The organism is Pseudoalteromonas translucida KMM 520 (genome assembly GCF_001465295.1).
GTDB classification, from domain to species: Bacteria; Pseudomonadota; Gammaproteobacteria; order Enterobacterales; family Alteromonadaceae; genus Pseudoalteromonas; species Pseudoalteromonas translucida.
This window is the reverse complement of sequence record NZ_CP011034.1, coordinates 2939009-3054351: the sequence shown is the minus strand read 5'-3', so window position 1 is coordinate 3054351 and position 115343 is coordinate 2939009. Positions and strand designations below refer to the sequence as shown.

Here is a 115343-nt window from a genome sequence, read left to right as displayed (position 1 = left end):
ACACGCTTTAACAACCTGTATGGCGAAGTGTTTAAAATACCTCAAGCGTATATTCCAGAGTTTGGCGCGCGAGTAATGAGTTTGCAGGATCCGCTGAAAAAAATGTCTAAGTCGGATGAAAATCTAAATGGTTTTATTATGATGTTAGATGAGCCAAAAAAGATTGAGAAAAAACTGAAAAAAGCAGTTACCGATTCAGACGAACAAGCGCGTATTTACTTTGACCGAGCTGAAAAGCCCGGAGTGTCAAACTTACTCACTTTGTTAAGTGTGGCAACTAAACGTTCTATTGAAGATTTAGTGCCAGAGTACGAAGACAAAATGTATGGCCATCTGAAAAAAGACACAGCAGATGCTGTAGTGGCAATGATTGAGCCAATTCAAGCGCGCTTTAAAGAGATTAGAGAAGATCAAACACTCCTTAATAACATCATGAAGCGTGGCGCAGAAAAAGCCAGTAGCCAAGCCGAAGGTACGTTAAAAACTGTGTACGATGCACTCGGTTTTATTCCTCGCGGCTAAACCTTGCTAGTTAAAATGACCAATAAAAATGCCGCTTTATTTATAAAGCGGCATTTTTGTTTTATTAGTGTATTTGGCGGTTAATAAAAGAAGTTAACCACCAAGTACACAAACAAATGAATAGCTACTCAGCTAAGCAGCACTCGCTATTTAAGCAGTTCTTTTAAATAGCGGCCAGTATGCGAGCGCTCACATTCGCCTACTTGCTCAGGCGTACCTGCAATGAGTATTTCACCACCACCAGCCCCGCCTTCAGGGCCTAAATCGATAACCCAATCGGCGGTTTTTATTACATCAAGGTTATGTTCTATAACAACAATAGTATTGCCGTGATCGCGCAGTCGGTGCAGTACAACAAGTAGCTGCTCTATATCGGCAAAGTGTAAGCCGGTTGTTGGTTCATCAAGTATGTATAGCGTTTTACCGGTATCGCGTTTTGACAGCTCACGGGCTAATTTAACTCGCTGTGCTTCACCGCCCGAAAGCGTTGTAGCTGCTTGGCCTAAACGAATATACGATAAACCTACATCCTTCAGGGTTTTAAGCTTGCGTGCAATGACTGGTATTTTATCAAAGTAGTCGTGGGCATCTTCCACTGTCATGTCGAGTACTTGATGAATATTTTTACCCTTATACAGTACTTCAAGGGTTTCGCGATTATAGCGTTTACCCTTACATACGTCGCACGGCACGTACACATCGGGTAAAAAGTGCATTTCTACCTTAATTACGCCATCGCCTTGGCAGGCTTCACAGCGTCCGCCTTTAACGTTAAAGCTAAAACGACCTACTTTATAACCACGAGAGCGCGACTCTTGCGTACCGGCAAATAACTCACGAATACCAGTAAAAATACCAGTATAAGTAGCTGGATTAGAGCGTGGTGTACGGCCAATTGGGCTTTGATCAATGTCGATCACTTTATCAAAATGCTCAAGCCCTGAAATTGATTTATACGCAGCAGCTTCGGCAGTTGTTGCGCCATTTAATTCAGTATGCGCAAGCTTAAATAAGGTGTCGTTTATAAGCGTAGATTTGCCCGAGCCAGACACGCCCGTTACACAGGTCATTAAGCCAAATGGAATTTTTAAATCAACATTTTTTAAGTTGTTACCAGTAGCGCCAAATAACTCTAGCCATTTGTCGTTAGTGGGGTGGCGTAATTTAGGTATTTCAATTTTACGTACGCCGGATAAAAACTGCCCAGTAACCGACTCTTTACAGGCTAAAATATCGTCGCGAGTACCTTGGGCAATAATATGCCCGCCATGTACACCTGCGCCCGGGCCAATATCAATAATATGATCAGCTGCGCGAATAGCATCTTCGTCGTGCTCAACCACAATGACTGTGTTACCTAAATCGCGTAAATGCACCAATGTTTTTAATAATCGGTCGTTATCGCGCTGATGCAAACCAATTGATGGCTCATCCAGTACGTACATAACACCCACTAGGCCTGCACCAATTTGGCTAGCAAGGCGAATACGTTGTGCTTCACCGCCCGAAAGCGTATCGGCACTTCTATCGAGTGAGAGGTAATTTAAACCCACGTTAATTAAAAACGATAAACGGTCGCGAATTTCTTTTAATATTTTCTCAGCTATTTGGCCTCTTTGTCCGGTTAGTTTTAACCCTTCAAAAAAGTCCATCGCTTCACCAATACTCATATGAGTAATAGTGGGTAAGTTAGTTTGGCCAATAAATACATGACGCGACTCTTGGCGTAAACGCGAGCCATGACAGCTAGGGCAGGCCTGGCTGGTTTGATATTTTGCTAGTTCTTCACGTACCGAGTTTGATTCAGTTTCACGGTAGCGACGGTACATATTATTAAGTACCCCTTCAAACTCGTGATTACGGGTAATTAAATCGCCGCGGTCGTTACGGTAGCTAAAGGCTATTTTGGTAGTGTCTGAGCCTTCTAAAATGATTTTTTGCGAGGCTTTATCTAAATCTTGATATGGCACATCTAAATCAAAACTATAATGCTGCGCAACAGCTTGTAGCATTTGGTAATAATAAAAACTGCGTTTATCCCAACCTTTAATTGCGCCACCGGCCAAGCTCAGTTCAGGGTTTTGTACTACGCGGTTTGGATCAAAATATTGGCGTACGCCTAGGCCGTCACAGCTTTGGCATGCACCGGCTGGATTGTTAAACGAAAACAATCTTGGCTCTAATTCGGTCATGGCATAGCCACAAGTAGGGCAGGCAAAATTAGCCGAAAACAGCATTTCTTCTGCGCTGCTGTCATCCATATAAGCTATGTTAGCCACGCCACCCGACATTTCTAATGCAGCTTCAAATGACTCAGCTAAACGCTGCTGTTGGCCATCTTTTACTTTAAAGCGGTCTACAACTACTTCTATAGTATGTTTTTTATGTAGATCAAGCGGCGGTGGATCCGATAAGTCGCATACTTCGCCATCAATACGGGCACGAATGTAGCCTTGGCTTGCCAGTTGCTCAAGGAGCTTAACATGCTCACCTTTACGCTCTTTTATTACCGGTGCAAGCAACATAAGTTTACTGCCCTCAGGCAGAGCTAAAACGGTATCAACCATTTGGCTAATAGTTTGTGCGGCTAACGGTAGGTCGTGAGTAGGGCAACGCGGTTCGCCCACGCGGGCAAACATTAAACGTAAATAGTCATAAATTTCGGTAATCGTACCCACAGTCGAGCGCGGGTTGTGCGATGTTGACTTTTGCTCAATAGAAATAGCCGGAGAAAGACCTTCAATATGATCTACATCGGGTTTTTCCATCAGTGACAAAAACTGCCTTGCATACGCAGAAAGTGATTCAACATAACGACGCTGACCCTCTGCATACAAAGTATCAAATGCAAGCGAAGACTTACCCGAACCAGATAGGCCAGTAATAACAATTAGCTTATCACGTGGGATGGTTAGGCTGATGTCTTTTAAATTGTGCGTGCGTGCGCCTCGGACTTCAATGTTTTCCATGCTATCTCGTCTATTACCAAAATTATTTGTCCAGTATCGCATAATACGTAACATTATTAATCTATGATCAATGAAAAATCCTTACTTATGACGATTAATTATTAGTAAGCTTATGGTAGAATCTCAGCCTAAATTTTCCACACAGTAAGATCACGCAAATAATGACCGCATCTTCACTTAATTCACGAGAAAAACGCGCAGCTATATCGCTAGCTAGTGTGTTTGCATTTAGAATGCTCGGCTTATTTATGCTGATGCCTGTATTAGCTATTTATGGCCAATCATTGGAGGGCTTTTCGCCTATCTGGATAGGCTTTGCTATTGGCGCGTACGGGTTAACCCAAGCGGTATTGCAAATACCTATGGGCCGACTGTCTGATAAAATTGGCCGTAAAAAGGTTATTGTTGGCGGCTTACTAATGTTTGCGCTGGGCTCGGTAATAGCTGCATTAGCCGATTCAATTCAAATGGTTACAGTTGGGCGTGCGCTACAAGGCATGGGCGCTATAGCCAGTGCATTACTTGCATTTGCTTCCGATTTAAGCCGCGATGAACAACGCCCTAAAGTAATGGCCGTTATTGGTATGAGCATAGGCATGAGCTTTGCGTTTGCTATGTTACTTGGGCCAATCGTTGCTGCCTCGTGGGGTATTTCGGGGGTATTTTGGTTAACCGCAATATTAGCTATGGTCGGCATATTTATAGTGACTATGCTAGTGCCTAATGCGGTTAATAAAGCCCCTAAAGGCGATACGCTCGCCAGCTTTAGCGATATTAAAAAATTAATTAAACACCCGCAGTTAGCGCGCTTAAATGCGGGTGTATTACTATTACATTTAACCCTCACTACTATTTTTGTAGTGTTACCGAGCCAGCTTATTAAAGATGGCTTAGTGGCCGATAATCACTGGCATTTATATATCCCAGTATTATTTTTAGCTTTTTTATTAATGGTGCCTATTATGATAATCGCCATTAAAAAAGAGAAAGAAAAGCAGGCATTTATTGGCTCCGTTATACTGTTAATGTTGAGCATGCTGGCTATGTCGGTATGGGTTAACAGTATTGTAGGTATTGCTGTTTGTATGCTGTTGTATTTTGTTGCATTTAACTTTTTAGAAGCCACCATGCCAGCGCTAGTATCGCGTATTGCACCAGCAAGCCAAAAAGGCTCTGCCATGGGAGGGTATTCTACTAGCCAGTTTTTAGGTGCCTTTTTAGGCGGTATGCTTGGCGGTTATGTTGCACAAACAACAACAACGCAAGCGGTGTTTGCGGCAGCGGCACTTGTTGGGTTAATATGGCTTATTATTGCGTGGAAAATGCAAGTCCCACCCAAAAGTAAAGTTATTAGCTTAATGACCAAATTAGACTCAGAAGAGCAGGCACAGTCGCTTGCTTCTCTGTTAGTTGCTTTACCTGGCGTAATAGAAGCAACTGTAGTGCGCGACGAAAGCCGCAGCTACTTAAAGATTAATGATAAAGAATTTGACCTAGACCAAGCACGTAAAGTAGCTGGTTTAATCTAACGTTTATAGGAGATAGTTCCATGGCACGCGGTGTGAACAAAGTAATTTTGGTTGGTAATTTAGGACAAGATCCTGAAGTACGTTATATGCCTAACGGCAACGGTGTAGCAAATATCACCTTAGCAACTTCAGATAGCTACAAAGACAAAAACACTGGCCAAATGGTTGATAAAACTGAGTGGCACCGTGTGGTATTTTTTGGCAAGTTAGCAGAAATTGTTGGCGAGTATTGCCGTAAAGGCTCACAAATTTATGTTGAAGGTAAACTTCAAACGCGTAAATGGACTGATCCACAAGGTCAAGAAAAATACACGACCGAAATTGTAGTTGATGGTTTTACCGGCCAAATGCAAATGTTAGGGAGCCGTGGTGGCGACCAGCAAGGTGGGCAACAAAGTGGTGGTTACCAAGGTAATCAATCACAAGGCGGACAGCAAAGTGGTGGTTATCAAAATAATCAATCACAAGGCGGCCAACAAAGTGGTGGTTACCAAAGCAACCAAGGGCAAAATAACCAACAGCAAGGCGGTTATACTCCACAACAGCAGTCTGCACCAGCAGCACAGCCACAGTCGGCTCCTGCACCACAGCAAAATAACCAATATCAGCAGCCACAAGGTGGTTTTGCACCACAGCAAAGTAGTGCACCACAACAGCAAGGTGGCTTTGCTCCTAAACCGCAAAATGCTCCACAAGGCGGCGCGTCTAACCCAATGGAACCAACCATTGATTTTGATGACGACATACCTTTTTAATTCAAGACAAATTTAAAAATGTAGAGTGTCAATTTAGGCATTTAATATTATCTAAACCCAGCGTAACTGCTGGGTTTTTTATTTTTTAGGACTTACTCTGCTTAGTTTAGATAAATGATGATGAATGTGTGCCAATATCAAGGCGGTTAACTTCATACAGCGAGCAACTGATATAGGCAAATTTAAAACTCCCAGCTTAAGAAATGTGATGAATAGTAAGCCGTGGATGCATAATGGCGTGTTTCCTTCTATTGCAGGTGTTTTAAATATTTATAATGCTGGCGGCTTTGTTTTTAATAAAGATCCTAACGATCCTTTGTCACCACAAACATCTAAAATACTGCAGCCTTTATCGTTAACGAGCAAAGAAAAAAAAGCTCTTGAGGCATTTTTACACTCTATTACTAGCGCCCCAGCAGCGGGTCCGCACAAAACGTTTATAGTACAAGAGCTAAATGGGGCATAACGCTTTAAGTTATTTAGAGAAGTTTATAAACATTATTTATTAGCTATAAATGCAATACTAAACTTTTACTATTACCTTGTGCTTATTGGGATCTTAGACAACACTTTAGTTAGTAATTTAACTAGCGAGTGCATTATGCAAAAGGGTAAGCTTAAGTTTATTAACCGCTTTAAGGCTCATCTTGTTGTGTTGCTAAATTTAATTATATTAGCGGTAACTCGCTGGGTTACTCATTTAGCAACTCTAGTAGCGTCATTGAAATCAAGGTTTAATGTAAACCGTAAAGTAGAGGTAGAAAAAACGCCTACTAATACTTTAGATAATGCTCGCCCTTTGAGTGAGAGTACGGCTGCAGCTTATAATATATTTGCCCTGATCGAGTGTCATTGTGATTTTGATCCCAGCACTGATCTAGAAGCTAGTTTTAAAGTTCTACTTGCAAAAAACTTACCTGCGTTAAACGATATTTCAGTTAAATTGTTAAGTGCGGGTAACTTAGCGGTAACCATAAAGCATATTCCAATCATTAAGTTAGAGCTGTACATTGAGTGCTTAAATTTTTGTGCACTCACAATATGTAAAAAGCATCAAAAACACTTAACTGCACAAAATGTAAAAATAGGGCTGTGTAATTACAGAGCAAGTGCCAATCAAACACTGGTTTATCAGCAAGCAAAATCGGCGTTAACTCTGTCGCAGCAAAGCTCACTACAGCATTGTCATCGCTTGGGAATAAGCCATAGCCGAGTAAATATATTTTCGAATAATCAAATAATAAAAAGCATTAAAAAAAATAAGTTTGTAATTTATTTTCAGCCTTTATTTGAGCTCGATAGTGGGCGTATTTTGCAACATGAAGTGTTGATTAGAGTACGCGGTGGCGCTAATGAGTTACTGCTAGCTAATGCTGGCATTAATCAGTTATATAATGATCAGGACGCACTTTTATTTGATCAAGCAATTATCATCAAAGTTAAAAAGCTATTACTAGCAGATACTGCTGCTGCAATTATTAGCATTAGCTTACATCCTAAAAATTGGTTTAACAAAGCATTTTGGCAATGGCTAATAACGCAAGTAGGCGATTTTAAAATAGAGCATAAACTACAGTTTGAAATAAATGCAGCAGACTTTTTTAAATATCAAATACGTTTACAAGGCGTATTAAAAATAATAACTAAGCTAAATTATCAGATTATTATTGATGATATTAAAAGTAGCGACCATATTATTCAACTGGTTAATTATCCACAAGTTTTAGGAGTTAAATTAGCCTACGATTTAGTGCACTCAATAGAGAAAAGCGCGTATCAACAACGTTGTGTAAAAAACATTGTAAATGCTTGCCAGTTATTAAATATAGCGGTATTTGCTAGTGACGTAGAAACCAAGCAAGAGCTACAAATGCTTACTATTTTAGGGGTAAATGCCGCGCAGGGGTTTTATTTTACGCAGTTGCTGCCTGATTTTACACAAACCGTATTTCATTAAGGTTAAATAAGTCCTCTGTACTTTAAACCATCTAATCCTTGTAACCCACCCGTATGAACCGCAATAATTTTACTGCCTGGCACAAAGTAGTCTTGCGCAATTAATTGCCACAAAGCATGCATCATTTTACCAGTATAAATAGGCTCTAATGGCAATTGGTGCTCGGTTTTCATGTATTGGCAAAACTGCCAAAGTTCGGCAGAAAATTTACCATAACCCCCACCATGAAAATGACATAATAATTGCCAATTAGTTTGTGAAGCTGCTTTTGAGCTAAGTGCTGTAATTTCATCGCGTAAATAGTCAGCTTGTTTTAGTACCGCAATTCCCAGTACCGTTGTATTAACTGAACTGCCTTCAATAAGCCCTGCTAATGTGCCACCACTTCCTGTGGGGCAAACTAAGTAGTCGTGCTTAGGTAAGCTCTGGGCAAGCTCTTTACAACCCTCAAGCGCCAGTTTATTTGTGCCACCCTCAGGTAAAATATAGGCATTAGGGAAACGCGATTGCAACTGCGCTAAATAATCGCTTTGGCTACGTTGTTTGTATTCTATACGTGTGACTGGGTGTAGCTGCATACCACATTGCTGTGCGAACAAAAGTGTAGGATTGTTAGGGTCTAATTCTGGGCCGCGAATAATACCATGCGTTTTTATATTAAAAAATTTGCCAGCCGCCGCACACGCATGAATATGATTAGAAAAAGCACCACCAAAAGTGAGTAATTCAGTTTTTTTAAGCGCCTGCATCTGGGCTAAATTGTATTTAAGTTTTCGCCATTTATTACCACTTATGAGGGGGTGGAGTAGATCATCGCGCTTAACGCCTAAAAATATATTTTTGCGTTTTAATAAATCACTATCTATTTGTTGTATTTGGTTGTTTTCATTTATTTTAAGTTTATTTAACATTATTTGTGGTAATCACTTGGCAAAGTAATGAAAATGTACGACAGTTAGTACATCGACTAATAATAATAGTAGCTATATGAAAAGAAAACTGTTTTCACTGTTTTCCTTGTTCAAGCGTAGTTTAGATAAAAATACAGTTGTAGGTGTGGCTACATATGCTAATACCGTTAATGCAGTCTGTTTAAAAAAACAGTATGGACACTGGAAAATACACAAATACCATAGTGTAGAGATCACTGAAAAACATGACTATACTGCTGCAATTACGCTATGTACGCAACAGGTTAGTAGTGATGTGTGCGCAGTGAACTTAGTTATTCCTCATTCCCTTTATCAAATTGTGCAAATAGAAAAACCTGCACTAAGTGATGAAGAGATCATCCAATCGCTACCGTGGATAACGAAAGATCTAGTCGATATTGCTCCTGAAGATATTGTTGCTGATTTTATTGATTATCCAATTACATTGCCGATGCAAAGTAAAAAAATGAACGTGTTTATTACCAGTAAGCTGCAGTTATTGCCGTTTATAGATAGTTTTAAGCAGGTAAAGCCTCTTTTACGCACTATGACATCGGAGGAAATGACTCTTGTAACTCTACTCGGCACGAGTAAAGACGCCCACATGCTCATTGTGCAGCATGCCAGCTTTGAACCACGTATTTTAATTATTCGCGATGGGCAGCTATTACTTACTCGGCGTTTAAATGGCTTATTGGGTATGTCAGATAAGGATCAAAGTCAGGAGTTGGTAGAGGCATTTGGACTTGAAATTCAGCGTTCGATGGACTTTTTTGAAAGCCAGTTGAAGCAGCCACCTATTCGCAGTATTCAGCTACAGTGTGACGATTTGACGTCATTAACACTTAGGGCAGAATTGGCTGAGTTTTTACACGTTAAAGTGATTGATTTTAAACCAACCCTAGACCTAGCACAGCAATTAGAAACGCAATATTACTACGCATTGGGTGCGGCTTATCAATTAACTGAGCCGGAGTCTGTGATATGAAAACCCGGATTAACTTTTATCAAAAGTCCTTACGTGTAAGGCGTGATCCCGTATTGCTGCAAAATATGCTAATGCTGTGGGGTGGCGCGTTAATTATTATTGCTATTGTGTGGTCACTATATGCCTACAAAGAGCATGCAAACCATATACTTTTACAGCAAAGTAAAGTGCAGCTTAAGCAAGCTAAAACTCAGCTAGAAGTGGTAAAACAGCAACTTGCCGATAAACAAAATAAAACATTATTAATAAGTGAATTAAAAACACTACAGCAAGAAATACAGCATAAACAACAAGTTTTTAGCTACTTAGCGCAAACATCAGCACAATCTAAAACCGATTATGCCGAAGTAATGCGAGATTTAGCGCAATATCATGAATCGAATATTTGGCTTACCGAAATTCAGTTTATAGGCCAAAAAGTTACTTTGCATGGGCAAACCTTACAGTCTAAGTATTTACCTATTTGGTTTAGTAATTTAAAGCAATCCACTTTTTTTGCTGATAAAGAGTTCTCAGTGCTGGAGCTAGCTACTGAAGATGGGATTAGCGAGTTTAACGTTGCCACCGACCTGAGCGGTAAGGGAGTTAAGCCATGAGCCAAAATAAACAGAGCAAAAAAACAAGTTGGCCTACTTGGGTTAAGTATCAAGCGCAGTTTGCGGCATTGCAAAAACGTGAGAAGTACTTAACGCAGTTTGTTGGTTTGTTAATTATTATTTACTTAGGTTTGCTATTTATTATTTTTCCACAGCAAGATGCAGTTAGTCGACTTGAGTCGCAGCAGCATTCTATTTTACAAGAGTTACAGCAAGCAAACGACCAGCTCTCTATGTTAGAGCAGGCGCTTAGCCATAATTATACCCACGTTTTACAGCAGCAAATAGCGCAAGCAAAACAACAGCAGCAGCTTATTAATAAACAGCTTAATACCTTTAGCCAAGGGTTTATTGCTGCAAAAAAAGTACCCGCGGTATTAAAAGACTTATTAATTAACAGTACCGAAGTGCAAGTTGTGAGTTTTAAAGTAAAGCCAGCTAAAGCAATTGATGTAGAAAAACTCGGGGAAAATGATACACAAACGCTATTTTTTGAACATCAAATGGTGGTTACCCTACACGGTAGTTACTTTAATTTAATGCAATATTTAGCTGCGTTAAAAAATAATCAAAACAAATTATTAATTCAAGAGTTTAGCTATCAGGTACAGACGTATCCGCAAGCTGAGTTAACTTTGCAAATTGCTACGGTGAGCGCGAATGAAAAATTTATTGCGTTATAGTTTTTATATTTTAATGGTGTGCCTTGTCACACCTAGTGCCGCAGCGCAGTTACTGGATCCAACTAAGCCCGCAATGTTTATCAGTAATGGTGTAGTGGTTGCACAAAAAACAGAGTTTAAGCTGCAATCTATTATTAAAAATAGTACGGCATATAAAGCGATTATTTCAGGGCATCTATATAAAGCAGGCGATGCTATAGAGGGTTTTCGAGTGCTAAGTATCAACTCAAAACATGTTGTGTTAGCTAATGATGATAAGCAAATAAAATTAGAACTATATGACTATAAAATTAAAAAATAATTTATCTAGCCCATGGTTGGTACTTTTATTATTACCGACATTTTTAACTGCTTGCCATAGCTTTAAGCCGGGTAAAGAGCTTAAATCGCATATTGGACAAGAGTTTGCGGCCGATTCAGCTCAAGCTAAAACAATTGCGCCACTGGAGATGCCCAATGAGTTAGCACAAAGCTTATTATCATCAATTAATAATGAGCAAAGTCTGAGTGATGACTTGGCTATAAAGCGTTTTGATGTGGCCGCTAATGACGTTGAAATGGGAGCATTTTTTGCAGGGCTAACCGATGGTACGCCTTTTAGCGTAGCAGTGCATCCTCAAGTAGGTGGCACTATTAGCCTTAATTTAAAAGGGGTTACATTTGATGAGGTGATTGCGGTTATTAAACGCATGTACCCGTTAGATATTGTAAACGAAGGGCGCATTGTGCAAGTGCTGCCTGCGATAATGCGCACCGAAACTATTCCTGTTAACTATTTAATGATGCAGCGCCATGGGCAGTCAACCGTGAGTGTCGTGGCCGGTGGTGTGAGCCAATTAGCACAAAATAGCGGTAGCTCCAGTGGTGGTTCAAGTAACAGTGGGCAACAAAATAATGAGTTTGGTGGGGGCAGTCAAAATTTAGATTTAAACGGTTCACGTATTCAAACAATTAATAAAAACGATTTTTGGCAAGAGCTAGAAGTAGCGCTTAAGTCGCTCATTGGAGCTAACGATGGCCGCTATGTGATCACCAGTCCTCAAGCCAGTTTAGTTACCGTAAATGCTTTGCCAAGTGAAATTAGCCAGCTAAAAGAATTTTTACGCCAAAGCCAAGAAAATCTGCAACGCCAAGTAATTCTTGAGGCAAAAATTATAGAAATAACGCTAAAAGATGAATATCAGCAAGGGGTTAACTGGGAGCGTATATCAAGCGGTTTAGGCAGTAGTATATCGTTTGCAACTACTGCAGGTAATTTTGGTAATAACCTTTCTGCATCGCTTGGCGGGGTATCGTCGTTAACTATTGAGCGCGGCGATTTTAACGGCGTGATTAATTTATTGGAAACCCAAGGTGACGTACAAATGTTGTCAAATCCGAGGGTTACAGCCACTAATAATCAAAAAGCAGTGATAAAAGTAGGGCAGGACGAGTATTTTGTTACTAATGTGTCGAGCACCACAGTAACCGGAACCTCAACCACCACTTCGCCTGAAATTGACTTAACGCCGTTTTTTTCGGGGATTGCTTTAGATGTTACGCCACAAATAGATAAGTATGGCTCGGTTATTTTGCATGTTCACCCGTCGGTAACCGAAACCCAAGAGCAGCTAAAGGTAATTACCTTAGATGACCAACGCTTTGAGTTGCCACTTGCGCAAAGCAATATTAGAGAGTCAGACACTGTTATTCGCGCTCAAAGCGGTGAAATAGTAGTTATTGGTGGCTTAATGCAAACCTCAACGCAGGACGAAGAAACTAAAACACCTATTCTTGGCGATATTCCCATATTTGGTAATTTATTTAAAAACATACGTAAACGCCAAGAGAAAAAAGAACTTATTATTTTGATCCGGCCAACAGTAGTTATGCCCGACACTTGGAAAAAGCAGCAAGCCGAAAGCCGTCAGCTTTTAGACACTTGGTATAAGAACTAATTATGTATTTAAGCTTTTTTAACTTAAGTGAAATGCCTTTCACCTTAACCCCCAACACCGAGTTTTTTTGTGCGCTTGCGCCGCATCACGAGGCAATGCAAGTGCTTACAACCGCAATAGCAATGGGTGAGGGGTTTATTAAAGTGACCGGTGAGGTTGGCACAGGTAAAACCTTATTGTGCAGGAAGTTACTTAATCATATTGAACATGACTACACAGTTGCTTATTTACCTAACTCATATTTAAGCCCAGAAGAGTTACGCTGGGCGCTGGCTATAGAGCTGGGAATGAACGTAGACAAAGCATTAGATCAGCAAGCGCTAAGCCAGCTTATAAACCATCACTTATTGAGCTTACAAAGCGACAACAAACGGGTGGTTTTACTAATAGACGAAGCGCAATGTTTGAGCTGGGAGACCCTAGAAGCGTTACGACTATTTACCAACTTAGAAACCGAAAGTGAAAAGCTGATTCAGGTGGTACTTTTTGGACAACCCGAGCTTGATGAAAAGCTAGCCAATAATAAGGTAAGGCAATTACGCCAACGAATTAGCTTTTCGTATGCGTTAAGACCAATGACAGCAGCAGAGGTTATTTATTATATAAACCACCGGTTACAAGTAGCGGGTTTTAATCAGCCCCCTTTATTTAATAATCGGATGGGGTTAAAAATTGCACGTGCGAGTAGAGGCATTCCGCGTTTGGTTAATATTTTATGCCATAAAGCGTTATTGCAAGCTTATGGAGAGGGCTTAAATGCAATAACTACGCGCCATATTCAGCTGGCAATAAAAGATACCGAAGACTGTGCTAAATACAGAGTGGGTCATTACTGGAGCTATAGTGCAATTACGATAAGTGTTATCGCTATTGCTGCAATTTGGGTATGGAGGCAGTGGCTATGAGCGTTATTAATAATATGCTAAAAAATATTGAACAGCGCGAGGCCAAGCACGTTAACCAACAGCACGCAGTTGGTGTAAATGTTACCCCAGTGTACGACCTACAAAATTTAATATTTAAAGCGCTGGTGATAGCCACTGTAATAAGCGTAGTTATTGCTGCTTATTTACTCTTACCAGCAGCGGCGAGCAATAAGCCAACACAAGATGAATTATCGGTTACGCTAACCTCGGCCTTACCGCAAGAAGAAGTAAAAGCAGGCTTAACAACTAAAAAAAGTGTGGCTAGCACTATTATTGTGACTGACGAAATAGCCGAAAATAGTAATGTGCAACCAGAAGTTGCGACTGCTTTAAATACCCAGCCTGGCGTTAAAGTAGCGAATATTGTTGGCAAAGTAGCTCCGCAAAATATTGATGAGGCTGAGCAGTTATTAGTAAATAAATTAATAAATGATGCCGCCGCTGTTAATAACTCTCAGCCACAAGCGTTGGGTGAAAGTAAGGACATAACTGCAGCTAATAAAAACTTACCTGCAGTGGCGGCTGTTGTGAGTAATTTGCCAAATGCTGAGCCAAGCCTTGGGCCAAACCTTAAAACATCTAAAGCTAAGCCAGCTAACGTAATGATTAAAAGCTCATCTAAAACTAAATCTCAGCAAGTATTAATTGCTGAGCAATTGCTTGCGGCTAAGCAAGCAATACAGTTTGGTTTGTATAGTGAAGCAATAAGCGATCTTAATAATATTTTAGCGCAATCAAAGCAGCATATAGAAGCAAGAAACTTACTTGCGGCAACCTATTTTAAGCAGCAAGATATAAGCTCGGCGCAACAGGTTTTACAAGCGGGCATAAGTCAAAACCCTGATGTATTGCAATGGCGCATTATGCTTAGCAAAATTCTAATTATGCAGCAGCAGTACGACGATGTATTAAAGCTACTCAGTGATGATTTTGAAACACAAGCAAACTTTGAATTTTGGGTACTACAAGGTACGGCTGCACAAAGTGCCAACCAGCATAATAAAGCACTTAATAGCTTTAAGCAGTTAACTAAATTACAGCCCAGCCAAGCTAAGTGGTGGCTAGCGTTAGCAACCTCTAAAGATGCATTAGGTGAGTACCCCGATGCTAAGCATTTATATAAAGTAGCGCTTGATTTAGGGGGGTTAAATACAGCCATGACCCAGCATGCAATACAGCGTTTAGTAGCGCTGAAGGAGGCCGTATGAGACCTAGTTTAAAAATGCGTTTAGGGGATTTACTTGTTCATGAGCATATGATCACCGAAGCACAGTTAAGTGAAGCCTTAAATGTTCAAGCGGCAACGGGTCGTAAGCTGGGCTCTACCCTAATTACACTTGAATTTATTAGTGAACCGCAATTACTGCGCTTTTTAGCGCAGCAGCTTAAAGTGCCTTTTTTAGATATTTCGCAGCGTAGAATATCACCAGATGTGTCTAAGCTTTTATCCGAAGTTTACGCACGCCGCTACCGAGCGTTAGTAATTGAAGACAACGGCGACTCTGTTTTAGTTGGAATGAGTGACCCTGCAGACTTAAGAGGGTTAGATCAACTTGCTCCTATACTCGCTCCAAAGCGAATAGAATTAGCGGTTGTGCAAGAAAGCCAAATAATGGCGGCATTTGACAACGTATATCGTCGTACAGAAGAGATCACTAGTTTTGCAGAGCAATTACACGAAGAATACCAAGATGTAGAAGAGTTTGATCTTAATTCGCTTGGTGACGAAACATCCGATGCTACCGTGGTTAAGTTACTGCAATCTATTTTTGAAGATGCGGTGCAGGTACGTGCCTCAGATATTCATATTGAGCCCGATGAAGGCTTATTACGTATTCGCCAGCGGGTTGATGGCATACTACAAGAACACACCTTAAATCAGGTGAAAATAGCCTCAGCTTTAGTACTGCGTTTAAAGTTAATGTCGGGGTTAGATATTTCAGAAAAGCGCCTGCCACAAGACGGCCGCTTTAATATTAAAGTGCGTAGCCACAGTATAGATGTACGGCTCTCAACCATGCCGATTCAACATGGCGAATCTGTAGTGATGCGCTTGCTCGATCAATCAGCCGGTTTATTATCGTTAGATGAAACCGGTATGCCGGCACATATTTTAAAACGGGTGCGCAGTATTATTAAACGCCCGCATGGCATGGTATTGGTAACAGGGCCAACTGGCTCGGGTAAAACCACCACTTTGTATGGAGCGTTAAGTGAGCTTAATCAACAAGAAAGTAAAATTATTACCGTAGAGGATCCGGTTGAGTACCGAATTGGGCGTATAAACCAAGTACAGATAAATAATAAAATAGGTTTAAGTTTTGCGAGTATTTTACGTACCGCATTACGACAAGATCCCGACATTATTATGGTAGGTGAAATGCGTGACCAAGAAACCGTTGATATAGGCTTAAGAGCTGCATTAACCGGTCACTTAGTGTTATCGACTTTACATACTAACGACGCCATTACTAGTGCAATGCGCCTTATTGATATGGGAGCTCCTGCTTATTTAGTAGCAAGCTCGTTACGTGCCATTATTGCCCAGCGCCTTGTTAGGCGTGTATGTAGCGATTGTAAATCGCCGTATCAGCCAGATCATCAAGAAAGCAGTTGGTTAAAGTACCTTGGCGAAAATACAACAGATACACAGTTTTTTAAAGGACAAGGCTGTACTGCATGTAATCATAGTGGTTATAAGGGGCGAGTAGGTATTTTTGAGCTACTTGAAATGGATGATGCAATGATGGATGCCTTGCGTATTAATGACACGCAAGGCTTTGCTAAAGCGGCTAAAAATAGCGCTAACTTTATTCCGCTCTCTGCTATGGCACTTAGTTATGCAAAACAAGGTATCACTTCTTTAGATGAAGTATTTAAGGTTGCAGAATATATCCCCGAAATAGTCGGAGGTGATGATGCAGCTATATAGCTATAAAGCAAAAGATGCCAAAGGAGTATTAGTTAAAGGTCAGCTTGAAGCGAGCAGCCAAGCAGGCGTTGCTGATAACTTAATAAAGCGTCAATTTATTCCTATTTCAATTGCGCTGGTTGAAACTAAAAATAACATTAAAGTTTTTGACAATTTATTTAATGAAAAAATAGGCCTAGAAGACATGATTATGTTTTCTAGGCAAATGTATTCATTGTTAAAAGCGGGTATTCCTATTATTAGAGCCATGGTTGGTTTAGCAGATACCACCCAAAATAAAGCCTTTAAACAGGTGTTAATGGAAGTAACTAAGCAGCTAGAGCAAGGCCGTGACCTATCAAGCGCCATGTCGATGCACAATAAAGTATTTAGTCGTTTAACTATTTCTATGGTGATGGTTGGCGAAGGTGCTGGGCGTTTAGAAGATGCGTTTTATCAACTTGCTATCTATTTTGAAAAAGAACAAGAAACCCGCAAGCGTATAAAAGCGGCAATGCGTTATCCCACGTTTGTAATTTGTGCGCTGGTGGGAGCCATGATCATTTTAAATATTTTTGTTATTCCGACCTTTGCCAGCATGTTCGCTAAATTTAATGCTGAACTGCCTTTAATGACGCAAATATTAATAGCAACAAGCAACTTTTTTGTGAATTACTGGTGGTTATTAATTTTAATGCTAGTGGGCGCAATAATTGGCTTTAAGCGTTATTTAAATACCGTAACAGGGCGTTATAAATGGGATAAATATAAGCTAAAAATCCCCTTTGTTGGCGATATTCTACAGCGTACTTTATTAGCACGTTATAGCCAATGTTTGGCAATGGTGCTGCGCTCCGGTGTGCCTATGACCACGGGGTTATCGCTCACTGCGCACGCTGTAGATAATAGTTATATGGAAAAAGCCATTATTACCATGCGCCAAGATATTGAAAAAGGCGACAGTTTACTCAGGGTTTCAAGAGCCAGTGAGTTATTTTCTCAACTTGTACTACAAATGGTTGCTGTGGGCGAAGAAACAGGTCGAGTTGATGAGTTACTCCAAGAAGCCGCAGATTATTATGAGCGTGAAGTTGATTACGACTTACGCAGCTTAACCGCCAAAATAGAACCTATATTAACGGTGTTTGTGGCAATTATGGTGCTTATTTTAGCTTTAGGTATTTTTATGCCGATGTGGAATATGATGTCAGCGATTAAAGGTAATTAAAGTGAAGACAATAATTACTCGCTCAACAGGCTTTAGTTTATTTGAGTTGATAATTGTTGTGGTGTTACTGGCTGTAATTTTAAGTTTTGCTATACCTAAGTATATAGATATTAAAAATCAGGCACATAGTGCAAATGTTGATGCAGTAGCTACAAGCTTTATGTCGGCGGTAGGTTTGGTACGCGGGCAATGGGAATTGAATAGGCGACCCAAGGGGTTATTAAATAAAACGTTTGTTAATTATGGAGGAGTAATTGTTGGTGTCGATGGATTGATGGGGACACCAACAAGTGATGAAACAGAAAAATGGGATACTCGGGCACACGCTACTAATGCAATTAAATGTCGTCAGGTGTTAAATGTAATTTTACAAAATGCACCCAGCAGCACGCTAAATACTGAGGAGTTAAGTTTAAAAGAGGTTAGTTTTTTAGTTAGATATAACGCAGCTAATACGCAATGTATCTATTATTCAACGCACACTCTTAGCTCTCAAAACATACCTATAAATGGTGCAATAGCATCAGCAACAGTGGGTTTTTCGTACTTACCTAAAACAGGCAAAGTACATATATTTAAAAATTAAGTAATTATTAAAAAAGAGGCTTACTTATGAAAACACAATCATTAAAAAATCAACCTTTGAATAAGCAAGCAGGTTTTACGCTTGTTGAGTTAATTATTGTTATTGTTATTTTAGGTATTTTAGCAGTAGTAGCAGCACCGCGCTTTTTAAACCTGCAAGGTGATGCGAACGCATCTACGCTGGAAGGACTACAGGGATCAATTCGCAGTGGTATGAATATAGTTAATGGTAAGTCGATTATTGCCAGTGACCAAAAAGAAGCTATAGGAATTGTTGCAGTAGATACTGGAAATGTAGCTACTGTGTACGGCTACCCTGCAGCGACACAAGCAGCGTTTGAAGCATTTTTAGATGTGAAATTTGCAACAGATAATACTGCTGATTTTAATCTTGATGATTCAGCAGGGGATGGCACATTAATTATTTATCCAAATAGTTATGTAAAAACTGACGACTGTCGTATTGATTATAAACAAGCAACAGCAGCAGCGACAACAACAGCACCAATTAAAACAGTTGTTACAGCGCCTGTAGTTACTTTAGTGACAGATGGCTGTTAATTACATAAATGATCAGCAGTGGTAAGCAGCGCGGTTTTACCCTCGTTGAATTAATTATTACTTTAATTATTTTGGGAATACTGTCGGTAACGGCAGTTCCCAAATTTTTAGGTAGTTCAACCGAGGATGCGTACTCGTATAGGGACCGCACATTAAATGCACTGCGAACAGTGCAGTTACGTGCCATGCAAAATACGGCGACCACAAGCTGTCATAAGCTTTACATTACAAGTAGGTTAATTGCAGGACCAACCCCTGATACCTGCTCAGGAGGGGCCGATATAAACAATAGTGAGCACTTAGTAATACAAATTAATAGCCAAAGAAGTGATATTACCTTTAACGCATTAGACAGTAACGGTAATGTGTTTACCCAAGTTAACTTTGATCCCCTTGGTAGGGTTGATCAAAACTGCACAACGCAATGTCGAATAGATATAGGGTTAGCCGCGGTATGCATTAGCGGTGAAGGGCTTATTTATGCCTGCCCTTAAACATAAAGGCTTTACCTTAATAGAGTTAATTGTTGGTATTGTGATGTTTGCAATTGCGCTGAGTATTATTACTGCGCTTATTGCACCTCAAGCTCAAAAAAGTGCTGAGCCTATTGTGGCATTACGTGCTTCGGAGTTTGGGCAATCACTCATGAACGAAATTCAAAGCAAATCGTTTGATGAGCATAGCGATAGAAGCGCTCCTTTTAGGCGTTGCGGCGAAACAACCTTAGGTGCAGAGCCCTGTACCGTAGCGGCAGACTTTGGACCAGATAATTCAGAAACACGTACCAGTTATAACGATGTTGACGACTATATAGCACTTACGGGGCAGCCAATAACCAATAGTTTAGGTATTTTATTACCGCAATATAGTGGCTTTAGCTTGGTTGTTAAAGTGCAGTACGACAGTGATTTTAATGATGCCACTAGTAATGATGGCACCACTTTTAAGCGCATTACTATAGAGGTTACTTCACCTCTGGGTGAGGTATACGGCTTTAGTGCTTATAAAGGGAATTATTAATGCATAACATAACGCGACAATACGCATTTACCTTAATTGAGCTATTACTAGTAATGGTTATTTTAGGTATTTTAGCCGTTAGTGCATTTTCGTTTATTGGCGCAGGTGTAAGTATTTACGCTCAAGGCGTGGAGCGTCAAGAAGCAGTAGCGCAAGCGCGGTTTTTAATAACACGTATTAGTAAAGAGCTACGCCATGCAACACCTAATTCACTTAGATTAAGCTGTGATAACGACAGTAAAGGGGCGTGCAATACTCATCAGTGCCTTGAGTTTACCCCTTTTTTATCAGCTACTCATTATACAAATTATTTACCGACCACAGCCCCGTTTAATATTACCGCAGTTGATTTTGAGCTTAATAACTTAACTAAACCACAAGCGGGTAACTGGGCAGCAGTTTATCCATTAAATAGCGATGATATATATAACGAAAATAATCATAAACGCTTACAAGTTTTAGCATTTGATAACACGGCAGGAAATGCTATTGATCAGTGGCAATTTAGTAAAGCATTTGCAGCAGAATCACCCAGTAAACGATTATATTTATTAGCTGAGCCAGTTAGTTTTTGTGTAGAAGGACAGTTTTTATATCGTTATACAAATTATGCTTTTAATAGCACTCAGTCAGATGCGCCTAGCTTACAAGTAACCTCGGGTGTTAAGCGTGATTTGTTAGGGCTTTATATTGCAAATAACCTAGCAAGTAACTTATTTTTTACCATAGAGCCGGTGGCCTTACAGCGAAATGCTGTACTTAATGTTAATGCACAAATGCGCTTTAACGAAACCGAAGTAATGAACTTTAACCATGAGGTGCACGTGCCAAATGTACCTTAATAATTATCAGCAAATTACCCGCTCACCCACAAAGCAACAAGGTAACTTAATTGTTGTGTGTTTAGTGATTATTGTAGCCTTATTAGCACTTGGCTTAGCATTAGTTAAAGTGCTGAGCGGGGCAGCGCAGCAAAATACGATAGAGTATTATGGCGCGCGAGCATATATGGCTGCGCAAAGTGGTTTAGAAAGCGGTTTAACCGAATTATTTCCGCTTAATAGCGCAGCACAAAATTGTGCCTCAGTAACTACAAGCCGAACCTTTAAAACAAATTATTTATCGTTTTGTGATGTATCTATTAGCTGTACAGAGTACCTGGATTTACCCGATAGCAGTGCGCGCTCGGGAACGGTTAATATTTATTATTTACAAAGTAGTGCGACTTGCGCGCCAATTGATTGTCCATTGGGGGACGCATGTAGAAAAGATTACTGGCAAACGCAACGCACACTAAGTGTAGAGGCTAAAACGTTACCATGATAAAAAATACTCTCGTACTCATATGCTTAGCCGCGCTTTTATTTAGCAATAACGCTAATGCTGCAGCACCTAAGATTGAAGGGCGCTTTATTGAGTTGCAAAATACCTATACATCACCAGTATGGACAAAAATTAATTTTCAACAGCAATATATAACTCCTCCAGCTGTTTTTATGCTTTCAACTAACCAAGGTGGTAATCCTGCAATTATTCGGGTTAAAAATATCACGACTACCGGGTTTGAAGCACTCCCTTTGGAGCCTTCCGGTGAGGATGGTGCGCATATTAATATGGGCGCACATTATTTAGCGGTAGAATATGGGGTTCATGAATTCCCTGATGGCACTATTATGGAAGTAGGAAGCACCGATTTACATCTAGAGGTGCAATATGGTGCCAAATCTGGTTTTTCTCCATTTACTCCAAAGGGCTATAAGTCGCTTGCTTTTGCCCATTCGTTTACCCAGCGGCCAAATTTATTTCATTCATTACAAACGCTTAATAGTTTAGATAGTAACCCTCCTGCACAAGCTTTAGTGCCCTTTTTAACTATTGCGATAGAAACAGCCTCGTTATCGGCAAGCGGAGTAAATATTGCGTTAGAAGCTTCTGAAACGGCATTTGGTATAATTAAAAGCGAAAAAGTAGCATATTTAGCAGTAGAGCCCGGGGCTAGTCGCTCATTCACAGATGATAATGATGTGGAGGTTATTTGGGAGAGCTTTTTTACTGGCTTTGCAGTAAGTGGTTGGAACGATGGATGTAATTATTTTAATTTCACTAATCGTTATTCGCAATCGCCTTTAGTTGTTGCAAGTAAAAACTCGCGTGTAGGAGACGATGGTGGCTGGTTACGAAGTTGTAATTTAAAAGCTAAGCGAGTCGGGCTGGTGGTCGATGAAGACCGAGATGGCGATAATGAGCGCTCTCATCCTAAAGAAGAAGTATCTATTTTAGCCATGACCAGTTCGTTTGTTTCTAGCGGCGAAATTTTAAGTTGTGACACTTTATTTCCAGGCGCGCTATCTACTTACAATGATGGTTTGGTGCAGTTAGTCCAAGGCGTTAAAGTAACAGACAATAACGCGCAATTTATTACGACTACTAATTTAACGTCTTTGGCGCTAACTAATCCACCGCTATGTAACGGTCAAGCTTGTTTAGCAAGTGGTAATAACTCTTTAACACCCAGCCAGGCAGCTCAAGTGCCTACAGTGGCTAACGATGGCAGCTCTGTGCCACCAGTGCCAGCCTCTTTAGCTGGGGATTATTTTTATGATGAGTTGCAGCTTGCCATGCTAGAGGATCAATACAGAGTAACGGCTCCTACGCGTATTTTTTTAAAAAACACAAGTTCGTTACTCTCTACCTCATTTTTAAATATAGGTAAAACCAATATAGTAGTTGATTCGGGGGCGTATCTTGCTATTTATGTTGATGGTGCGATTGCGATTGCCGCCAATGCCAATATAGCTGCTTATATTGTTGCTACCGGCGAGGTAAGAATAGCGCAAAATGTAACATACGAAGGCTCTATTACCTCAGGCACACAAATTATTACCGAGGGTAGTTCTACTTTTGATGCCATACCAGTACCAGATAATATTCCAGGCTTTTGTGGGATTTATAAGCCTGTATTGCTAGATCATTATAGAGTATCAATGAGTGATAACCAGGGACTGACTTGTCAAGCTAAAGACATGGCTTTAACCGCCTGTGCAAATGATACTTGCGATATTTTATTTGATCAGCCATCAAGCTTAAATTTATCACCAGATAATAGTAGCAAGCAAAGCTGGGTAACCGGTGAGAATATCAGCTTTACTGGTAGTACTAATATACAGTTTGCAAAACGTACCACTGGCAGTGCCACAATTGGTTATAACACTGCAGATCCATCTGCGCCGTTACGTTGTTATATTGGCGGTAAAAATGTTGGTTTAAGTGGCTGTAAAGTGGTGTTTGCGGAGGCGGGTTTTATTTTTAAAAATGAAAGCGATAACAATACAACAATTCCTACCCAACTATCAGGTAAACCTTCAAATACAGGATTTAATGCAAAAGCATTAGCAATTCAAGCTGTAAAAACGAATACCGCCACGGGGGCGTGTGAAGCGGCGTTTCCTGTGGGGGCAGAAGTTGCTTTAGATTTAGCCTATACCTGTAGCGCAGGGGTAAGTTGCTCTGATCCGGTGCAGCTTAGCAATAATAATAAAGTATACGCGATTGAACAAAGTTATAAATCAGTGCCATTACAGTTTGATGATGAGTCTAAAGCGAAAATAATAATAAATTACCCCGATGCAGCACAGCTTAGCCTTAATGCTAAAACTAATTTAATACTGGATCCGATTACTAACTTGTCGGTTAATTTAACCGGTAGCTCTAACGAGTATGTAGTAAAACCTTTTGGCTTGGCTATGAACTTACCCAATGATGGTTTTGCAACAGATGCCGCAGGTAGCTTGTTTAAACTAACAGGGGAGACATTTGATTTAAAAATGAATGCAGTGCAATGGCGTGCAGGTCAAGACAACAACAACGATGGTTACCCCGATAACTACAGTGATATTACTAACAATCCTATTGCTAAGCATTTTATTAATGAGCAACCTTCAGTAACAGCGCAATTAAAGCTGCCCACAGCAGGTGCTTCTGGAACACTTGCAGTCGTTAACACTGTTGCATTTAAAGATACCGGTAGTTTAAGTGAATCCATATCGCAATATAGTTATGACCAAGTTGGGATTATTGATTTAATAGCAGGGCTAAACGATAGCGATTACTTTGGTGCGGGTGATGTTAAAGGCGAGCTTTATAATGTGGGCCGTTTTGCGCCATCGCAATTTAAAATAACAGGAGTGCAAGCTGCGGCGCAGTGTACTGATTATGGGAGTAATTTAACCTACCTTGAACAGCCATTTGAACTTGGCTTTACAGTGCAAGCACTAAACCAAAATAATCAGCTAATGAGTAATTACAGGGCTGGGTTTGATAAGTCGGTAGTGCAAGTTAATGCTGAAAATAATGAAGCGGGTAATTACGTGCCAGCAAGTAGCTTTGTCAGCCGCCTAATTAATTTAGGTGAAAACAATTGGGGCGATACCAGTGATGGGCAATGGCAGATGAATCAAAGCAATGTCACCTTAAAAAGGCTAGGAGTTGATCAGCCTGATGGCCCATTTGCTATGGTTAATTTAATGGCCACACTTACAAATATTGAGCGCGCTACATTAATCGATGCCAACGACAGCCCTAATACACAAGTAACCTGTAGCACTAATTGCAACAGCGTACGACTAAATAGTGTGCCTATTGAGTTTAGGTTTGGCCGCTTAGTGTTAGGTAATAATGCAGGCTCAGATTTAGATCGATTACTTATCCCCATGGAATCTCAATATTGGGATGGCAATGGGTTTGTAGTAAACAGCAACGATAACTGTAGTGTATTTCAACATCCTAAATTAAGCCAAGTATTGCCAGTTAGCCCAGTATTAACATATGAGTATGGTAATGGTGCCGCAGGGAAGTTAGAGGCGGGAGGGTATCCGGTAAATAACGGTATTTATGCAAAGCCTAATGGCTCAGGAACATTTACTTTAGAATATAATACCTATGACTGGCTAAAATGGGATTGGCAAGGTGACCAATCTCAGCTAAATCCTTATGCTATTTTACAATTTGGCCACTTTCGAGGGAATGATCGGGTTATTTACTGGCGTGAAACACGTGAATAGTTGTAAACTTAGATAATAATTGAACAAAGCTTGTGTTTTGTGCTTCAAGTACATAGCATAAGGCTTTATTTTAGAAAAATAATAACGACCAAATAATTGCCGCTTTTTGGGACTGAATATATGCGAATTACTCCTTTATCTCTGTTAATTTCAGCTAGTTTGTTGGCTAGTAGTGCATTTGCACAAGACACAGCAACAGTAACTGGAATTGAATCTGAGATTAGTACAAAACAGATCGACTATGACAAATCTACAACAATACTTGATAAACATTTAAAAGAAGAAAGCCAGCTGCAAACCCAGTTGCAACTTTTACGTTCACGTTCAACCGAGTTAGATAAAGAAAAAAACCAAGCACTCGACGCGATGAACGAAATGTACCGTCGTTTAATTGATGATCCTAGTATTGATATAACCGCTGCTCAGGCGCGTTATCAAAAAGCGGTGGTCGATCACAAGCAAAATAAAGATGATATTTCTATGCAGTTGGCGGCAATTGCATCCCACCGTAAAGATATTGAGCAAATTCGTGTTGCTAAACACACGCTTTTAAACACTTTAGAGAGCTTAAAAGAGCAGTTAACTACCGCCCGAGTAGAGCGTTTACGTAACGAGTTTACCCGCGAAGGCACGTTAGAGGTTAATCACACAATTAATTGTAAACGTACCGAAACACTTGCAGCGTGTGAGCAACGCGGACAGCAAATGGGGCTACAAAAAGCGACTAAGCGTTTTGTTGACCAAATATTTGCCAACTTAACCGAAGAGCGTTTAGTTGAACCTAAACGTAATTTGGCCGGTGCTCAGGTACAAATTTTAAGTAGTCATGTAGTAAAAAGTGCATTTAGTGGCCAAGGCAATTATAACGTTAATTTAAGCGTTACTATGCGTGGTGAAGTTAACAGTAGTCGCTTATGTAACTTATTAAGTATTGATAACCGTTACTGCTCTGAGTACGGCACGCCAATGGCGGCAACATATCAGCCAACTTACAGCACAACCTTTTCAGATAGTCAGTTAACATTCAGTAAGCACGCGGATAATAGCAACGTTTCGGCGGCTCGTTTAAACGAGCAACCAGTGCGTGATTATGCAGTAAAGCCTACGGTAACAAACAGCTCGGTTATTGCTAATAGCGATAAGAACCAGCCGATAGAATTAACGCTACGCTCAAACGTATACGACGACGAGGTGTTTATTGATGGGGTTAGCTTTGGCTCAACCCGCTTAGTAACTCGCTTACCTCGAGGTGTGCACAATATTGAAGTGCGCAAGCTTGGTTATAAGCCTTATCAGGTACGTGTTGATTTAAATAAAGCACAAACTGTGCATGCCAATTTAGTAAAAAAGCCAGAGTCGATTGCTGCACCGACATACACGCGTGAGCAACCAGAGCAAACAACTCGTAAAGTAAGTGACAACATTAGCGTATTAAGCGCTAATGTAAAAACTTCGGTGGTTGTTATTCCGGCAGGTAAATTTAACATGGGCGATATTAATGGCAATGGTTTAGCCAATGAGCGCCCGGTTATTGAAAAAGTAATTGCCAACTCTTTTGCAATGCAAAGCAAAGAAGTGACAGTAGGTGAGTATGAGCAGTTTGCTGCTAATACAGGCTACAAAACACAAGCTGAGCAAGGCAAAGGCTGCGCCTATTATTTAAATGGCGAACCCGTTTGGGAAGCTAATTTAAATTGGCGTAATCCTGGGTTTGAGCAAACAAGTGATTTTCCGGCTGTTTGTTTAACTTATAGCGACGCTAAAGCGTATGCTGATTGGTTGTCAGGGCAAACAGGTCAACAGTTTCGTTTACCCAATGAGGTTGAGTGGGAATACGCTGCACGCGCAGGTAGTCAAACAGAATACCCTTGGGGTAACGATATTGGTAAAAATTTAGCGAATTGTGGCTGGTGTGGTAGTCAATGGTCAAACAAGAGTGCTGCACCGGTAGGATCGTTTTCTCCTAATGCATTTGGTTTATACGATACCGTAGGCAATGTATGGGAATGGACTAACAAAAACTCGGGTGAGTCGGATGTTGCAGTTAGAGGTGGAGCGTGGAATTTTGCGCCTAGCCTTGCACGTGCCTCAACACGATTAATATTAGCACCCGATTTTAGATCTAATTACATAGGTTTTCGCTTAGTGCGCGAACGATAAAGAGGAAGCTTTGCTTCCTTTTTTAACTAAATTACAAAGGCAGCTGTGCTTAATGTCGCTCATTATATTAGCGTATTAAAGTGAAAGCAGCTTAAATAAGAACGTATTTCAAAGGTCATCCAGCCTCATGTTTAAAAAACTCCGTGGTATTTTTTCAAACGATCTATCGATCGACTTGGGTACAGCCAATACCCTCATTTATGTAAAAGAAGAAGGCATAGTACTTAACGAACCATCAGTGGTTGCTATTCGTCAAGAGCGTGCTGGTGGACCTAAAAGCGTTGCTTCAGTAGGTACTGAGGCAAAGCAAATGTTAGGCCGTACGCCTGGTAATATTAAAGCTATTCGACCAATGAAAGACGGCGTAATTGCCGATTTTTATGTTACCGAAAAAATGTTACAGCATTTTATTAAGCAAGTGCATAACAATAACTTTATGCGTCCAAGTCCACGTGTACTTATATGTGTACCTTGTGGTGCAACCCAAGTAGAAAAACGTGCAATACGTGAATCTGCAATGGGAGCGGGTGCTCGCGAAGTGTATTTAATTGAAGAGCCAATGGCTGCGGCAATTGGTGCAGGTTTACCGGTATCAGAAGCCACAGGCTCTATGGTTGTTGATATTGGTGGTGGTACTACCGAAGTGGCTATTATTTCGTTAAACGGCGTAGTTTACTCATCGTCAGTACGTATTGGTGGCGATAAGTTTGACGAAGCAATTATTAATTATGTGCGTCGTAACTTTGGTAGCTTAATAGGCGAAGCGACTGCTGAGAATATTAAGCATCAAATTGGCTCTGCTTTTAAAACCGATGAACCAATCGAAATTGAAGTGCGTGGCCGTAATTTAGCCGAAGGCGTACCGCGCTCATTTATATTAAACTCGCACGAAATTCTTGAAGCGCTACAAGAGCCACTAATGGGAATTGTAAGTGCTGTAATGGTTGCCCTTGAGCAGTCGCCGCCAGAGCTAGCGTCGGATATTTCAGCGCACGGCATGGTGTTAACCGGTGGTGGTGCATTACTAAAAGATTTAGATCGTTTATTAATGGAAGAAACAGGCATTCCGGTTGTGGTTGCTGATGATCCGCTTACATGTGTTGCCCGTGGTGGTGGTAAAGCGCTTGAAATGATAGACGTGCACGGCGGTGATGTATTTAGTTACGACTAATGAAATCAATGTTTGCACAAACCGTTTCTTTGCAACTGCGACTCTTTGTCGCAGTGCTTTTGAGTGTCATACTGATTATTGGCGATAAGTACACCGAAGGTGGAACAAACGTTCGTACTAGTTTAAATACACTGGTTAGCCCATTAATTTATGTGGCTAATTTACCCTATGAAGTATTTAGCTTTGGTGCAAAAAGCTTACATACCCGCGATCAATTACTTACCGAAAACGAAGCGCTGAAAAAAAAGCAAATGCTGCAAAGCGAGCAACTACAGCAGTACCAGTTTTTGAGCAGAGAAAATCAAAAATTACGCGCCTTATTAGGCTCATCGGCTAAGCCGTCAAATCGTAAAATTATTGCGCAAGTACTGTCAGTACATTCAAACCCGTATAGCCATCAAGTTGTTATAAACCGAGGAACCACCAATGGGCTTAGTGAAAGCCAAGCCGTAATTGATGATATGGGCGTAGTAGGGCAGCTTACTAAAGTAGGCTCAACCACCTCACGCGTGTTATTAATGACCGACACTACCCACGCTACGCCGGTACGTATTTTACGTAACGATGTGCGTACTGTGGTTGAAGGCATAGGTAAAATTAATGTTGTTAAGCTCTCTCATGTACCACACAGCCTAGATGTACGTATTGGCGATGTATTAGTGACCTCAGGCTTAGGGGGCACCTTTCCGGAGGGCTACCCCGTTGCTGTAGTTACTGAAATAAATCGCGATGAAGGCCAGCCGTTTGCACAAGTTTATGCAGAACCCATAGCACAGCTAGATCGTATTCGATTATTAGTAGTGCTGTGGCGAAATCAACAGGAGCAGGTTAGCGATGATTAATCGTTATTCGTTGTTAATTGCACTGAGTATCTTTTTTGCGTTAGTAATGGCTTTGATGCCGTTACCGTTTTCGTTTGAACCATTTCGTCCTGACTGGGTGCTGTTGGTATTAATGTATTGGTCACTTGCTGTGCCACATCGTTTAAATATAGGCACCGCTTGGGTTGTAGGCTTATTAATAGATTTAGCTTCGGGTTCACCACTTGGGGTTAATTCACTTACTTATTCAATCTGTATTTTTGTTACGGCCAGTAATTTTCAAAAAATCCGTAACTTTTCGCTATGGCAACAAAGCTTATTAATTGGCTTGTTTTTAACCCTTTATCACTTAATGCAGTTTTGGCTAAATCACTTTTTATTAGGCGTGTATTTTAGCCCGCAATATTTATGGCCTGTACTAACAGGCATGTTGAGTTGGGTGTGGGTGTTTTTATTGCTGCGTAAATACCGTAGACATTTTAGGATCAGATAATGACCAACGCCGTATATTTGGCATCTGCCTCACCTCGCCGTAAAGAGCTTTTAGCGCAACTAGGAATCGAATTTACTCAGTTTAGTGTTGATGCCGACGAGAGCCAACTACCCAATGAACTTCCTTATGATTATGTAGAACGCTTAGCGCGTTTAAAGGCGCAGTCGGGTGTAGCACTTGGTTATACCGATCGCCCTGTGCTGGGTAGCGATACCGTTGTAGTTATTGACAACCAATCGCTAGGCAAGCCTCGTGATGAAAATGACTTTACCCATACATTAAAGCGTTTGTCGGGCAATACCCACCAGGTATTAACCGCGGTTGCTTTTGCAACAACAGACAAAGTACTTAGCTGCGTAGTCAGTACTAATGTTACTTTTAAAACACTCAGCGATGATGAAATACATACCTACTGGCAAAGTGGCGAGCCACAAGATAAAGCAGGAGGGTATGGCATTCAAGGCTTAGGCGGTCGATTTGTTACTCATATTTCGGGTAGCTATTTTGCTGTAGTAGGCTTACCTTTATACGAGACCGAACAATTATTACAAACATTCTTAAGAGGCTAGCATGAGTATAGAATTACTAATTAATGTCACGCCAAGTGAAAGCCGTGTTGCCCTAATAGAAAACGGTGTTCTACAAGAAATACAACTAGAGCGAATTGGCAATTTAGGGATTGTTGGTAATATTTACTTAGGAAAAATTAGCCGTGTTTTACCCGGCATGCAAGCCGCCTTTGTTGATATAGGCCTTGAAAAAGCTGCATTTTTACACGCCTCAGATATTGTAAATAGCGCCTCTATTGTTGAAGGTGTAGACGATACCCCGATAAAAAAAGTACAAGATATTCGAGAACTAGTGCGCCAAGGACAATATATTATGGTGCAAGTGGTAAAAGATCCACTGGGCACTAAAGGCGCGCGTTTAACTACCGACATTACCATACCTTCGCGCTATTTAGTGTTTATGCCCGACGCCACCCATGTTGGCGTAAGCCAGCGCATAGAAACAGAAGAAGAGCGCGCCAGGTTGAAAAAAATCGTTGCTGAATACAGCGATGAAAACGGCAGCTTTATTGTGCGAACCGCTGCAGAAGGCGCAAGCGAAGCCGAATTAAGACACGATGCTGCATTTTTACAAAAGTTGTGGCAAAAAGTGGTGTCACGTCGTAAAAAAACCAGTAAAGCCAGTATTTTGCATGAAGACTTAACCCTTGCCTTTAGAACGCTACGTGACTATGTGGGCGAGGATATGGAGCGCATTAGGGTTGACTCTAAACTAACCTACCAAGAGCTTAAATTATTTACCGAAGAGTTTGTGCCAATTTTGTCGCAAGTGCTTGAGTATTACCCGGGGGAGCGCCCCATTTTTGATTTGTTTGATGTTGAAAACGAAATACAAAAAGCGCTGCACCGTAAAGTAACCCTTAAATCGGGTGGCTATTTAATTATCGATCAAACCGAAGCGATGACTACAGTTGATGTTAATACGGGGGCATTTGTTGGCCATCGTAATTTAGAAGAAACCATTTTTAATACCAATGTTGAAGCCACTTCTGCTATTGCGCGCCAGCTTAGGCTGCGTAACTTAGGCGGTATTATTATTATCGATTTTATCGATATGGTAAGTGAAGATCATAAACGCCGCGTAATGCATTCGCTCGAATCGGCGTTAGCAAAAGATCGTGCTAAAGCTAATATTAATGGCTTGTCGGCATTAGGTTTAGTAGAAATGACCCGTAAGCGCACCCGCGAAAGCTTAGAGCATATATTATGTGATGTTTGCCCTGCGTGTTCTGGTCGTGGTTCACAAAAAACAGTAGAAACAGTGTGCTACGAATTACTGCGCGAAATAGTGAGAGTTAATCGTGCTTACGATGCTGATAAGTTTGTGGTTTATGCAGCGCCCGCGGTATGTGAAGCATTACTTAACGATGAATACCATAACTTAGCCGAGTTGGAACTATTTATTGGCAAGCAGGTCAATATTCAAGTTGAGAGTTTATACAGCCAAGAGCAGTTTGATGTGGTAATGATGTAATGAAAGCAAAAGCGGTCTGTTTTTTTTGTTTTAGAAAATTATGGCAAACGTGTGCCATAATTTTAGTGTTACTGGCCGTGACTGTTTCTATTTTAAAATATACCCTACCTTATGCAAACGACTACAAAGATAATATAGAAAACTACCTACATACTAAGTTTGATATTAGTTTATCAATAGGCTCTATTTCAGCTAGTTGGCAAGGCAGCGGGCCTGCCTTAGTGCTCGAAAACCTATCGTTTAAAGACAACCAAACTGCACCTATTTCACTCACTATAGCTAAAACCAGTTTAGAGCTTAACTTGTGGGAGAGCTTAAAAACGCTGCAATTAAAGTCAAACTACTTTGTAATAAATGGCTTTCATACCAGTATTAAGGTAGCTAATTTATTTGCTAAAAATGAGGGCGAAGTGTCGTTTGAACAAAAAGAGCTAATAGAAGAACTATTTTTGGGCGACACAGGCCACTTCGCAATAGAAAACTCCAGCATTAACTTTATTTTAGAAGACGGTACTGAGCGTAAGTTACTGTTAGAGAATATTGTTTGGCAAAATCAAAATAAACAACATTTAGGCAGCGGTAGCTTAGCATTACCGGGTATTTCGGTAGGAAGTTTTGATGCGCGAATAGCACTCAAAGGCGATACCATTGAAAAAATGGCAGGCGATATGTATGTGCAAGCTAATGAGGTAGATGTATCTAACTGGTTAGCGCAATATATTAATACCGAAAAACAGCAACTGCATAGCAATATAAACTTACAAGCTTGGTTAGCGCTTAATCAAGGTTTAGTGAGTGATGTAAAAGTACAGTGGTTACCTAGTTTTGTACATTGGGAATTGGCTGGAGAAAAACAACAGCTGAGCCTAAGTGAAGGTGGATTTCATTTATTTCCTGAACAAAAAAGCTGGCGGTTGAAAAGCACGGGGTTAGCGTTTAATAGTAATGATAAAAGCTGGCCGAGTTTAGAGTTTGAGGCACTGCTGGGTAAGCAAAATAAAGTTTGGTTACAGCAAGTTGATATAGCGCTACTTAGCGATTTAGCCGAGCTGACTAACTTTAACAACCTAACGCCATTTTTACAGCGCCAGCCAAGTGGGCAAATAAAGCAAGCTTACTTCGATTATACCAATAATGAGCAATGGCAGCTGTGGTTTGAAGCCGATAATATTGGCTGGCAAGAGCAGCACGCAATACCTGCCGCACAAGACCTGCGAGTTAGTGCGCTGGTTAATCAGCAATACGGGCGAATTACCCTGTTTGGTGAAAATAACAGCCTAATTACCGGTGATAGCTTTAGCCAAAATATAGATTATGAGCAATTAAATGTAGAGCTCAATTTAGCCAAGCGCAGTAATGCTTGGCACATTAGCAGTGACAATATTTGGTTTAACAATGATGAAGTAACCTTTGCTGCAGAAATGCAACTTAGCTTAGGTGACGAACCGCGCTTAGATTTATACGCCGAAGCATTTGCACCCGACGCCAGTATTGCCGGGCACTATTTTCCTTTAAAAGCGATGAGCCCTGAATTAGTTAGTTATTTAAATGGCGCCATAAAAGGCGGTGAAGTGTCAAAAGCACAAGTGCTTTTTGCAGGCCCGCTAACAGGCTTTCCGTTTAGTGACGGCTCTGGGCAGTTTGATGTGTTAGCACAAATAGATAACGCCACTTATCAGTTTGATCCCGACTGGCCCGCAGTTACTAATGCCAGCGCCCAGTTACATTTTGCCAATGAGCGCATGGATATTTATAGCCAGCAAGGCAAGTTAGTAAATTTAGCTGTGGGTAGTAGTGTACGCGTTAGCATTAGCGATTTAATGCATGCCGATGAGCTAGTAGTTAAAATAGATAAGCAAGCTGAGCTTGAAAAAATGCACGACTTTTTTGCGGCCACGCCACTAGCCAGCCCACTTGCTGAAATTTTTAAAATTGTGCAAGGTAAAGGCGAAGCGAGTGCAGATATAGAGCTGTTAATTGGTTCTAAATTTGCTAATGGTGCAAGTGTTAGCGGCAAAGTAAATTTAATAGACTTACCTGTTTATATTGCAACTCCAGGCATTGAACTGGATAACTTAAACGGCGAGCTGCATTTTAAAAACAATGAAATAACCCTCACTAATGCCACTGCAACATGGTTGGGCATGCCACTCAATATTAACTATGACAGCAAAAGTATTGGGCAAGATTATCGCGCCAACATAAACATAAAAGCGCAGCTAGATGCCGAGACTCTTATTGCGAGCGGCCAGGGGTTATTAAAAAACTACCTTAGCGGCGAAAGTGCAGCCGATATTGGTTTAGTGCTTAATTTTACCGAACAAGGGTTTGATTATCGTGCGCAAGTAACCTCGTCATTAATTGGTTTAAGCAGTACTTTACCGGGTGACTATGCTAAAAGCAGCGAGCAACCATGGCCACTCAATGCAGTTATTCAAGGCGATAATATATCTAACTTAATTACCGCTAATATAAAGCAGCTATTTTATTTTAACGCTATTTTAGATAATGCCAATACCCACTTTAATAATGCTCATTTTGTTATCGGTAAAAACGATTTAGGGCTTAATAAAAAAGATTTAGCAGTTAGTATTAATCTACCACAAACCGATTTATTTCCTTGGTTAGAGTTAATTGAGCAAATTATAAATGTAACTAAGCAAGGCTCAGAGCAAGTATCAGCTAGTGTTATGCCACCACTGCATGAAGTACTTGCTAATATAGAAAAACTTAATATTAGTGACGTGCAATTTAATGACTTTGAAATGCGCTTAGCACCTACCCAAAACGATTTATATCTAAAGTTAAATGCTAAAGAGTTACGTGCAGGAGTGTTAATTCCTATCTCGCAAGCCAGCCAGCCGATTCGAATTAATAGCGATTATTTAAGAGTTAACTTTATTGAGCCTGCAAACGTTAAGCCAGTTGCAAGCACAGAAACAGCCGATGACGTAAGCTGGCTTACTCAGCTACCCGCAATAGAATTTGAATGTGGCGACTGTAAGGTGAGTCAGTATCAGTTAGGTAAAGTAAGCGCATCTTTATTGGGGGATGGTAAGCGGCTTGTTATTTCTGAGTTAGTGGTTGATAAGAACGATCATATTTTACGCACCCATGGGCAGTGGCAAAATGGCCAAACGCAACTCAGCGGTGAGCTTAAAAGTGAGGATATAGGCGCATTATTTAATGAGTTTGACTTAACCACCGCAATTAAAGATTCAAACGCAACCATTAACTATAATCTTGCATGGCAAGCAGCCCCGTATAACCTTGATGTAGCAAGTCTTTCGGGCAATATTGATTGGCGATTAGGCGAAGGACATTTAACCGAGGTAAGTGATGGTGGCGCGCGGGTGTTCTCGTTACTGAGCCTAGATTCGTTAGTGCGTAAATTAAAACTCGATTTTAGAGATGTGTTTTCCAAAGGCTTTTTTTATAACAGTATGCAAGGCACAATGCAGCTTGATAAAGGCATTGCCTATACTCAAGATACTAAAATGGATGGCGTACCAGCCGACTTAACCATTAAAGGTTATGCTAATTTAAACACCCTAGAAATAGACTATGACCTAGCGGTTGCGCCGCAAGTAACCTCCAGTATACCTATAATAGTAGCTTGGATGGTTAACCCAGTTACCGGCCTTGCTGCACTTGCTATAGATAAAGTGATTCACTCGGCGCGCGTTATTTCCGAAATAAACTTTAAAGTAACCGGTAAAATGAACGATCCACAAGTACAAGAACTTGACCGTAAAAGTCGTGAAGTAACGCTACCACAAGCGGCGCAAAATCAGCCTCAAGCAGCCACAAAGCTTAAACTAAAAGACGCTGAAGTGAGCGTTACCCAATGAAAAATAGTCAATGAGTAAAGCAATTCCGACAATTATTGCCCTGCAAATGTGCTCAGGGGGTGATCCTGAGCAAAACATGCAAACGTTAGTCAATCAGCTACAACAATTACCCACTACAAGGCCATTGTTAGTATGCTTGCCTGAAGCCTTTTTAGTGTTTAGTAAATCGGGTAACGATACCTTAAAAGTGGCTAAGCATGCAGAGCGTTATAAGCAGCAGTTAAGCGAGCTGTGCCAATTGCATAATATTTGGTTAAGCGCCGGTACTATGCCAGAGCCTTATAGTGACAGTAAATATTACGCCGCGTCGCACTTATTTAATGCTCAAGGTGAACTCGTTGCCAGCTACAATAAAATGCATTTATTTGATGTAACAGTTGACGATTCAACGGCCAGCTATCGAGAATCAGACTTTACTCAAGCAGGAAATGAAGTTGTTGTTGTCGACTCTCCCTTTGGTAAAATTGGCTTAACAGTATGTTATGATCTGCGCTTTAGTGCTTTATATACTCAACTTGTACGCCAAGGCGCAGAAGTTATATTAGTCCCTAGCGCCTTTACCGTAGTGACCGGGAAAGCCCATTGGCAACCTTTATTGGCGGCTCGTGCAATAGAAACACAATGTTATGTGATTGCTGCAGCGCAATATGGAACACATGAAAATGGCCGCCAAACCTATGGCCACAGTATAGTTCTGTCTCCTTGGGGGGATACACTAAGTGAGTTGCCCACAGGCACAGGTTTTATAAGCGCCACGTTAGATTTAAAGCAATTACACAAAATTCGACGAGATATGCCAGTGCAATCTCATCAACGATTTAGAGAGCATTTATTATGAATACGGTTGAACAGCATTTATTACACGACAGCCAGCTAAATCGAGAAGAACTCGAAAAAACGCTCGCCTACATTCATCAACATAAAGTGGATTACGCTGATTTATACTTTCAATCAAGTCACCATGAGTCATGGGTACTTGAAGACGGCTTAGTAAAAGAAGGTTCATACAATGTTGAGCGAGGCGTAGGTGTACGCGCAGTAAGCGGCGAAAAAACCGGCTTTTCGTACTCAGATGCAATCACCCTAGAGGCACTTAATAAAGCCGCAACTGCAGCGCGTAGCATTGCCGATGCCGGTGAAAATAAATCAATTCAAGTGTTTAGCGATGTAACTGCAAAGCAGCAGTTTGCCCCGCACCAGCCAATTTCAAGTATGAGCGATACCGATAAAGTAAACTTGTTACGTGAGCTTGAAAACTATATTCGTGAACTCGCACCCGACGCAGAGCAAGTAATAAGTTCAATGTCGGCCGTATACGAAGAAGTACTTATTGCCGCTAGCGACGGTACTTTTGCCACCGATATTCGCCCACTTATTCGTTTAAATTGCTCAGTACTACTTGAAAAAAATGGTCGCCGTGAACGTGGTGGTGCCGGTGGTGGTGCGCGTTTAGATTATGGTTATTTTAAAGAGTTGGTAGATGGTAAACCACGTTGGATGGAGTTTGCAGAAGAGGCAGTGCGCCAAGCAAAAGTAAATTTAGAAGCCATTGATGCGCCAGCCGGAACCATGGAAGTGGTACTTGGAAATGGCTGGCCAGGTGTATTATTACACGAAGCCGTAGGCCACGGCCTAGAGGGCGACTTTAACCGTAAAGGCGCGTCGGCGTTTAGCGGCAAAGTAGGGCAAAAAGTAGCGTCTGAGCTATGTACAGTGGTTGATGATGGCACCATGGCTGATCGTCGTGGCTCACTTAACGTAGACGACGAAGGCACACCTGCGGCTTATAACGTACTTATCGAAAACGGTATTTTAAAAGGCTACATGCAAGATAAAATGAACGCGCGCCTAATGGGGGTTAGCCCAACGGGTAACGCACGTCGTGAATCGTACGCACATTTACCTATGCCACGCATGACCAACACTTACATGTTAGGCGGTGAACACAGCCAAGCAGATATTATCAGTAGTGTTAAAAAAGGCGTGTTTGCGCCTAATTTTGGTGGCGGACAAGTTGATATAACGTCAGGTAAATTTGTATTTAGCGCATCAGAAGCCTATTTAATCGAAAACGGTAAAATTACCCAACCAATTAAAGGCGCAACCTTAATAGGTAACGGCCCAGAAGTAATGCAGCAAATATCTATGGTAGGTAACGACCTAGCGCTCGATAAAGGCGTTGGCGTGTGCGGCAAAGACGGCCAAAGTGTTCCTGTTGGGGTAGGCCAACCTAGTTTGAAAATAGACAAATTAACGGTAGGCGGAACAGCTTAATTACTGCTATCCGATTTAATAAAAGATAAAAGCAGTGCAGTGTTTGGACATAAGCAAAGGGTATTGGCTTGCGATCACTAAGTATGTGCTTTAAATAAGCCGATATATAAATCTAAACATGGTTTGTATTTTGAGCTGAAACCTTATTCACGGCTGCGCTTATCGTAGCCGTGTTTTTAATTACATGGTAGAATTTGCGCAATTTTTTGCAGCAAACAAAGTAGCACAGCAATGATCTTAGATGATATTCGCGTTGTTTTAGTTAACACATCACACTCAGGTAATATTGGTTCGGCGGCTCGCGCCATGAAAACCATGGGCTTATCAAAGCTTTATTTAGTCGACCCAGCATGTGAAGTCGATAGTCATGCCAGTGCATTAGCCGCTGGAGCAAGTGATGTTTTAGGTAATGCTGTGATTGTTGATACTGTTGCTGATGCAATTGCCGATTGCGCATTAACCATTGGCACGAGTGCGCGCTCTCGCACACTATCTTGGCCTATGGTTGAACCACGTGAATGTGGTGAAAAGCTAGTAAGCGAAGCTGTGAATGGCCCGGTTGCTTTGGTGTTTGGTCGTGAAAATAGCGGCTTGAGCAACGATGAATTACAGCTTTGCAATTATCATGTTTGTATTCCGGCAAATCCAGAGTACAGCTCGCTTAATTTAGCTATGGCAGTGCAAACATTATGCTACGAAACGCGAATGGCGTTTTTAAATCAACAACCTAAAATAGCCGAAGAAGATGACACCGCTTACCCTAGCTCAAAACAAACTGAGTTATTTTACGGCCATCTTGAAGAAACACTGTTTAATACAGGGTTTATCATTAAGCAGCACCCAGGCATGGTTATGACCAAGTTACGCCGCATGTTTAATCGTGCTCGCCCTGAAGATGCTGAAATGAACATTTTGCGTGGTATTTTAACCTCTATAAATAAGTCGATACCTAAATAACAGCGGTTATAGCAATTAGTTATAACAAGCTACGATTAAATAACGCGCTAATACTTGACTAAATTACTCAGGTAATTACAATAGGACGTAATACTTGAGTAAAACACTCAGGTATTACGTGTTTAGCTAAGAACTTGTTTTAAGTTTTAATACTTGACTAATTTACTCTGGTAATTAAAATTTGCACTCTTTTGTGCGGAGGGCGTTATGAAGTTAACATCAAAAGGCAGGTATGCCGTTACAGCTATGCTGGATGTTGCACTGCACACAGGTGTAGGTCCTGTTGCCCTTGCTGATATTTCACAGCGACAAGAAATTTCTTTGTCTTACCTTGAGCAGTTGTTTGCCCGTTTACGTAAAAATGGTTTGGTAAGTTCTGTTCGCGGCCCTGGCGGTGGTTATTTATTGGGGCGTAAAGCGGACGCTATTTCTGTTGGTGATGTGATAAATGCAGTAGATGAGTCAGTTGATGCAACACGTTGCCAAAAAAGTGATATAGGTTGCCAAAGTGGTATGCGCTGTCTTACCCATAACTTGTGGTCAGATTTAAGCGCACGAATAGAAGAATTTTTAGATAATATTACCCTTGCTGAATTGGTAGAGAAATCTGATGTGAAAGAGATCGCATTACGCCAAGATAACAGTGTTAATGATGCAATTAAGCAGTTGGAAAATATTCAAGTAAGCTGTCAACTTTAAGGTTGACCTGCAGCGGAGAGAGAAATGAAGTTACCGATTTATTTAGATTACGCAGCAACCACGCCTGTTGACGAACGTGTTGCCAAAGAAATGATGCAATGCCTGACAATGGACGGTAATTTTGGTAATCCTGCGTCACGTTCACATAGGTTTGGTTGGCAAGCTGAAGAAGTAGTTGATCAAGCACGTACCGATGTTGCTGATTTAATTAATGCAGACCCACGTGAAATTGTTTTCACTTCGGGTGCAACCGAATCAAATAACCTAGCAATTAAAGGCGCGGCACAGTTTTACAAAAAGAAAGGTAAGCATATTATTACCGCTAAAACTGAGCACAAAGCCGTAATCGACACATGTCGTGAGCTTGAGCGTCAAGGTTTTGAAGTAACCTATATGGACGTTGAAGAAAACGGCCTACTTGATTTACAAAAACTTGCCGACACTATGCGTGACGACACCGTACTTGTAAGCATCATGCATGTTAATAACGAGCTAGGTGTAATTCAAGATATCGCTACAATTGGCGAAATGTGTCGCGAACGTAAAATTATGTTCCACGTAGATGCAGCGCAAAGCGCAGGTAAAGTATTAATTGACGTACAACAGCTTAAAGTTGATTTTATGTCATTCTCAGGCCACAAAGTATATGGTCCTAAAGGTGTTGGTGCACTTTACGTTCGTCGTAAACCACGCGCTCGCCTAGAAGCACAAATGCACGGTGGCGGCCATGAACGTGGTATGCGCTCTGGCACACTTGCTACGCATCAGTTAGTGGGTATGGGTACAGCGTTTAGAGTTGCTAAGCAAGATTTCGAAAAAGATCATGCACACATAAGCGCCCTACGTAAGCGTTTAATTGACGGTATTATGAGTGATATGGAAGAAGTGTACTTTAACGGTACACAAGATCAGTCAGTACCAGGCATTGTAAATATCAGCTTTAACTTTGTTGAAGGTGAGTCGTTACTAATGGCAGTAAAAGACATTGCAGTATCGTCAGGTTCAGCCTGTACGTCAGCAAGCTTAGAGCCTTCTTATGTTTTACGTGCACTTGGCCGTAACGACGAATTAGCGCATAGCTCAATTCGTTTTAGTATTGGTCGTTTTACCACCGAAGAAGAGATTGATTACACCGTTGAATTAATGAAAAACTCTATCGGTCGCCTACGTGAAATGTCTCCACTTTGGGAGATGCATCAAGAAGGTATTGATTTAGATTCAGTTGAATGGGCTCACCACTAATAATAGTGCGAGTACATACCTAGCAGGTAGTGAGGATAGAATTATGGCTTACAGTGATAAAGTAATCGACCACGTAGAAAACCCACGTAACGTAGGTGTTTTAGACAAAAATGATCCGTCAGTGGCAACGGGTATGGTAGGCGCACCAGCATGTGGTGACGTAATGAAATTACAAATTAAAGTATCTGCCGATGGTATTATCGAAGATGCAAAATTTAAAACGTATGGTTGTGGTAGTGCAATTGCTTCATCTTCACTGGTAACAGAGTGGGTTAAAGGCAAAACACTAGAGCAAGCAGCGACTATTAAAAATACTGATATAAGTGCAGAGCTAGAGTTACCACCAGTGAAAATTCACTGTTCAATTTTAGCCGAAGATGCAATTCAAGCAGCAATTGCAAACTATAAAAGTAAACAAGCGAAGTAAGAGAGTTCCATGGCAGTGACATTGACAGATGCGGCAGCAAACCGCGTACAATCATTTTTAGCAAATCGCGGTAAAGGTTTAGGCCTGCGCGTTGGCATTAAAACGACGGGCTGTTCAGGTCTTGCCTATGTACTTGAGTTTGTTGACGAGCTAAACGACGACGACGAAACATTTGTAGCAAAAGGCGTTACCTTAATTGTTGATGCTAAAAGCTTAGTTTACATTGACGGTACGCAGCTCGATTACACTAAAGAAGGCTTGAATGAAGGGTTTAAATTTACTAACCCTAATCAAGCTGACGAGTGTGGTTGTGGTGAAAGCTTTACCGTTTAAATTTAAACGTGTTTTGAATACCTAAGTTACTTGGGTATAAAACAAGCCCTGCCAATAAATGTAGGGCTTTGTTATTTTTGAAATTAATTTCTGAATATTATTGGTTGAAGTTATGCGCTATTTTGAGTTATTTGCAATACCAGTTGACTACAATATTGATTTAGTAATAGTTAACAAGCACTACTTAGAGCTACAGCGTGCAGTGCACCCCGATCGCCATGCCAACGCCAGCAGTCGCGATAAATTAATGGCAGTGCAAAGCGCCGCAGAAATTAACGACGCACTACAAATATTAAAGCACCCAGTAAAGCGTGCCGAATATATGTTAAGTGAGTTAGGTGTCGATATTCGTGCTGAGCAACAAACCTTGCAAGATCCGGCATTTTTAATGCAACAAATGGAACTTCGCGAAGAGTTAGAAGAGCTAACCTCAGCGAGCGATCCTGACGCTGCAATTGCTAATTTTGAAAAACAAATCAAGCAACTTAACGAACAATACAGTGCACAACTTGCACAGCAATTAGCAAGTAACGACGAGCAGCAATACCAAGCCGCTGCAGATAATGTTCGTAAACTAAAATTTGTTTATAAATTACGTGACGAATTAGAGCGTATTGAAGACAGTTTATTTGATGATTAATCACCTAACTTGCTAATTTATAAAGCAAGGTAAAGCGAGTTTAAAAAATATTATGGCATTATTGCAAATTGCTGAGCCGGGGCAGAGCGCGGCACCACATGAACATAAACTAGCCATAGGTATTGACCTAGGTACAACTAACTCATTGGTAGCCACGGTACAAAGTGGCGAAGCACGCACCTTAACAGATGACTTAGGTGAAGCAATGCTTCCTTCGGTAGTGCGTTATCAAGCGGGTGGGATCACTGTAGGTAGCGAAGCTGCAAAAGCAGCAACGCAAGACCCAGTTAACACGCTTATTTCAGTTAAGCGCTTTTTAGGTAAAACCCAAGCAGAAATAGAACAAAGCTATGGGCAACTACCGTATCAATTTTGTCAGCACGATGGTGCACTTGCCATAGAAACAGCAGCTGGAAAAATCAGCCCAGTAAAAGCATCTAGCCATATTTTAGCTGCATTAAAAGCCCGTGCAGAACAAAGCTTTGGTAATCAAGAAATTTTAGGTGCAGTTATTACCGTACCGGCATACTTTGATGACGCTCAGCGCCAAAGTACAAAAGATGCCGCTGAACTTGCAGGTATTAACGTACTACGATTATTAAATGAGCCAACAGCAGCCGCTGTTGCTTATGGTTTAGACTCGGGTCAAGAAGGTATTATTGCTGTTTACGATTTAGGCGGTGGCACCTTCGATATATCAATTTTGCGCTTGCACCAAGGTGTATTTGAAGTATTAGCTACAGGCGGCGACTCCAGCCTAGGCGGCGATGACTTTGACTCACTGATTGTTGATTACTTAAAGCAGCAAACGGGTGTAACCACTTTATCTCCAGCGGTACTGCGCTTATTTATTAATAAAGCTAAAGCCTGTAAAGAAGCATTAAGCCAATACTCAACTGTTAATGTTGGGCTTGAGTTTGATGATGAGAAATACATGGTTGAAGTGACCCGCGAAAAACTTGACGAGCTTGCGATACCACTAGTTAAAAAAACGCTTCGTTCTTGTCGCCGTGCTGTAAAAGATGCTGGTATTGAGAACGAAGAAGTGCTGCAAGTAATTATGGTGGGTGGCTCTACTCGCATGCCATTAGTACGCAGCCAAGTTAGTGAGTTTTTTAATAAAGAAGCACTAACGTCAATTGATCCCGATCGCGTTGTAGCGCTAGGCGCTGCGTTGCAAGCAGATGTGTTAATTGGTAATAAACCTGATTCAGATATGTTGTTACTCGACGTATTACCACTATCGCTAGGTCTTGAAACTATGGGTGGCTTGGTGGAAAAAATTATTCCACGTAATACCACTATACCAGTAGCACGTGCTCAAGAGTTTACTACTTTTAAAGATGGCCAAACGGCCATGTCGTTGCACGTACTACAAGGTGAGCGCGAATTGGTAGACGATTGTCGCTCTCTTGCTAAGTTTAGTTTAAAAGGTATTCCGCCAATGACTGCGGGTGCTGCACATATTCGGGTTACGTTTAAAGTAGACGCCGATGGTTTACTTAGCGTATCGGCAATGGAAAAATCGACAGGCGTACAAGCAGATATTCAAGTTAAACCGTCATTTGGTTTATCGGACGACCAAGTATCTAATATGCTAAAAGAGTCAATGAGCAACGCTAAAGGCGATATGCAAGCGCGTATGCTCAAAGAGCAACAAGTAGAAGCACTACGTGTAATTGAAGCACTAGAGGCATCACTTGCGAGTGACAGTGGTTTACTTGACGAAGCGCAACTAGCATATTTACGAGCTGAAATTGCAGAATTGGTTAAAGTGCGTGAGAATGCGCAGCAACCAAACGAGATTAAAACCGCGATTGAAAAAATGGATAACGCCAGCAGCGATTTTGCCGCACGCAGAATGGATGCATCAATTAAAAAAGTTCTTACTGGGCAGTCAGTAAACAATATTTAAGAGAGATTAGAATGCCACAAATTATTTTTCTTCCCCATCCAGAATTGTGTCCAGATGGCGCTGCAATTGAAGCACCTAGTGGTCAAACGGTTCTTGATGTTGCCCTTAAAAATGGTATTAGCATTGCTCACGCGTGTGAAAAGTCATGTGCGTGTACTACGTGCCACTTAGTGATCCGCGAAGGCTTTGATTCACTAGAAGAAAGCGATGAGTTAGAAGACGATATGCTTGATAAAGCATGGGGCTTAGAGCCAGAGTCGCGCTTAGGTTGCCAAGCTATTATTAGAGATGAAGACCTAGTGGTTGAAATACCTAAGTATAACGTTAATATAGTTAATGAAGAGCACTAGCTTTTAACGATTAATATAGTAAAAGCCGCTGTTTAATACAGCGGCTTTTTTGTTTGTACACCGCAGGGTAGGCGGGAGTTTACCTCGCGCAGGCTTATCTAAAAAGTTAGCTTTGGCTCTATGCCATGCATTAAACGCTAACATCTACATTTTAAATTAAACGGTAATTCGGAGGTTTATTTTGAGTAATCTTATTTTTTCTGACTCGTTTATTAATGGTGAATTTTATAAAACAAATACGCACTTTAGCGTTAACGATCCCGCTACCGAAAAAAGTATTATTGATGTAAGCGATATTGATGAGCTGGGTGTAAATAATGCAATAGTTGCAGCTCAAAGCGCATTTGTTAAATTAAAAGCAACCAATGCTACGCAACGAAGCGAAACCTTGATGCGCTGGTATGAGCTAGTTATAAAACACAAGCAAACGCTTGCAGAGTTAATGACCAAAGAGCAAGGTAAACCACTTAAAGAAGCGTTGGGCGAAATTGATTACGGCGCGGGCTTTATAAAATGGTTTGCCGAGGAAGCTAAGCGCAGCTATGGCGATGTTATACCTGCTACCGACAACAGCCATAGGTTAACCAGCTTTAAGCAGGCTGTAGGAGTTGTTGCAGGGATCACACCATGGAATTTTCCTGTTGCTATGATCACGCGTAAAGTTGCCCCCGCTTATGCAGCCGGTTGTAGTTTTATATTAAAACCTTCTGAGCACACCCCATTATGTGCTATTGCACTTGCCTATTTAGCCGATCAAGCAGGGTTTGAAAAAGGGGCATTTAACGTCTTAGTATCGCAAAATGCTAAAAAAGTAGGAAAAATACTAACCGACTCTGAAATAGTGCGTAAGTTTACTTTTACCGGCTCAACGGGTGTAGGCAAGCAGTTATTAGCGCAATGCGCAGGTACTATTAAGCGCACTTCTATGGAGCTTGGAGGAAACGCACCTTTCATTATTTATGATAATGCAGACCTAGATGCAGCTATTGAGGGATTAATGGCGGCTAAGTTTAGAAATAGTGGGCAAGCTTGTGTTGCTGCAAACCGTATCTTTATTCAACGTAATATTATTGATGCAGTACTTAATAAACTAACCCCTAAGGTGGCTGCTTTAAAAGTCGGTAATGGCTTTACAGCAGATGTTGATATTGGCCCGCTTATTTACCCTAAGGCGAAAGAAAAAGTACAGCAACTAGTACAAGACGCACTAGATAAGGGGGCAGTATTGATAGGTGATAACAGTGATTTAGGTGGCAGCTTTCAAAACCCGCTGATTGTAAATAACGTCACTGCCGACATGGATATTTACCATGAAGAAGTATTTGGCCCAGTATTAACAATTATTCCTTTTGATGATGAAAGCGAAGTACTTACCCTAGCAAACGACGTACCTTACGGCTTAGCCGCTTATTTTTATAGCCAAAATATTAAGCAGGTTTACCGCATTAGCGAAGGTCTTGAGTTTGGCATGATTGGTGTAAACGAAGGTGTTATTTCTAACCCTGTAGCGCCATTTGGTGGCGTTAAGCAATCGGGCCTTGGCCGCGAAGGGGGGCATCAAGGATTAAATGAGTACCTCGAAGAAAAATACGTGTGTATTAAAATTTAAACTGCTTATATGCTCTTGGTGGCTTGCAGTAAAACCACTTTAAGGCACTGTACTAAGACATTGAGTAATTTATTTTAGGCAAAGAAAAGCGCGCTCTATCTCTAGGCGCGCTTGCGGAATCTTCTAATTTTCTGCATCCTGCAATTGAACTTAATCAACTCCAAATTCTTACTAATCCTTGTTATTACAATATTACTTTTTAGTTCTATGTAATGTAGGCGCTCCTGCCTGTATCCTTTATTTCCTAAACATCCTGTAAAACAACGTAAATCCTTTGTTGCTATCCTTTACGCATCATCCTGATGCTATCCTTTAAGACATTCCATTGTGTTGCTCTCCTAGAGCCTGTCCTAAAATCCGTTTTGTATTAGTAACCTAAATCATTGGTTGGTCGAGTAACTTGTCCGTTTCCATTTACTCGTTAAGCATCACTGCTTGGTTGTTAAGTTAATTATAGGCAGTACGATATTTTAAAGAAGTATAGCTTGCTAATTAATTGATATAGTCGCAATGGTTAAAGTTATTTACTTTAAATAAAACAAATGGTTACTGTATTTATCATGGTTTTTCATGTTGTGTTTTCATCATTAGCTGTCACGTTTGTAAGATATGTCTTACGCGGGGTTTCTATTTTAGCGATTTTAACTAGATCAGATTATATAAAGTGTGCACTTTTGAGTAAGGCACGGTAGAATTATTGATAATAGTTATTATTCAGGTGGGAAATATGAAAAAAGTATTCGCAATTGTAGTTGGTTTGGCCGTGTCGGCACCCGTTTTTGCAACTGAGACCGTTAATATTTATTCTTTTCGACAGCCTTTTTTAATAAAACCAATTTTAGATGATTTTACTAAGCAAACTGGTATTAAAACAAATGTAGTGTTTGCCAATAAAGGTTTAATAGAGCGCGTTAAACGCGAAGGTAAGCACAGCAAAGCCGATTTAGTGTTAACGTCTAATTTTAGCGCCTTAATTCAACTTGAAGATTTAGATTTAACGCAAACTATTAGTAGCGAAGCAATTAATAACAACGTGCCTGCGGCATTTCGTGATGGCGATGGGCAGTGGGTAGCACTTACTAAGCGAGTGCGTAATGTTTACTCGTCAAAAGAGCGTGTGGGCGCACTACCTGAGCTGACTTATGAAGATTTGGCCGATCCAAAATATAAAGGGCAAATATGTACTCGCTCTGGTAAACACCCGTATAACTTAGGCTTAGTTGCATCCATGATTGCACACCATGGTGAAGCAGATACCAAAGCATGGCTTGAGGGGGTTAAAGCAAATTTAGCGCGTAAACCACAAGGTAACGATAGGGCGCAAGTAAAAGCAGTGAAAGAAGGTTTGTGCGACCTTGCATTTGGCAATAGTTACTACTTAGGTAAAATGCTGCAAGATGAAACCCAAAAAGAATGGGCAGAAGCGGTAAATATTAATTTTCCGAACCAAATTAATCGCGGCTCACATATAAATGTGTCGGGTGCAGTTATTACAAAATACGCTAAAAACCCTGAAAATGCCTTGAAACTCCTAGAGTATATGACCGACAATAAAGCACAAAACATGTACGCTTCAATTAATATGGAATACCCGGTTAAGCCAGGCGTAGAATTATCAAATTTAGTTGCATCTTGGGGAAGCTTTAAAGAAGATAGCTTACCACTTGATGAAATTAGTAAATATCGTCCGTTAGCGTTAAGGCTAATTGATGAGGTGAAATTCGATCTTTAAATGACTTATAAATTTCAGCTGTCTAAATGGCAGCTTTTTGCATGGTCGACGGGATTATTACTGTCGACCCCATTGTTTTTTCTGCTATTTGAATCTCTACAAGGTAACTCTGAGGTGTTTTCGCATCTTTGGAATACAGTGCTGTGGGATTACATTTCTAATACCGTATTACTCATTTTAGGTGTGTGTGTACTAAGCTGTGCTATTGCCTTACCGCTTGGCTGGCTAACCGCTTATTGTAGTTTTCCTGGTAAAAAACAGTTTGAATGGGCGTTAATGCTGCCACTGGCTATGCCTACCTACATTATTGCTTATGTTTATACCGACTTGCTTGATTACGCAGGCCCAGTACAAAATACTCTCAGAGACTGGTTTGGGTGGCAATCGCCTGATGATTACTGGTTTTTTGATATACGTACTTTGCCCGGCGCTATTGTAATGCTTGCACTGGTGCTTTATCCCTATTTATATTTAATTTTTAAAACAGCCTTGCGTGAGCAGTCTTTTAAATTAGTGCAGGCTAGTCAGCTAATGGGGCTGTCGTCGTGGCAGAGCTTTTTTAGGGTTAGCTTAGTGTTATCGCGCGGCGCAATTGTAGCTGCGCTAGCGCTAATTAGTATGGAAACCATGGCTGACTTTGCCACAGTAAGCTACTTTGCTGTAAGCACCTTAACCACTGCCGTATACGATACGTGGTTTGGTTATTACTCGTTAACCGCCGCGGCTAAAATATCGGGCGTGATGTTACTGTTATTATTTTTAGCCTTAATGGCAGAGCGTTTTAGCCGCCGTAATCAAGCGGTGTTTGAGCGCCAGTCGGGTATAAATAGTGAAGCGCTTTACATATTAAAAGGCAAGTCGGCTTGGCTGGCAACGCTATTTTGCAGTGTAATTTTAATTGTTGCCTTTGTTATCCCTATTGCTGTGTTAATAAAGTACGCCATTGTTTATTTTGATCAAGCATGGAGTAGTGAGTTTTTTAGCTATGCGTGGCAAAGTTTAAAGGTAGCTATAGTAGTAAGCGTAGTAACGCTGTTACTTAGTATATTAGTGGTGTTTTATCAGCGTATAGCCAAGCAAAGCTATCCGCTTCTTCCGGGGCGATTAGCCAGCACCGGCTACGCTTTACCAGGAACAGTACTGGCTATTGCGGTGCTATTACCGCTTACGCTGTTAGAAAACACGGTAAACAGTGTGCTTGATCCGTATGATTTAGATATAGGCCTGTTACTCACGGGCAGTGTATTTACCATTATTTTTGCTTATGTAGTGCGTTTTTACGCAGTAGCACATGGCGCGATTGAGTCGAGTTTTTTACGCATTAGCCCCTCCCTCGACATGGCAAGCCAATCTATGGGCAAAAGCCAAGGCCATACGTTACGTTTGGTGCATTTGCCTTTACTTAGACGCGGGTTGCTTACTGCGGCTTTGCTGGTGTTTATTGAATGCATGAAAGAGCTACCTACGGCTTTGTTACTTAGGCCGTTTAATTTTGAAAGCTTAGCTACACATGTGTTTCAGTATGTGAGCGATGAGCAGTTAGAGCTGGCTTCTATATCGGCATTATTTATTGTGCTGGTTGGATTTATCCCCCTGTATTTTATTAACCGTTCTATGGAGCAACGTAGTTAAATGAGTAGTTTGATTTTACAAGGCGTGAGCTATCAATATAACGGTACTAAGGTTATTCACGAGCTAAATTTAACCATAGGTAAAAACGAAATAGTGTGTTTGTTAGGTGCCAGTGGTTGTGGTAAAACCACCACCCTAAAAGCAATTGCAGGGCTAATAGAAACGCAACAAGGAAGCGTGTTTATCGATGGCAAGCTGGTAAGTAACGCCAATACATTTATCTCGCCAGAGCATCGTAATATTGGCATGATGTTTCAAGATTATGCGTTATTTCCACATTTAACCGTGGCACATAATATTGCTTTTGGCTTAAGTAAAATGAGTAAAGAGCAAAAGCAACAGCGCGTTGATGAAATGCTTAAGCTGGTACATTTAGTTGGCTGCGCCGACAGGTATCCGCATCAGTTATCGGGTGGACAACAACAGCGCGTGGCGATTGCACGTGCACTTGCTTACAAACCAAGTTTACTATTACTTGATGAGCCGTTTTCGAATATAGACACTCAAGTACGCTTTGAATTAATTGCCGATATTCGCCGCATAATTAAAACCCAACAAGTGTCGGCGGTATTTGTTACCCACTCAAAGGAAGAGGCTTTTGCATTTGCAGATACACTGGCTATTATGCATCAGGGTAAAATAGCTCAGCAGGGCACCCCAGAACAGCTTTTTGCTAAACCAAGCTCAAAGGAGGTTGCAGAGTTTCTGGGTCAGGGCATATACTTAAGCGCAGAAGTGTTAACAGCAACTGAATATAAAACCGCTTTTGGCCTAGTGGAGTCGGTTATTGCGCACCAGCATCAGGCTAATATAGGAAAAATATATGTGCGTCCTCATCAAATAGAGCTAATGAGCGACAGTAAAAAAGATAGCCATAGTGAACGCGCCACCATATTAAGCAGTCGTTTTATTGGTTCGGCTTATGTTTACACTGTAGTTATTGCACAACAAGAAATAGAAGTTGCAGCGCAATATGGCCAGTCATTTGTTCAAAATGAGCAGGTTATAATAAAAATAAAACCCCACACGGTGAATTTTTTCGAATCATAAATTAATTTGTTATTCGCTGTGTTTATCTATTTATAAGCTAAGGAATAACAATGGCACAAGCGCAATCAGGGATTTGTGCTGAAGCAAACTTACACGGTTTGCATTTATTTTTTAATGTGTTTGATGGCCAAGATGAGTCATTACGTACAAAACTCAAGCAAGTAAGCGCTATTGAGGAAGAGTTTAGCGATCAGTTTTCTGAATCTATGCTTTCTTGTATGGTGGCTATTGGTGCGCAATATTGGCCGCATATTTTGCCAGAGTATATCCCCAGTGAACTACAAAGCTTTCCTAATATAAATCATAATGAGCACGCAATGAGCGTGCAGCCGTGTGATTTGTTTGTGCAAATACGTTCAGACCGCGAAGACGTTAATCATTTATTTGCGCTGCAAATTTTAAAGTTATTTGCGCCAGACGTAGAGTTGGTGGAACAAATTCGTAATTTTAGATTTTTAGATGGTCGCGATTTTAATGGCTTTATTTATGGTGGAAAAATGCCGCATGGCCGACAAAAGCGGGCAACGGCGTTAATAAATAAACCTGGTAGCTTTGAGGATCAAGGCAGTTATATCCATGTGCAACGTTATAAGCACGATCTAAGCGTATGGCAGCATCTATCGCTAGATGAACAAGAGCAAATAATAGGTCGCACTCGCTTAGATAACACCCTTATAACTCCAGCGCTTGAAACCAGCCATGCACAGCGCAGTGAATTACAAGATGAGCAAGGCCAACCAATATTACTTAATCAAGGCATGCCTTATGGCGATGTTTACGAGCAAGGAATGTTGTCAATTACTTGCTCGGCCAGTGGAACCGCATTTGAACAGGTATTAAAAAGTCGTTTAGGTGAGGGGGAGTGCTATGATCATTGGCTTGATTTTACTCAAGCCGATATGGGGTCTGCGTTTTTTGCACCGTCAGTTGGGTTTTTAAAACAGTTATAACGCGTGTTTTCAAATACTAAACCGTATCAAATAAAATACGTACCCGCTCTAGGGTTAAGTCTATTTCAGATATTTTAGCTGGGGCAATAAAAATAGTGTCGTCGCCGGCTATAGTACCTAACACGCCATCGGCTTTACCTAATGAGTCAAGTAAACGCGCAATGAGCTGAGCCGCGCCTGGACTGGTACGGATAATAATCATCATTTCGTTATGCATTATATCAATAACAAGCTGACGCAACGGACTTTTTGCTGTGGGTACGCCCATTTCTGCAGGCAAGCAATACACCATTTCTTGTTTGGCATTACGCGTTCGTACCGCGCCAAATTTACTAAGCATGCGCGACACTTTGCTTTGGCTTATATTGTCAAAACCTTGCTCTTTTAACGAATCTACTATATCGCCTTGAGAGCCAAAGTTCTCTTCTTTTAAAAGCGCTTTAAATGCTTTTACTAACGCTTCCTGTTTGTCTTGTGGTTGCATAGTTTTTATTTGCTTTTTATTATCCATGCCGCAAATTCTACACAAAAACGAATAATTATGCAGCAGTTGTTTATTTAACTTGCCAGTTTACTGTGTTCAGGCCAAATGTTTTTACAACTATGGTCTAAAATATTACGAAAATAGGCAGGATAAATTTGTTTTTAGTCGCTAATTTCTTTATCTTAGAGCCATAAATATTTCCTACCTCAAATCACGGAGAATTCCAATGAAAGTTGCTGTATTAGGTGCTGCAGGCGGTATCGGTCAAGCGTTGTCTTTATTATTAAAAACAGGCTTACCAGCTGGTTCTGAATTATCACTATATGATGTTGCACCAGTAGTTCCAGGTGTTGCGGTTGATCTATCTCATATCCCTACAGCGGTTAAAGTAGCTGGCTTTGGCGCTGATGCGTTAAATGAAGCGCTTAAAGATGCTGATATCGTACTTATTCCTGCTGGCATGCCACGTAAGCCAGGTATGGATCGTGCAGATTTATTTAATGTAAATGCTGGTATCATCAAAACGTTAGCAGAAGGCATAGTTGCAAGTTGTCCTAAAGCGTTAGTAGGTATTATTACTAACCCAGTAAACGGCACGGTACCAATTGTTGCTGAAGTATTTAAAAAAGCAGGTACTTACGACGCTAAACGCGTATTTGGTATTACTACGCTTGACGTTATTCGTTCAGAAGCATTTGTTGCTGAACTTAAAGGCGTAGACGTAGCAACTGTTAAAGTTCCTGTAATTGGTGGCCACTCAGGTACTACTATTTTACCACTACTTTCTCAAGTTGAAGGCGTGAGCTTTACTGATGAGGAAGTTGCAGCACTTACTCCACGTATCCAAAATGCGGGTACTGAAGTTGTAAATGCTAAAGCGGGTGGCGGTTCAGCTACTTTATCAATGGGTGCAGCTGCAGCTCGTTTTTGTATGTCTTTAGTTAAAGGCCTACAGGGTGAAGACGTTGTAGATTACGCATACGTTGCTGTTGAAAATGGCGATGCAGAGTACTTTGCACACCCAGTACGTTTAGGTAAAAACGGCGTAGAAGAAATTCTTTCTTACGGCGAACTAAGCGCATTTGAAACAAAAGCAAAAAATGACATGCTTGAAACACTGAAAAAAGACATCAAAGAAGGTGTTGATTTCATGGCGTAATAGCCAAAATCAAGTGACAAAAAAGCCTGCGTTTGCAGGCTTTTTTATTGCTCGGAATTTAATTAACCTGCATCCAGGTTAGCTACACATAAAGACAGTAAAGTTAGTGATCGCGATCAACTGCAATACGGGCAAGGCTCACAAGTGCTTGTTTATATTCAGACTCAGCTAAAAAGTCTAAGCAAGCAATGGCTTTGTCGGCTTCAAGTTCGGCCTTTTGCATCGTAAATTCAAGTGCATTCGTTTGTTTAAGTGCCGCTAAAATCTCTTCAAGATGATCCATGCCATTACTGTGCTCTATAGCGTCACGGATCAGCTGTGTTTGCTGCTCATTACCATGTTGCATTGCATAAATAAGCGGCAGCGTTGGTTTACCTTCGGCTAAATCATCACCAATATTTTTACCTAATTGATCAGCATCTGCGTTGTAATCAAGTACGTCATCAACGAGCTGAAACGCAGTACCTAAATGCATGCCGTATAGGTTAAGCGCATCAAGCGTGGCTTGGTTTTGCTCAGTAATAATGGCAGCAAGGCCTGTAGCGGCTTCAAATAGCTTAGCGGTTTTAGAGTAAATAACCTGCATATAGCTGGCTTCAGTGGTATCGGGGTCATTACAGTTCATTAACTGTAATACTTCACCTTCAGCAATAATGTTAGTTGCATCTGCAAGCACTTGCATTACCTGCATTTTACCAAGGCCAACCATAAGCTGAAATGAACGAGTGTAAATAAAGTCGCCTACTAATACGCTGGCAGCATTACCAAACTCAGCATTTGCTGTAGGCGTGCCTCGGCGTAAGTTAGATTCATCAACAACATCATCATGTAGTAGTGTTGCGGTATGAATAAACTCAACAATAGTTGCAAGTGTAATATGCTCTTTACCCTGATAACCCAGTGCTCTGGCTGCTAGTATTGCCAACATTGGGCGCACGCGCTTGCCGCCACTGTTTACAATATACAAACCAAGTTGGTTAACTAACGCCACATCTGAGCGCATTTGCGCATGTATAAGTTGATTGACGTCATTCATATCGTTTTCGATTAACGCCTGGATAGCTTTTATATCCATTGATCTCCGAGCCAATTTTTATGTGTGAACGGCGCAGATTGTACAACAAAAAAAGCACTAGCTCGATATTTTGTGACGATTCCCTGAAAAAACACGGTTAACATTGCTAATTAGTACTTAAATACGAGAGATAACTGATTAATTAGCGCACAAAGCGTGCTGTAAGTTATGTTTATTTATTATCCGTCATAGTGTGGGTTTAGCTAAGGCAAATTATTTTCACTAATCGTGAAAAAGCGCTTGGCAAAAGGGCTATTTAATATAAAATAGGGGAAATATTGAATTGCTCTCAATGCAGCTACTTTTTATTCATTTTAATTACAAAATAGGCTTGCTAGTTATTACGCCGTAGCGTAAACTTCGCGCCCTATCGAAGAATATTTTAGTTGCGTCGATTTGAGGGCGCACAGACGGAGTTAATTATGTACGCGGTTTTCCAAAGTGGTGGTAAACAGCATCGTGTGACTGAAGGTCAAACGATTCGTCTTGAAAAATTAGACGTTGAAACTGGTGCAGCAGTAGAATTTGATTCAGTACTTTTAGTTGCTGATGGTGAGAAAATCGAGATTGGTGTACCGTTCGTAAACGGTGGCAAGATAACAGCTGAGGTTGTTTCACATGGTCGCGGTGAGAAGATTAAGGTTGTTAAATTTAGACGCCGTAAGCATTCTCGTAAGCAAATGGGCCATCGTCAATGGTTCACAGAAGTTAAAATCACTGGCATTAGCGCTTAATTAGAGGTACTTAGAAATGGCACATAAAAAAGCAGCTGGTAGTACTCGTAACGGTCGCGATTCAGAAAGCAAACGCCTAGGTGTTAAGCGTTTTGGTGGCGAATCAGTTCTAGCGGGTAGCATCATTGTTCGTCAGCGTGGAACTCGTTTCCACCCTGGTACAAACGTAGGTATCGGTAAAGACCATACTATCTTCGCAAAAGCAGATGGTAAAGTTCAGTTTGAACAAAAAGGTCCTTTAAACCGTAAATACGTAACTATCGTAACTGAGTAATCAGTAAGATAGTTAAAAAACCCCGCCTTTGCGGGGTTTTTTGTTTTCATTATTTTACAATATATACCCAAGCCTGCAATCATACCTATCGGTTTAAGCAGCGGACTCTTTAACGATAAGAAAATCGTTCTAGAACTAGGCAAAAGCTTTTATATTTAGTTGTCCTAAATATAAAATTTTTAACGAAGTTATAGAGTGATTTAATTCGTAAAATGGTTCAAATATTTATGCCAATTGGTATTAAGTTGGCTTGGGTATATAATAGTGTTATTAACAAGCCAATCCCTAAAGTGAGTAATCATGAAGTTTGTAGATGAAGTAGAAATTCGCGTAGAAGCTGGAGACGGTGGCGCCGGTATCGTGTCTTTCCGTCGTGAAAAATATATCCCAGAAGGTGGGCCTGACGGTGGTGACGGTGGTGACGGTGGTAGTGTTTATCTACAAGCGGATGAAAACTTAAATACCTTAATTGATTACCAATTTGAACGTTTCCATAGAGCAGATCGCGGTACCAATGGCCGCAGCCGTAACTGTACGGGTAAAAAGTCTGACGATTTATTTATTATGGTACCTGTGGGTACACGTATTATGGACGTTGATACGCAAGAGGGATTAGGCGATTTAACCCAACATGGCCAAAAGATTTTGGTGGCAAAAGGCGGTTTCCATGGCTTAGGAAATGCGCGTTTTAAATCAAGTACTAACCGTGCTCCGCGTCAAAAAACATTAGGAACAGAGGGTGAAGTCCGCAACCTTAAACTAGAGTTATTGTTATTAGCAGATGTAGGTTTATTAGGTTTGCCAAATGCAGGTAAGTCTACCTTTATCCGTAGTGTATCGGCAGCAAAACCAAAAGTAGCAGACTACCCATTTACGACGCTTATTCCTAATTTAGGCGTGGTACGTCCTGAAGCTAATAAATCATTTGTTATCGCTGATATACCAGGTTTAATTGAAGGTGCATCGGATGGTGCTGGTTTAGGTATTCAATTTTTGAAGCACCTAGAGCGCTGTAGAATATTACTGCATATTATTGATGTAATGCCAGTCGATGGCTCAAATCCAGTTGATAATGCATTTGCGATTGTTAATGAGTTACATCAGTACAGCCCTAAATTAGCAGAAAAACCGCGCTGGTTGGTATTTAACAAAATAGATTTATTACCAGCCGACGAAGCAAAAGCTTTATGTGACAAAATTGCACAAGAGCTAGGCGAAACTGAAAATATTTACAGTATTTCTGCTATTAATAAATCAAATACTCAACCGTTAATTCATGACGTAATGACATTGCTTGAAAGCATGCCAAAAGAGAAATTCGTTGAAACAACAGACGAAGAGGTTGAGTTTAAGTGGGACACCTATCATCAAAAAGCCGCTAAAAAAGGCGATGATGATGATTGGGATGAGTGGAATGAAGATGATTACGACGTAGAAGTTGTATACGAGCGTTAATTATAATTAATTACATATAAAAGGAGCTTATGCTCCTTTTTCTTTGTTTAATAATAAATACTGGATAATTAGTGTGATAATTTCAATGATTGCTGCAATGGCAAATAACCGTGTAATTGGCCTTAATAATACAATGCCTTGGCATTTACCAGGAGACTTACAGCATTTTAAAAAAATAACCACAGGTAAACCTGTGGTTATGGGGCGCAAAACATTTGAGTCTATTGGGCGGCCTTTACCAGGGCGTCGTAATATAATTATTACCCGTAATAGCCAGTATCAAGCAACTGGAATAGAAGTTGCTACAACGCCAGAGGCCGCGTTAAATTTAGTTGCAGATGTGGAAGAGGTGATGGTCATTGGTGGTGGAAATATTTATCAACAATTTTTAGAAAGTGCGCAAAGGCTTTATTTAACCTTTATAGACTTAGATGTTGAAGGTGATACTCAGTTTCCTGATTACGAAAAAGCAGCAAACTGGCAGGTTAAAGATGAAGTGAAAATGGCTGCGGATGAAAAAAATCAATATAGTCATAGATTTGTAACTTTATATAAAAGTTCTTAACATTATTGCGAAATACTGAGCATATTGATACAATATTAACTAATCCAATAGGAATAAAGTATTATAAAAAAGGGTTTTACATGATTAAGTTATCAAAGCTAGTTGTTATTACTGCACTTGCAGCCGGTTCGTTTGTATATACTGCCCCTGCACAAGCAGATGATCAGTTAGCGATTTCTATCTGTGAGTATATTGCAGCGGATGATAAAAATCGTTTACGTAGTAAACTTAAAAGCTCACGAGTGAAAGTTCGTAATATATACGACGCAGTATTTTGTAACGGTAATAATTTATTACGTCATGCAGTGGCAAGTAATGCATTAGACACCGGTGAATACATAGTAAAAAACTTATCTAAAAGCTCGCTAGAAGATGGTGCTGATATATCATGGGCTGAATCGAACGGTCATTCAGGATCGCCCTTAATTGCGATAATTAAAGAGCGCGCAGGCCTTTAATTTTACAATAAATACGATTAAACCACGTTTTATACGTGGTTTTTTATGCCTATATTTTTATAAATAATTTTAAATAACACAGCACACTGTTCTGGTGCTGTAATTCAAACTCCCCTAACACAAACGCCAACCTTATTAAAAACATGACCCTACTTGCTTATTAACTTACTTATTGTGTTGAAAAGAACTTATGCTGACTGCATAGATACAGAATGTAGAGTAATGCAGGAATAATCACACAAAATAATTATAACTCATTATTTTTAATTGTTAATAAGGTGATCCTAAGTGCTGTGGCTGCTCACGAATTTAATATAATTAGTCGTATTTGCCATTAAACTGTCATAAATATTCAATATTCTACGCGCATATGATTTTAGGGATTTATTTATGCGCGCCTCTACATTTACCCGCTTACTGGCTGTTTTGTTAACTCTCGCGAGTGTTTTATTAGCTATGACTCTACTTTGGGCCAGTCAAACTTTACTTAAACTAGAGCAGCAAGACAGTGCATATAGACAGCTTAAAAATACGATTATGGTTGATTTATCGAGTTACTTAAGTAATTACTTAGCACAAGGCGATAGCCAATACTTAACACAAGCCTCAAGTTTAATTTCGCAAGTAGAGCAAAAACAGTTAACGCTATTACCAGTGACTCTTAAATCACAACTTACTGAGCAATTAAATACTCTACATAATGATATAAACGGTAAATATAGAGCCTTGGGTAAGCTCTCTGGTAACGAAACGGCTTTACTTGATAATGCGCTAAGGCAAATGGCTGGTTCGGCATCCTCGTTAATTAGTTATGCGCGCTCAGCTTCGGATAAAAGTCACGACACGCTTAGTTATTATAAATTGGCCAATGAGTATTATAGTGAAGTGATTAACTTATCATTATTTAGTTATCAACTGGTGCTAGATTACCAGCAGAGCGTAGAGCAGAGTTTGCAACAAAGTGTGAAAAATTTAAATGTATTAGCAGCAAAAATAGAGCAGCTACCAAACTTAGGTGTGATGGATAAAGTAGATGAGTATAGTTTATTTATTGACGAGCAAAGTGAAGATTTAGCTACTGATATAAAATCAGAATTAAGTAGTTGGCCAAATCGCTATCCTCGGGATTTAACCAGTACATTAACTCAGGCGCAACAACGACAGACGGGGGCCGATGAATTGCGCACGCAGCTTAGTAATTTATCTAAAACAGTGATAAATGCAGAGCAAGCACTAAAAACACAACAAGATAATTTAAAGCAGCAAGTATTTTGGGTTTTTTGTGTTGCTATTAGTGGACTCGTTATACTTGCTGGCGGTGTTTATATTGTTCAGCGTAATCTGGTACTTAATCCTCTTCGACGGTTGCGCGACGGATTTGCATTTTTAATTGAAACAAATGAGCTTAAAAATATTGTCAGTAATAATCCAAAAACCGAGGTCGGGGAAATAGCCCAATACTTTAATCAGCTAATTGAACGCCAGCGCATAGAAGCACAAGAGCGAGCGCAAATGCTAAAAGTAGTGAATGCTTTTATGCAGCAAATGAGTAAACATTTACAGACGATTGAGCAGCAAACTACTACGAGTTACGGACAAGTGGAACAAAATCAGTATTTGCTAACCGATATTCAGCAGATTGGAGAGCAAGTTAATAATATTAATACACAAGTAGCTGATAACGCACAAAGCACCTTTAGTGCCATGGAGCAAAGCTTAGGATTTGCGCAAAGTATGTTAAGTGCGAGTGCCGATACACAGGCACGGGTTGAACGCAGTATACAAAGCTTACAAGAGCTGCTTAATGGTGTTGAAGGCGTAAGTAAAATTATAGAAGTAATACGTAATATTGCAGAGCAAACCAACTTACTTGCGCTTAATGCAGCAATAGAATCAGCTAGGGCAGGTGAGCATGGTCGCGGCTTTGCAGTAGTGGCAGATGAAGTTAGGCAATTGGCACGGCAAACGCAAGGCTCGCTGAGCGAGATAAATGGGCAGCTCACCATACTGAGTGAAAACTCACGGCTAGTTACTACGCAAATAACGGCATTAACCCAAGGTGCTCAATCGCAAACACAAAATGCCCAAGAGCTTAAGTTAAATTCGGAGGCGGTGGCAAGTAATGCGCAAAATGCTAATAAAGTAGCGTTTGAGGCGATGGAGCTTGCTAAGCAGCAAAGCAATTTATTAGATAACTTTAGTCAGTCAATGGCTGAAATGAAGGGGCAAGTAAGTGAGTCGAGCTCGTTGGTGGATGATATACGCCATCAGCTACAGCAACAAATTCATACTATTAAAGGGGGCTTGGGGTTGTAATAAATTAGCTTTAGCGCTCATCTTATATCATGCTCTAAATTCTATGTGCTAAGCTGTATGCTGGTTTTATTTTATAAGATGAAGGATTTATAATGATTGTACAAGGTCAAACTCTTCCCTCGGTTGCGCTAAGCCAGTTAACCGACGATGGTATGCAAACACTGACTAACAGTGAATTATTTGCAGATAAAAAAGTTGTATTGTTTGCAGTCCCCGGTGCGTTTACACCTACCTGTTCAAATGCTCACTTACCAGAGTTTATTACTCTGGCAGATAAAATAAAAGCAAAGGGCGTTGATGCAATTTATTGTGTATCGGTAAATGATGCGTTTGTTATGAAAGCATGGGGAGCATCACAAAATGCACAAGAAATAGCCATGCTGGCAGACGGCGATGCGAGTTTTACTAAAGCATTAGGCCTTGATATGAATACGGCAGGGTTTGGCGGTATGCGTTCAAAGCGTTACGCAATGATTGTGGAAAATGGTGTAGTAACCGGTTTATTTGTAGAGCAAGAAAAAGAGTTTGTGGTTAGTCGTGCCGCTGCTGTTTTAGAAAAACTATAGAACATATTAGCGATTTGAAAATACAAAAGCCGATGTTGATGCAACATCGGCTTTTGTAATTATTGCTTATTAAGGCTGATATTGTCCGCTAAGTGTTAAGCCCGAGAAGGTTTTGTACGCGTTAACACTTAAGTGCCACGTACCCGCTTGTGGGTTAGAGAAAGTACAGGTTTCGGCATTACCATTTTTATATGGGCGACAATCGTAACTCGATGTCGTGGGCTGACTGCCAAACTTAACAAACAAATCAGCATCGCCTGTGCCACCGCTTGTTGTTACTGTAAATGTAGCCATACCTGCAGGCACGTCTAGCGTGTAATGCTTCCATTGACCTGCATTAGCACTTACATCGCTTACAGTGCCACCACCTGCTTGAGGTGTGCCTGATCCCCCGCCTGTAGCTGCTGTAATATTACCTGTTAAGCTGATCCCAGAATAGGCAGAATAACCTCGTAGCATCACATGATACGTACCTGATGCAGGGTTATCGATTGAACACTCTTCGTTGTTACCGCCCTTGTATGGACGACAATCGTATGTAGAGGTTGTTGGCTTGCTGCCAGAGCGCACGTATAAATCGGCATCACCGGTGCCACCACTCATAGTGAAAGTGACATTAGTTGCGCCACTGGGCACCGTCATTGTATAAAATGTTTCTGAGTTAGTTGCGCCGCTTAAACCTGTTTGAGTTTCGCCATCAAGGAGTTCATTACCACTTGGTGGTGGTGCAGTGCTACCACTTGCTGCAGCTACGGCGGCAGCTGCATCAACAATACCGGTACCACAGCTGGTACATGTGGCAGGGAACGAGCGGGTGGTTGTTTTTAAAATATTTTCGATTTCATCGGGAGTAGCATTCGGCTTTGCTTGTTTTATCAGTGCCGCTACGCCAGCAACATGGGGTGCTGCCATTGATGTACCCTGCGAAAAACCGTAGCTATCGCTAGAAGGGGTTGATGAACCGGCATTATAAGTCGATAAAACACCTTCAGAATCGTTAGCAAAACTTTGCGCACCACCCGGTGCGGCAACATCAATATTACTACCGTAATTAGAGTAATAAGCACGACCGCCATTACGGCCAACCGAGGCTACATTTACCACGCCATTACAGTTGCCTGGGTTATAGTTTGCTGAGTTATCGTTATCGTTACCGGCAGCAATTACCACTACGGTGCCGTTATTACGTGCGGTGTTAATAGCACTTTGTGTTGTAGAACTACATGAGCCACTGCCCCCTAAGCTCATATTTATTACATCAGCAGGATTGGCATTTGCCGGTAGCCCAGATACATTACCACCAGAAGCCCAAATAATGCCATCAGCAATATCAGAGGTTAAACCACCACATTTACCTAGTACACGTACAGGCACTACTTTGGCGCCGTAAGCAACCCCAGCAACACCCTCACCATTATTAGTAACTGCAGCAACAGTGCCTGCTACATGTGTACCGTGCCAGCTAGAGTTTTGTGCACCGTTTGTACCACATTCATTGGCAGCAACTGCATCGCCTGGATCGCGGGCATCGCTATCGCGACCATTACCATCATTAGCCACCGATAAATTCGAGATCATATCGTAACCGGGTAAAATATTAGCGTTTAAATCAACATGAGGACGATAGCCTGTATCGAGTACAGCAACAACAACACCGCTGCCAGTAGCTGTATCCCATGCGGTAGGTAAGTTTAAGCCACCAGCTTGTTCATAATAATGCCATTGGTCGTCAAATCGTGGATCATTAGGCGTTGCAAACGGTTGCAGCATTTGATCGACTTCAATGTAGTCAACATTGCCTGATTCAAGCATCTCTTGCATAAATTGCTGTGCTTCTTGAGCGTTTAGCTTTTTACTTGCACGCATTACATGGTGGTTATTAAGCGCCATGGCACGAATATACTTAGCTTTTACTTTACCTTTTTTAGAGGTGTAATTTTTAACAAAGCTCTGCGCTTTATTTTGCATATTCGATTGGCTTACATCTGTGTCTGTAGCTGTAAAGCTAGCTAAATCATTAGTGTTATTTTTATATTTAATAATGAATTGTGTTTCAAAACCAGTTTGATTTTGTAATTTAGCTGTTGTTTCGGCCATTGATGGTGCGATTGCTTGTGCAGGAGTTGCAATACTCGATGTTGCAGCAAATAGTGAGCTGACAGTAAAGGCTATTGCGCATTTTTTAAATGATTTACTTGTTGTCATGATTATCCTTAGTTTTTATTTATTATTTCGTAGCATAAATCCACGAAGCGGGTACAAAGGTAAATGATCTGTTAATTTAATTGAAAGATTAATTACTTATTAGCTTCTTTCATTTGGTTATAACCTTATAATTAGCGGGCTTGTAGTTACTTTGTACTTTTAATATTTTTAAATATAGGTATAAATAACTAGTTTTAAGTTTGCGTAGTAATACTTTTATTTTTATTTGTTGTGCAATTAAAAACAATCAATTCGATGTCCAGCCGGTGCATAAATTTTGTTATAATCAAAAAAAATTAATGAGATAAATAAATGACCCAAGTAGATGTGATAGTAATTGGTGCGGGAGCAGCTGGCTTAATGTGTGCAGCGCAAGCAGGATATCGTGGCCGTAGTGTTACAGTACTTGATATGGGCAAAAAGCCAGGTCGAAAAATACTCATTAGTGGCGGTGGGCGCTGTAACTTCACCAACGAAAATGCCAGCCCTAGTAATTATTTGTGTGGCAACCCTCATTTTGTTAAATCATGTTTAAGTCGTTATACCCAACATGACTTTATTGAACTGGTAGATCGTCATGGTTTAGCCTATCACCACAAAACACTAGGTCAGCTTTTTTGTGATAATAACGCTCAAGATATTGTTGATATTTTACTCACTGAGTGTGAGTGGGCGGGTGTATCTATAAAGTTGCGTAACGAAGTAATCAGCGTTTCAAAAACTGAAACAGGTTATAGCGTAGTAACCGAACATGAAACATTTTATTGTGAGTCGTTAGTAATTGCCTCAGGTGGTTTAACTATGCCTAAGCTAGGTGCAACACCCATTGGCTATAAAATTGCAGAGCAGTTTGGCCTAAAAGTATTACCAACCATGGCGGCACTTGTACCATTCACTTTGCATCAGCACGATAAAGAACGTTTTGAAGCGCTTTCAGGTATAAGTATTTTATGCGATGTTACTAGTGAAGATGGCACTGCATTTAAAGAAAATATTTTATTTACCCATAGAGGGTTATCGGGCCCTGCTATATTGCAAATAAGCTCATTTTGGCGCGCCGGGCAGGCGGTAACTATTAATTTATTACCCGAAACAGATTTAAGACAACAGCTAGCCGATTTGCGTGAAACGCAATCCCAAAAATCGTTAAAAAATAGCTTAGCCACTATTTTACCTAAACGTTTTATTGAAGTTCTTCATGAGGGTAAAGCAATTCCTGATTGTAATATTAATCAGCTAACACATGCTCAAATAGATGAGTTAGTAAATTATATTCACGCTTGGCAAATTAAACCAAATGGTACAGAAGGTTACAGAACAGCGGAAGTAACGCTAGGCGGTGTAGATACCGATGAGCTAAGTTCAAAAACCTTTGAAGCAAAAAAATCACAAGGCTTGTATTTTATTGGCGAAGTAACCGATGTAACTGGCTGGCTAGGAGGCTATAATTTTCAGTATGCCTGGAGCTGTGGTTTTGCTGCCGGACAGTATGCTTAATTTTTCGAAATAATAAGTAAGTAGTTACAAAATTAATTAAGTTTGTTGGGTTTTAACCGCTAATATTTATAGCTAACTTTTAAATAGCAGCGGTTTCACTTAATGTGTTTTCATAGTGAGTTTTGGTTAAGTTTTCGCTAGCAACACATACCTGATCTCGTCCTTGTACTTTTGCTTTATAAAGCGCTTTATCGGCGCGTTCTAAAAGATGTAAAGCAGTGTCGTCATCACGTGCTTTAGCTATACCAATACTAATAGTTAACGCCCTATTATCGATTAAATGAGTGGCAATAAACGCTCTTAACTCTTCAGCTTCGTTAATTGCGTTATCTAGGCTGCTATCTCGAAGAATAATAGTAAACTCTTCTCCGCCCCAGCGTGCGATTAATGCACTATTTGTAAGCTTATTTTGTAAAATATTAGCAAATTCACTAAGCACGTTATCACCCGCTAAATGCCCATAAGTGTCGTTTACTTTTTTAAAGTGGTCTATGTCGCAAATCATCACTATATTTGATTTTTGCTCATTATTATTTTCACTCAGTAATTGCGACAATTCAAAATCAAATTTTTGCCTGTTATATAGCCCGGTGAGCTTATCGGTTTCGGCGAGTAGTTTTATTTCGGCATTGCGCTTCGAAAGATGAGAGTATGCTGAAAAACGCGTTTTTTCATAAAACCTAAATAATAAAACATGCGCAATAGACACTTCAACAAAATTAAATAATGCAGATAAACCTATGGTAATTGATAGTTGTTGCTGTAAATAAACAAGGTAGGCACAAATACCAAAAGCAATGCTACTTAATATACTTCCCCAATTACGGCCAACTAAAAAAAAGGTAAAAGGCGGAATAAGTGTTGCCCAAAATAATGAATGAGCATGGCCCTTTGCCGATATTATAAAGAGTATTATTAAGCTAACTATCATTAATGCAACAATCCAAGCTGCTCTACTAACCTGGCCTGTTTTATTAAACCATATACAAATACTTAATGACGCTATAAGTCCTAAGGTATCAATAAGTGCAATATCGTAATTCGAAAAATAAAAAATATTTAGCAAGCTTAAAATTAAAAAGTAGCAGCTGCAGATCAATAAAGAATGTGCAATTAAGCGTGTTCGCCAGTAATCCTTATGATCTCTAGGGTATTGCGGAAATTCTTTATACCAAAAACGTAGCATCAAATAACGACTTAATAATTATTAGTTAATTAATTCAGTATTGTCTATTTATTATAAAGTGGGTAGTAATTAATGATAAAAACCCCGATAGACTTAAGTCTATCGGGGTTTTTATCATTTACTTTTTATTCTTGTATAAATGCTTCACCTTCTGTCATCCACTTTGCGGCGGGTTTGCCTTTTAAGTAATGATCAAAGTACTGCATCATACGAATCGAAAAATCGACCTGATTAGGAAACTTTTTCAAGTGATGAGGTTCGCCTTCATACTGTAAAAAAGTGGCATCTTTACCCGCACGGCGCAGGGCTAAGTAATACTGTACCCCTTCGTGCCAAGGTACAGCGTCGTCTTTATCGCCGAACATAATTAAAATAGGGGTGTTCACTTTATCGGCAAAAAATACCGGTGAGTTTTCTATGTATAATTCAGGCGCTTCAAAAAGGTTTTTACCAATGCGGCTTTGTCCTGTTTCGTACTGAAACTGACGTGCTAAGCCCGACTTTAAACGAATGCCACTATACGCACTAGTCATGTTAGACACGGGGGCACCCGATACAACCGCTTTAAACATATCGGTTTGAGTGATCATAAAGGCACTTTGGTAGCCTGCCCACGAATGACCTTGTAAACCAATTTTATTTTTATCAGCAATGCCTAAATCAATGAGCTTTTGCGTGGCGTTGATCATGGTTTGCGTTGATGATTTACCCGGGTGGCCTATTTCAAAACGAATGTCGGGTAAAAATACCGCGTAACCGTTTGAGGTAAACATAGGGAAGTTAGGGCGGTGGTTTAATTCCATTTTAGGAAAGTCGTACATGCGTTGGCTCATATAACGGTAAAAATACACCATTACTGGTACTTTATCGCCCTTTTTGTAACCCGCAGGTTTAATTAGTACGCCTTGTAAGTCTTCGCCATCAAAGCCTTTGTAGCTTATGAGTTCTGGCTTTTCGCCCCAGGCAAAGTTACTTATTTGTGGGTTAAGTGTGGTCACTTGTTGCGGAGCACTGAAACTAAAGTCAGTTTGATAAAAGTCTGGAAACTGATGATACGTTTGCTCAGTAAATAGGTATTTATCGGCATTTTTTGCTTTTTTTACTAAATCAAAACGTTTATTACCACTGAGCACTTTAGTTACTGTGTTGGTGGTTAAATCAAGCTTGGCTATTTCACTTTGTTTAGTTTGTAAGTTGATAGCCGATATGAGCAATGTTTCGTCTTTTTTAAAGCCAACTTGGCTTTTATCAAGTTTAATAACGCGATATTGGGTATTGGTTTGTTTACCATTAGTTAAACGTTTTGCCTGCTGGCTATTTACATCAAACGCCCAAATATCGTACTTACTGTAAGCTAGTAGTTGGCTGCTATCTTGATTCCAACCGGCAAAACCATAACCTGGTTGGGCTGAAGGGTAGTCGTGCTTGTCATCAGCAAAAGTAGCTTGAATTGCACGTGTAGGCGTAGTGACTTTATTACTTTTTAAATCTTTTAGCTGTATATGGTTATCGCTAAAGTAGGCGGCAAACTGGCCATTAGGTGCCAAATTTGGTCTAAATGGGTAGTTACTAACAATGGGGGTTTGTTTGCCTGTATTAATATTTACAGCAAAGTAGTCAGCAAAAAAGCCGCCATACATTATTTTTTCAAGGTATGGGGTATCAGCATAACCAAGCAGTGATGTATCGCGCTGCGGGTTGAGCGCAACCTCAGGCATGCTCACTGTACTTAGTTGGATAACTTTTTGCGAGTTTACGTGGTACACCGCACTGTAATGGCGATTTTTATTTTTTTCGTTCCACTGCTGCTGTTCGCGCGGTTTTATTTGCGCATCGTTGTTATGCCATACTTTTAAGCCTTTATGCTCACGTATAGTGTCAAAGTCGTATAATGAGGCTTCGTCGTTATACTCTTTAGCTTTTATTTTAGCGGCCAGTTTAGGGCGATTTTCAAAATATAAACGCTCGCCATTTTCAGACCAAATTAACGCAGCTGTTTTACCTATTTCCCAATCTTTGTTGGGGGAGTTAATAGTTGTTAGTTGCTCATTTTGCCAAAGTTGTAAGCTGTAGTTACGACGGCGCATGTCGTCGTTAACATAGTTACCTAACGTAAATGCTACGCTTGCTTCAGCCGGGTGCCAGGCTATTTTACTGGCCACAACACCAGGTTCATCTATGAGCACGCTGCTTACAAAGTCGTTTAAATTAAACAGCACTATTTGATTATTGTTACCATCGCTGTAACTCTGGCTAACTAACAGTTGCTGATTAGTTGCGCTAATACTGTAGTTAAATACATCTGTAATCGTGTGGCTGCGTTTATTGCTTAAATTTACAATAACCAGCGGATAGGTTTTATCATCTTTGTCTGGTGTGATGGCGCTATCGTTTTTATTAGTATGAGTGCTGGTACTTTCATCCTCGGCTTTTTCATCATCGCCTTTAGCTGCTTTTTGATTTAAGCGATAGGCAAGCCAAGTTCCATCGTTTGATAATTTATAGTCTTTCACATCACTAAAACTTTGTTGCTCGCCTGTTTGGGTATTTACCAGTACCAGGTTGTTTTTTAGAGTATCTTTTTTCTTCGTGGTTTCTTGTTCTAGTAACGTGGGTACTTGGGTAAATGCGACCCAGTTAGCAGCTTTATTAATAACAGGCTTAGTACCACGCGGTACTTCTGCAATTAAGCTATTACCGCTTAATGAGTAAACTTGGCCAGTGGCATCACCACGGTACGGGGTTGCACTGAGCGATAAAATACGGCCATCTTCAGATAGCTGCGTTGCTTTGGCTGATTTAAAATCAAACACATCGTTAAATTGTAACGACTCTTTAGCGTAAACTGTGGTGCTAGCTACGCTGACAATAAGCGCAGAGCTTAAAAGGGTGAGCTTTGTTTTCATTAGAGGTTCTCGTTTTTTAGCGTTATTTTATTGTAACGAGTTTTGTCTATAATTCGAGTATATACGACAAGTGGTAGCAAAGCAGAGTTGAAAGGCTGAAGGTGAAAATTTAAAAACCTTGCAAGCGTGGCTCACAAGGTTAAGTGTGTTGAATTTGGAATTTATAACCAGATTTTTTGTAGCTCCGGCCATTGTTTTTCAAATTGTGCGCTTGGCTTAGTACTAAAATTACTACGCACAAACTGATTCATTTTACCTTCAACATAGGCAAGTAAAAAGTTGGCTAGGGTTAGCTCGTCACTTTGAAAGTTTTTACCTTCACGTAGCTTTCTCTCACGCAGTACTTGTTTAAATTGGGTCTCAAGTTTTTCAAATAAACTTTGCACTCGTTCACGTAACCGCTCTTGTTCACCTTGCAATGCATCACCGGTTAAAATACGGGTAATACCAGGGTTCTTTTCAGCAAACGTTAGTAGTAAATGCAAAATATTATAAACGCGGGCTTGGCTTTCTTTTTCGTTTTCTAAAATAAGATTTATACGAGATAAAAGCGTGTCTTCAATAAACTCTATTAAGCCCTCAAACATACGTGCTTTACTAGGAAAATGACGATACAGCGCTGCTTCCGATACACCAACCTCAGCTGCTAGCTTTGCTGTGGTAATACGCTGGCCGGGACTGGTTTCTAACATTTGTGCGAGTGCTTGCAGTATTTGCTCTTTGCGATTACTTCTTTTTGTCGCAGGCATGAACATTCCTTTTTTATTAGTTATCTTTTAGCAGGAGCTAGTCATTTTTGATTCAAATGTTTAAGGCGCGTTTATATTTAGAATTAAACAAATTTAAACTCTTAAAAGTAAACGCGTGTTTAGCATGTTAATGTTTTATTCAGTTTGTTTCCAGCTCTTTTATATTCTCTGAGCGAGCTGTTGGATCACTGTTAGCGCAATTGCTGTTTTGCTATTTGTTGGCAATTCAAGCTGTTCATTATGCCAGTACAGGGTTAGCGCATTATTGTCAGAGTTAAACCCAAGATCACTTTGTGATACATCGTTAGCGCAAATCATATCCAGTTTTTTATTTTTTAGTTTGCCTTTTGCGTAGTTTGCTACATTTTGTGTTTCTGCGGCAAAACCAACAGTGTAAGGGCGGTTTTGCTGTAAATTAGCTACGTGTGCAATTACATCCGGGTTTTTAACTAAAGTAAGAGTAAGCTCATCGCCTTGCTTCTTCATTTTTTGCGTTGCAACCGTTGCTGCGCGGTAATCGGCAACAGCGGCGCAGCCAATAAACGCATCTGAGTGCGGTGCGTAGTTGAGTGATTCGTTTAATAGCTGATCGGCGCTTTCTATGTTGATCAAATTTACGCCAGCAGGGGCTTTTATAGTCACCGGGCCTGAAATTAAATTAACCTTAGCGCCAAGTAATAAAGCAGCCTCAGCAAGTGCGTAACCCATTTTTCCTGAGCTATGATTAGATATAAAACGTACCGGATCAATGGCTTCTCGGGTCGGGCCTGCTGTTATGGTAATGGTTTTACCTGCAAGTAACTGAGGTTGCTCTTTTGCGATACATAAAGCAACTAGCTCATGAGGCTCTAGCATGCGTCCAGCGCCTACATCGCCACAAGCTTGCTCACCCTTTCCAGGCCCCCAAATAAGCACGTTACGTGCTTTAAGTGTGGCTAAATTAGCTTGTGTTGCAGGGTGGGCATACATTTGCTGATTCATAGCCGGTGCGATAGCGACTTTAGCCGGAGTTGCAAGCAATAAGGTAGTGAGTAAGTCATCGGCAATGCCCGCCGCCATTTTAGCTATAATGTTGCTGGTGGCTGGGGCAACTAAAATTAAATCGGCCCATTTGGCAAACTCAATATGGCCCATGGCAGCTTCTGCTGAAGGGTCGAGTAAGGAGTCTGCAACCATTTCACCGCTCACAGCTTGCATAGTTAAGGGGGTTATAAAATGTTTTGCTGACTCAGTCATAACTACTTTAACACTACAACCATGCTCTTTTAAGCGTCTAACCAGTTCTGCGCATTTATAGGCCGCTATACCGCCGCTAATCCCCAGCACTATTTTTTTATTAGTTAAATTAATCATGGTTGTCCATCAGCCTTATTTAATATTAGGGCTAAAATAACAAATCTTGACCCGTACAGCTAAGCTTTTAAGATGAAAATAACAGGCTAATTTTCAAATTTGCATTACAGTTAATATATAAGCCGATTTATCAAGGATGAATAATGCAACTAACCTCACTTCCTAATTCGCAGCGTCCTCGCGAAAAGCTAATCGAAAAAGGCGCAAAAGCGCTCAGTGATGCTGAATTACTTGCCATATTTTTACGCACCGGTTTACCGGGAATGAATGTGATTGAGCTTGCCCAGCATTTACTTAATGAAAACAAAACGCTGCACAATTTATTTAATGCCAGTATGGAAGAGTTTTGTGCGCAAAAAGGGTTAGGTACAGCCAAGTATGTGCAGTTGCAAGCGGTGCTTGAGCTCAGCCAACGTTACATGCAGGAGCGTTGCCAGCGCGATGCTATATTTAACTCGCCAAACGCTGTATATGATTATTTAACCTTGCAAATGCGTGGTTTGCAGCAGGAGGTATTTATGGTGTTGTATCTTGATAGTCAAAATCGCTTAATTAAAGATGAAATACTTTTTTATGGCACCATTAATTCTGCCAGCGTATATCCACGAGAAGTGGTAAAAGCGGCGCTTAAAAATAATGCTGCAACGGTTATTTTGGCGCATAATCACCCAAGCGGGATTGCCGAACCAAGTCAGGCCGACAAACTTATTACTAATAAATTGCAACAAGCACTGCAATTGGTAGATATAAATGTGCTGGATCATATTATTGTTGGAGGAGAAACCTGTGTTTCTTTTGCTGAACGAGGTCTTATTTAGCTTTACTTTTACAGAAGAGTACTAAAAACGAGCAGTTTAGTGTGTTTTGGCAAATTAGTTTAATTTAAATGCAGTTTTTACTTTCCCTATGGGCTTTCGATCTTTATAATTAGCCGCTATCAAATTTGCACATGAGCTGATTGGATGAGATCAGTTATTTGATCTTCGCCTGTAAAAGCTGTATAAAGAGCGCCCTTCGATTTATCTCTAGGGCACAACTACATGGCCTTAGGGAAAATTAAGCTCGAGCTAAGTTATTGGAGATATATAGACATGGCTAAAGTATGTCAAGTTACAGGTAAGCGTCCTGCGGTTGGTAATCACCGTTCACACGCGAGAAACGCGACTAAACGTCGTTTCCTACCTAACCTACAAACACACCGTTTTTGGGTTGAAAGTGAAAAACGTTTTGTAACATTACGCACTACTACTAAAGGTATGCGTATTATCGATAAAAAAGGCATCGACACGGTTCTTACAGAAATCCGTGCTCGCGGCGTAAAAGTTTAAGGATCTGAATCATGCGCGATAAAATCCGTTTAGTTTCAACTGCCGGTACTGGTTTTTTCTACACTACCGACAAGAACAAACGTAACATGCCTGAGAAGATGGAAATCAAAAAGTTTGATCCAAAGATTCGTAAACATGTTCTTTTTAAAGAAGCTAAAATTAAGTAATTTTAGTTTTCTATTAGAATGTAAAAACCCAGCTTATGCTGGGTTTTTTGTTTTTAATTTACGCAAAATATTAGCTTAACGCTTTAATATTGTCCTTGGCTTTAGCTTTGAGCCCGCTTCTAATCGCTGTAATATATCAGTGCTTAACCCTCAATTAAAACCTACTCGTTTGATTATCAGCGTATTAAATTACTTTTCCTAAGTGAGTACTTATTTACTGTGGGGCTATTTTACATAAAGGCTTGCATAGGAGTATAATGCTGCGCTCATTTAGTTTATGGTTGTGTTATCTTCAACTCAGGCTGTAGGAATTGCCATGGAAAGTTGGTATTTAGTTGTATGTAAACCTCGCCAAGAAGAGCGTGCGCAGGTTAATTTAAAAAACCAAGGAATAGCGTCATTTTTTCCAAAGTTAACTACTGAAAAGCTAGTTAAAGGACGCCGTACTGTTAAGCAGTCTGCTTTATTTCCTGGTTATGTATTTGTGTGTTTAGAAGCTGAGAATGGTAACTTTTTTGCGGTAAAAAATACCCGCGGAGTAAGTGGCTTTGTAACTTATGGTGCTGCATATCAGCGTGTGCCCGTTGAGTTAATTAATCAGCTTAAAGCAGAGCGTTCGCACTCTCATGAATCGCAAATCCCTAAAAGCGGTGACTTGGTGAGTGTAAATAATGACTCATTTAAAAATATTGACGCTATTTATAAAGAGCCTGATGGCGATATACGCAGTATTTTGTTCATTAATTTGCTTAACAAACAAATAGAAATTAGCGTTAGTAATCAAGCTATAAGCAAAATCTAATAAAAAAGGGGAAGTAATAAATTACTTCCCCTTTTTTATACATGTTTATAGCAGTAATTAAACCTTAAAGTTCTCTACTGATAACCTTAGTTCTTCTGCTAGCTTTGCTACCTCTGAACTTGAAATAGTCGTTTGTATTGCGCCCTCAGCGGTTTGCTCGGCTATAGCAACAATAGACTCTAAACGCTCACTTATTTCTTGTGATACTTGTTGTTGCTCTTGCGCTGCTGTTGATATTTCTTCACTCACGTTATGCGCTTGCGATACAGCTAAAGTAATTGAATCGAGAGCGCTGCTTGCTAAATCGCTTTGCTTAACACATGACACGGCTTGTTGTTTGCCTTTTTCCATGGCCGATACAGCGGCTTCTGCACCGCTTTGTAGTGACTCAATCATAGATTGAATCTCTTGGGTTGATTCTTGTGTTTTACTTGCCAGAGAGCGTACTTCATCTGCTACTACAGCAAAGCCTCGGCCATACTCACCTGCACGCGCCGCTTCAATCGCGGCATTTAATGCCAATAAGTTTGTTTGATCAGCAATACCGCGAATAACATCTAATATACTGCCAATCGATGCACTGTCTTTATGTAGCTTATTAATAACATTCGACGCTTCATCAACTTCGTAAGCTAGTTGCTCAATAGTGGCTTTATTTTGGTTTGAAATATCTTTAACGCGCTCAGCTTCTTTATCGGCATTTTTAATTTCATGTAACGCCTGTTGAGCACTGTTGCTTACCGTTTGTGATGTACTACTCATTTCGGTTGTTGCTGTAGCCGCCTGCTCAACCTGTGCTTGCTGATTACGAATTGCTTTACTTGATTCGCCAGTAATTGTTGAGGTTTGCTCTGATGCTGCTGCAAGCTGAGTTGAGCGTGAAATAATGCCTTTAATTAAACTGCGAAGACTATCAATTAAGGTGTTACAGCTTTTCGATAGCTCACCAAACTCATCTTTAGCACTGTCATCTAAGCGTTGCGTCATATCGCCACTTGCTACAATATCTAAAATGCGATTAACTTCAGCCAGTGGTTTAGTAATACGATTTACCGTAACGACTGCTACGATAATTGCAATTATCGTAGCTATTATCATGCCTATCCAAGTCCACAAGTTTGCAGAGTCTACGTCGCTGCGCACCCCTTTTTGCAATGAAAAAGCAACATCGCTGGCTTGTTTTACAAGTACGTCAATTTGATTTAGCGCTGTTTTAGTTGCTTGCTCAGACTCTGCAAGTTCGCGTTCAGTAAGGCTAATTGCATCTATTAAGCGTTTTTTATTCGCAGCAAGGCTATTGTTACCTACAATGTTGTTCTCTAGCGTGTCTACGTATTCTTTTAGACTATTGTATAAACCACTATGGCTTTGCTCTATGGCTGGCTTAATTAGCGCTACGGTGCGGGTTACTTCTTCGAAGTAGTATACTTGCTCATTTTTTACAATATCTAAGGTATTAAGCGTTTTAACCGTTAGCATGTCGGTGCTGTTGCTTACTACAGACATAAAATTGTTTTCAAGATTATTAGCAGCCTGATAAGCACGTGGGTTACTTTGCTCTAAGCCGTTTATATCAATAATATCGAGTACAATTGAGTTTGCATCTTCGGCGGCAAGCTCTATGTTTTCTAGTTGCGCTTTTAACATTTTATTCAGTGCTAGCTGTTTAGCTTTGTCGGCAAGTAAGCTCTCTACTGTGCTTAAAAAACTTAAATAGGTTGTTTCAACTTGTTGGCTACTTTTACTCAATAGTGGATCGTTTTTAACTACTTCTTGTAACTCACTATGCAGCGTATTGAATAACTGCTTTTGTTCGAGCACTTGGTTTTTTATTGGTTCTAGTTGCTCTGCAGAAGAGGTATAAAAACTGGCTTGAGCAGCTTTGCTCATTAAAATAAACTCGGCTTGTAATTCAGCGCTTTTATTTAAAGCGGGCAGCGACAACTGATTTACTTTTTGGGTGGATCGATCAATATTTGCTATTTTTATTAAAGAGTTACCGCCAATTATTAAAAGCAGTAGAGTGATGAAAATAAATCCACCCCAAATACGCTGGCTCACTGTTAAATTCATACGGATTTCCATTCTAAAGTACATCAGTTAAAACTTATCGGCTTGTATTGCAATAAGTTAAGTAATTAAAGTTAATTTTAAGTGTTTAATCTGTGTTGATTATTTTTAATTAAGCAATGGTCATGCGTAGCTCTAATTATAGGGATGCTATTTTTGCTACTAAATATAATGCCAACTCAATGTGAACAGGTTGTAATTACAATATTTCAACATGCTGCATTAAACTTAACAGATGTATTACTTTATTTCAGTTTATTTAGACGAAAGTTGTGATTTTTCTATAGTTTTTTGTTTGTTTTTTAACTCTATTAGGGTCATAGCGCCCCCCCAAACACATCCGGTGTCTAAGGCTAATAAATGATTGTGAGGTGTTTTACCATTTAATGCTGCCCAATGGCCAAAAATAAGTGTTTGTTTAGCTGTTGTTATTGCTGGATGCATAAACCAAGGGGTTAAGTGATTGTTGCTTGTTACCTCCCCTTTTGCACTTAAGTCGAGTTGATTATCGGCAGTTAAAAATCGCATGCGGGTAAAGTAGTTAACTATGTATCTAAACTTTTCATAGTCATTAAGTTCATTAGGGTTATTAATGGGATGAGGTTGGTACATGTTTGCAAAAAAGTCATGCGCTTTAGATGAGCTGTAACAATACTGAGCAAACTGAGCATGTTGTAAGGCTTGTGCTATCGACCAGTCAGGGTTGAGCCCAGCATGGGATATAAAGCTATTGTACTGCTTAAGATAAAGTGCCAAAGGCTGAGTTTGTAAAAATGCAATATAGTGGGGGAGTTTAGTGCTATTGAATACAGCCGCTAATTTATCATTAGGGTTGGGTGGTTTATTAAGTAGATAGCAGGCAATCAGGTGTAAGTCATGATTGCCTAGCGTAACTGTAATGCTATTTTGGTGTTTGTATAGGTACTCTAAACAGGCGAGTGAGTCCGGGCCTCGAGCGACTATATCGCCCACCAAATAAAGATGATCTTTACTTGGATTAAAGTTAACGCGTTGGAGTAACGCGTTAAACTCGTTAAAGCAGCCTTGCAAATCACCTATTGCGTAGTCAGCCATGCTTAGAGTGCACTAGTGCAGTATGTTTGGGCAGGCTAAACGAAACACGTTAATAGGCGCTTTAAACTCAGTGCCAAACTCGTTACGTAACGTATAATGCCCTTGCATAGTACCTACAGGGGTATCTAGTATTGCCCCACTGGTATATTTATAACTTTCGCCGGGTGCTATAACTGGGTTTTCGCCGACCACACCTTCGCCTTGCACTTCAATTTCTTTGCCATTTGCATCGGTAATTAACCAATAACGGCTCAGTAATTTAGCGCTACACAAACTGTGATTTTTAATGGTTACAGAATAAGCAAATACAAACTTATCGAGTTCAGGTTGCGACTGCTCTTCTACATAAAATGTTTCAACAGATACCTTTACAGGCGATCCAATATTACTGCTTGTTGTCATAAATCCAATTTGCTATATCAATAAATTGTTGTAACGATAAGCGCTCAGCACGCAAAGTAACATCTATGCCAATGCTGGTAAGCTCATCTGCAGTTAGTAAGTTGCTTAAACTATTGCGTAGTGTTTTACGACGCTGGTTAAAGGCTTCTAGGCAAACGTTGTTTAAAATTTTCACGCTTTTTGCAGTGCGTTGTTCAGGTTTTTTAGGGATTAAGCGAATAACCGCCGAATCAACTTTAGGCGCTGGTTTAAAGCACTCAGGCGGTACTTCTATAACCGGCATTGCATTACAGTAGTACTGGGTCATTACGCTTAAACGACCAAAGGTTTTGCTCCCTGGGCCTGCAACCATGCGTTTTACTACTTCTTTTTGCAGCATAAAGTGCATGTGCTCAATATTGTCTGCAAATTCAAAAAAATGAAATAGTAACGGAGTAGAAATGTTATACGGTAAGTTCCCAAACACTTTTAATTTTTTGTCATCTCTCACCAAGCTTGCAAAATCAAAGGTCATTGCATCGCCTTGGTTTACGGTTAATTTAGGCCCTAAAAATGGGTGTTCAATTAATCGCTGTGCCAAATCTTTATCTAATTCTACAACTGTTAAATGGCCGCTTAATTCGGCTACCGGTTCAGTAATTGCGCCAAGGCCTGGACCAATCTCTACTAGGTTATCTTCTGGTTTAGGATCGATTGCGCTCACTATTTTACCGATGATCATGTCATCAAATAAAAAGTTTTGTCCAAAACGTTTACGGGCGCGGTGTCCTAAATGTACTTTATCGGTCATTGATTTTGTGCTTTTTCTTGGGCGAGCTTAATTGCTTCGCGGATCGCTAATTCAAAACTGCCAACATCAGCAGTACCTTTGCCTGCTAAGTCCAAAGCAGTACCATGATCTACTGAGGTGCGGATAAATGGTAAACCTAAGGTAATATTTACCGAGTTACCAAATCCCTTGTATTTTAGCACAGGTAGCCCCTGATCGTGATACATAGCTAATACGGCATCGGCTTCATTTAGGTATTTATCTTGAAATAAAGTGTCAGCAGGGAGTGGACCAATCAGGTTCATACCTTGGTTGTTAAGTATTTCAAGTGTTGGAATAATAGTATCTATTTCTTCACGGCCTAAATGGCCATCTTCACCAGCATGAGGATTTAAACCACAGACTAAAATACGCGGCTTTTCTATACCAAACTTAGTTTGTAAGTCGTGGTTTAAAATACTCGCTACTTTGATTAGCCGATCCTCTGTGATAGCACGCGACACATAGGCAAGCGGAATATGCGTTGTTACCAGCGCTACTCTTAGCCCTTGCGTAGCAAGCATCATTACTACATCGGCGGTATTCGACTGTTGTGCAAAATACTCGGTGTGGCCACTAAACGAAATGCCGGCTTTATTAATAATGCCTTTATGCACTGGGCCGGTAACAACTGCTGCAAAAGTGCCATCCATGTTTTTTTCACTGGCAATACGCAAAGTGTCTAATACGTATTGGCCATTGGCATCGTTAAGTACACCTAGCTCTACCGGCTCAGCTACATCTACTTGATGTAGGTAAAGGCTTCCTGCTGGTGCAGGGATTGCTGCAGCGTGCTGATCAAACTCTATGAGCTTTATATTTAAGCCTAAATGTTTAGCACGTTGTTTAAGCATATTTGCGTCGGCAATGGCAACAAGCTGTGCGTCCCAAGTTTGTTGGGCAAGTTTTAACAGTAAATCTGGACCAATGCCCGCAGGCTCACCTGGGGTAATTGCGATACGTAATGTCATAATTATTCGTCTATTGGGAAAATTTCAACATGGGCTTGTTCGCGCATTTCTTGCTGCCAGTTAAAGCTTTCTTCTTTAAATTTACGATTAAATAGCATGCCATGGGCGCGGTTGCGTTTAGCTTGCTCGGTTTTATCAGCTACACGGGTATCTAGTAACTGCACAATATGCCAACCGAATTGGCTTCTAAATGGTTCGCTAATTTCATTTTGCTTAAGTGATAATAAAGTATCTCTAAAGGCAGGAACATAGCTAGTTGGATCGGCCCAATCGTACTCACCACCTTTAAGGGCTGAGCCTGGATCTTCTGAGTATTCTTTAGCAAGTTTTGCAAAGTCGGCTTTATCAGCGCGTAAGTCTTTTACAAAACCGGCAAGCATACTGCGTGCTTTTTCTTCACTTAAAATAATAGATGGTTTTATTAAAATATGACGTGAGCGAGTTTCAGTTGTTTCTACAACTTGACGACCACGAACATCTTGTACCTTTATAATATGAAAACCAGCACCTGAGCGCAGTGGACCAATAATAGCGCCTTGTTTTTTGCCTTTAACGGCTTCAGCAAATAACGACGGCATTTCGTTAATGCCCATCCAACCTAGTTGTCCACCTTCAAGTGCTTGAGAGCCGCTTGATGATGAAATAGCAATGCGTTTAAATTCTTGCTCGTCATTAAGTAATTCAATTACTTTGTCTGCGCGCGTTTTAGCTGACGCAATTTCATCGGCGCTAGCATCACTTGGAATATCAATTAAAATATGGCCAATGTCATACTCTTCTGCGTTTTGACCTTGGCTATCCATAATTTTTAGTAAGTTATCTACTTCTTGTTCGCTTACATAAACACGGCGATCAACATTGGCGCGCATAACTTGCTGTGTAGTGATCTCTTTACGAATTTCTTCACGGTATGCTTGAAAGCTTTCTCCCGAGCCCTCAATAGTACGACGTAAATCTGCAATGCTACCGCCTTGCTCTTTAGCCATACTTGCAAGCGTTTGATCTAGTTGGCTGTCTGAAATTTCTAACCCCATACGCTCAGCCATTTGCATCATGAGTGTTTGGTTAACTAATCGCTCTACGGCCTGAACACGTAATGTTTCGTCTTTAGGAAGCTCCTGACTTTGTTCTTCAGCTTGCTTTTTAACACGGTTAACTATGGTGTCCACTTCACTTTTTAAAATAACCCCTTGGTTGACTATGCCAATAACTTTGTCGATTTCAACCGGAGCTGCAAATGCGCTTTGGCATAAGCTAATACTTAAAACTGCTGATGTTAATAATTTTTTTAAATTCATATTCTTTTTACTACTCTTGCTAATAGTACTATTGTGATCCTAGGGAATACTCAATTTTTAGCGTTAATTAATACTACTTTAACTTTAAAAACAGTGTCCTAGTCATTAAGAAAATACGGTCTACGATAACCAAAAATACCTTGTTGTAATAATTTTTTAGCATCATAACGGCTTTTACTACCTAACCCTTTTAAAACAAAATTCAAACGAATACTTGAATCAAAAGTCGCCTGTTGTTGCCCTATAGACTGATTTAAGTCGGTAACAATTTGGCGATGGCCAGTAATTTGAAATGCCCAACAGCACGATTCATACTGTAGTCCGCTTAACACTTCGATACTGCGGTTATTTTCAAGGTCGCGGTGATAGCTTGCAATAAACTGCCATTCGTCGCTCACTGGAATGCTTGTAAATAAGCCTGTTTGTTCAATTGCATTACCTGAGACATCATCTGAATACCGATGGTTCAATTGAACTAGCTCATTATCGTCGCCTTTATAGTCGAGCGTTACGTTAGACTGAATAATTTGTTTGCCGTCAGTATCATACTGAATACCCGCTGATAAATACCAGCGACGATGCCAATGTACCATGGTTTGTGCTGCAAACAAGGCATTGTAGTTGGTGTCTGAGTTTAATCCTTGCTCTGTAGGTTTGGCTGAATCGCTTAAATAAAATATTTGCCCGGCGCTAAAATTAAATACTTCTTGGTGTTTTTTGTCAAATAACCGAGTAGTTGCACCTAAGGTAAATTGGTTGGCAGCGGCTATTCTATCAACACCTGAAAAGCGTGTATCTCTAAATAAACCAAAAAAATCATCTTGTAGTTTGGCAGTATCAAATAAGCCTATATCAGATTGATCTTCATTAGGGGTATATAAATATTGTAGCTGAGGCTCTAAAGTTTGAATACCGTCGTCAATAAAGTAGGAGGTTTCGCGCTCAAAATTAAGTTGTGTATACAAACGTACTTTTGGCAGTGTACGCGATACGCTTTCGCTATATTGAGTACCTTCTAAATCACCATGCTGCTTGTAGTTTGTTTGTAATATGCTTACTTCTGATAAAAACGACCATGCATGTTCTTTATAATCAAAGCGAGCTTTTGGCTCAATATGTATTCGAGTAGCTTGATCAATAATAGCTGAGCTATTCGTAAAGTGGCTCACTTCTCCCGATACACTAAAATCAAAGTTGTCGTATTGCCAAGGTGCGGTTTGGGTAAAACTAATTTGTGGTAAAGCGGTATAAGACTCTAAGTGATCGCCCAGTACTTCAAAATTTTGTACTGTAATATCGGTACGCCAAGTGTCGCCCATATGGGTAAGCGAGCCTGTTCTGTACAATTGGGTATCGGTTTTACTGGCATAATTAGAGTCTAAATCAGTTAAGTAGTTGTCGTCACTCACGTTTGTTATATCAACATTAGCGCGCCAGTTTTCACCTAAGTAGCTTTTTTGTTGCCAATGAAACATATAACGATCGCCAAGATCGGGGTCTGAATCATCTTTATTTAAGTATTCAATGCCCACTAAGCCTTCATGCTCTTGGGTTAAATATCTAAATTCAGTTTGCAGTTGTAAGCCTTTACGCGACATATAGCGCGGGGTAATGGTGGCATCTAAATTAGGAGCGATATTCCAGTAGTAAGGCGTAATTGTTTCTAAACCATAGCGATCTGAACTTGAAAAACTAGGCGTAAGTAATCCCGATTTACGGCGCTCATCAAGTGGAAAGGTAAAATAAGGTAAATATAAAACCGGCGTATCTAGGATGCGTAAAACCGCATTATAGGTTTCGCCCCAGCCTTCTTCGCGAGAAAGGTTAATTTCGTCGGCTTCAATGGCCCACACAGGTACTTCGCCAGGACAAGCAGTAAAGCTTGCATTCATTAGCATTAAGCCAGACTCATCAACGGTGAGTTTTTCAGCGCCACCTTTGCCTAGCTGTTGTGTTAGGCTATATTGTGCACCAAGTAAGCTGATTGCTGAGTTATTTAAATCGGCGTTGAGGCCTGTACTGTTAACTTCGCTTATTTTGTCGCGATAAGTAATTGGCCCAGTAGCATTGAGTAAACCGCGCTGCTTATCGATTAGTGCAGTTTGTGCGGACAAACTCATATTAACGGTGTTAATATCAACATTACCAGTAAATTCAGCGCTTTGTGTGCCTAAAAGCTCTACGTCGTTAGCGCGAATATCAACCATACCTAGCTTTAAGCCAGGAAGCGGTTGCCAAGCTCTGGTTTGCATTGAAGTGCCACAAAACTTGTGTGTCAGTTCAGTTTCGGCAAGCGATGGTGCGCTCAGTACGCTTAGCATCAATATGCCCCAGGTTTTGCTCATTTATCGACCTTTATACGCTGTGATTAATTTCAAGTAGACATAATAAAGGAAAACAATGGCAAAGTAATTAGTGAAAAATAGATAGCTTATAAAATGACACGTTTTGAACGCTTACAACTCTTTATAAATACTCACTTTAGTGAGCAAAAATGCACGTTAGCAGCAATTACTGCCGATGCGAGCTTTCGTCGTTATTATCGCTTAAATTGTGCTAATAACAGCTTTATTGTGATGGATTCCGATCCACTTAAAGTAAATAATGCGCCGTATATCTCGCTCAATAGCGTATTTACGCAGCAAGGATTTTTATTGCCCGCTATTATTGCCAGTGACGAGCAGCAAGGCTTTTTCATTTTAAGTGACTTAGGCAGCACGCACCTTGCAGACATGCTTGATGATGAGCACCGCACTGAGTATTACCAGCAATTAATTAAGCTAAGCGTACAGTGGGCAAAAACACCTGCAGCAGCTGCTATGCAAGCTTATGATAAAAAGTTTATAGCCGTTGAGCTTGGCATATTCAGCCAGTGGTTAATGCATGACTTTATTGATTGTAAACTAACCGCAGAGCAACAAATACTGTGGCAAACAAGCTGTGATCTGCTTAGCAATACCATGCTTGCTCAGCCTAGCGTTACCATGCACCGCGATTACCATAGTCGTAATATTATGCGCTGCAACCAGCAATGGGCGATCATAGATTATCAAGATGCTGTACGCGGGCCGCTATGTTACGACTTAGTGTCTTTGTTACGCGATTGCTATTTTAAACTGCCAGAGAGCGAATTAACTCATTTAGTTAAATACGGGTACGATGAATTTAATCGCCAAGGTTTAATTGCTAATGTTACCTTTAATGAATTTAAATATTGGTTTGATTTAACCGGTTTACAGCGCCACTTAAAAGCGGCCGGTATTTTTTGTCGCTTGTATTTACGTGATGGTAAAAAAGGGTATTTGGCTAATATACTACCTACACTTACATATATTGTAGAGGTAGCTGCTAATTATTCAGAGCTGCAGGGCCTTGGCTTATTTATACAAAATACTATTGTTCCTAAAGTGGTTGAGCGCTTGGCTAAGGAGCGCACATGAAGGCGATGATTTTAGCGGCAGGGCGCGGACAACGCATGATGCCGCTAACGCAAAATATGCCTAAACCTATGTTGGCAGTAGCGGGTAAGCCATTAATTGAGCATCATATTGTTAATCTTAAAGCGGCGGGTATTACCGAAATAGTAATAAACCTTGCGTGGCAAGGTGATAAAATTAAAGATTATTTTGCCAATGGCAGCAAATGGGGCGTAAATATACGCTACAGCCAAGAAGTGGCAGGCGGCCTTGAAACGGCCGGTGGCATTATTGCTGCGCTACCGCTATTAGGCGACACTTTTATTGTTATAAATGGCGACATATATACCGATTACGACGTAAGCGCGTTAACTCAGCTGCATTTACAAGCGGGTGAGGCGCACATAGTACTGATAGAAAATCCGCCGCATAATCCTAACGGTGATTTTGCGCTCAGTCATTTGTCGAGTGATAGTCAAAAATATACATTTTCTGGAATTGGCCGGTATCAAGCCGATTTTTTTAACGATTTTGAGCAAGGTGTTCGTCCGCTTGGGCCTATTTTAGCTAAAAAATTAACTGAACATTTAGTCTCTACCGAACTCTACATAGGCCAATGGGATGATGTAGGTACTCCTGAGCGATTATCAGCACTTAATCAACGACAAATTTAATAGAGGTAATAATTTAGATGTGGGGAAAAATACTCGGGTTTATTTTCGGTTTTATGTTTGGCAAAATCTTTGGTGCCATTTTTGGCCTATACCTTGGCCATATGTTTGATAAAAGCTTAAAAAAAGATTTTGATAAAGCCGGTGGCTTTTCAAACTTATTTAAAGGTGACGACGTAAACGAGCGTCAAGCGCTGTTTTTTTCTAGCTGTTTTGCAGTTATGGGCCATATTGCTAAATCAAATGGGCGCATTAGCGAAGTACATATTAAAGCTGCAACGTTATTTATGGACGAAATGGGCTTACAAGGTGAAGAGCGCCGCGAAGCACAGCATGCATTTCAGTCGGGTAAAGAAAATGATTTTTCATTAAAAGAAACAGTACAAGACTTTAAAGAGCGTTTTGCTAAGCGTTATGATTTATTACAGCTATTTTTAGAAATTCAAATTCAAATGGCATTCTCAGATGGTGTACTCGCTGAGCAAGAAAAATTACTTTTACAAGAAGTGAGTAAACAGTTAGGCGTATCTAGAGCGCACTTTGCTTTTGTATTAAAGCGTTACCAAGCAGAGTTTAGCTTTAGGCAGCAGCAACAGCGTTATAAACAACAGCAACAAGGGCAAAGTAGCAGTTACCGTGAAGGTTCAGGCCATCATGTACCACCTAATAATAATATAAACCGCGCACAAGCGTTGGCATTATTAGGGCTTAATGACTCAGCAACAGCACGAGAAATAAAGCTCGCGTATCGAAAACTGATGGCGCAGCATCACCCTGATAAATTGGTATCGCAAGGCTTACCAAAACATATGATGGAATTAGCGGTTAAAAAAAGCCAAGATATTCAAGCTGCTTACGAGTATTTAAAAAAGGCGGCGTAAAAAACCGTCTATTTCTTTACTTAGGCGGGCATGCTGATCGGGCTGATTGCGCAAACCAAATAACTGGCGTTGGCGATAATCAAATTTTGCATTGCGGTTAACCCAGCGCTGACGACTTTTAAGGTTCATTAAAATCTCGTTGTTATCGTTAGCGTAGTAAATATCCAGTAATGGTGGGGCAATTAAGGACGAAGTTTGGCTTAAGTCTTGATTACGTTTACTGTTAGGTAAATAACTGCTTAAACTTATAAATGCATTAAGTCTTGAGTCGGGAAATTGCGCATAATGTTCAAGTAGCACGCCAGCACTGATCCCCTGGGCAATGACTACAATATTATTTGGCTCTGCCATTGCTGTATTATACAGTGCTTCATAGCGGGCGATTAAATTTACTTTATAGTTATCGAGTACCGCGTCACTCACTTTTTCAATGGCATTAACGTGGTGTGGCTCAGCACTTTTGTTTGCACCAACATCCTCAATAGTAGTACTTTCAACAGCAACACTTTCATTATCAGTGCTTTGGGCAAGAATATTTTCAGCTGAGGTGCTTTCAGTTGTAGTGCTTTCGTTAGTTGCAGCAGTGGCTATTTCACTCGCCTGCCAGTTAATATCAGGTACTGTCATTGCGTAGGTAATGTAGCCTAAATTATTCAGTTCTTTGCGTAAAAAGCTCATTCCGGCATTATTGGTCGCGCTTGATTGCCAATCAGGTATAAGCAGTACAGTGCCTCTAAAATCAGCACTCATATACTCGCTGTATAAGGTTAAAAATTCAGTATCGCCAGCTAATATAGGCTTTATTTCATCATTGGGAAGTAAGTGTTGAATATCATTGTTTTCAATACTTGCATACGAGGGTGGGGCAATATGCTCTGCTGCAGTTACTTGCACAGTTAAAAGTAGCGCACAGCTTAGCAGTACGTTTAGTTTAATTACCTTTAAATACTGCGCCAATACCATAACCAACTCAAATAAAAAACATTATTTAGATATCGGCGCAGCAGCAAAAAAGTTTAGCGTAACAGGCTAAACTTTAATATTAAGTGTTAGCGCTAAAAATCAGGGGCAGCTTCAAATGTAAGTATTTGCTCAGTAGTGGGATGTTTTAAGCTGAGCATTTGTGCGTGTAATTGCAAGCGCGGCGCCGCAGCCAGTGCCGCTTTATGCGCGTAAAGCCTATCCCCTAAAATAGGATGGCCTAGGCTTAGCATATGTACACGCAACTGGTGCGAGCGCCCTGTAATAGGAGTTAGTTCTACACGGGTTGCATCAGGTTCACGTTCAAGTATTTTAAAATGCGTAAGCGACGGCTTACCGTTTTCGTGATCAACCATTTGCTTGGGGCGATTAGGCCAATCGCAAATAAGCGGTAAATCAACTGAGCCGGTTTGCGCCTCAAGTTGCCCATATATCCGGGCAATATAGCGCTTGGCGGTTTCGCGCTCCTGAAACTGCATACTTACATGGCGGTGCGCACCTTTATTCATTGCCAAGCAAAGTATGCCTGACGTTGCCATATCTAAACGATGCACTATTTTAGCGGTAGGAAAAACTCGGTTAACTCGGCTTATTAAGCAATCGGCATGTTTAGGGTCTTTACCTGGCACGGTTAACAACTCGCTAGGCTTATTAACGATGAGTAAATCCTCATCCTGATACAGAATAGTTAAATACGGATCTGTTGGGGGATTGTAGTTAATTAACACGGCCAACCTCAGTGATTTTCAAGGGCGCCATTTTAGTGGAGTAATAAGGAATACTCAATGCGTAATATTATTACAATTATTAAAAATAATTTCGAAAGTTTAATAATAACTAAAAAAATAGCTCTATATAAGTTATTGTAAATTAGAAGCCTACACATAATTAAAGTAAAGATAAAAATGGATATTAAAGAAACACAACTAGGGAGTTTGAGGACTTTACTCGGTATTACACCTGAGTTGGAAGAGGAAGGGTTTTCGTTTTTTTTCAGAGGACACGCTAATAAGACGTTTTTTTCTCTACCATCTATTTATAGAAAAAAGCTGTGGTATTCAAATGAGCATAAAATGATCCAAGAAATCATTATGAGGTGCCCAAATGAGTTTAGTTCGATGAATAGTAGCTTTGAAAAACTGGTGAAAATGCAACACTATGACTTACCTACTCGGTTACTTGACCTTTCGGAGAATCCTTTAGTAGCTTTATATTTTGCGTGTATTGGACAAGACGATGAAGATAAAGATGGAGAAATAATATTTTTTAAAATTCCTGATCAGAAAGTTAAGTATTTTGATAGCGATACAGTAAGCGTTATATCGAATCTTGCTTGGTCTCCATCTGATTTTGAAATTACCCCCCAATTTAGAGGGAGTGATAAAAACTTTCACAACCCCAAAAATCATCATGCCTTAAAGCTAATGCATGATATAAAAAAAGAGAAGCCCCATTTTTTGGAAAGAATTAATCCAGAGCATCTTCAAAGTGTTGTTTGTGTTAAACCAAAAATGGATAACCCTAGGTTAGCCAGTCAAGATGGAGCTTTTTTATTATTTGGTATTGGTAAGAACAAGTACACTCCGGCTGAAATTCCTCAGGAATGGATATTTAGACCGAAATCTAAAAGGTATATTATTAAAGCTTCTGATAAGTTAAGTATTTTGAAACAATTGGCAGGAGTAGGGATTTCGAAAGCAAAACTCTTTCCCGAGATAGATATGGTTTCTCAATTTATTAAAAATGATTATGCTTTAAGAAATCAAGAGTTTACTTCTAGTATGGAAAAATACTCCCCAGTTAAAATTAGGTTTGTGAGGTAATTTATACAGGAAAAAAGCGCGGTACAATTTAAATACCGCGCTTTCTTCATTCGCACATTAGCAATTTTTTACTAACGGCTGTCAGCTTATCGCCAAAGCGTTAGTGCGAAACCACAATTAAACGAATCGCATCGAGTTTTAACTGGGTTTTTTCAATGTAGGTAGTTAAATCTGTGCGTTGCTTATCGTAAAAGGTAATTTCTTCTTGGCGAATATTAGGGTTAATTTGCTTAAGGGCAACTAATCGCTGCTGCTCTTCACTTAGTGATGTTTGCATTTTAGCCAGTGACGCAGTACGAATAACTTCAAGTTTTTCTTGTGCCATGTCTTTTGCGGTGCTGATCATCGGGTGAATAGCACTTTGCAATGCGCCGGCGAGTTTACTGGCTGTTTGGCGACCAACGGCAGAAAGCTGCTGATTAAAGCCGTCAAACGCCACGTTTTCACCTAAGTTATTACCTGCTTTATCAAGTAAAATACGAATTGGTGTAGGTGGTAAAAAGCGACCAACCTGCAATACTTTTGGCGCCATAGCTTCGGCTACAAAAATAAGCTCAACAAAAAAGGTACCCGGTGGTAGTTTTTTGTTTTTAAGCAAAGCAACCGATGCGCTACCAAAATCGTCGTCACAAATCATATCTAGGGTGCCTTGCACCATAGGGTGATCCCAACTAATAAAGTGCACGTCTTCTTGCGAAAGCGCGGTATCGCGGTCAAATGTAACTGTCATGCCATCTTCTCTTAATGCCGGGAACGAGGCGTTTAACATATGCTCGGTTGGCTTTAAGATAATGGTATTTTCGCCTTTATCTTCTTGGCTTACACCAAAAGTGTCAAATACGTTGATCATGTAACTAGGCAGTTCAAACTGATTGTCTAGTTTTTCAATATCAGCTACCAAAGAGTCGGCTGCGCCTTGGCCCGATGAATGCAGCTCAAGTAAACGGTCGCGTCCGCTTTCCATTTGTTTGCGCAGTACCGCATTTTTTTGTGCTACTTGCTCAAGTAATGGATCTAACTCGTCTTCGTCGCAGTTATGCGCTGCAATGTAATCAAGTAGGTCATCACGAAATTCTTTATACAACATTTGCCCCGTTGACGAGGTAGATTCGAATGCGTCTAGGCCTTCGTTGTACCAACGTAGTAATACTTCTTGGGCGGTGTTTTCAAAATATGGCACGTGAATGTTCACATTTTGAGTTTGTCCAATGCGGTCTAGTCGGCCAATACGTTGCTCTAGTAAATCTGGGTTTAGTGGTAAATCAAATAACACTAAATGATGTGAGAACTGAAAGTTACGCCCTTCAGAGCCTATTTCAGAACACAGTAGTATTTGCGCGTTGTCGTACTCGTCTGCAAAAAATGCAGCGGCGCGGTCACGCTCAATAATCGACATACCTTCGTGAAAAACCGAGGCTTTAATTGCTTCGCGTTCACGTAGTATTTGCTCAAGGCTGATAGCTGTTTCGGCTTTAGCACATATAAGCAGAACTTTTTCGCGTTTAAGAGTTTTAAGGGTGTCGATTAGCCAATCTACGCGAGGATCAAATGCTCCCCAACTGGCGCTCTCACCTTCAAACTCTTGAAATATTTTTTCTGGGAATAGTGCGCGCTGTGCACTAAGTTCGGGATTTTGAATGCCGCTCATATTGCCCAGCACTGTCATTGCTGTTTTATATTGCTTTGGCAATGGCATAGGGTAGGCGTGTAATATACGGCTAGGGTAGCCGTCAATACCGCTGCGGCTATTTCTAAATAAGATGCGCCCGGTGCCGTGGCGATCCAGTAACATGTTAAGTATTTCTTTACGCGCGGGTAAATCACCTTGCTGTGCTTTTGCCAGAATATCGGTAATGTCGGTTTCTTTTAACAGCTCAATTAAAGTCGCTTTAGCACTATCGTCTAGTCCTTGCTCTTGGAGTAATTGATTAGCAGCTTCGGCAACGTCTTTGTAATTTGCTTCTTCTTCTTTAAACACGTCGTAGTCGTAAAATCTGTCTGGATCGAGTAACTGTAGGCGAGCAAAGTGGCTGCTATGACCAAGTTGATCTGGCGTGGCAGTAAGTAAAATAAGGCCCGGAATATCTTGGCTAAGCTCGGCCATACGTTGGTACTCTGAGCTTGGCTTGCCATTATTAATACTTAAGTGATGTGCTTCATCTATTACTAGTAAATCCCAGTCAGCTAAAGTTGCTTGTTCGAACCAACGTTTTTTCTTGGTTAAAAACTCTAGGCTGGTAAGTACCAGTTGCTCGGTATCAAATACATTTGGTGAGTCGGCAAACGCTTCGTCGCAACGATCTTCATCAAAAATAGAGAAGCGTAAATTAAAGCGGCGCAGCATTTCTACTAACCATTGGTGCTGCAGGTTTTCGGGTACTACAATAAGGACACGGCTGGCACGGCCACTAATAATTTGCTGATGTAAAATCATTCCCGCTTCAATCGTTTTACCAAGGCCTACTTCATCTGATAAAAGTACGCGTGGTGCAAAACGTTTACCCACTTCTTGGGCTATATAAAGCTGATGCGGAATAAGATTAGCACGCTGACCAATTAAGCCTTTTATAGGCGACTGTTCACGTTCAAATTTATGTAACCATGTTTGGTAGCGCAGCGTGTAACGATCAAAACGATCTACTTGGCCGGCAAATAAACGATCTTGAGGTTTGTTAAACTTAATAAAATGATCTAGAAAGGTTTCTTTTAGTTTGGCTGCTTCACCATTATCAACACGAGTACCGTGATAACAAAGTAGCTCGCCTTGCACTTCAATAGACTCAACTTCTAATTCCCACTCTTCAACGCTTTTGATCACATCGCCAGGATTAAATGACACACGGGTTACGGGTGCTTCTGCCCAAGAATAAACGCGGCTTTCGCCACTAGCAGGAAATAATATGCTGACCTGACGGCCCTCAATGGCAACAACTGTACCTAATCCTAAATCTGACTCTGTATCACTGATCCAACGCTGACCTAAGGAAAAATTCATATATGTCTCGTCTATGAAGAAAAAGGCGGCTATGTTACCTGTTAGACAACACCACTGCAAGGCGCTATTAGCCTCACTTTTAATTAATTCGGTAAGTGTGAATTATTCCTAACAAAACGGCTAACATCTGGATCTTTTTTGGGTAAATAAGTACACAGTAAGATAATAAATAGCTCTGCAGCTATTACTTTGAGTGTTAGCAGCATTAAAAATATTTCCTTAGCAAAACCTACTATTTTAGTCAGTCGATTGCTTTGGTTTTAAGGTTTAATTAAAACAAAATCGAGTTTGTAATAAAACGGACTTTTATGACAAATAGACTAAACTAAAATTATACCTAAGTAACTAACGAGCCATTATTACCCAAAAGCACTTAGTTAGTTTGGTATAGCATACTCATCATAAAAAGTAAGGAAAGTGCTATGGAAAATGCTTCGAACCTTAAAAGTAAAATGTATGTGCTAGATACCAATGTATTGCTTCACGAACCCCTCGCGTATTTATCGTTTCAAGAGCACCATGTAGTTATTCCGATGACAGTGTTAGAGGAGCTTGATCATATTAAAGACAGAAAACACGATGTAAGCCGCGATGCTCGCGTGGCTATTCGTGGTTTAGATGAAATATTAAAAAATGCCACACCTGATCAAATGCTCCAAGGTGTAGCCCTTCCTAGCAATAAAAAAGCGAAAGCAGCATCAAGCGGCACCTTAATTATTGTAAACGATCATTTATTTGCCGACTCCATTTCTGGCCTGCCAGGCAATGAAAACGATCATCGCATTATTAACTGTGCAGTGCATTTACAAAAGCAGTACACAAATAGCAAAGTTATATTAGTCACTAAAGATATAAACATGCGTTTAAAAGCCAAAGGTGCAGGGCTTAAGTATGTAGAGGATTACCGAACCGATCAGCTTATTGATGATATTAGCTTATTAACCAGCGGTTACAAAAAAATAGCCGGAGACTTTTGGCAGCATGTTGGCCAATGTAATACTGAGCAATATGGTCGTGAGACCTTGCATCATGTGGCTAAAAACTTAATCCCTGATGTATTTTATAATGAGTATTTAATTGATGAGGGGGATCAGTTTGCGGCGCGAGTTAAATCGTACGATGAGGAACATATAACCTTAAAAGATATAGGCTATGAGCGATTAATGAATCAAGGTGCATGGGGTATTAAACCAAAAAATATTTACCAAGGTATGGCACTCGATGCTTTATTAGATACCAGCATAGAACTGGTTATTTTAACCGGCCCTGCGGGGTGTGGTAAAACTTTATTGGCGCTTGCTAGTGCACTAGAAATGGTGATCGAAAAAGGCATTTACGACAAAGTAATAGTAACGCGTAATACGCCAGAAATAGCCGAGTCAATTGGCTTTTTACCTGGCACGGAGGAAGAAAAAATGGCGCCATGGCTAGCGGCCATTACCGACACCCTAGAGGTATTACATAAAGGTGACGAAAATCCAATTTCAAGCCGTAATTATATTATGGAAAAAGCCAATATTCAGTTTAAGTCGGTAAATTTTATGCGTGGTCGCAGTATTCAAAATGCAGTAGTTATTTTAGATGAAAGCCAAAATTTAACGGCGGCACAATTAAAAACCATTATTACCCGTTGCGGCGAAGGGACTAAGCTAATTTGTACCGGTAACTTGGCACAAATAGACAGTAACTACTTAACACCGGTTACTTCGGGCTTAACTTATATTGTGGAGCGCTTTAAAAACTTTGAAGGTAGCGCAACAATAAACCTCAATGGTGTGGTACGTAGTCGCCTAGCTTCATTCGCTGAAGAAAACTTATAACTTGCGCTTAACATTATGGCTCGCTAGTCTATTAGCTGATTATTGAGCCATAAAACAGGCAAGCAGTTGACGTTTTTACCCTTAAAAGATTATTACCGCTCTTTAGTTGTGGCTTTGGCCGTGCCTTTGTTTGTGGCTTTATTATTATGTTTGCACCTTTACAATATTAAGGTTGAGCGTGCGATAGAAAAGCGCCATGGCGATTTTGCTAATGTATCGGCGCAAATTGAACATACTATGGCTGGGGTAAATAATTTATTTACCGCTATGTTTAACTTGTATCACCAATCTAAGCCGCATTTAGCAGATAGCACAATGCCATTGCACGTTAACCAGTATGATGGCTATTACTATCGTTATTTAAGTAATTTAAATGGCGAAATTGTAGGTGCGGGTGAATTTTCTCAATCGCAAAGTGCCTTATTACGCTGGCAAAAAGTTGTCATGTTAGCCCCTTCATTTAACACCACGTTAGCGCTAATGCAGTCATTAAGTGCTGTCGCTTATGTTGATGAGCAAGGTTTTGCTTACGTTGCCAGGCGAGATCGTAGCCAAAGTGCCTTTTTAACTGATGTTTTAAAAGGCAAATTTAAACCACCATTTTTAACCGAGCAACTCAGCTCTAGCCAAATTATTAAAGTTGGTAATAAAGCCTACTTTGCCGTTGGCCGACAACAAGATATTAACTCCCTAGATTACATAGTCCTTATTTATGACTTACAAGCTATTTCTAATTGGCTAAAAAAAGTATCGCCGCAGCAAGGCGAATATATATTTATGAATCAGTATCATGAGGTTATTGCCAGCTCACAAAAGTTGATAAACAAAGCCGTTAAATTAAATCAGTATTGGCCGGCAGTATTAGTAGAGCGCACTAGTACTAAGGTAGTTAAAGGCAATCAGTTTTTAATGCAGCCAATTGGTAACTACCCCATACATGCTGCCTACCATGAGCCAATAGAGCAGTTATCTGCGCCCATTATTTACGAAACAGCGATAGAATTTATATTTTTGACCGTGTTTTTAAGCATTATGTTTAGCGTGTTTTTTTGGTTGAGCCAGCGCATTTTTATCAAGCCGATGACCTTTTTAATGCGTTATTTAGAGCACAACGACACTATAACTGGTGAGCAGTTAAACTATAAAATTCCTTTAAATTGGCAGCCATGGTTTTTAAAAGTAAAAGCTATTTTTGCTAAAAATACTCAGCTGGTCGAATCCCTACAGAACGTTAATAAAGATTTAGATAAAAAATTGCAGCTACAGTCTGAAAAACTAACGAGCAGCTACGAAGCCAAAGAGCGTCATTTAGCTTTGCTTAATACAGTGCTAAATAACGTTCCTGACTTTATTTATTTTAAAAGTATTGATGGTTTATTTTTAGGTTGTAATAAAGCATTTGAAACATTTATTGGTAAAAAGCAAGCAGCGCTAGTTGGTAAATTAATAGAAAATGAGAGCCGCGATAGTAAAAAAATGAGTAAGCTAGAACAACAAGTACTGCACAATCGAACGCAAATTCAACAACGTATTGATAGCGCAGAACGCTCTTACTTATTAACCATAGCGCCATTTTATAATGAACAGCAACAACTGTTAGGCGTTATGGGAATTGGCCGCGACATAACCGAGCAACAGCAAACCCTACACGCATTAAAAGAATCAGAAACTAAATTTAGAAGTGCGATAGAGTTTGCGGCTAATGGAGTGGTGTTGCTTTCACTTGATCATACTATTTTACAAGCTAATAAAGCGGCTAGAGAGCTATCTTCTGAGCAAGCGTTATTGGCGGGAGCACCTTTGAATAGGGCATTTAGTAACCCCCAATGGCAAGAAATTAAAGCTACGTTAGCGCAATTACTGAATAATAAAAAACGGGTATACCATTTAACTTTAGCGCACGGCGAACTGGCAGATTGGTTACAGCTGAGCGTGTCGTTAGTGTGGAATGAAAATGCCGAGCCGTTGTATTATGTTATTCATATTCAAGATATAAGTATATTAACCAAAGCAAAACATGATGCAGAGCGCGCCACGTTAGCAAAAAGTCGGTTTATTGCTAATTTAAGTCATGAGATCCGCACACCGCTAAATGCGGTATTTGGTTTACTTGATATGCTTATTGAGCAAGGACTTACGCCAAAACAATTAGAACAAACCGCGCAAGCTAAGCACGCAGCACACAGCTTATTGTTAATGCTTAATAGAATGCTTGATTTTGCACGGGTAGAAAGTGTGGCAGCGCAGTTAGAACTCGCGCCATTTAGCGTGGTTGAGTTGGTTGATATTTGTGAAAGTTTAACGGCCCCTTTATGTGAAAATAAAGGGATTGAATTGATTATTGATATTGATCCCCTAATTGCCCCCAACCTTACATGCGACGGCATTCGCTTACAGCAAGTGTTAGGTAACTTGCTAACTAATGCCGTTAAATTTACTAAAACCGGTAGTATTATCCTTAAAATGGATTTATTACCAAGCGATTCCCCAGAGCAACAACATATTTGCTTTAAGGTAATAGATACCGGCGTTGGCATAGATAAAGCCGATCAAAGGCGCTTATTCGACGCCTTTACCCAAGGGGATGAATCATCAACGCGAACTCATCATGGCGTGGGCTTAGGGTTGGCCATTGTAAAGTCGGCGGTATTGTTAATGGGTGGCGAAATAGCGCTAAATAGTGAAAAAGGCCAAGGGTGTGAGTTTCACTTTAGTGTTTTATTAGATGTTGTTGTACCTGCTTGTAAGCAACTACCTAATAATACATTAGTTATTTTATCGGCGTACAGTCACGAATTAACTAAGGTTATAAATGCATTTCCTACGCTTACTCATACTAATTTAGAGCAAGTATTAACATCTCCTCGGGAGCATTTAAACAACAAACAATTAATAATAGACGCCGCAGATTTACCTGCGTTATTAGCGGTAGCTGTAATTAAGGATATTTTATTTGCAAAAGCAATCACGCTTATTGTTGTAAATCATCAAGCAAGGTTAAATTTTCCGAGCAGCATGGGCTTAACTGTACAGCATATTAAAACATCAGCGCTTGCACAGCGATTGTTTAATTTAAGTTTAGAGTCTGAACTAAAAATAACGAGTACTACGAAATTAAACCCAAGTGTGTCGGGTCTGTTAGTATTAGCGATTGACGATAATCAATTAAATTTAGAAATAATTAGCAGCGTGTTACGCCAAGCAAAAGTTAATGTGGTTACAGCCACCAGTGCCATTGATGGTATGGCATTATTACCGGATTTAATGCCAGACTTAATTTTAATGGATGTGCAAATGCCCCACTTAGATGGTTGCCAAGCAACAACTTTAATTAGGCAGCAATATAGTGCAGACCAATTACCTATTTTTGCACTAACCGCTCATTGTGAGCCTGCTGATATTGAACGATCTTTAGCGTGTGGCATGAATAAGCATTTAACTAAACCTGTGGTTGCAGAAGTGCTTATAGATGCAATAACCGATTTAGCACCTTATAAGCCGAGCTTTTTTGAGCACTCGTTTGCTTTAACTCAGTTTAGTTTAAACGAAACACTGCTTAACACTATGATTGGTAAATTTGCTAGTGTGTGCAAAACTCAATTAGCGCAGCTCAAAATAAGTAATAATAAAGATGACTTAACTCGTATAGCGCATAGTATTAAAGGCGTAGCGGGTAATTTAGGCTTTAGTCGGCTGTCGCAATGCGCACTGCAAACAGAAAAAGATCTTAAAACAACCGATAAAGCTGTTGAAATAACAACGAAAGAGCTTATTATGCAGTTAGAACAGGTGGTTGTTTTTATAAACGTTTTAGGGGCAATGGATGTCAAAAAAAGCTAAAGTATTAATTGTTGATGATGATGCTCTTAATCGAATTGTACTCGAAAAAACACTTAGCGATGAGCATGAGGTGTTTTTAGTTAAAAGTGGTGACGAAGCGCTTACTTTTATAAAAACAACACAAGTTGATTTAATTATACTCGATATTGTTATGCCAGGAATGAATGGCTACGAAGTACTGGTTAAATTAAAAGAAGATTCAGCAACGCAAATGATCCCGGTTATTTTTATATCGGCAAATAGCAGCCATGATGACGAGTCTAAAGGTTTAGAGCTAGGCGCAATGGATTATATAACTAAGCCATTTTGCTCATCAATTGTGCGTGTAAGAGTACGTAATCAACTACTTATTAAGCAAAAAAATGATTTGCTTGAAATGTTAGCTTCGATTGATGGCCTAACCGAAATACCCAATAGGCGTAACCTAGACGAAAACCTATCTCGTGAATGGCGTAAAAATAAACGCAACAACACACCACTTTCAGTGCTACTTATGGATATAGATCACTTTAAGCGTTACAACGATACTTATGGACACCGAGCAGGCGATGATTGCTTAAAAGCGGTGGCTCAAGCACTTGCTGCACAATGTGAGCGTGGCAGTGACTTTATTGCACGCTATGGCGGAGAAGAGTTTGCAGCCGTGTTACCCGGTGTAGATAAAGCTGAAGCGACAGGCTTTGCAAATAAACTACGTAATGCTGTTAATGCATTAAATATAGCGCATAAAGCATCGCTTAATGCTGAGCATGTAACTATTAGTATTGGTGTAGCAAGTACTGAAAACGAAAGTATTGAAACTGAGCAGGCACTTTTAGAAGAAGCTGATTTAGGTTTATATGCAGCAAAAGAGGGGGGTCGTAATCAAGTTGTTGCTCGCTAATTAAACCTTTATTTGTAAAGTAAACGCCAACGTTATTGGCGTTTAATAGTTAATTTACCGGATGAACACGTTTTAAAAAGTGTAGCGCTTTTTAGAGCTACACAGCTGGGCATTACAGCAGGGCACTAAAGCAAGGTATTACACTAAGCGATTACGTGATTGCTGCTGCTTAAACGCCACAATATTTAAACTTACCTCATCTACCAAACGTACAATTGACTCAGTGCTTGCCCAAGCAATATGTGGCGTAAGCAGTAAGTTATTGCCTTTATAATTAGCCAGTGGGTTAGTTAGTTCAGCGGGCTCTTTAGTTAGTACATCAACCCCAGCACCTGCAATTAAATTTTGCTCAAGAGCGGTAGCTAAGTCTGCTTCGTTAATAATGCCGCCACGTGCAGTATTAATGATAATGCTACTTGGCTTCATCATTTTAAGCTCATTGAGTGTAATTAGATCGCGAGTTTCATCGGTTAACGGGCAGTGCACACTAATTATATCGGCCGTTTTAATTGCTTGTTCAAAAGGAACCCGACCGTCGCGGCACTGTGCCCCTTTGCGCTCGGCAGTAATTACATTTGCGCCAAAAGCGCTAGCAACCGTTGCAACCGCACTACCAAGTGTTCCACCACCAATAATAGCGAATTTTTTGTCCTGTAAATCGTTAAAGCTATAATCTAGGCGGCAAAACATTTCACTTTTTTGCCATGCACCTTGCTGGCAATCTGCTTGGTAGCGATGCGTATTACCTAATAAATTAGTGATTAAAGAAAAGGTATGTTGTACTACAGAAGGTGTTGAATAGCCGGCAACGTTGGTTACTGCAATACCAAGCTCTTTAGCTGCTACTAAATCTACATTATTAGTACCTGTGGCACTAACACAAATTAGCTTTAGTGATTTTAATTGGCTCATTGTTTCACGGTTTACAACTGCTTTATTGGTAATTAAAACGTCAGCATTTTTACTATGAGCAATAATTTGCTCCGCACTTGTTAATTCATGAACGGTAAGCTCACCTAATTGAGAAATACAATTAAGTGATGTTTTAGCAAGAGTCGCATTATCGAGAATAGTAATTTTCATATTTTTTCCTAAAATTAAACCTCATTTAAGAGAGTTATTTGCAATGCTTACATTGCTTGATTTGAGGTTGTAAATATTTGCAGTGCTAATGAAAGCAAATACAGCGCAGCATACGTATGCAAGATTAATACACTAAAGTACTATAAAGCATACACTTTGTTAATTTTAAAGTCGTAAAAAAGTAGGCCAACTTAAATGTGGTCTGCCCACTAGGTTAGTTGTTACATGCTACCCTTTACGGCTATTTTGTTGTACTGGCGTCGCCATGCAGCTTTAGTTAAAGCTATTAGCTTTAACTAATATTCACTATAAATAACAACAGGGCAATGTAAGTTGCATCAAGTGTGCAAACTTATAAACTTGCCGACTAAACTATAACTCTATTTGAACTAGGTAAATCGAACTTTAGTATTGCTAGTTTCGTATTTTTGATTGAGTTATAATCAAAATTAGACACGACGGTGCGCTTTGGCGTGCCGTTTTTAACTTTGTAGATGCGCTAAATGATTGAATTAGAAGATAAGTACGCTGACATAAGACCTTACAATGATGATGAAGTTGCCACTTCGCTGAAGCGTTTAATTGACGATAATGCATTTATTGATGTAATTGCAAAGTACAATTTACCACGCATTTTATCGGCAATTCCATTTGTTGCACGACCATTAATTAGACAGCAACTACGTAAAAAATGGGGCCAAATTAATAGCGTTGAAGATGTACAAAATGAAGTTGCAAAGTATTTAAATAAGTTAGTAAAACGCACTACGTCAGAAGTCACTTTTTCAGGGTTAGATAAACTCGACCCTAATCAGGCCTATTTATTTATATCGAATCATCGTGACATTGTGCTCGATCCGGCTTTAGTAAATTGGGGATTGTTTCAACATAAAATGAAAACAGTGCGTATTGCAATAGGTGATAATTTATTGCAAAGACCCTATATCACTGAGCTTATGCGATTAAATAAAAGCTTTATAGTAAAGCGATCTGCAAAAGCGCCTAAAGAAATGCTTAAAGCATTAACGCAGTTATCTTCCTATATTTATGACTCACTAACAGCGGGAAATTCTATTTGGATAGCGCAAAAAGAAGGGCGAGCAAAAGATGGTGTAGATCAAACCGATCCGGCACTATTAAAAATGCTACAACTAAATGGGCGTAAGCAAAAAAAAGAATTTGGCGATTATATTAAAGAGCTAAAAATAGTGCCGGTATCAATATCGTATCAATACGAACCCTGTGCAATTGCTAAAGCAAAAGAGCTTTATCATAAACAACACCATGGTCAATATGTAAAATCTGTAGGTGAAGACATAGCCAGTATTGTTGAAGGCTTTAGCTCATCTAAAGGGCATATTCATTTAGCTTTTGGACAGCCGATAGAGTCACATTGCGACAGCGCAGATGAGCTGGCTAAAACAATAGATAAACAAATAATAGATTCATTTTATTTGCACCCAGGTAACTTTATAGCAGGCGGTTGTACAGAAGCGGTCATTAATAAAGCCGACGCTGCAAAGTTTGCAAAACGTATGGATAAAGTGCCCGAAGAGCTTAAACCTTTAGTATTAGCTATGTATGCAAAGCCATATCATCGTAAAGCAGAAGTAAATATTAAAAGTTGTGAGCATTAAAAGCTAAAGGCCGTTTTTGGCGGTTATATTTTAGCTTTCAGTAAGCGATAAAAGTCACTCAGTATTTATTTAAAGTATTTTTTATTACTGAAAGCTAATTATATATCCGCGAAGTAAGTTTGTACTACAGCTTCAGCGCATGTTGGGCTGTGGTTTATGAGCTCTCCCCCTGATACCTACATTTTAGTGACTTGCGCTCTGGTTAAAAGATTTACTAAAGGCTCTTAGCTAATTATTTACAAGGCTGCTCTTTGAGTAAATAACGCTATACTTAACCTGTATCTTCATAAGTGTGGGGAGGGGCAATGCAACAAATTGAAATATTTGATATTCCAAGCCCTTGCAAGAGTATTTGTTTGGTTAATAATAGGGGATATTGTAAAGGCTGTTATCGCAGCCGCGATGAGCGTTTTTTATGGAATTCGTTAACCAACGCACAAAAGAAAAAGGTATTAAGTTTGTGCCAGCAGCGCTACAAGCGTTTTATACAGAAAAAATTAGACGTTACTGCTGCTAGCGAATTAATTAATCAGCAAGGTTTTGACTTTTAGTTAAGGTGCGTGCCCTTTGTGGATTAAATTTGCAATTACCTGAGCCAATAAGCTATTAAATTCCCAAACATAATATAACATTTGGCTGGCTGGCTGGCTGGCTGGCTAAGCTTGTTGGCCTAGATGCTTTATTAAAGCAGCATTCATTACTATTTATAAGTATAATAATAAAAAATATTAAGTAAGTAATAGGAGTTACTGTGAGTTTTAATTTATGTAATTTACCTCGTGAGCAGAAGTATCAAATTCAGTTAGATTATGAGGCCTCTTTTTGGGCGTATCAAATTAAGCGCGGAAAAAAAACACGTGAGCAAATATATAACACCCTCCATAGTCGCCCTATTGCAGAGCAGGCTTCTTTAAAGCAACAATTTGAAAGATATTTAGCACTAATGTTGGGCTAATGTTGTACTTTTTTGAGCAGCTCGAGTTGATTTAAAACTCTTTAGTTTATAGGATTTATACATTCATCTCTAAAAGTAGACCTGATTTATATTGCACTATTGGTTTTAACTCAACGTTAACATATAATCATTCCTTAGTAGTGCTTTTGGCGTGTACCAATATCGCATATCGTCGCTGTCAAATACCTATCAGAAACAACATAAAAAGTGGGATCAAGAATGGGTAAAGCTATTAACAGAACAATAAGTTGCTTAATCGCACTTATGCTAATAATGAGTAGCCAAATAAACGCACAAGTGAAGCGCTTATCTCCTAGCGAGGGGCTATCTCAAAGCTATGTTAATACTATGCTTATTGATAATAACGGTTACTTATGGCTTGCGACAGAAGGTGGCCTTAACCGTTATGATGGCTACCAAGTAATACCAATTAACGGGCCTAATGGTGAGCTTGAAGAAGCTATTATTGATCGCATATACCAAGACACTCAAGGGCATATTTGGATTGCTTCACTGCTGGCAGGGCTATTTCGTTATGATCCAACTACCGATTCTTATAAACAGTTTTTAGAAAAGCCGCTAAGCGAAGAGCAGATAATTAATCAATCTGTTTTCAGCATGTTAGCAGTTGATGATAAAACCCTCTGGATTGGCCGAGGCCGTGACTTTGCAAAGCTTGATATTGAAAGTGGTGAAATAACCACTATTTTTGAGCTCCCGAGTAAATACAAAAGCACCCTAGTTAGAAAGCTCTTTTACTATAACGGCTATATATTTATTGGTACGAGTCATGGTGCTTATGTGTTTGATATTGCCAGTGAAAAAGTGCGGCCATTAGAGCATTTACGCACAGAGGCAGAGCATATTTATCAAAATAATGTGAAGTCATTTGCTATCGCTAACAATAATCAGCTATTAGTGGGCGCTGTTAAAGGATTATACCAAGTTGATATTAGCAATTTATCTAGCATGTTTGAGCGCCCCGATGTGGCATTTAACAATAGTGTATTGCTTGATAATTTAAATATTTGGCAAATTACAAATGACCATGAAAAAATTGATTTAGCGACTGATAAAGGGTTGTTCAAGTTTAATTTAAAAACGGGGGAAATAATAAAAAACACCCGAATTAACCAAAGTAAATATACCCTAGCCGATACCAGTATTATTGATATGGTTAAAGATAATTCTGGTGGAACATGGGTGGCCACTAAAACAGATGGGGCGTTTTATTTAGCTAATAATAACTACCAGTTTACTAATGTTGAGGGCAGCATGCTCGGTGGTGACGGCTTATCGCATCATTCAATTTGGGGCATTACTGAGTATAAAGACAAGCTATGGCTAGCTACGCATAATGGTTTAACTGAAGTTGATTTAGAAACAAATATAGGCAAAACGTATTTACAAGATTTTAAAGTTGATTTGCTAACCACTGAATTTACTATTTATAAAATAATGCCTTATAAAAATAAATTGTGGCTGCACTCCAACAGAGGTTTATTTATTTTTGACCCTGTTAGCCTACAATTAACTGAGCCGCAAACACAAAATCCGAGCAACCAAAAGCTGATCACTGGCTGGGTTCATGGAGTTACTTTAATGCCCGATGGTAACTTGTACTATGTACACTCAGATCATGGCATGCTTATGTATAACATTAATACCCAGCAACTAACCCAGTTAGAGGGCGAGTTTACTCAGTTTGACCCTTTTTTAGCGCATGGATTTTTACCACCATTATCGACACAACCAGATAAGCCTTTATTTTTTAGTGGTGGGATTTTATATCAAGTTAATCCTCACAGTCTAACTCTAAAAATAATATATAAGGTTCCTAAGCAGCATGAAAATGTTGCCGTAAATGTGCTGTCGTATGAAGTTGATCGCAATAATATTTTATGGCTCTCGTTATCCAACTTTGGCCTGATTGGTATTGATGCCTTAACGTATGAACTTATTCATACTGTTGATTTAGACAAAAACAAATTGGGTACCTTATTGTACGATATGGTGCTAGATGACGATGGCATGATTTGGATGAGTAGCCATAAAGGCATTTGGCGTTTAAACCCGACTACATTGCATTTTCAGCAATTTACTACGTCAGAAGGGCTACTCTCTGCAGAATTTAACAGCGGCGCTATGGCACATTTAAAAGATGGGCGTATTGCTTATGGTAGCCTAAAAGGCTTTACCTATTTTCACCCAATGAACAATCAAAACACCAAAGCATTAATTGATCACGTTAATATTACTCGGATCAATTTAATGTCGCGAAACTTGTCGCTTAACTTACAGCAACCACTTGAAGAAATAACTTTAAATCATGACGATATAGGTTTAGAAATAGCTTTTTCGGCAATGTCGTTTAGTTTTCAAGAGCGGATTATTTATGAGTATCAGCTCGATAACGGGCAAAAAAGTTATACCCGAAATAACAGAGTGCTCTTTCCAAAATTAAATCCGGGTAACTACCAATTAAAAGTGTGGGCTAAAGACCCATTAACCGGCGAATATACGTCGCCCGCTAGTTTAAAAATAAAAGTGAAATACCCACTATGGCGTGCCCCTTATTTTGTGGTGCTATATGCATTATTGTTAATTGCTTTAGTGGTTGCTTGGGTAATGCGCCACAATAAAATACAGCGTATTTTATTGGCAGCTCACAAAGAAAGTAAAGAAAGCGAAGCGCGTTTAAAACTGGCACTTGAGGGCAGTGAATCCGGGGTTTGGGATTGGCAGTCAAGCAGCCTTAGTATTTATCAACCACGGTTAATGAATGAATTAGGCTACAGCGTTGAATGCGTAAATTTAGATGACTATTTAGTAAAAATACACCCACAAGACAGGCCTTTATTTAGATTGGAGTGGTTAGAGTTTTTATCTACTGATAAAGGATCTTTTAATTGCACCTATAGGCTTAGGCATGCAAAAGGGCATTGGCGCTGGTACAAAGATTTTGGCAAAGTAGTAGAGTGGCATAATAAATTGCCGCAAAAAGTGGCCGGAACTTACACTAATATGACCCGTGAAATGGTGTTTGAAGAGCACGCTCGCTTATTTACAGCAGCCTTTGAGCAAACTCGAGATTGGGTATTTATACTCGATAAAAACTTTAATATACGCGCCTCTAATAAATCATTACAAACGGCGTTTAACTTTCCAGCTGAGCCGCGATCTAGCCGAGTACTTAATTTAGGAATTTCGCGCAGTAGCCGTTTTGATTATTTGCGCATTATGCAAAAGCTCAATGTAGGGGAGCACTTTTCTTGCGAAGACACAGTAACATTGGTTAATAACGAGCAACGCCACGTGCTTGTTAAAATAAGTGCAGTTGCCGATAACGAGCACAGGTTAACCAGTTACGTTGTTATTTTAACCGATATAAATGCACAAAAATTAGCAGAAAATGAGCTACATATACTCGCCAACTACGATCAGCTAACTAGCCTGCCAAATAGAGCATTATTTAATGACCGTGTAATACATGCAATTGAGCAAGCACAGCGCCATAACAGCAAGGTTGCTTTGCTGCATATTAATATTAAACGCTTTAAACACTTTAATGATTCGCTAGGGCGAGAAGTTGCCGATGAATTGATTAAAACAGTGGCAGAGCGATTAAAAAGTACTTTACGCCCCAGCGATAGCGTAGCTCGATTTGGTGGTGATGAATTTGTTGTGTTGGTGGAAGATATACAACAAATAGAAGAGGTACTGCTCGTTTGCACTAAATTAATGGACTGTGTTAATAAAAATATTGGCCTTAATGGTCAAATAATTAATATTAATTTAAGCATTGGTGTTGCCACATATCCAGATGATGCGCAGCAATATAAAGATCTATTAAAAGCTGCCAATATTGCTTTATACCACGCTAAAGATAATTTAGAAGGGAGCTATAAGTTTTATAAGCAAGAGATGAATCAACGGGTGCAAAAAGCACTGCACCTAGAATCGCAGTTAACTAAAGCCTACCAAGAGCATGAGTTTTGTAATTATTATCAACCTATTATAAATGCAAATAGCCAAAAAACCGAAGGCTTTGAAGTATTGCTACGCTGGCCAAAAAATCAATTAGTGAACACTCAAGAGTTTTCGTTAGCGGCAGAGAGTATTGGTTTAATTACAAAAATAATGTTGCAAACATTGGGTCGTGCTTTAGAGGAATTAGTGGCTTGGCGCAAAATTGCTCCCGAGTTATATTTGTCGATTAACTTATCGGCACTCGATTTTGAATTTGAACACTTGGTGCCTGAAATTAAAAAGGCATTAATTAAAGCTGCTATACCTTCTAAGGCGATTGTATTTGAAATAACCGAATCAATATTAATGCGCGATTCAAAGCAGGCCTTAACGAGCATGGATATGTTAAAACAACTAGGTTGCAGGCTTTATATGGATGACTTTGGTACAGGTTACGCATCGTTAACTTATTTGAAGCGCTTTCCTATTGATGTATTAAAAATTGACCGGAGTTTTGTACAAGATATAGGGGTTGATTCTAATGATGAGGCAATTATCCAGTCTACGCTTACTTTAGCCCACAGCCTAAATAAAGAATGTGTGGCAGAAGGCATTGAAAGTACCAACCAATTAGTATTTTTAAAAGCACTTGGTTGCGACTATTTTCAAGGTTATTTATTTAGTAAACCTGTGCCCACAAATGCAGTTATTCCTTTAATTACTCGCGATTGGAGCGACGTGTTTAAGCAAGACTAAAGGGAATCCTTTAGTGCGTGGTTGCCAGCAAAAAGCTGACAACTACTTTTAACCTATTTATGGGCGCTTGCCACAGTTTCTACAAAACATGTGTTCGCTGCGCTCGTTAAGTTGGGCTTTTATGGCTTTATTGGCTTCTAGTTTACTCAGCCCTAGTTTGTAACGCAGATCTTCAAGATGACTGAGGTGCTCCTTGTTGAGAGTGCCGTTAGTGATCTGTTCGTGTACTGCATTTTCGAATACTTGACGGCGTTTACGTACTTGCTCTGAAAAGCTCGATGCAAGTAAGCCGGTAGGCACTGCAACCATTCCCATACTCACTAGGGTGATTACTCCACCAAATAGTTTACCAATGGGGGTTATAGGTACTACATCGCCGTAGCCCACGGTAGTTAGCGTTGCCATAGCCCACCACATTGCTGCAGGGATAGAGCCAAATTTATCGGGCTGTATATCGTGTTCAAGCAAGTAAATACCACAAGAGGCTAAAATAAGTACCACGGCCATAATAAAAAAAGCCGCTAAAAGAGTACTGCCTTCATCAATAAAGGCTTGTAAAAGCAACTGCATAGCACGCGAATAACGGGTTAACTTAAATACTCGCAGTAATCTTAAAACCCGTAAAAAACGCAAATCTAGCATAAAGAAAAACATCAGTAAGCTAGGTAATATAGCAATTAAATCAATTAATGCTAAAGGCGAAAAAATATAGTGCAATCGGCGTTTGCTGTTTGAGCCTTCAATAGCTGCATATTTAACTCTGTCTACACAGGTCCAAAGCCGTATTATGTATTCAATAGAAAATATAGTTATGGAGACAATTTCTAATAAGAAAAATTCTTCATGGTACTGCTTAGCAATACTTGATACTGACTCAAGGACAATGGCAACTACGTTGACCATTATGAGACAAACCAGCATTACATCAAGTATGTGCCCCGCGCGCTGATACTCTCCAGAGGCTTCAAAAGTGTGCGCAATTTTTTGTCTAAGTTTTCGTATATAGTTCATTTATAGTTTAAGTACCATATTTATACTGCCTTCTTCAAAGTCGCGGCTTATTTTAAAGCCCAATTTACGCGCAAGCTCAATCATGCCGGTGTTCTCTGGCAAAGTAATTCCTTCAATAGATTTAACTCCTTGGCGCTTACAGTGCTCAATTGCGGCTGTCATTAATATACGACCGAGCCCAAGGCCTTGGCAGTCTGAGCGCACTACAACGGCAAATTCGGCCTGTAAATTATCCGGATCCATTATAACGCGCGATACGCCAAGAGTGCGAGGTTGCCCTTGATGTGCTTGAGATACAATAAAGGCCATTTCACGGTCGTAATCTATTTGCGTCATTTTAGCGAGTTGGTCGTGATTAAACTGCCTTAACTCTCCAAAAAATCGTTTATAGCGATCCTCTTTGGTTAAAGACTGATCGAACTGCTGATGTGCTTGCTCGTCTTCTGGTTTAATTGGGCGCAGCGTCGCTTGGGTATTATTTTTTAACGTTACGGCCTCTACCAATTCAATCGGGTAGGGGCGAATAGATAAACGTTTGCGGTGCGTTTGCACTCGATAGCGGTTAATGGTCATGGTGGCGTCGAGCACTAAAAATTGCCCATTGCTGGCTAATATAGGGTTGAGCTCTAAGGAGCTAATGTCAGGCTGATCAATTACTAACTGCGAGATGCGAGTAAGCAATGCGCAGAGTCTATATTTATCTACTTTTTCAGGCAGGATACGATCCTTTAGTACGCCTTTATCGTGCGCCGCGGCAATTAAGTATTTTGCTAGGTTCATATTTAGCGGGGGCAAAGCTACTGCTGCTTGTGCGTATTCAAGGCCGGTGCCTGCTTCTCCTAGTAAAATAACGGGACCAAAATTAGGCTCTGTTTTTATTGCTATTCGCAGTTCGTTGGCTCCAGCACGCGGCGCCATTTTTTGCAGCGAAAAACCATCAATAATGGCATCGGGATAAGTGTTCTTTATTCTTAATAACATCGAAAAGGCAGTTTGCTCTACTTCTTGGGCGTCATTTAAGTTAAGCACTACGCCACCCACTTCAGATTTTGAAGGAATACTTGGGCTAATTAATTTTAGCGCCACCGGAAAGCCCAACTCAATGGCTTGCTCTTTTGCTTCTGTTGGCGTGTAAGCCACTTCAGTTTGAATACACTCAATACCGTAATGACTTAAAATTTGGCTCGCTTGATGGGTCGGTAAATAACTTTGCCCTTCTTCTAAAAACTCATTTACTAAGGCTTTAGCTGCCGACTTATTAATTTTTGTATCTACGGTATTCGACTCAGGGGTTTGGGTTAAATGCTTTTGATTACGTCGATAACTGACTAAGTGCATAAAAGCCCCAACAGCGCCCTCGGGAGTACGATAAGTTGGGATCGCATTATTAGCGCAAACTCGCCTAGCAGCATAGGCGGCATCTTCACCGGTAAAGTTAGTGATAACATACGGGCGTGCCATTTTAGGGAGTGCTTGTAAGGCTTCAACAATAATATTTGCATAGTCTTCGCTAGGTGCTAGCGCAGATGGAGTGTGAATAATCAGTAAGTTTTTTACTTCAGGGGCTTTAAGTAGAATTTCTAACGCGTGCTTATAGCGGCTTGGGGCTGAGTCACCAAAAATATCTACCGGGTTTGAGGCCTTCTCTGAGCGAGGAATTACTTTATTGAGTGCATCACATGTCTCGTCACTCAATTGCGTTAATTTACCTGAGCTTTGTATTAGCTCATCTACTGCCATTACGCCAGGGCCGCCACCATTGGTTAAAATAGTGAGCTGCTCTACTTTTAATAATTTAGGGTGCATAGCTAATGTTTGTGTTGCAGCAAATAGCTCGCGCAAATCGTTTACTCTTAACATACCCGCGCGCTGAAATAGAGCATCGTATACCGCATCTGAGCTATGCGCTATTCCCGATTGAGCTTCAGCGGCAATCGCGCCCGGATGAGTCCTGCCTGTTTTAATTACAATTACGGGTTTGCTAAAAGCGGCCGCTCGAGCTGCAGAAATAAAGCTGCGACTGTCCTCAATGTTATCTATGTAGAGCAAAATAGCCGTAGTTTTAGCATCGCGACCTAAAAAGTCGAGCAATTCAGTAAACTTAATATCCAGACAATCGCCCATTGACACAAAGTAAGAAAAGCCAATTTCTTTGTTTTTTGCCCAATCTAAAATGGTTGAGCACACTGCCGCTGATTGCGACACGAAAGCGAGTTTGCCAGGGCTCGCTACAGTGTGTGAAAAACTGGCATTTAAGCCAATATGAGGAATTAATAATCCTAAAGAATTTGGGCCCAACAGCGTAACTTGATGGCTACGTGCGCACTCTTTTAAAGTTTGTTTTTGTGCGTTACTTAAGCCGTCAGCAATGATGATGGCATTATGACAGCCCAGCTTTCCAAGTTGCTCAATAATAAGGTCTAAAGTGTTTTTATTAGTACAAATAACCGCGAGGTCAGGTACTTTTGGCAAGGCATCAATACTAGGGTATGCCAGTACACCATGCACCGCAGTATGATTTGGCGTTACTGGCATAATTGGCCCTTTAAAACCACTTTGCAATAAGTTACGCATAACTACATAACCAGCGCGGGTTGGCGTGTTAGATGCACCAATAACGGCTACCGAGCTTGGGTTAAAAAACTGACTGATCCGCTTGAGACTCATGGCTTTTCCTATGCTGATTAATCTTTGCTATCTGTTATTTCACAATGTACTCTGTTTATATTATATTTTCGAGCGTTTAGGGTTGTTTTAGGCGCTTAACAAGGGAGTTTTAATGAATAAAACATCTAACTTTAATATTGTTATTGCGGCTATATGTTTAAGTATAGGCTTAATTAGCTTAGGGTTTATTTTAAAAGGTGCAGCGCTTGATATCAAAGGAATGGAACGTACCGTACAAGTAAAAGGATTGGCTGAGCAAGAAGTGATGGCCGATACCGTGATCTGGCCACTGCAATTTAGTGATGCCGACAATAACTTAGAAGCGTTAGTGAGCAGAGTTGAAGGTAAAAACGATGCAGTAATTGCATTTTTAAAGTTACACGGCTTTGATGATGAAGAAATTAGCACTGGCAGCCAATCAATTATAGATAAACAAGCTCGCGAATACGGCAGCGAAAATCAACAATTTAGATATATAGTGCGCTCTAATATTATTGTTTATTCAAATGCGCCCGACAAAGTAAAAAATGCCCTGAGCAAGGTAAGTCAGCTGGCTAAGCAAAATATTGCCATAGTGCAAGACAACTACGAAACCCGTGTGGAGTATATGTTCACTGGTTTAAACGATATTAAACCAGCAATGGTACAAGAGGCCACCGAAAAAGCCCGCGAAGTAGCGACTAAATTTGCTAAAGACTCAAATTCAAAGTTAGGTAAAATAAAAACGGCTCGCCAAGGACAATTTAGCATTAGTGATCGTGACTCTAATACGCCGCAAATCAAAAAAATCCGCGTGGTTACCAGCGTTGAATATTACCTTTCTGACTAAGTAAATTAATCACTTGAGGTATTGAGCGCTGTAAATAGGCAGCGCTCAGTAACAGCGTGGTTTCGTTTACCGTATTGCCTTGTAATACATTTAATAGTTGCTGTTTTGCTTGTGCATTTTGCTTTTGCTCCATTTCCATTAATGCGAGTAGCGCCGAAAACTCATGTTTTATTGGCGTAGTCGGTTTATTTGCATAAGCAATATAACAGGCAACTGGCGTTAACCCTTGCTGGTTAGGCAGTGCCAGCGCTTTTAGTAAGTCATCGTTAGATTCAAATAACATTAACGAACGTACATAGTTAAACGGTAAATTGTTTGCATCAGGTTGTTTAAACACTGTATGCAACACAGTATTACTGGCCTCATTTTGCGCCAAAAAACCCTTGTTAACTTTAAGTGCAGGCGTAAAAAAGCTTAAAGCATCTAGGGTGCTTAGTTGGCTAATAAACGATGTTGGTAAAGGGTTGTTGGTTAAAATACGGATTGCCACATTTTGCATAAAGTTATATTTAACACTCATTCGCTGCGCGCTTTGATACAAGTGCATTAATTGGTTTGCTTGCTGAGCTGGGGTTAACTGCTTAAAGTCGTTATCAAGCTCGTCGAGTTGATACTTAGCAAGGCGTGCGTTAAGTAATTGTATGCATAATTCCATGGCTTATCCCCTTAGTTTATTGTTACCTAACATGAACTCTGGTTAAGAGATTTACTAACGTATTGAATCATAGTTATATTTAATTTTATTATCCGGAGCTCAGGTTACCTACTCTAGCTTAAACAATTGGCTTATAAAACAAAAAAAAGGCCGCATAAGCGACCTTCTATATTATTACTGAGTTATTGCAAGTTAAGCTTGTTTACTTGCTATCCACTGATTAACAAAGTCTTCTAGTACGTTAAGTGGTACTGGGCCATTTTTAAGCACTACGTCGTGGAACTGGCGAATATCAAACTTATCACCTAGTTGCTGCTTTGCATTTTCACGCAGTTCTAAAATCTTCAGCATACCCACTTTATAAGCAGTTGCTTGCGATGGCATTACAATGTGACGCTCAACCATTTTAACCCCGTCAGAGGTCGCATTAGGCGTGTTATTTACGTAGTAATCAATACCTTGTTGGCGGTTCCACTGCATAGCGTGAATACCTGTATCAACCACTAAACGTGCTGCGCGCCATAACTCCATCGAAAGACGACCAAAGTCAGAATATGGGTCTTCGTATAAGCCCATTTCTTTTGGTACTAGCTCAGAGTATAAGCCCCAACCTTCAATATAAGCAGTGTAGCCACCAAATTTACGAAACTTAGGCACGCCTTCTAGCTCTTGCGAAATCGCAATTTGCATATGATGCCCCGGAATGCCTTCATGATAAGTTAGAGCTTCCATTTGGTAAGTGGGCATCGCTTCCATGTCGTAAAGGTTGGCGTAGTAAACACCTGGACGAGAGCCATCTGGTGCTGGTTGTTGATAAAACGCCTTGCCAGCTGCTTTTTCACGAAATGCTTCAACGCGTTTTACAATCATATCGGCTTTTGGTTTTACAATAAATAACTCATCAAGACGCGACTTCATATTATTAATTAGGTCGGTTGCTTGGCTAATATATTGCTCTTTAGCTGCATCAGTATTTGGTAAATAAAACTGCTTGTCGGTTTTCATAAACTGCATGAAAGCAGCTAAATCGCCTTTAAAGCCTACTTTATCTTTTATGGCGCGCATTTCATCATGAATACGAGCCACTTCAGCAAGGCCAATAGCGTGTATTTCTTTTGCTGTTAGGTCTGTGGTGGTAGTGCGCTTTAACGCATTGTTATAAAACGCTTCGCCGTCAGGAAATTTCCATGCACCGTCGCGGTTATCTGCGCGTTTTTCAAGTTGGGCTATATAATTAATCAGTTTAGAGTAAGCCGGTTTAACAGCCGACTTTAAAGCATCTACTGCATCAGCGGTTAGGCTGTCTTTTTCGCTTTGACTGATCTCTAGTTTATTAACTTTACGTTTAAAGTCGCTAAGTAAAGTAGAGTCGTCGCCTTGCTCAAATGGAGCGCCTTTAATAATGTTTTTGCTTGAGTCGATAACATGCGGGAATACAAACTTAGGGGCAATAATACCTTTTTCAGCACGTACTTCTAAATCAGTAATTAACTGATCAAATACAGCTGGCACACCGTTTAAGCGAGATATATACGCTTTAGCGTCTTTTACATTACTAATTGAGTGTTGATTAATTAAAAATGCCGCGATCATAGAATGAGTGCCGTACATTTGGTTTACCGGGTAACTGTGGTAACGCCATTTGAAGTCAGCAATTGAGTTTTCAAGATCTTGTTTTTTTAAGTCGTAACTTACTTTAGTTGCGTCATCAAGCTGAGCACGATTAATGCTATTAAGCGTTACTAAATCAGCTTTGGTTTGTGCAAAGTCTTTTAATTTTTTCGCTTCGCTACCATCGTCCCACTTGTCGTAATCTTGCTTAATACCCATGTATGTTTGATATACAGGGCTGCTCATTACGTCACGAGTAAAGGTATCTTCAAAAAAAGCATTCGCTTTGTCTATTTCACTTTGTACTGGTTGTGCTTGTACCGCTGGTGCTGTTGTTACTTGTTGTGTAGCTTGCTGGCAACCAGCAAGTAGTGCAACGCTTACTGCAGCTGCAATAAAAGTAAATTTACGCATTATCTATCCTCTTGATGTTAGAAATTTATTATTATAATTTTGTAGGCCTAGAGCCTAGCGTTAAACAAATAACTCTAGCAGATCATTTAAAAAGCGCTGACCTTTTAGTGTTACTTGCCAATGGCTATCAGTTTGTATTAATAAGCCCAATTTAATTGCCTGTTGTAGCGCGTGTTGTTGGCTTTGTAATGGTTGCTGTGTAAGCGCATTAAAGTCGTTAATAGGGCACGGCTCTACTAGACGAAAGCGGTTCATAAAAAACTCAAATGCTAAATCGTCTTGTTCAACCTGCCAGCTTTTAAACAAGTAAGGTTTGATCAGATCCATGTAACCACGCGGGTGCTTAACTTTTTCGGTGCGGGTTATTATGCCTGTATTTGCATCAGTTACCTTACCATGCGCGCCACAACCAATACCGATATAATCGCCAAAACGCCAATAATTTAAGTTGTGTTGGCATTGATAGCCAGGCTTTGCATAGCCTGATATTTCGTATTGCTGGTAACCGGCTTGTGCGAGTAACTCTTGGCCTTGCTCTTGAATGTCCCACAGCGTTTCGTCTTGTGGCAGGGTAGGCGGCTTAGAAGCAAATTGTGTATTGGGCTCAATAGTTAGCTGATACCAAGAAATATGCGGCGGGTTAAGGGCAATAATTTGCTTTAAATCGCCCAGTGCATCATCGAGAGTTTGCCCAGGTAAGCCATGCATTAAATCAAGATTAAAGCTATTTAACCCCGCTTCTTTGGCTTGCTCTGCGGCGTAGTTTGCCTCGTCGCTGCCATGAATACGGCCAAGCGCTTTAAGCTTGTCGTTTTGCATGCTTTGCACACCAATAGAAATGCGGTTAATACCTGCTTTTACATAATCTTTAAAGCGGCCAGTTTCAACAGTGCCAGGGTTTGCTTCAAGGGTTATTTCGCAGTTATCTTCAAGCCCAATAAGGCTTTTAACTTCACTAAGTAGGCGTGTGTAAGCTGCGCCAGTTAATAAGCTAGGTGTGCCACCACCAATAAAAATACTATGAATTTTACGCCCTTGGACTAAATGCAGGTCGGCTTTTAAATCATCAATTAAATGCTGCACATATTCAGCTTCAGGAATTTCACCTTTTTGTCCGTGGCTATTAAAGTCGCAATATGGGCATTTTTGCACGCACCAAGGAACGTGCACATATAAGCTTAGTGGTGGTAGGTTCACAGGCCGCCTTTTAGCTTAAGTTGCTGTAGTAAATTTTGTAATGCTTGACCGCGATGGCTAATGGCATTTTTTTGCTCTTTTGTCAGCTCGGCACTGGTGCAATTAAGCGTTGGTACAAAAAATACCGGGTCGTAACCAAAGCCGCCTTCGCCATTTTGGGTTAGGGTTATTTCACCTTCCCAACTGGCGCTACAAATAAGCGGAGTTGGGTCATTAGCGTGGTGCATTAATACCAGTACACACCAAAAGCGTGCCGTTCTAATTGGGTTATTACCCAGCTCAAGTAGTAGCTTATCTATGTTATCTTGATCAGTTGCACCTGCACCGGCAAAGCGCGCCGAGTACACACCTGGCGCACCATTTAAACCATCGACCTCTAATCCCGAGTCATCAGCAATAGCAGGCATACCGGTAATTTTGGCTGCATGGCGGGCTTTAATAATGGCATTTTCTACAAAAGTGGTACCGGTTTCGGCCACCTCACCTACGTTAAAGTCGCTTTGCGGCACAACATTAATATTGAGCGGGCTGAGCATGTTTGCAAGTTCATTTACTTTGCCTGGGTTGCCTGTGGCAAGTACTAAAGTTTTTATCATAAGTTATTTAATCTACGTAAAATTTTTGCTGAAACTGTAATTTTTGAAATTGTGAGTCTTGCTGTATTTCAATCTCAAAACGTAAAACTTCTTCGTTAGTGTAGTTAACTTGAGCAAGGTAATAAATTGCATCGCCTTCAATTACTTCTTTAAAGTTAAGCGTTTGTTTATTGCCGAGTAGATTTTTAGCTGTGCCATTTAGTACGGCTTTTTGCGCCGTGTTATCGGCATCGTTAGCTAATATAGATATGTTAACAATCCCTTTGTAGCCGCTACGCTCAAGATCATAAGCTTGGGCTATTTTAGGTTGCACAAAGGTTGAAGGAAAAGCAATGTAATGTACTTGCCACTGACCTAACTCTTTGTACTGTGCGCCGGAAACTTGCTCACTGTGGGCATTAAAGGTAAAAGCTAAACAGGTAATAAAAAACAATTTAATTAACCGTTGCATAATTAACTCCTAAAACATAAAAAGAGGTCTAGTGACCTCTTTAGCTAAAATAAACGCTTAAACTAATAAATCCATAAGCAGCATTTGTAAAAACTGTATACCAATAATAAGCACTAAAACCGATAAATCTAAACCACCTAGCGGCGGTAGAATTTTACGAATAGGTTTTAACATAGGTTCAGTTAGCTGGTGGAATACCGCTTCTATTGGGTTATAGCCTTGGCTAACCCAGCTTAAAATAGCGCGAATAATAAGTACCCAAAAAACTAAATTTAAACCTTCTTTTAGTACGGTGATTAATGCTTGAATAAGTACAGGTTGTATAGCCCATGACTTATAAATAAGCCACATAAGCACGCTTATTTTGGCTGCGGCAACAAAAAATGCCAGCAATAGCGAGGCTAAATCAAGTCCTCCAAACCCAGGAATGATTTTACGCAGTGGCTTTACTGCGAACGAGGTGGCTTTAACCACAAATTGGCTCATTGGGTTGTAAAAGTCGGCTTTTGCCCACTGTAGCCAAAAGCGCAGTAATACCACCATTAAAAACAAGTCAAACAGGGTACTGATTAAAAATTGCATGGCATTCATAATTTAACCTTCTTAAAGTTCTTGTTCCATTTGCTGTGCACGCGTAATACACGCATCCATGGCATCGGCAACGGTTTGGGTTAAGCCTTTATCTTTTAAATGCTCAACGGCTGCATGCGTAGTACCACCTTTAGATGTTACGTTTGAGCGTAACTGAGAAATGGTTATATCGGGTTGGCTGAGTGCCATTTCGGCAGCGCC

The 115343-nt window shown here is 40.2% G+C and carries 97 protein-coding genes (2 of these 97 running past the window's edge); 68 read left to right on the top strand and 29 right to left on the bottom strand.

Annotated elements, in window-relative coordinates:
* Positions 1 to 522, top strand: partial view of a tryptophan--tRNA ligase gene (trpS, locus tag PTRA_RS14115; protein ID WP_058374258.1) — the 3' portion only. 483 nt of this gene lie to the left of the window's left edge; the window shows 522 of its 1005 coding nt (coding positions 484-1005); its start codon lies off the left edge, out of view; the stop codon is at positions 520 to 522.
* A 146-nt stretch (positions 523 to 668) separates the two neighbouring features.
* Here the strand turns inward: trpS and uvrA are convergent, their stop codons facing one another.
* Positions 669 to 3491, bottom strand: a complete 2823-nt coding sequence (gene uvrA, locus PTRA_RS14110) for an excinuclease ABC subunit UvrA (protein WP_058374614.1) — start codon at positions 3489 to 3491, stop codon at positions 669 to 671.
* A gap of 161 nt (positions 3492 to 3652) precedes the next feature.
* Here uvrA and PTRA_RS14105 point away from each other — a divergent pair, with 161 nt between their 5' ends.
* The 4 genes from PTRA_RS14105 to PTRA_RS14090 all read left to right on the top strand — a co-directional run bounded on the left by PTRA_RS14105 (position 3653) and on the right by PTRA_RS14090 (position 7732).
* Positions 3653 to 5020: an MFS transporter gene (locus PTRA_RS14105; protein ID WP_058374257.1), complete on the top strand. Its 1368-nt coding sequence runs from the start codon at positions 3653 to 3655 to the stop codon at positions 5018 to 5020.
* A gap of 20 nt (positions 5021 to 5040) precedes the next feature.
* Positions 5041 to 5775: a single-stranded DNA-binding protein gene (ssb, locus tag PTRA_RS14100; RefSeq protein ID WP_011329350.1), complete on the top strand. Its 735-nt coding sequence runs from the start codon at positions 5041 to 5043 to the stop codon at positions 5773 to 5775.
* Positions 5776 to 5983: 208 nt separating this feature from the next.
* Complete coding sequence (locus PTRA_RS14095; protein WP_237113460.1) at positions 5984 to 6241, top strand: hypothetical protein; 258 nt, start codon at positions 5984 to 5986, stop codon at positions 6239 to 6241.
* Between the two features lie 135 nt (positions 6242 to 6376).
* Entirely contained in the window at positions 6377 to 7732 is a 1356-nt protein-coding gene (locus PTRA_RS14090; RefSeq protein WP_157756053.1) for an EAL domain-containing protein, read from the top strand.
* A 2-nt stretch (positions 7733 to 7734) separates the two neighbouring features.
* Here the strand turns inward: PTRA_RS14090 and PTRA_RS14085 are convergent, their stop codons facing one another.
* Positions 7735 to 8643, bottom strand: a complete 909-nt coding sequence (locus PTRA_RS14085; RefSeq protein ID WP_058374254.1) for a 1-aminocyclopropane-1-carboxylate deaminase/D-cysteine desulfhydrase — start codon at positions 8641 to 8643, stop codon at positions 7735 to 7737.
* A 76-nt stretch (positions 8644 to 8719) separates the two neighbouring features.
* On the opposite strand from PTRA_RS14085, the gene PTRA_RS14080 reads away from it, so the two are divergent.
* The 38 genes from PTRA_RS14080 (at position 8720) to PTRA_RS13895 (ending at position 51508) form a co-directional block, all read left to right on the top strand.
* The gene (locus PTRA_RS14080; protein ID WP_058374253.1) at positions 8720 to 9652 is read left to right on the top strand and encodes a hypothetical protein; all 933 of its coding nucleotides are present in this window, start codon (positions 8720 to 8722) and stop codon (positions 9650 to 9652) included.
* Complete coding sequence (locus PTRA_RS14075; protein WP_237113459.1) at positions 9649 to 10248, top strand: PilN domain-containing protein; 600 nt, start codon at positions 9649 to 9651, stop codon at positions 10246 to 10248. The genes PTRA_RS14080 and PTRA_RS14075 overlap by 4 nt, the downstream gene beginning before the upstream one ends.
* The gene (locus PTRA_RS14070) at positions 10245 to 10931 is read left to right on the top strand and encodes a hypothetical protein (protein ID WP_058374252.1); all 687 of its coding nucleotides are present in this window, start codon (positions 10245 to 10247) and stop codon (positions 10929 to 10931) included. Before PTRA_RS14075 ends, PTRA_RS14070 begins: the two co-directional genes overlap by 4 nt.
* On the top strand, positions 10909 to 11232 hold the full coding sequence (locus PTRA_RS14065) for an agglutinin biogenesis protein MshK (protein WP_041454587.1): 324 nt from the start codon (positions 10909 to 10911) through the stop codon (positions 11230 to 11232). Before PTRA_RS14070 ends, PTRA_RS14065 begins: the two co-directional genes overlap by 23 nt.
* Complete coding sequence (mshL, locus tag PTRA_RS14060) at positions 11210 to 12868, top strand: pilus (MSHA type) biogenesis protein MshL (RefSeq protein ID WP_083497532.1); 1659 nt, start codon at positions 11210 to 11212, stop codon at positions 12866 to 12868. The genes PTRA_RS14065 and mshL overlap by 23 nt, the downstream gene beginning before the upstream one ends.
* Before the next feature lie 2 nt (positions 12869 to 12870).
* Positions 12871 to 13773: an ExeA family protein gene (locus PTRA_RS14055; RefSeq protein WP_058374251.1), complete on the top strand. Its 903-nt coding sequence runs from the start codon at positions 12871 to 12873 to the stop codon at positions 13771 to 13773.
* Positions 13770 to 15002 (top strand): tetratricopeptide repeat protein, encoded by a 1233-nt coding sequence (locus PTRA_RS14050; protein ID WP_058374250.1) that lies wholly within the window; start codon positions 13770 to 13772, stop codon positions 15000 to 15002. The genes PTRA_RS14055 and PTRA_RS14050 overlap by 4 nt, the downstream gene beginning before the upstream one ends.
* On the top strand, positions 14999 to 16726 hold the full coding sequence (locus tag PTRA_RS14045) for a GspE/PulE family protein (RefSeq protein WP_058374249.1): 1728 nt from the start codon (positions 14999 to 15001) through the stop codon (positions 16724 to 16726). The genes PTRA_RS14050 and PTRA_RS14045 overlap by 4 nt, the downstream gene beginning before the upstream one ends.
* Positions 16713 to 17933: a type II secretion system F family protein gene (locus tag PTRA_RS14040; protein WP_058374611.1), complete on the top strand. Its 1221-nt coding sequence runs from the start codon at positions 16713 to 16715 to the stop codon at positions 17931 to 17933. Before PTRA_RS14045 ends, PTRA_RS14040 begins: the two co-directional genes overlap by 14 nt.
* A gap of 1 nt (position 17934) precedes the next feature.
* A complete protein-coding gene (locus PTRA_RS14035; RefSeq protein WP_058374248.1) occupies positions 17935 to 18519 on the top strand; it encodes a pilus assembly FimT family protein in 585 nt (194 codons plus the stop codon).
* Between the two features lie 26 nt (positions 18520 to 18545).
* Positions 18546 to 19079 (top strand): prepilin-type N-terminal cleavage/methylation domain-containing protein, encoded by a 534-nt coding sequence (locus PTRA_RS14030; protein ID WP_058374247.1) that lies wholly within the window; start codon positions 18546 to 18548, stop codon positions 19077 to 19079.
* Positions 19080 to 19087: 8 nt separating this feature from the next.
* Entirely contained in the window at positions 19088 to 19573 is a 486-nt protein-coding gene (locus PTRA_RS14025) for a prepilin-type N-terminal cleavage/methylation domain-containing protein (RefSeq protein WP_058374246.1), read from the top strand.
* Positions 19560 to 20099, top strand: a complete 540-nt coding sequence (locus tag PTRA_RS14020) for a type II secretion system protein (protein WP_058374245.1) — start codon at positions 19560 to 19562, stop codon at positions 20097 to 20099. The genes PTRA_RS14025 and PTRA_RS14020 overlap by 14 nt, the downstream gene beginning before the upstream one ends.
* Entirely contained in the window at positions 20099 to 20941 is an 843-nt protein-coding gene (locus tag PTRA_RS14015) for a type II secretion system protein (protein WP_058374244.1), read from the top strand. Before PTRA_RS14020 ends, PTRA_RS14015 begins: the two co-directional genes overlap by 1 nt.
* Entirely contained in the window at positions 20931 to 21422 is a 492-nt protein-coding gene (locus tag PTRA_RS14010) for a hypothetical protein (RefSeq protein ID WP_058374243.1), read from the top strand. The genes PTRA_RS14015 and PTRA_RS14010 overlap by 11 nt, the downstream gene beginning before the upstream one ends.
* Positions 21419 to 25159: an H-type lectin domain-containing protein gene (locus PTRA_RS14005; RefSeq protein ID WP_058374242.1), complete on the top strand. Its 3741-nt coding sequence runs from the start codon at positions 21419 to 21421 to the stop codon at positions 25157 to 25159. The genes PTRA_RS14010 and PTRA_RS14005 overlap by 4 nt, the downstream gene beginning before the upstream one ends.
* A 120-nt stretch (positions 25160 to 25279) precedes the next feature.
* Positions 25280 to 27319, top strand: coding sequence for an SUMF1/EgtB/PvdO family nonheme iron enzyme (locus PTRA_RS14000; RefSeq protein WP_058374241.1), 2040 nt, complete (start codon positions 25280 to 25282; stop codon positions 27317 to 27319).
* 127 nt (positions 27320 to 27446) lie between these two features.
* Positions 27447 to 28490: a rod shape-determining protein gene (locus tag PTRA_RS13995; protein ID WP_011329327.1), complete on the top strand. Its 1044-nt coding sequence runs from the start codon at positions 27447 to 27449 to the stop codon at positions 28488 to 28490.
* A complete protein-coding gene (mreC, locus tag PTRA_RS13990; RefSeq protein ID WP_208855509.1) occupies positions 28490 to 29332 on the top strand; it encodes a rod shape-determining protein MreC in 843 nt (280 codons plus the stop codon). The genes PTRA_RS13995 and mreC overlap by 1 nt, the downstream gene beginning before the upstream one ends.
* Positions 29325 to 29804, top strand: coding sequence for a rod shape-determining protein MreD (gene mreD, locus PTRA_RS13985; protein WP_058374240.1), 480 nt, complete (start codon positions 29325 to 29327; stop codon positions 29802 to 29804). The genes mreC and mreD overlap by 8 nt, the downstream gene beginning before the upstream one ends.
* A complete protein-coding gene (locus PTRA_RS13980) occupies positions 29804 to 30373 on the top strand; it encodes a Maf family protein (protein ID WP_058374239.1) in 570 nt (189 codons plus the stop codon). The genes mreD and PTRA_RS13980 overlap by 1 nt, the downstream gene beginning before the upstream one ends.
* A 1-nt stretch (position 30374) precedes the next feature.
* Positions 30375 to 31847, top strand: coding sequence for a ribonuclease G (rng, locus tag PTRA_RS13975; protein ID WP_058374238.1), 1473 nt, complete (start codon positions 30375 to 30377; stop codon positions 31845 to 31847).
* Positions 31847 to 35698: a YhdP family protein gene (locus PTRA_RS13970; protein WP_058374237.1), complete on the top strand. Its 3852-nt coding sequence runs from the start codon at positions 31847 to 31849 to the stop codon at positions 35696 to 35698. The genes rng and PTRA_RS13970 overlap by 1 nt, the downstream gene beginning before the upstream one ends.
* Positions 35699 to 35708: 10 nt before the next feature.
* A complete protein-coding gene (locus tag PTRA_RS13965; protein WP_058374236.1) occupies positions 35709 to 36536 on the top strand; it encodes a carbon-nitrogen hydrolase family protein in 828 nt (275 codons plus the stop codon).
* On the top strand, positions 36533 to 37972 hold the full coding sequence (gene tldD / locus PTRA_RS13960; protein ID WP_058374235.1) for a metalloprotease TldD: 1440 nt from the start codon (positions 36533 to 36535) through the stop codon (positions 37970 to 37972). The genes PTRA_RS13965 and tldD overlap by 4 nt, the downstream gene beginning before the upstream one ends.
* A gap of 231 nt (positions 37973 to 38203) precedes the next feature.
* Positions 38204 to 38929: a tRNA (cytosine(32)/uridine(32)-2'-O)-methyltransferase TrmJ gene (gene trmJ / locus PTRA_RS13955; RefSeq protein WP_058374234.1), complete on the top strand. Its 726-nt coding sequence runs from the start codon at positions 38204 to 38206 to the stop codon at positions 38927 to 38929.
* Between the two features lie 207 nt (positions 38930 to 39136).
* Positions 39137 to 39628 (top strand): Fe-S cluster assembly transcriptional regulator IscR, encoded by a 492-nt coding sequence (gene iscR / locus PTRA_RS13950; protein WP_058374233.1) that lies wholly within the window; start codon positions 39137 to 39139, stop codon positions 39626 to 39628.
* A gap of 24 nt (positions 39629 to 39652) precedes the next feature.
* A complete protein-coding gene (locus PTRA_RS13945) occupies positions 39653 to 40870 on the top strand; it encodes an IscS subfamily cysteine desulfurase (protein WP_011329316.1) in 1218 nt (405 codons plus the stop codon).
* A gap of 43 nt (positions 40871 to 40913) precedes the next feature.
* The gene (gene iscU, locus PTRA_RS13940) at positions 40914 to 41297 is read left to right on the top strand and encodes a Fe-S cluster assembly scaffold IscU (RefSeq protein WP_011329315.1); all 384 of its coding nucleotides are present in this window, start codon (positions 40914 to 40916) and stop codon (positions 41295 to 41297) included.
* Positions 41298 to 41306: 9 nt separating this feature from the next.
* Positions 41307 to 41630: an iron-sulfur cluster assembly protein IscA gene (iscA, locus tag PTRA_RS13935; RefSeq protein ID WP_011329314.1), complete on the top strand. Its 324-nt coding sequence runs from the start codon at positions 41307 to 41309 to the stop codon at positions 41628 to 41630.
* A 112-nt stretch (positions 41631 to 41742) separates the two neighbouring features.
* Positions 41743 to 42270, top strand: coding sequence for a co-chaperone HscB (gene hscB, locus PTRA_RS13930; protein ID WP_058374232.1), 528 nt, complete (start codon positions 41743 to 41745; stop codon positions 42268 to 42270).
* A 52-nt stretch (positions 42271 to 42322) separates the two neighbouring features.
* On the top strand, positions 42323 to 44185 hold the full coding sequence (hscA, locus tag PTRA_RS13925; RefSeq protein ID WP_058374231.1) for a Fe-S protein assembly chaperone HscA: 1863 nt from the start codon (positions 42323 to 42325) through the stop codon (positions 44183 to 44185).
* 11 nt (positions 44186 to 44196) lie between these two features.
* Positions 44197 to 44535 (top strand): ISC system 2Fe-2S type ferredoxin, encoded by a 339-nt coding sequence (gene fdx, locus PTRA_RS13920; protein WP_011329311.1) that lies wholly within the window; start codon positions 44197 to 44199, stop codon positions 44533 to 44535.
* Between the two features lie 181 nt (positions 44536 to 44716).
* Positions 44717 to 46144, top strand: a complete 1428-nt coding sequence (locus PTRA_RS13915; RefSeq protein WP_058374230.1) for an NAD-dependent succinate-semialdehyde dehydrogenase — start codon at positions 44717 to 44719, stop codon at positions 46142 to 46144.
* 727 nt (positions 46145 to 46871) lie between these two features.
* Positions 46872 to 47876 (top strand): Fe(3+) ABC transporter substrate-binding protein, encoded by a 1005-nt coding sequence (locus PTRA_RS13910; RefSeq protein WP_058374229.1) that lies wholly within the window; start codon positions 46872 to 46874, stop codon positions 47874 to 47876.
* The gene (locus tag PTRA_RS13905) at positions 47877 to 49508 is read left to right on the top strand and encodes an ABC transporter permease (protein ID WP_058374228.1); all 1632 of its coding nucleotides are present in this window, start codon (positions 47877 to 47879) and stop codon (positions 49506 to 49508) included.
* Positions 49509 to 50558 carry an ABC transporter ATP-binding protein gene (locus PTRA_RS13900; RefSeq protein ID WP_058374227.1) on the top strand — a complete coding sequence of 350 codons (1050 nt, stop codon included), beginning with the start codon at positions 49509 to 49511 and terminating at the stop codon, positions 50556 to 50558.
* Positions 50559 to 50608: 50 nt separating this feature from the next.
* Positions 50609 to 51508, top strand: a complete 900-nt coding sequence (locus tag PTRA_RS13895; RefSeq protein WP_058374226.1) for a Dyp-type peroxidase — start codon at positions 50609 to 50611, stop codon at positions 51506 to 51508.
* 16 nt (positions 51509 to 51524) lie between these two features.
* On the opposite strand, the gene argR is transcribed toward PTRA_RS13895, so the two are convergent.
* The gene (gene argR / locus PTRA_RS13890; protein WP_041454781.1) at positions 51525 to 51992 is read right to left on the bottom strand and encodes a transcriptional regulator ArgR; all 468 of its coding nucleotides are present in this window, start codon (positions 51990 to 51992) and stop codon (positions 51525 to 51527) included.
* Positions 51993 to 52218: 226 nt separating this feature from the next.
* On the opposite strand from argR, the gene mdh reads away from it, so the two are divergent.
* Positions 52219 to 53151, top strand: coding sequence for a malate dehydrogenase (gene mdh / locus PTRA_RS13885; RefSeq protein ID WP_011329303.1), 933 nt, complete (start codon positions 52219 to 52221; stop codon positions 53149 to 53151).
* A gap of 103 nt (positions 53152 to 53254) precedes the next feature.
* On the opposite strand, the gene ispB is transcribed toward mdh, so the two are convergent.
* Positions 53255 to 54226 carry an octaprenyl diphosphate synthase gene (ispB, locus tag PTRA_RS13880; RefSeq protein WP_058374225.1) on the bottom strand — a complete coding sequence of 324 codons (972 nt, stop codon included), beginning with the start codon at positions 54224 to 54226 and terminating at the stop codon, positions 53255 to 53257.
* A gap of 422 nt (positions 54227 to 54648) precedes the next feature.
* Here ispB and rplU point away from each other — a divergent pair, with 422 nt between their 5' ends.
* The 7 genes from rplU to PTRA_RS13845 all read left to right on the top strand — a co-directional run bounded on the left by rplU (position 54649) and on the right by PTRA_RS13845 (position 60594).
* The gene (gene rplU, locus PTRA_RS13875) at positions 54649 to 54960 is read left to right on the top strand and encodes a 50S ribosomal protein L21 (protein WP_006794538.1); all 312 of its coding nucleotides are present in this window, start codon (positions 54649 to 54651) and stop codon (positions 54958 to 54960) included.
* 16 nt (positions 54961 to 54976) lie between these two features.
* Entirely contained in the window at positions 54977 to 55234 is a 258-nt protein-coding gene (gene rpmA / locus PTRA_RS13870; RefSeq protein WP_002957747.1) for a 50S ribosomal protein L27, read from the top strand.
* Positions 55235 to 55534: 300 nt separating this feature from the next.
* Positions 55535 to 56689: an Obg family GTPase CgtA gene (gene cgtA, locus PTRA_RS13865; RefSeq protein WP_058374224.1), complete on the top strand. Its 1155-nt coding sequence runs from the start codon at positions 55535 to 55537 to the stop codon at positions 56687 to 56689.
* Between the two features lie 73 nt (positions 56690 to 56762).
* Positions 56763 to 57254 (top strand): type 3 dihydrofolate reductase, encoded by a 492-nt coding sequence (folA, locus tag PTRA_RS13860; protein ID WP_058374609.1) that lies wholly within the window; start codon positions 56763 to 56765, stop codon positions 57252 to 57254.
* 80 nt (positions 57255 to 57334) lie between these two features.
* Complete coding sequence (locus PTRA_RS13855; protein ID WP_058374223.1) at positions 57335 to 57712, top strand: DUF3718 domain-containing protein; 378 nt, start codon at positions 57335 to 57337, stop codon at positions 57710 to 57712.
* Between the two features lie 390 nt (positions 57713 to 58102).
* Entirely contained in the window at positions 58103 to 60028 is a 1926-nt protein-coding gene (locus tag PTRA_RS13850; protein WP_058374222.1) for a methyl-accepting chemotaxis protein, read from the top strand.
* Between the two features lie 92 nt (positions 60029 to 60120).
* The gene (locus PTRA_RS13845) at positions 60121 to 60594 is read left to right on the top strand and encodes a peroxiredoxin (RefSeq protein ID WP_058374221.1); all 474 of its coding nucleotides are present in this window, start codon (positions 60121 to 60123) and stop codon (positions 60592 to 60594) included.
* Between the two features lie 69 nt (positions 60595 to 60663).
* Here PTRA_RS13845 and PTRA_RS13840 read toward each other — a convergent pair whose 3' ends face one another.
* Positions 60664 to 62799: a S8 family peptidase gene (locus tag PTRA_RS13840; RefSeq protein ID WP_058374220.1), complete on the bottom strand. Its 2136-nt coding sequence runs from the start codon at positions 62797 to 62799 to the stop codon at positions 60664 to 60666.
* 312 nt (positions 62800 to 63111) lie between these two features.
* Here PTRA_RS13840 and PTRA_RS13835 point away from each other — a divergent pair, with 312 nt between their 5' ends.
* Positions 63112 to 64296 (top strand): BaiN/RdsA family NAD(P)/FAD-dependent oxidoreductase, encoded by a 1185-nt coding sequence (locus tag PTRA_RS13835; protein WP_058374219.1) that lies wholly within the window; start codon positions 63112 to 63114, stop codon positions 64294 to 64296.
* A 79-nt stretch (positions 64297 to 64375) separates the two neighbouring features.
* On the opposite strand, the gene PTRA_RS13830 is transcribed toward PTRA_RS13835, so the two are convergent.
* From PTRA_RS13830 to coaBC, 4 genes are all read right to left on the bottom strand, one after another.
* Positions 64376 to 65482: a GGDEF domain-containing protein gene (locus PTRA_RS13830; RefSeq protein ID WP_058374218.1), complete on the bottom strand. Its 1107-nt coding sequence runs from the start codon at positions 65480 to 65482 to the stop codon at positions 64376 to 64378.
* Positions 65483 to 65607: 125 nt separating this feature from the next.
* Complete coding sequence (locus tag PTRA_RS13825) at positions 65608 to 68388, bottom strand: alpha/beta hydrolase family protein (RefSeq protein ID WP_058374217.1); 2781 nt, start codon at positions 68386 to 68388, stop codon at positions 65608 to 65610.
* A gap of 161 nt (positions 68389 to 68549) precedes the next feature.
* Positions 68550 to 69137, bottom strand: a complete 588-nt coding sequence (gene slmA, locus PTRA_RS13820; protein WP_058374216.1) for a nucleoid occlusion factor SlmA — start codon at positions 69135 to 69137, stop codon at positions 68550 to 68552.
* Between the two features lie 159 nt (positions 69138 to 69296).
* Positions 69297 to 70490 (bottom strand): bifunctional phosphopantothenoylcysteine decarboxylase/phosphopantothenate--cysteine ligase CoaBC, encoded by a 1194-nt coding sequence (gene coaBC / locus PTRA_RS13815; protein ID WP_058374215.1) that lies wholly within the window; start codon positions 70488 to 70490, stop codon positions 69297 to 69299.
* A 143-nt stretch (positions 70491 to 70633) separates the two neighbouring features.
* Here coaBC and radC point away from each other — a divergent pair, with 143 nt between their 5' ends.
* The 4 genes from radC to rfaH all read left to right on the top strand — a co-directional run bounded on the left by radC (position 70634) and on the right by rfaH (position 72787).
* Positions 70634 to 71308 (top strand): RadC family protein, encoded by a 675-nt coding sequence (radC, locus tag PTRA_RS13810; protein ID WP_058374214.1) that lies wholly within the window; start codon positions 70634 to 70636, stop codon positions 71306 to 71308.
* Between the two features lie 273 nt (positions 71309 to 71581).
* Entirely contained in the window at positions 71582 to 71818 is a 237-nt protein-coding gene (rpmB, locus tag PTRA_RS13805; RefSeq protein ID WP_041454777.1) for a 50S ribosomal protein L28, read from the top strand.
* An 11-nt stretch (positions 71819 to 71829) separates the two neighbouring features.
* A complete protein-coding gene (gene rpmG / locus PTRA_RS13800) occupies positions 71830 to 71985 on the top strand; it encodes a 50S ribosomal protein L33 (RefSeq protein WP_004335545.1) in 156 nt (51 codons plus the stop codon).
* 316 nt (positions 71986 to 72301) lie between these two features.
* Positions 72302 to 72787: a transcription/translation regulatory transformer protein RfaH gene (gene rfaH / locus PTRA_RS13795; RefSeq protein ID WP_058374213.1), complete on the top strand. Its 486-nt coding sequence runs from the start codon at positions 72302 to 72304 to the stop codon at positions 72785 to 72787.
* Between the two features lie 57 nt (positions 72788 to 72844).
* Here rfaH and PTRA_RS13790 read toward each other — a convergent pair whose 3' ends face one another.
* The 7 genes from PTRA_RS13790 to lptD form a co-directional block, all read right to left on the bottom strand.
* Entirely contained in the window at positions 72845 to 74860 is a 2016-nt protein-coding gene (locus PTRA_RS13790) for a methyl-accepting chemotaxis protein (RefSeq protein WP_058374212.1), read from the bottom strand.
* 252 nt (positions 74861 to 75112) lie between these two features.
* Positions 75113 to 75931 (bottom strand): symmetrical bis(5'-nucleosyl)-tetraphosphatase, encoded by an 819-nt coding sequence (locus PTRA_RS13785; RefSeq protein ID WP_058374211.1) that lies wholly within the window; start codon positions 75929 to 75931, stop codon positions 75113 to 75115.
* A gap of 12 nt (positions 75932 to 75943) precedes the next feature.
* Positions 75944 to 76333, bottom strand: coding sequence for a Co2+/Mg2+ efflux protein ApaG (apaG, locus tag PTRA_RS13780; protein WP_058374210.1), 390 nt, complete (start codon positions 76331 to 76333; stop codon positions 75944 to 75946).
* Positions 76317 to 77123 (bottom strand): 16S rRNA (adenine(1518)-N(6)/adenine(1519)-N(6))-dimethyltransferase RsmA, encoded by an 807-nt coding sequence (gene rsmA, locus PTRA_RS13775; RefSeq protein WP_058374209.1) that lies wholly within the window; start codon positions 77121 to 77123, stop codon positions 76317 to 76319. The genes apaG and rsmA overlap by 17 nt, the downstream gene beginning before the upstream one ends.
* Positions 77120 to 78112: a 4-hydroxythreonine-4-phosphate dehydrogenase PdxA gene (gene pdxA, locus PTRA_RS13770; RefSeq protein WP_058374208.1), complete on the bottom strand. Its 993-nt coding sequence runs from the start codon at positions 78110 to 78112 to the stop codon at positions 77120 to 77122. Before pdxA ends, rsmA begins: the two co-directional genes overlap by 4 nt.
* A gap of 2 nt (positions 78113 to 78114) precedes the next feature.
* Positions 78115 to 79410 carry a peptidylprolyl isomerase SurA gene (surA, locus tag PTRA_RS13765; protein ID WP_058374207.1) on the bottom strand — a complete coding sequence of 432 codons (1296 nt, stop codon included), beginning with the start codon at positions 79408 to 79410 and terminating at the stop codon, positions 78115 to 78117.
* A gap of 98 nt (positions 79411 to 79508) precedes the next feature.
* Entirely contained in the window at positions 79509 to 81755 is a 2247-nt protein-coding gene (lptD, locus tag PTRA_RS13760; RefSeq protein ID WP_041454580.1) for an LPS assembly protein LptD, read from the bottom strand.
* Between the two features lie 93 nt (positions 81756 to 81848).
* On the opposite strand from lptD, the gene PTRA_RS13755 reads away from it, so the two are divergent.
* From PTRA_RS13755 to djlA, 3 genes are read left to right on the top strand one after another with little or no spacing between them, the layout of a single operon-like run.
* Positions 81849 to 82850, top strand: a complete 1002-nt coding sequence (locus tag PTRA_RS13755) for an aminoglycoside phosphotransferase family protein (protein ID WP_058374206.1) — start codon at positions 81849 to 81851, stop codon at positions 82848 to 82850.
* Complete coding sequence (gene murU, locus PTRA_RS13750; RefSeq protein WP_058374205.1) at positions 82847 to 83500, top strand: N-acetylmuramate alpha-1-phosphate uridylyltransferase MurU; 654 nt, start codon at positions 82847 to 82849, stop codon at positions 83498 to 83500. Before PTRA_RS13755 ends, murU begins: the two co-directional genes overlap by 4 nt.
* A gap of 17 nt (positions 83501 to 83517) precedes the next feature.
* On the top strand, positions 83518 to 84378 hold the full coding sequence (gene djlA / locus PTRA_RS13745) for a co-chaperone DjlA (RefSeq protein WP_058374204.1): 861 nt from the start codon (positions 83518 to 83520) through the stop codon (positions 84376 to 84378).
* On the opposite strand, the gene PTRA_RS13740 is transcribed toward djlA, so the two are convergent.
* Both PTRA_RS13740 and rluA read right to left on the bottom strand, forming a co-directional pair.
* The gene (locus tag PTRA_RS13740; protein WP_058374203.1) at positions 84361 to 85341 is read right to left on the bottom strand and encodes a DUF3530 family protein; all 981 of its coding nucleotides are present in this window, start codon (positions 85339 to 85341) and stop codon (positions 84361 to 84363) included. The genes djlA and PTRA_RS13740 overlap by 18 nt on opposite strands.
* A 92-nt stretch (positions 85342 to 85433) precedes the next feature.
* On the bottom strand, positions 85434 to 86087 hold the full coding sequence (gene rluA, locus PTRA_RS13735) for a bifunctional tRNA pseudouridine(32) synthase/23S rRNA pseudouridine(746) synthase RluA (RefSeq protein WP_058374202.1): 654 nt from the start codon (positions 86085 to 86087) through the stop codon (positions 85434 to 85436).
* 177 nt (positions 86088 to 86264) lie between these two features.
* Here rluA and PTRA_RS13730 point away from each other — a divergent pair, with 177 nt between their 5' ends.
* Positions 86265 to 87182, top strand: a complete 918-nt coding sequence (locus PTRA_RS13730) for an FRG domain-containing protein (protein WP_058374201.1) — start codon at positions 86265 to 86267, stop codon at positions 87180 to 87182.
* A gap of 100 nt (positions 87183 to 87282) precedes the next feature.
* Here the strand turns inward: PTRA_RS13730 and rapA are convergent, their stop codons facing one another.
* Positions 87283 to 90177: an RNA polymerase-associated protein RapA gene (gene rapA / locus PTRA_RS13725; RefSeq protein WP_058374200.1), complete on the bottom strand. Its 2895-nt coding sequence runs from the start codon at positions 90175 to 90177 to the stop codon at positions 87283 to 87285.
* A gap of 422 nt (positions 90178 to 90599) precedes the next feature.
* Here rapA and PTRA_RS13720 point away from each other — a divergent pair, with 422 nt between their 5' ends.
* From PTRA_RS13720 to PTRA_RS13710, 3 genes are all read left to right on the top strand, one after another.
* Positions 90600 to 91997 carry a PhoH family protein gene (locus PTRA_RS13720; protein WP_058374199.1) on the top strand — a complete coding sequence of 466 codons (1398 nt, stop codon included), beginning with the start codon at positions 90600 to 90602 and terminating at the stop codon, positions 91995 to 91997.
* A 66-nt stretch (positions 91998 to 92063) separates the two neighbouring features.
* Positions 92064 to 95837, top strand: coding sequence for a PAS domain-containing hybrid sensor histidine kinase/response regulator (locus tag PTRA_RS13715; RefSeq protein ID WP_058374608.1), 3774 nt, complete (start codon positions 92064 to 92066; stop codon positions 95835 to 95837).
* Positions 95821 to 96720, top strand: a complete 900-nt coding sequence (locus tag PTRA_RS13710) for a GGDEF domain-containing response regulator (RefSeq protein WP_058374198.1) — start codon at positions 95821 to 95823, stop codon at positions 96718 to 96720. The genes PTRA_RS13715 and PTRA_RS13710 overlap by 17 nt, the downstream gene beginning before the upstream one ends.
* A 138-nt stretch (positions 96721 to 96858) precedes the next feature.
* On the opposite strand, the gene PTRA_RS13705 is transcribed toward PTRA_RS13710, so the two are convergent.
* Positions 96859 to 97803: a D-2-hydroxyacid dehydrogenase gene (locus PTRA_RS13705; RefSeq protein ID WP_058374197.1), complete on the bottom strand. Its 945-nt coding sequence runs from the start codon at positions 97801 to 97803 to the stop codon at positions 96859 to 96861.
* Positions 97804 to 98306: 503 nt separating this feature from the next.
* Between PTRA_RS13705 and PTRA_RS13700 the strand changes: the two genes are divergently transcribed.
* From PTRA_RS13700 to PTRA_RS13685, 4 genes are all read left to right on the top strand, one after another.
* On the top strand, positions 98307 to 99440 hold the full coding sequence (locus PTRA_RS13700; RefSeq protein ID WP_011329266.1) for a 1-acyl-sn-glycerol-3-phosphate acyltransferase: 1134 nt from the start codon (positions 98307 to 98309) through the stop codon (positions 99438 to 99440).
* A 305-nt stretch (positions 99441 to 99745) separates the two neighbouring features.
* Entirely contained in the window at positions 99746 to 99991 is a 246-nt protein-coding gene (locus tag PTRA_RS13695; protein ID WP_058374196.1) for a DUF1289 domain-containing protein, read from the top strand.
* A 200-nt stretch (positions 99992 to 100191) separates the two neighbouring features.
* On the top strand, positions 100192 to 100395 hold the full coding sequence (locus PTRA_RS13690; protein WP_011329264.1) for a DUF3283 family protein: 204 nt from the start codon (positions 100192 to 100194) through the stop codon (positions 100393 to 100395).
* Between the two features lie 219 nt (positions 100396 to 100614).
* The gene (locus tag PTRA_RS13685; protein ID WP_058374195.1) at positions 100615 to 105120 is read left to right on the top strand and encodes an EAL domain-containing protein; all 4506 of its coding nucleotides are present in this window, start codon (positions 100615 to 100617) and stop codon (positions 105118 to 105120) included.
* 57 nt (positions 105121 to 105177) lie between these two features.
* On the opposite strand, the gene PTRA_RS13680 is transcribed toward PTRA_RS13685, so the two are convergent.
* Both PTRA_RS13680 and PTRA_RS13675 read right to left on the bottom strand, forming a co-directional pair.
* The gene (locus PTRA_RS13680; RefSeq protein ID WP_058374194.1) at positions 105178 to 106131 is read right to left on the bottom strand and encodes an ion transporter; all 954 of its coding nucleotides are present in this window, start codon (positions 106129 to 106131) and stop codon (positions 105178 to 105180) included.
* A complete protein-coding gene (locus tag PTRA_RS13675) occupies positions 106132 to 108798 on the bottom strand; it encodes a bifunctional acetate--CoA ligase family protein/GNAT family N-acetyltransferase (protein ID WP_058374193.1) in 2667 nt (888 codons plus the stop codon). It abuts the gene before it with no gap.
* 112 nt (positions 108799 to 108910) lie between these two features.
* Between PTRA_RS13675 and PTRA_RS13670 the strand changes: the two genes are divergently transcribed.
* Complete coding sequence (locus PTRA_RS13670) at positions 108911 to 109627, top strand: SIMPL domain-containing protein (protein ID WP_058374192.1); 717 nt, start codon at positions 108911 to 108913, stop codon at positions 109625 to 109627.
* Here PTRA_RS13670 and PTRA_RS13665 read toward each other — a convergent pair.
* The 7 genes from PTRA_RS13665 to proC all read right to left on the bottom strand — a co-directional run.
* The gene (locus tag PTRA_RS13665) at positions 109596 to 110282 is read right to left on the bottom strand and encodes a hypothetical protein (protein WP_058374191.1); all 687 of its coding nucleotides are present in this window, start codon (positions 110280 to 110282) and stop codon (positions 109596 to 109598) included. The two genes, PTRA_RS13670 and PTRA_RS13665, sit on opposite strands and share 32 nt — an antisense overlap.
* Positions 110283 to 110474: 192 nt before the next feature.
* A complete protein-coding gene (locus PTRA_RS13660) occupies positions 110475 to 112307 on the bottom strand; it encodes a DUF885 domain-containing protein (protein WP_058374190.1) in 1833 nt (610 codons plus the stop codon).
* 60 nt (positions 112308 to 112367) lie between these two features.
* Complete coding sequence (gene hemW, locus PTRA_RS13655; protein ID WP_058374189.1) at positions 112368 to 113504, bottom strand: radical SAM family heme chaperone HemW; 1137 nt, start codon at positions 113502 to 113504, stop codon at positions 112368 to 112370.
* Positions 113501 to 114100, bottom strand: a complete 600-nt coding sequence (locus PTRA_RS13650; RefSeq protein WP_058374188.1) for an XTP/dITP diphosphatase — start codon at positions 114098 to 114100, stop codon at positions 113501 to 113503. The genes hemW and PTRA_RS13650 overlap by 4 nt, the downstream gene beginning before the upstream one ends.
* Positions 114101 to 114107: 7 nt before the next feature.
* Entirely contained in the window at positions 114108 to 114551 is a 444-nt protein-coding gene (locus PTRA_RS13645; protein ID WP_058374187.1) for a DUF4426 domain-containing protein, read from the bottom strand.
* 57 nt (positions 114552 to 114608) lie between these two features.
* A complete protein-coding gene (locus PTRA_RS13640; protein ID WP_058374186.1) occupies positions 114609 to 115142 on the bottom strand; it encodes a YggT family protein in 534 nt (177 codons plus the stop codon).
* Between the two features lie 12 nt (positions 115143 to 115154).
* A protein-coding gene (proC, locus tag PTRA_RS13635; RefSeq protein ID WP_011329253.1) for a pyrroline-5-carboxylate reductase crosses the window boundary here: on the bottom strand, positions 115155 to 115343 show its 3' end. It continues 633 nt past the right edge of the window; the window shows 189 of its 822 coding nt (coding positions 634-822); its start codon lies off the right edge, out of view; its stop codon occupies positions 115155 to 115157.

Coding starts and splice junctions, on each gene's coding strand:
- PTRA_RS14030 (WP_058374247.1), top strand. CDS start 18,546: ATGAAAACACAATCATTAAAAAATCAACCTTTGAATAAGCAAGCAGGT.
- PTRA_RS13835 (WP_058374219.1), top strand. CDS start 63,112: ATGACCCAAGTAGATGTGATAGTAATTGGTGCGGGAGCAGCTGGCTTA.
- PTRA_RS13755 (WP_058374206.1), top strand. CDS start 81,849: ATGACACGTTTTGAACGCTTACAACTCTTTATAAATACTCACTTTAGT.
- PTRA_RS13660 (WP_058374190.1), bottom strand. CDS start 112,307: ATGCGTAAATTTACTTTTATTGCAGCTGCAGTAAGCGTTGCACTACTT.
- PTRA_RS13665 (WP_058374191.1), bottom strand. CDS start 110,282: ATGGAATTATGCATACAATTACTTAACGCACGCCTTGCTAAGTATCAA.
- murU (WP_058374205.1), top strand. CDS start 82,847: ATGAAGGCGATGATTTTAGCGGCAGGGCGCGGACAACGCATGATGCCG.
- iscA (WP_011329314.1), top strand. CDS start 41,307: ATGGCAGTGACATTGACAGATGCGGCAGCAAACCGCGTACAATCATTT.
- PTRA_RS13720 (WP_058374199.1), top strand. CDS start 90,600: ATGGAAAATGCTTCGAACCTTAAAAGTAAAATGTATGTGCTAGATACC.
- PTRA_RS13685 (WP_058374195.1), top strand. CDS start 100,615: ATGGGTAAAGCTATTAACAGAACAATAAGTTGCTTAATCGCACTTATG.
- PTRA_RS14015 (WP_058374244.1), top strand. CDS start 20,099: ATGCATAACATAACGCGACAATACGCATTTACCTTAATTGAGCTATTA.
- PTRA_RS13910 (WP_058374229.1), top strand. CDS start 46,872: ATGAAAAAAGTATTCGCAATTGTAGTTGGTTTGGCCGTGTCGGCACCC.
- PTRA_RS13855 (WP_058374223.1), top strand. CDS start 57,335: ATGATTAAGTTATCAAAGCTAGTTGTTATTACTGCACTTGCAGCCGGT.
- PTRA_RS13895 (WP_058374226.1), top strand. CDS start 50,609: ATGGCACAAGCGCAATCAGGGATTTGTGCTGAAGCAAACTTACACGGT.
- uvrA (WP_058374614.1), bottom strand. CDS start 3,491: ATGGAAAACATTGAAGTCCGAGGCGCACGCACGCACAATTTAAAAGAC.
- PTRA_RS14075 (WP_237113459.1), top strand. CDS start 9,649: ATGAAAACCCGGATTAACTTTTATCAAAAGTCCTTACGTGTAAGGCGT.
- trmJ (WP_058374234.1), top strand. CDS start 38,204: ATGATCTTAGATGATATTCGCGTTGTTTTAGTTAACACATCACACTCA.
- PTRA_RS14070 (WP_058374252.1), top strand. CDS start 10,245: ATGAGCCAAAATAAACAGAGCAAAAAAACAAGTTGGCCTACTTGGGTT.
- PTRA_RS13675 (WP_058374193.1), bottom strand. CDS start 108,798: ATGAGTCTCAAGCGGATCAGTCAGTTTTTTAACCCAAGCTCGGTAGCC.
- PTRA_RS13945 (WP_011329316.1), top strand. CDS start 39,653: ATGAAGTTACCGATTTATTTAGATTACGCAGCAACCACGCCTGTTGAC.
- PTRA_RS14020 (WP_058374245.1), top strand. CDS start 19,560: ATGCCTGCCCTTAAACATAAAGGCTTTACCTTAATAGAGTTAATTGTT.
- PTRA_RS13695 (WP_058374196.1), top strand. CDS start 99,746: ATGCAACAAATTGAAATATTTGATATTCCAAGCCCTTGCAAGAGTATT.
- PTRA_RS14005 (WP_058374242.1), top strand. CDS start 21,419: ATGATAAAAAATACTCTCGTACTCATATGCTTAGCCGCGCTTTTATTT.
- radC (WP_058374214.1), top strand. CDS start 70,634: ATGCAACTAACCTCACTTCCTAATTCGCAGCGTCCTCGCGAAAAGCTA.
- pdxA (WP_058374208.1), bottom strand. CDS start 78,112: ATGACATTACGTATCGCAATTACCCCAGGTGAGCCTGCGGGCATTGGT.
- mshL (WP_083497532.1), top strand. CDS start 11,210: ATGACTATAAAATTAAAAAATAATTTATCTAGCCCATGGTTGGTACTT.
- PTRA_RS14085 (WP_058374254.1), bottom strand. CDS start 8,643: ATGTTAAATAAACTTAAAATAAATGAAAACAACCAAATACAACAAATA.
- cgtA (WP_058374224.1), top strand. CDS start 55,535: ATGAAGTTTGTAGATGAAGTAGAAATTCGCGTAGAAGCTGGAGACGGT.
- ispB (WP_058374225.1), bottom strand. CDS start 54,226: ATGGATATAAAAGCTATCCAGGCGTTAATCGAAAACGATATGAATGAC.
- PTRA_RS14080 (WP_058374253.1), top strand. CDS start 8,720: ATGAAAAGAAAACTGTTTTCACTGTTTTCCTTGTTCAAGCGTAGTTTA.
- rpmB (WP_041454777.1), top strand. CDS start 71,582: ATGGCTAAAGTATGTCAAGTTACAGGTAAGCGTCCTGCGGTTGGTAAT.
- ssb (WP_011329350.1), top strand. CDS start 5,041: ATGGCACGCGGTGTGAACAAAGTAATTTTGGTTGGTAATTTAGGACAA.
- iscR (WP_058374233.1), top strand. CDS start 39,137: ATGAAGTTAACATCAAAAGGCAGGTATGCCGTTACAGCTATGCTGGAT.
- PTRA_RS13850 (WP_058374222.1), top strand. CDS start 58,103: ATGCGCGCCTCTACATTTACCCGCTTACTGGCTGTTTTGTTAACTCTC.
- PTRA_RS13830 (WP_058374218.1), bottom strand. CDS start 65,482: ATGCTACGTTTTTGGTATAAAGAATTTCCGCAATACCCTAGAGATCAT.
- PTRA_RS13790 (WP_058374212.1), bottom strand. CDS start 74,860: ATGAATTTAACAGTGAGCCAGCGTATTTGGGGTGGATTTATTTTCATC.
- PTRA_RS13980 (WP_058374239.1), top strand. CDS start 29,804: ATGACCAACGCCGTATATTTGGCATCTGCCTCACCTCGCCGTAAAGAG.
- PTRA_RS13785 (WP_058374211.1), bottom strand. CDS start 75,931: ATGGCTGACTACGCAATAGGTGATTTGCAAGGCTGCTTTAACGAGTTT.
- mreD (WP_058374240.1), top strand. CDS start 29,325: ATGATTAATCGTTATTCGTTGTTAATTGCACTGAGTATCTTTTTTGCG.
- PTRA_RS14000 (WP_058374241.1), top strand. CDS start 25,280: ATGCGAATTACTCCTTTATCTCTGTTAATTTCAGCTAGTTTGTTGGCT.
- PTRA_RS13900 (WP_058374227.1), top strand. CDS start 49,509: ATGAGTAGTTTGATTTTACAAGGCGTGAGCTATCAATATAACGGTACT.
- PTRA_RS13825 (WP_058374217.1), bottom strand. CDS start 68,388: ATGAAAACAAAGCTCACCCTTTTAAGCTCTGCGCTTATTGTCAGCGTA.
- rapA (WP_058374200.1), bottom strand. CDS start 90,177: ATGAATTTTTCCTTAGGTCAGCGTTGGATCAGTGATACAGAGTCAGAT.
- slmA (WP_058374216.1), bottom strand. CDS start 69,137: ATGCCTGCGACAAAAAGAAGTAATCGCAAAGAGCAAATACTGCAAGCA.
- PTRA_RS14105 (WP_058374257.1), top strand. CDS start 3,653: ATGACCGCATCTTCACTTAATTCACGAGAAAAACGCGCAGCTATATCG.
- PTRA_RS14010 (WP_058374243.1), top strand. CDS start 20,931: ATGTACCTTAATAATTATCAGCAAATTACCCGCTCACCCACAAAGCAA.
- PTRA_RS14065 (WP_041454587.1), top strand. CDS start 10,909: ATGAAAAATTTATTGCGTTATAGTTTTTATATTTTAATGGTGTGCCTT.
- fdx (WP_011329311.1), top strand. CDS start 44,197: ATGCCACAAATTATTTTTCTTCCCCATCCAGAATTGTGTCCAGATGGC.
- PTRA_RS13680 (WP_058374194.1), bottom strand. CDS start 106,131: ATGAACTATATACGAAAACTTAGACAAAAAATTGCGCACACTTTTGAA.
- PTRA_RS14025 (WP_058374246.1), top strand. CDS start 19,088: ATGATCAGCAGTGGTAAGCAGCGCGGTTTTACCCTCGTTGAATTAATT.
- PTRA_RS14040 (WP_058374611.1), top strand. CDS start 16,713: ATGCAGCTATATAGCTATAAAGCAAAAGATGCCAAAGGAGTATTAGTT.
- PTRA_RS13730 (WP_058374201.1), top strand. CDS start 86,265: ATGGATATTAAAGAAACACAACTAGGGAGTTTGAGGACTTTACTCGGT.
- hscA (WP_058374231.1), top strand. CDS start 42,323: ATGGCATTATTGCAAATTGCTGAGCCGGGGCAGAGCGCGGCACCACAT.
- PTRA_RS13640 (WP_058374186.1), bottom strand. CDS start 115,142: ATGAATGCCATGCAATTTTTAATCAGTACCCTGTTTGACTTGTTTTTA.
- PTRA_RS13970 (WP_058374237.1), top strand. CDS start 31,847: ATGAAAGCAAAAGCGGTCTGTTTTTTTTGTTTTAGAAAATTATGGCAA.
- coaBC (WP_058374215.1), bottom strand. CDS start 70,490: ATGATTAATTTAACTAATAAAAAAATAGTGCTGGGGATTAGCGGCGGT.
- rng (WP_058374238.1), top strand. CDS start 30,375: ATGAGTATAGAATTACTAATTAATGTCACGCCAAGTGAAAGCCGTGTT.
- PTRA_RS13645 (WP_058374187.1), bottom strand. CDS start 114,551: ATGCAACGGTTAATTAAATTGTTTTTTATTACCTGTTTAGCTTTTACC.
- mdh (WP_011329303.1), top strand. CDS start 52,219: ATGAAAGTTGCTGTATTAGGTGCTGCAGGCGGTATCGGTCAAGCGTTG.
- PTRA_RS13845 (WP_058374221.1), top strand. CDS start 60,121: ATGATTGTACAAGGTCAAACTCTTCCCTCGGTTGCGCTAAGCCAGTTA.
- rsmA (WP_058374209.1), bottom strand. CDS start 77,123: ATGACCGATAAAGTACATTTAGGACACCGCGCCCGTAAACGTTTTGGA.
- mreC (WP_208855509.1), top strand. CDS start 28,490: ATGAAATCAATGTTTGCACAAACCGTTTCTTTGCAACTGCGACTCTTT.
- surA (WP_058374207.1), bottom strand. CDS start 79,410: ATGAATTTAAAAAAATTATTAACATCAGCAGTTTTAAGTATTAGCTTA.
- PTRA_RS13705 (WP_058374197.1), bottom strand. CDS start 97,803: ATGAAAATTACTATTCTCGATAATGCGACTCTTGCTAAAACATCACTT.
- rfaH (WP_058374213.1), top strand. CDS start 72,302: ATGGAAAGTTGGTATTTAGTTGTATGTAAACCTCGCCAAGAAGAGCGT.
- PTRA_RS14090 (WP_157756053.1), top strand. CDS start 6,377: ATGCAAAAGGGTAAGCTTAAGTTTATTAACCGCTTTAAGGCTCATCTT.
- PTRA_RS14055 (WP_058374251.1), top strand. CDS start 12,871: ATGTATTTAAGCTTTTTTAACTTAAGTGAAATGCCTTTCACCTTAACC.
- tldD (WP_058374235.1), top strand. CDS start 36,533: ATGAATACGGTTGAACAGCATTTATTACACGACAGCCAGCTAAATCGA.
- PTRA_RS13650 (WP_058374188.1), bottom strand. CDS start 114,100: ATGATAAAAACTTTAGTACTTGCCACAGGCAACCCAGGCAAAGTAAAT.
- lptD (WP_041454580.1), bottom strand. CDS start 81,755: ATGAGCAAAACCTGGGGCATATTGATGCTAAGCGTACTGAGCGCACCA.
- argR (WP_041454781.1), bottom strand. CDS start 51,992: ATGCAACCACAAGACAAACAGGAAGCGTTAGTAAAAGCATTTAAAGCG.
- iscU (WP_011329315.1), top strand. CDS start 40,914: ATGGCTTACAGTGATAAAGTAATCGACCACGTAGAAAACCCACGTAAC.
- apaG (WP_058374210.1), bottom strand. CDS start 76,333: ATGACAACAAGCAGTAATATTGGATCGCCTGTAAAGGTATCTGTTGAA.
- PTRA_RS14095 (WP_237113460.1), top strand. CDS start 5,984: ATGAATAGTAAGCCGTGGATGCATAATGGCGTGTTTCCTTCTATTGCA.
- djlA (WP_058374204.1), top strand. CDS start 83,518: ATGTGGGGAAAAATACTCGGGTTTATTTTCGGTTTTATGTTTGGCAAA.
- PTRA_RS14050 (WP_058374250.1), top strand. CDS start 13,770: ATGAGCGTTATTAATAATATGCTAAAAAATATTGAACAGCGCGAGGCC.
- PTRA_RS13710 (WP_058374198.1), top strand. CDS start 95,821: ATGTCAAAAAAAGCTAAAGTATTAATTGTTGATGATGATGCTCTTAAT.
- rpmA (WP_002957747.1), top strand. CDS start 54,977: ATGGCACATAAAAAAGCAGCTGGTAGTACTCGTAACGGTCGCGATTCA.
- rpmG (WP_004335545.1), top strand. CDS start 71,830: ATGCGCGATAAAATCCGTTTAGTTTCAACTGCCGGTACTGGTTTTTTC.
- PTRA_RS13740 (WP_058374203.1), bottom strand. CDS start 85,341: ATGGTATTGGCGCAGTATTTAAAGGTAATTAAACTAAACGTACTGCTA.
- rplU (WP_006794538.1), top strand. CDS start 54,649: ATGTACGCGGTTTTCCAAAGTGGTGGTAAACAGCATCGTGTGACTGAA.
- hscB (WP_058374232.1), top strand. CDS start 41,743: ATGCGCTATTTTGAGTTATTTGCAATACCAGTTGACTACAATATTGAT.
- PTRA_RS13995 (WP_011329327.1), top strand. CDS start 27,447: ATGTTTAAAAAACTCCGTGGTATTTTTTCAAACGATCTATCGATCGAC.
- PTRA_RS13965 (WP_058374236.1), top strand. CDS start 35,709: ATGAGTAAAGCAATTCCGACAATTATTGCCCTGCAAATGTGCTCAGGG.
- PTRA_RS13670 (WP_058374192.1), top strand. CDS start 108,911: ATGAATAAAACATCTAACTTTAATATTGTTATTGCGGCTATATGTTTA.
- PTRA_RS13840 (WP_058374220.1), bottom strand. CDS start 62,799: ATGACAACAAGTAAATCATTTAAAAAATGCGCAATAGCCTTTACTGTC.
- PTRA_RS14045 (WP_058374249.1), top strand. CDS start 14,999: ATGAGACCTAGTTTAAAAATGCGTTTAGGGGATTTACTTGTTCATGAG.
- PTRA_RS13700 (WP_011329266.1), top strand. CDS start 98,307: ATGATTGAATTAGAAGATAAGTACGCTGACATAAGACCTTACAATGAT.
- PTRA_RS13905 (WP_058374228.1), top strand. CDS start 47,877: ATGACTTATAAATTTCAGCTGTCTAAATGGCAGCTTTTTGCATGGTCG.